Genomic DNA, 109,257 nt, shown 5'->3' with positions numbered 1-109,257 from the left:
CGTTGCCGAAGGCAGCACCATCAGGCAGTCGCTGGAGAGTTCGGCGCGGATGGCGCAGCGGGCCGAGGCGTTCGGCTATAACCGCTTCTGGCTGGCCGAACACCACGGCATGCCGGGGATCGCCAGTGCCGCCACGGCCGTGGTCATCGGCCATGTCGGGGCTGCCACGAAAAGGATCAGGATCGGCTCGGGCGGCATCATGCTGCCGAACCATTCGCCGCTTGTCATTGCCGAGCAGTTCGGCACGCTGGAGGCGCTGTTTCCGGGGCGTGTCGATCTCGGGCTCGGGCGGGCACCCGGCACCGATATGCGCACGGCGCAGGCGCTGAGGCGCAATCTCGATGCCAGCAGCTTCCCCAACGATGTCGTCGAATTGCAGCAGCTGCTCGGCGCGCCGGTCGAAAACCAGGCGATCCTCTCCGTGCCGGGCATGAACAGCAACGTGCCGATCTGGCTACTCGGCTCCAGTCTCTACAGCGCGCAGCTCGCCGGCATGCTCGGGCTTCCCTATGCGTTTGCCTCGCACTTCGCGCCGGATTCGCTGATGGAGGCGCTCGATATCTATCGCGACCGGTTCCAGCCGTCGGCCGTGCTCGACAAGCCCTATGCGATGGTCGGCGTCATGGGATCGGTGGCGGAGACCGACGAGGAGGCCGCGTATCACTTCACTTCGGCGCAGCAGCAATTCGTCAACCTGCGCCGCAACGTGCGCGGCCAGTTTCCGAAGCCGCTCCAGGATATGGAGAGCTTCTGGTCGCCGATGGAGAAGATGACAGTCGAGCATACGCTGCGCTATGCCGTGGTCGGGTCACCGAAGACGGCGGAGGCGAAGCTCGCGGAATTCCTGCGCGATACACAGGCCGACGAGCTGATCATCTCGATGCCGATCCACGATATCGAGGCGCGGCTGAAGTCGGTCGAGCTGTTCGCCGGGCTCAACTCCTTGATGCAGGCTGCTGCCTGACGGCAGCGAGCGGGATGCAGGCCGCCGCCTGATTGCGGTGGCCGGGCCTCTACTTGATCGTCTCGTTGGGATAGACGCCCCAGAGCGCGGATTGCCTGACGAAGCCTTCGAGGTCGTGGCCGGTCACATCCACCTTGCACCAGCTGCCGTCGCAATCGCTGATCGCGACACGAACGCGAGGGGTCAGCGAGGCCAGCTTGCGCGCCGAGTTGCTTGGTCCGTCGCGGAGCGGCACGTGTGCCGATAGCCACGGCCCGACGATGGCGGTGCGGTTGCTCGACAGAAGTGCGCGGTGCATCCAGCCGGAAACGCCGTCGCTGTCGCGCACCTGGCGCCAGTTGCCGTATTCGGCGGTGATCTCCAGCGGCAGGCCGGGGACGCGGTAGATCCAGGCGATGCCGTAATCGAGCGAGGGGCCGACGCGCATGCGGGCCTCGCGCGACCGCAGCGACACGAAGCGAGGGACCTTCAGCCCGGTCTCGCGGCCCTTGGGGCCGTTGTCGGTCTTCGCAGCAACGGGTGCGGGCTGCGACAGCAGCGGATTGGCGGCGATCGAGGTGCAGGCCAGCGCCATGCCGGCGAGGCAGATCGCCGCCGTGCGCTTCCAGCCGCGAGCAAGGCGGGCAGGGGACGGCACCCGGGCGCCGTCCTTTCGAGCGCGCCTCATGCCGAGATGCGCTTCGTCAGTTTTGTCTCACACATTGCGATCGGCTCAGTTGCACTGGGCCATGCGCTTCAGCGCGGCGGTGACGCCGTTCAGCGAGTAGGTGTAGCTGGTGGCGGTGCCGCGGCGTGAGACGGCGTCGACGGTCATGTCGCTGCCGCCGCGCATGGAGTCGATCAGATCAGGCTCCTTGGTCTCTTCCAGCACCCAGGCGGACGAGCCCTTGGTGAACATGGTGAACTCCTTGCCGCCGATCTCCACCTTGGCACGCGAGCCGGGCTTCAGATCATAACCCATGATCGCCTGCGGCTCGTAATTGGTGCCACGGCCCGGCGCGCGGCCGACCACGAAATAGTTGCGCCCGTGATCGACGGCGGCGGGCTGCATGGTCTTCGGCACTGTCAGAATATAGCACACCGTCTTGCCCGAACGGTCGTAGGAATAGACACCCCAATCGTCGAACTGCTTGACCATGGATGGCTGCGCATGAGCCGTGACCGCGCCTGCGAGCGTGCCTGCAAGTGCGATGGAGAGCGAAAGGGATAGTCTTTTCATGGGTCGTTTTCCCGCCGAGAGAAGTAAATGAGGCTGGCCTTGAGGCAGACCGGCTGGAGCGAATGGGCGGCATTCAAAGCGGCCAGGGTTACTGAGGCCTTAACAAACACCCCGTGTTCACGGACGTGTTACCGCCAGAGGTCAGTATGTGAGGGTTCACGCGGATAGACCTGTGGACAACAAAAAACCGGCCGCGTTTCCGGGGCCGGTTTTTTCAGATTGCGATCGTAAGTGATCAGGCCGAGAGCTTGGCCAGAACTTCTTCCGAGACTTCGAAGTTCGAATAGACGTTCTGCACGTCGTCGTCGTCCTCGAGGCTGTCGATCAGCTTCAGCAGAGACTGGGCGCGCTCTTCGTCGACAGGCACGTTGTTCTGGGCGCGCCAGACGGCCTTGACGGTTTCGGCTTCGCCGAGCGAGGCTTCGAGCGCCTTGGCGACTTCGCCGAGGGCTTCGAAACCGCAGGTGATGTAGTGGCCTTCTTCGTCGGTCTCGACGTCGTCGGCACCGGCTTCGATCGCCGCTTCCATCATCTTGTCGGCATCGCCGGCAGAGAGCTTGTAGGTGATCTCGCCGACATGGTCGAAGGAGAAGGATACCGAGCCGGTTTCGCCCAGTGCGCCGCCGGCCTTGGTGAAGATCGAGCGGACGTTGGAGGCGGTGCGGTTGCGGTTGTCGGTCAGCGCTTCTACGATGATCGCGGTGCCGCCCGGGCCGTAGCCTTCGTAGCGCACTTCATCGTAGTTCTCGCCGTCGGCGCCGGCAGCCTTCTTGATGGCGCGGTCGATGTTGTCCTTCGGCATCGACTGGGCCTTGGCGTTCTGGATCGCCAGGCGCAGGCGGGCGTTCATCGTCGGGTCGGGCAGACCAGCCTTGGCGGCAACGGTGATTTCGCGCGCGAGCTTGGAGAACATTTTCGACCGCACGGCATCCTGACGGCCCTTGCGATGCATGATGTTTTTAAACTGTGAATGGCCAGCCATGGCACCCCTGTTCACGTCTTATTGTTGGGAATGGGCCGCCTTATAAGAGTGAAACGGGGCGCGTTCAAGGGAAAACAGGCGTGCCGGATGGCCGCGACGCCGGGGCGTGGCGTCAATCGACGGTGTATTTGTTGCGGCTCGCGAAGAAGCCGTGTCCGTCCTTGCGTCGGCAGGTGAGGCCGCTTTCATCGGACATGCAGGTAAACGGTCCCGCCTTCCAGCGATCGCCGTAGTTGAGCACGTTGACATCGTTGCAGCAGGCGGTGTCGCCCTCCATCTCGAAGATGAAGGCCTTGCCGGAGGCGGACAGGACCAGCCGGATGTATTTCGGCTCGATGCGGTCGCAGCCGAGTTCGGGGCCGCCGTCATCGGGCTTATACATCTCCGTTCCGCCCTTCGGGATATAGGTGCAGCCGATGTTTCTCGATGGGGTGACGAAAACGATCTGGCCGTTCTCGTCGGGCATGAAGATGCGATCGGCGGCGTCGGCGGGCGAGACCGATGCCAGAGACAATGCCGAGGCGAAGCCCAGCGTGACCAATGCCGCTATGCGCATGACGATCCCCCATATCCCCACGATACCAGGAGCGTAGCATCTGTTTTCACTTTGGGGAACAAAGCCCGCGAGATGACGTTTCAAACACGGACCATTCGAAACGGAAGGAAGCGCTATGGCTAGTTTCAACGAGGCTCGGGAACACCCGGCACGCCAGCTCTGGGATCAGGTCAACGACATTCATGCCGGCATGCTCGGCGTCGATGGTGCCGACATGCACATGCAGCCCATGGCGCCGAACGCCGATCCCAAGACCAATACCATCTGGTTCTACACCAAGTCGGACGCGGAAATCGTGCGGGCGATCAAGCCCGGAACGCGCGCGCATTTCTGCGTGGTCGGCAAGGATCACGACTACCACGCCTGCCTCGCCGGCAAGATCGAGGTTCGCCAGGATGCCTCCAAGATCGAGGAATACTGGAACTCGGTGGTGGCCGCCTGGTACGAGGATGGCAAGAAGGACCCGAAACTGACGATGCTCGCCATGCACGTCGACGACGCCGAAATCTGGGTGTCGACCGGCAGCAAGCTGAAATTCGGCTGGGAAATCGCCAAGGCCAATCTCGACGAGGACAAGATGCCGGATGTCGGCGTGCGTCAGCATCTGCAGTTCGCCTGAGTGCGGTTGTGTAGCGAGGTCGATCGAGGCCCGGGAGCTTTGGCTCCTGGGCTTTTTTGTTGCGTCGGTTGCATGGGTGGGAGGTTTGACGCGTCTGATGGTATGACGTAGCATGCGTTGCAACTGGAGGTAAGGCGATGAGCAGTCATGAGCTTTCAGGTCCGATCGCAATGCCGACGAACGAGGCGGAGTATGATCGCCTAGTCGGGCAGCTTGACGAAATCTTTGCCGAGATCGGTGATGACGAAGATCATCCGCTCGCCTTGCTGGCGTCGCGGATCGGCGATCTTGTCGAAGCCTATGACGAAAAGAACCGCCCGATATTGCCGTCGCTTTGAGTGACGCCGGCAATCCCTCTACTGCATCCCCTTGGCCACATAGATCTGCGGCTTTTTCGGCAGCGTGCGCATCGCGACGTCGATGCTGTTGCCCGTGGCGTAGACGACGTCGAAGTCGGGGCCGAACATCGACAGGAAGTTGGCGAGCGGGCGTGGCTGGTGCATCGGCAGAATGAGCGATGAGCGCAGGCGCTTGATGATGCGGCTCATGCTGTCGGCGCCCATGGTGAGCCCGCCGTCGACGGGGACCATGACGATGTCGAGCCGGCCGATCTCCGCGTAATGCGCGTCGGTCAGTTCGTAGTGCAGATGGCCGAGATGGCCGATGCAAAGGCCTGCGACCTCGAAGATGAAGATCGAGTTTCCATCCGCCTGCGGCGCGCCATAGCCGCCCCTGATATCGGTGGTGACGTTGCGGATGTAGGTGTCGCCGACCGTCAAATCGATCTTCGCCTTTTCTCCCGGCACGTCGCTCCAGCCATGCAGCACGTATTTGATCGCCGGATCAGGCGTCAGCGTGTAGTGCGAGGAGTGGGCGCGGTTCATCGTCGCCACCATCGGCGGCTGCGGTGTCGGGTACCAGCCGCTGTAGTCGGTGGCGATGCTGACGCCGCCGGGCGTTTCGATCAGGAAGGTGGAGTGGCCGATATAGGTGAGCGTCACCGTCTCGTTGTCGGCCGCGCGTGCGATCGGGACAGTGCCGGAGAAGCTCGCGAATGTGGCCTTGGGGATGGATTGCGCGATCGCCTGGCATTGGCTGACGTTGCGGCGCGCTTCCTGCGCCTGCGCGGCGTCAGAACCCAGCCAGCCCAGGCCGGAGAGGGTGGTCATTGCGAAGACAAGAAAATGCAGCTTCATGCCACGTCCCCAGCGCTTTCACTGGCAAAAGGATGCGGCAAGGGTCGGCAGCGGTCCAGATCAAATCCGGACCGCGATGCTCACTTTTCCGTCACCGGCAGGCCGTGCCCGGTTTAGCGCCAGAATTCGGGGATGGTTTCCGACAGTCTCGGGCCGAGGCGTAGCGGCGCGATCTTTTCCGCAAGTCCCGTCGCATCAGAGATCTCCACGCCGACGCCGCAGATGGTGGCGGGGCCGGTGGCGGCCTCCATGCGGCCTTTCGGCATCTTCGAGATGAAGCGGTTGAGCGGCTCTTCCTTGTCCATGCCGAGCGAACTGTCATAGTCGCCACACATGCCGGCATCGGAGAGGTAGGCGGTGCCACCGTTCAGGATCTGATGGTCGGCGGTGGGCACATGCGTGTGGGTGCCGACGACGAAGGAGGCGCGGCCATCGACGAAGTGGCCGAAGCACTGCTTCTCGCTGGTGGCTTCCGCGTGGAAATCGAAGATGATCGCATCGGCCTGTTCCTTCAGCGGGCAGGCGTCGAGAATGGTTTCTGCCGCCTTGAAGGGGTCGTCGAGCTCCGGATGCATGAAGACGCGGCCCATGACGTTGGCAACCAGCACGCGGGCGCCGTTGCGGGCGTAGAACAGGCCGGAGCCGCGGCCGGGCGTGCCCTGCGGATAGTTGGCCGGGCGCAGGAACTGATCGTTGCGACCGGCGAAAGCGACGGCTTCCTTCTGGTCCCAGACGTGATTGCCCGTCGTCACCACGTCGGCGCCGGCATTGATGGTCTCGAGAAAGATGTCCTCGGTGATGCCGAAGCCGCCGGCGGCGTTTTCGCCGTTGACGACGACGAAGTCGAGCTTCAGGTCCGATATCAGGCCGGGGAGGCGATCCCACACCGCCGTGCGTCCCGTCTTGCCGACCATGTCACCCAAAAAAAGCAGTCGCATTGCTATCCAATCCAAGAGGCAAAAAAGCGCAGGCCGCTTTCTGTCAGGATGGCATCCAGGCTTACATCGTGCGGCTCGTCGGGCACATGTGCCACTTCCTGGCGGTCGAATGCAATGCCGATGAGTTTCGGATGCATGCCTTTTTGCCTCAAACGGTCGATCGCGCGGTCATAATGGCCGGCGCCGTAGCCGATCCGGTGGCCGCGTGTGTCGAAGGCCGACAGCGGGACAAGCAGGATCTCGGGGTCGAGAACCGGTGCATCGGGGCCTGGGCCTGATGTGCCGAAGCCGGTCGAGACCAGCGGCGCGCCGTCCACGAGTTCGCGAAAAGCGATGGTCTGGCGGTCTAGAATGGCGGGGACACAGAGCCTGGCGCCGCGTGCGCGAAACCGCGCCATCAGCGGGCGAAGGTCCGCTTCCGAGCGGATCGGCAGGAAACCGGAGATGATCGTGCCCGGTGCAAAGGCGATGGCCTCGCCAGCGTGCTCGGCCATGGCAAGGCTCATCGCTGCCCTGGTTTCCGCGGGAATGGCGTCTCTCAGCGCCAGCCTTTCGGCGCGCATTTCGGCCTTGATGTCTTTTGCGTTCATGATGTCCGCCTTGCTCGTTCGGCGGCGACAATAAAACGCGCGTATGCAAAAGCAACGCGCGAATGCGACGTTCGGGTGTCAGGCGACCGGCTGTGTCGCCAGAGCGTGGATGGTTTCCTCGAAGAGCGGCAGTCCGCCCGGCTGCCAGCCCAGCGCCTGCAGCTTGGTCGTGTCCATCGGCGTCAGCAGCGTTTTGTCGGCGGCGACAGGCAGGCGGTTGGCGCAATCGTGCTCCCAGCGGATCGGCTCGAGAATATCCCAGGTGTCCAGCGCGAGATCGGAGACGTTGAAGGTCTCGCCGGAAATGCGACCGGCATCGGCCTCGAGCATGACGCGCACGGCCTTGCCGACATCCTGGCCGTGTACTTCGGTTCCGGCCCGCGCGGGGATCGGCCGGCCGCTCAGATAGTCGCCGAACAGCTTGTCCCATTTGTTCGGGCGCAGATTACCGTAGACGCCGGTGAGGCGCAGGCTGGCGGTCGCGAAGCCGGGCGCGGCCAGATGCGCCAGGCTGCGTTCGGCGTCGAGCTTGGTCTGGCCGTAGAGCGTTTCCGGCTTTTCCTGCGTCGCCTCCGTCAGCGTGGTTCCCGGCGGGTGTTCGCCATAGGCGGCACGGCTGGAGATGAAGATGCAGCGGCGCGTGCCGGCGCGCTTGGCGGCCTCGAACAGGCGCACGGTGCCATCGAGATTGAAGCGCTTGAAGGTTTCGGGATCGTCGCCTTCGCCGCCGCGATATTTGCCGGGCGCGTGATGGAAGGCGGCGTGCACGAAGAAATAGGCGTCGTCGAAGGCCTCGATATGATCCTTTTCGGGGTCAAGCGACAGCGGGGCGAAATCGACGGGGCGGGAGAAGGCGCGCGGCAGCGGGGCGTGGCGGCCACCGATGATGACCGAATATCCGGCTGCAAGCAGTTCCTCGACGATATAGCGACCGACAAGTCCTGTTCCACCCGATACCAGTACCTTCATGCTGCCCCTTTCGGATTGGCCATGGCCGATATGTCCGGCACGTCCTTGCCCGTGTAGAATGCCTGCCAAAGGTCGATCAGCGGCCGCAGGCTTTCCGCCTTCGGATGATCTGTTTCCCATGGCTTTTCATACTGGTAGTGCAGGACGGAAATACTGTTCCAGTCCCAAAGCGCAGGCATGGTAAACCAGACATATTGTAGCATGTTGAAATAAACAGGTAGACCATGCCATTCCGGGAAAAACGCCTGCAGGAAGGTCTGGTCGGTGCGTTTCCACAGGATTTCCGGCTGGTCTAGGCGCTCCAGCATGGCGCTGAATGTTTCCTTCGAAGGCTTTGCGACGAAGACACCGGAGTTCATGCGGTGAAAATCGGCGAGCGATTCGTAGACATTCGGGGCAGCGGAGAATTCGGGGTAGGCGAAGAGCCGGTCGATATTGCGCAGCACGATGGCATCGGCGTCGATGAAGACGCAGTCGCGTATTCGGTCAGTTCCTAGAGGCGCAGCTTGCAGAAATTGTCGAGCGGCGAATGGAAGATCGGCTTGCGGCCCTTGGTGAAGGGCGCGGCAGCGTGGATGTTGCCGCGTGCGTGGCGTTCGTTGAAGGCGTCCGACAGCGGCAGATGGTCAACGGGGAGGAGGCGACATCCGAGGGTGCTGAGGGGCGCGAGGTCCGCGTTGGTGACGCCGCCGGTGTGGAGGACGACGATATCGGCGGTGGTGTGGGTCATGCGCAGCGAGCGGGCGAGCGCGGTGGCGCCCATGGCGTAGTCGGCGTTGGTGACGAGAGTGACGTAGGCGTTGGGGGAGGTCATCGTGCGTGGGTCTCTGGGTACGCTGTGGAGGTGGCCTTCGCTTGTCTCTCAGGCCGCTCGGCAGACCTCGCCCCCCTCATCGCCTCGCTGGCGCTCCGGCACTTCTCCCCGGTGGGGAGAAGCGGCAGGTGGTGGGCATCGCCGGCTATCGTAGGAACTGAACGGGTGATTTGTGCCAAGTGGGTGCAACGAGTCTCTTCTCCCCAACGGGGAGAAGGTGCCGGCAGGCGGATGAGGGGGCTCACCGCTCGGCGAAGGCTACGTTTACTCCCCCTCACGACACCGACTTCAATCGCTTGCCCTCGGGATCGTGGTTGATCGTCGGCGCGATGTCCCTCGTCCAGGCCGACACCGCCGGTACGCGGCTGCGATCGACGCGATAGGCGAATTTCCTCGCGACGTCGACGATCTCGCCCATCAGCCCCGTCTTCAACGTGATCGGATCGAGGCCGAGATTGCGGAACTTGTCATTCTTCACGATCAGTTCGTTTTCCGGCGCTTCCTTGCGCGGATTGGGCAGCCAGGCGATCTCGGCGCCGGTCAGCTTCGCAATCATCTCGGCGAGGTCGCGGACGCGGTGGGTTTCGGTCATCTGGTTGAAGATCTCGACGCGAGCGCCGCGCGCAGGCGGGTTCTTCAGCGCGAGCTCGATGCAGCGCACGGAATCCTGGATGTGTATGAAGGCGCGGGTCTGGCCGCCGGTGCCGTGGACGGTCAGCGGATAACCGATCGCGGCCTGGATGAGGAAGCGGTTCAGAACGGTGCCGTAATCGCCGTCATAGTCGAAGCGGTTGACCAGTTGCTCGTGCCGGCGGGTCTGCTCCGTGTGGGTGCCCCAGACGATGCCCTGGTGCAGGTCGGTGATCCTGAGGCCGTCGTTCTTGGCGTAAAAATGGAAGAGCGTCTGATCCAGGCACTTGGTCATGTGATAGATCGAGCCGGGATTGGCGGGGTAGAGGATTTCCTGGCTCACCGTCTCGCCACTTGTCGTCTCGATGCCGACGGGGAGATACCCCTCTGGGATGGCGGCGCCGACTGTTGAATAGCCGTAGACGCCCATGGTGCCGAGGTGGATCAGATGCGCGTCGAGCTGCAGTTCCACCAGCGCGTTCAAGAGATTATGGGTGGCGTTGATGTTGTTGTTGACCGTGTAGTTCTTGTGGCGATCGCTCTTCATCGAGTAGGGCGCGGCGCGCTGCTCGGCGAAGTGGATGATGGCGTCGGGCCGGTTTTCGGCGAGCCATTTCTTCAGGAGCTCGTAATCCCTCGCGAGATCGATCAGGTTGAAGTGGATACGGCGGCCGGTCTCGGCGTGCCAGATGCGGGTGCGCTCCTGGATCGAGTCCATCGGGGTGAGCGACTGGACGCCGAGTTCAGTGTCGATCCAGCGTCTCGAGAGGTTGTCGAGAATGTGGATGTCGTGGCCGGCGTCAGACAGATGCAATGATGTTGGCCAGCCGATAAATCCATCTCCGCCCATCACCGCAATCTTCATGGTGTCGTCTCCTTGTTGGCCTTCGCTATCGAGGATTACTTAGAAAGCGTGACAATTGTTCAATGCTTGCAAGGCGGAATGTCTTCAGCCAAAGAGGGCGCGCGACTTTGGAGAAAATTATGGCGGACGGTGTGCATTCGATCTCTCATTCGATCTCGGGCGAACTGACGGAAGCGGGCCATCGCCTGCTGCAGCGGGTCTATTACGAGGACACCGATTTCTCCGGTCTCGTCTATCACGCCCGCTATCTGCACTTCCTCGAGCGCGGCCGCACCGACTATCTGCGCTGCCTCGGCGTCGAGCAGCGCGAGCTGATCACCGCCGATGAAGAGGGGCTGGTCTTCGTCGTCCATCGCATGGAGATCGACTTCAAGTCGCCGGCGCGCATGGACGATATCCTGACGGTGACGACGCGCACCGAAAAGGCCGGCGGCGCCAAGATGGTGCTCGCGCAGGAGATCCGCCGCGACGACACGCTCCTGATCGCCGCCAAGGTGATCATCGCCGTCATCAATGCCAGCGGCCGTCCTCGGCGGCTGCCGGAGGGGGTAGCGAAGCAGATGATGATCGAGGTCTGACCTCGGCGGTTCGTTGAAACTTCGTGAGCGAGCTGCTATGTAGTCACCTGTGGTCACGCTGAGGTTCCGATGACGACAGTTACACTTCGCGATGCAAAGGCAACGTTCTCCAGTCTCGTCGATGAAGCGATGAGCGGCGAGTTCGTGACGATTACTCGCCACGGAAAGCCGGTCGCCGCTATCGTTTCGCTTGAGGCGGCGGAGGAGGCGAAGAAGGCGCTGGCCAGGACGAAGCTCAATCTTGGCGAATATTTGATGTCATTTCCCGGCGGTCTCGACGATGACCTCGATCTGGATCGGAACACATCCAGCATGCGTGACGCCGAGCTGTGACCGGTTACCTGCTCGATACCAATATCATCTCGCTGTTCGCGCCGGATCGACCGGCAATCTCACCTGATATTCGAGACTGGATGTCTGAGCGAGGCGGCGAAGGCTCGCTCTATCTCTCAGCCATCACCATTGCGGAGATCCAGCGCGGGATCAAAAAGCTCGAACGCAAGGGTGCTGATGTGAGGGCTGCCAAGCTCGCGGAGTGGCTTTCCGGATTGATCGGTCAGTTCGGCGATCACGTTCTGCCTGTCGACGCGGATATCGCGATGGCGGCTGGCACGATCGAGGAGCAGGCGGAGGTGAGCGGACATAGGCCGGGCTTGGCTGATGTGCTGATCGCGGCAACGGCTTCGGTGCGCAATCTGACCGTGGTCACGGCGAATGTTCGTCACTTCACGCCGTTGGGCGTGATCTTGCTCAGCCCTGACGACATGGCAGCTTCCTGAAAACGCGGCTTGCAAAAACATGACTTTCATGTGAAGGAATTGCCGCGCGCAAGGTTTGTGCTGTTTTGGTCATCGATCTGAGATCTGGCCAAGTATTCCAAGGGATCAACCTCTCGCCAATAGTCAGCCTTTTATGATCCGGCGCTAACGAACTATTAACGATAATAGTGTCTTACTCGGATTGTCAGAGTTTGTGCGGTGCACGCCTTCCTTTGACCAAATTTGACGGCAAGGAAGGCGGATAAGAGCTTGGAAGCTTGACCAGGGCTTTGGGCGGCGGCAGCCAGACATATCTTGCGAGATCACTTTGTGCCGCCCGGTCAAGTGCCGGGCGTTTGGATTCGGGGATTTTGGATCAATGGAACAAGTAGGATTGGCAGCGGCTCACACGGACGTCAGTCTCTGGTCGCTCTTCATGCAGGCTGGCCTCGTCGTCAAGCTCGTCATGCTCGGTCTTATCGCAGCGTCCGTCTGGACCTGGGCGATCGTCATCGACAAGTATCTGGCCTTCGGCCGCGCCCGCCGGCAGTTCGACAAGTTCGAGCAGGTATTCTGGTCGGGCCAGTCGCTGGAAGAACTTTACCGCTCGCTGTCGGAGCGTAACAACACGGGGCTCGCCTCGATCTTCGTCGCCGCCATGCGCGAGTGGAAGAAGTCGTTCGAGCGCGGCGCACGTTCGCCGATCGGCCTGCAGATGCGTATCGACCGCGCTATGGACGTGACGCTTGCTCGCGAATCCGAAGGGCTTTCCGCCCGTCTCGGCTCGCTGGCGACGATCGGCTCCGCCGGCCCGTTCATCGGTCTGTTCGGTACCGTCGTCGGTATCATGACATCGTTCCAGGCAATCGCCGGTTCGAAGTCGACCAACCTTGCCGTCGTTGCGCCGGGTATCGCCGAAGCGCTGCTCGCAACCGCGATCGGCCTCGTCGCCGCTATTCCGGCGGTTATAGCCTACAACAAGTTCTCCGCCGATGCGGGCAAGCTCTCGGCACGCATGGAAGGCTTCGCGGATGAATTCTCCGCCATTCTTTCGCGCCAAATCGACGAGAAGCTGCAGCCGCGTCAGGCCGCGCAGTAATCCGACGGAAACGGAGAGAACGACATGGGTATGGGTGCTCCAAGCGGTGGCGGAGGCGGTGGAAACCGTCGGCGTCGTCGCGGTGGCCACAGAGGTGGCGCCATTTCCGAAATCAACGTGACGCCGCTGGTCGACGTCATGCTCGTGCTTTTGATCATCTTCATGGTCGCCGCTCCGATGATGACGGTCGGCGTGCCGATCGACCTGCCGGAAACGCAGGCCAAGGCGCTGAATTCCGAAACGCAGCCGATCACGATCTCCGTCAAGAACGACGGTACCGCGTTCCTGCAGGAAACGCCGATCCCGGTCGAGGAAATCGCTGCCAAGCTCGAGGCGATCGCCACCACCGGCTACAATGAGCGCATCTTCGTTCGTGGCGACTCGGCCGCGCCTTACGGCGTGATCGCCGATGTCATGGCGCGCATCCAGGGTGCGGGCTTCAAGAACATCGGTCTCGTCACCCAAGAGAAGAAGGGCCCGTAGTAGAGCTATGAAGGCCAGTATTGTCTCATCTGCTGTACTGCACTGTGCTCTGCTCGCCTGGGCGCTGATTTCGATCGGCTCCCCGTCGGAGTTCAAGGTCGAGGATTTCGAGGCCATGCCCGTCAACCTCGTGCCTGTCGAGGACCTGACGCAGTTGCAGCAGGGAGACAAGACGGCCAAGCCGAGCGACAAGCCGGCGCCGAAGCCGACCTCCAAGCCGACCAATGTGGCCAACGCCGAAAACATGGGCGAGAACAAGGTCGACCTGAAGACGCCGCCGATCCCGAACGCCAAGCCAAACAACAACGAGTCGGCCGCAGCCCCGAAGGCCTCCGAAAAGCCGCTTCCGGAAAATGATCCCGTGCCCAACGAGGTGAAGGACATCATGAAGGAAGATACGGCGGTGGAGCCGAGCCAGGTCGCGTCGATCACGCCGCCGAAGCCGGAAATCGCGCCGACGCCTCCGAAGGCTGAAGAGAAGCCGCAGGACATGCCCGAGCCGCCGAAGCCGGATGCGGAAGCATTGCCGGACAAGGTGCCGACACCCGTAGTCAAGCCGCAGCCGAAGCCGCCGGAACAGAAGCCGGCTGAAAAGCCTGCGGAGAAGAAGACGGAAGACAAGGCGCAGACCGACGAAAAGCCGTCGGATAAGAAGAAGTCCGACAAGAAGCAGGAAAAGGCCAAGGCCTCTTCCGCGCAGAAGAGCGACTTCAACGCCGATGACATCGCCGCACTCTTGAACAAGCAGGATCCGTCGAATGGCGGCGCCAAGAGCTCGACCGAAGTGGCCTCGCTCGGCGCCAAGAAGGCGACCGGCGGCTCCAAGCTGTCGATGAGCGAAATGGATGCGCTGCGCAGCGCGATCGCCGGTAACTGGTCGGTCATTCCCGGCATGGAAGGCGCCAGCGAAGTCCGCATCAGGGTCCACATGAAGCTCGACCCCGACGGCAACATCATCGGCGCTCCCGAAGTGGAAGCCATCGGCGGCACCAACGAATCGACCCGCATGGCGCTCGCCAGCGGCGCCAAGCGCGCCGTCATGAAGTCGTCGCCGTTCACCAATCTGCCGAAAGACAAATACGACGCCTGGGGCGAAGTCATCGTCAATTTCGACCCCAGCGATCTAGCCCTTTAAAATGCTGAAAGGCTTGTCCTCTATGACCAAGTGTTCCCTTTTTCGCGCCCTGATGGTCGCCGTTGGCATGATGACCACCGCAGTCATCGCCACGCCGGCGCATGCGCTTGTCGAAATCAACATCAACAAGGGCAATGTCGAGCCGCTGCCGATCGCGATCACCGACTTCCTGCAGGGCGACATGGGCGCCCAGGTCTCGCAGGTTATCGCCGCGGATCTGCAGCGCTCGGGCCTGTTCAAGCCAATCGCCAAGAATGCCTTCATCGAGAAGATCTCCAATCCGGATGCCGCTCCGCGCTTCGAGGACTGGAAGGTCATCAACGCACAGGCGCTGGTCACCGGCCGCGTTACGCAGGAGGCCGATGGCCGTCTTCGCGCCGAGTTCCGTCTCTGGGACACGTTTGCCGGCAGCCAGATGACCGGCCAGCAGTTCTACACGCAGCCTGAGAACTGGCGCCGCGTGGCCCACATCATCGCCGACGCGATCTACAAGCAGATCACGGGTGAGGAAGGCTACTTCGACACCCGCGTCGTCTTCGTGTCCGAATCCGGCAGCAAGCAGGAGCGCAAGCGCCAACTCGCCATCATGGACCAGGACGGCTTCAACGTGCGCATGCTCACCAATGGCAGCGACCTCGTTCTGACCCCGCGCTTCTCGCCGAACAGGCAGGAAGTCACCTACATGTCGTTCGCCAACCAGCAGCCGCGCGTCTACCTGCTGCAGCTGGAAACCGGACAGCGTGAAGTGGTCGGCAACTTCCCCGGCATGACCTTCTCGCCGCGCTTCTCGCCTGATGGCCAGAAGGTGGTGATGAGCCTGCAGCAGGAAGGCAACGCCAACATCTACACGATGGACCTGCGTTCGCGCACCACGACGCGCCTGACGTCCACGGCTGCGATCGATACCTCGCCGTCCTATTCGCCTGATGGCAGCCAGATCGTGTTCGAAAGCGACCGCGGCGGCCGCCAGCAGCTCTACAAGATGAGCGCCGATGGCTCGGGCCAGACGCGTATCTCTTTCGGCGACGGTTCCTACTCCACGCCGGTCTGGTCTCCGCGCGGCGATCTGATCGCCTTTACCAAGCAGTCGGGCGGCAAGTTTTCGATCGGCGTGATGAAGCCGGATGGTTCGGGCGAGCGCATCCTGACCACGGGCTTCCACAATGAAGGCCCGACCTGGGCGCCGAACGGCCGCGTCATCATGTTCTTCCGCCAGGCGGCGGGTGCAGGTGGCCCGCAGCTCTACTCGATCGATCTGAGCGGTTACAACGAGCAGATGATCAAGACCCCCGCATACGCTTCCGACCCGGCCTGGTCGCCGCTTCTGGAGTAGGGAAGTCCGCATGCCTGCCTTCTTGTCGCCTCAAAAATCTACGAATGGGGCGACAGAGGGCCAAATCAACCATTCGTTAACCATAGTTCTTGAAAGCCGATTAACCGAGAACGGTTACAGTCCGGCAACCTTAATCAAGTCGCAAGGAGACCGGCCATGAGCCGAATTCATACCCCGGCAATGAGCCGCATGCAGAACTTCGCCCGCAACCCGGTCATGATCGCGCTCGTCGCCGGTCTGGCACTTGCCGGCTGCGCCAACAAGAAGAACATGGCCAACAGCGCCGGTGATCTCGGCCTCGGTGCCGGCGCCGCAACGCCGGGTTCGGCCCAGGACTTCACCGTCAACGTTGGCGACCGCATCTTCTTCGACCCCGACTCGACCTCGGTCCGCGCCGACGCTGCCCAGACGCTCGATCGTCAGGCTCAGTGGCTCGGCCGTTATCCGAAGTACGCAATCACGATCGAAGGCCATGCCGACGAACGCGGCACGCGCGAATACAACCTCGCTCTCGGTGCTCGCCGTGCGGCTGCCACCAAGGACTACCTCGCTTCGCGCGGCGTTCCGGCTCAGCGCATGAAGACGATCTCCTACGGCAAGGAACGTCCGGTCGCCGTTTGCGACGACATCTCCTGCTGGTCGCAGAACCGCCGCGCCGTTACCGTTCTCGGTGGCGCTGGCATGTAACTGCCGATCCGGCGATAAAAAGCCGGGTTTTATTACAAATTGGAAAGGCGGCTCCATCGCGGGCCGCCTTTTCTTTTTGAACACACTTTGGCCGAACTCCGTTGCTTTTTGAAAGCAATTGGAAAAATCTCCTGTTCGTGCCATCGAGGCGCGAAGAATCACTGGGACAGGACGAACCAAATGAAGAAATTTGTCGTGGCGGGCATGCTCTGCCTCGCAACGGTGGCCGGGGTTGGCCAGTCGGCGAACGCGTCGTCGCTATTCGGATTGCATTTCGGAAACAAGACGGCCAGCCAGGCACCGGCGCAGGCGCCCGTCGTCAACGTGCAGGCCGGCGGCGCGGAAGTGCGCATCCAGCAGCTCGAAGATCAGCTTCGCCAGCTGAACGGCCGCATCGAGGAAATGAGCTTCCAGCTGCTGCAGATGCAGGAAACCATCCGCAAGGCGCAGGAAGACAATGAATTCCGCTTCCAGGAACTGGAAAAGAGCGGCGGCGGTGGCGGCAGCGCCGGTGGTGCATCCAAGCCGATGAAGAAGAGCGAAGCCGATATCCCGGCTTCCAACCAGACGGCACAAGGGCAAGGCATGAGCCAAGGACAGGGCGGTGGCGACGATGTCGCCCGCGCCATCCAGACCTCGAGGGCACCTGAAACGTCGCCCTCGACCGACGTCCCTGAGAACACCGGTCTCGGCCAGCCGCCGCAGCAGCTCGGTTCCATGCAGTTCGACCAGAACGGCAATCCGATCGGTGGCTCGGTCAATCCGGGCGCCGAAGTCGGCTCCAGCCCGCTGCCGCCGGTCGGTGCCGCCGGCTCGCAGACGGCTTCTCTCGGCAGCGAGGCCGATCAGTACAAGGCAGCTTACGGCCATGTGCTGTCAGGCGACTATTCGACGGCTGAAAAGGAATTCAACGCCTATATCGGCCAGTATCCGAACAGCGCGCGTGCGGCTGACGCCAATTTCTGGCTTGGCGAAGCGCTCTATTCGCAGGGCAAGTTCAACGAATCGGCGAAGACCTTCCTGAACGCGCACCAGAAGTACGGCACGTCGGAAAAGGCGCCGGAAATGCTGTTGAAGCTCGGCATGTCGCTCGCCGCACTCGACAACACGGAAACCGCCTGCGCAACGCTGCGCGAAGTGCCGAAGCGTTATCCCAAGGCTTCCCGCGCCGTCATATCCAAGGTCGCGAGTGAGCAGAAGCGTCTCTCCTGCTAAGGCTTTCCGGTCTTGCGCCCGGACGGCATCCTATCTCCAGAGACGGCGACACGCCGCTTTCTCTCCTCGCTTGACCAGCCCTCGCGCATTCTCGTCGCGATTTCGGGCGGCAGCGATTCCACCGGCCTGCTGATTGCTCTCCATGATGCGCTGAAGGCCGAGCTCAACCCCAAAATTTCTCTCTGCGCCGCGACCGTCGACCACGCGCTGCGCCCGCAATCGGCCGATGAAGCGCGCGATGTCGCTGCTCTTTGCCGATCGCTTGATATTCCCCACGTCACCAAGGTCTGGCAGGGCGCCAAGCCAAAGGCCGGCATCATGGCGGCGGCGCGCGACGCCCGCTACGGGCTGCTCGCCGAGGCGGCGCTCGAACTCGGCGCTGACATTATTGTGACCGGCCACACGCTCGACGATCAGCGCGAGACATTTGCGATGCGCGGCCAACGCTCGACCGCCACCACGACCGGGATCGCCGATCTGGTTCTGTTTGATCGCCGCATCTGGATTGCCCGGCCGCTGCTGTCTTCGCTGCGGGCGGATATTCGCGCGATGCTTAAGCTGCACGGTATCGGCTGGAGTGATGATCCGAGCAACGAGGATGTGAAATATGAGCGGGTGCGGACGCGCCAGGCGCTGGCGGGCGAGGGGGTCTCGGTCGGCGAGATCGAAGCGATGACGGCTGCGCGGATGGTGCTCGACGAGGCTGCGGCCGGGTGGGTCGATGCGCATGTCGATGTGCATGAGGGAATGCTGGTGCGGGTTGGGGTTGCTGGGCTTTCTGTCGATCGGGCGGTGCTTGGGCATGGCCTTGCGCGGCTTGCGGCTGTTATCGGCGGGCAGGCGTTTGCGCTTGGGGCGGAGCAGATTGGCGCGGTGCTAGACTTTCTCGCCGCAGGCCGACCGGGCCGGATGACGGCGGGGCGGGTGGTGTTCGATCTCAGGCGCGATGGATTGTATCTGGCGCGGGAGACGCGGGGGCTGGTGCCGCTTGCGATTGGCCCCGGAGAGTGCGGCGTTTGGGATGGGCGGTATCTGGTGGCGAATGGTTCCGGCGTTGAGGTAACGGTGGTGGCTGCGGGGGCTGGAGATGCCATGCCCGCGCCCGAAAACCTCCCCAAAAGCACGCTCGCCCGAGCCCGTGCGGCGCAACCGCGCATCAAGGCCGCCGACCCGTTGCCCGATCTCGCCGAGCACATCGATCTCGTGCCATATTTCGCACCCTTCGACCGTTTTTTGACACGATTGGACGTCAAGTTCGCGACCAGCCTCGCGGCAGCCTTTGGAACACGCCCCTATCCAAAACCGCCTTTAGGTCTTATTGACGGAAAAACCATCTAACTGATGGGTTTGCCTTGGCAACCGCCTGACGCAATCCTATGTTAGAGACCGAATAAAGCGCTCGCCATGAGGCGGTCGTTCCAGTGCTGGGGAGTTCGATGAACCCTAACTTACGTAATTTCGCCTTGTGGGCAATCATAGCGCTTTTGCTGATTGCCCTCTTCAGTATGTTCCAGACGTCGCCGGCGCAGACCAGCTCCCGCGATATCCCTTATTCGCAGTTCCTGCGTGAAGTGGATGCGGGCCGCGTCAAGGAAGTCGTCGTCACGGGTAACCGCGTCTCCGGCAGCTATGTTGAAAATGGCACCACCTTCCAAACCTATACGCCTGTGGTCGACGACAATCTGCTCGATCGCCTGCAGACGAAGAATGTTCTCGTTTCGGCACGTCCCGAAACCGACGGTTCTTCCGGTTTCCTGAGCTATCTCGGCACCTTGCTGCCGATGCTTCTCATCCTCGGCGTCTGGCTGTTCTTCATGCGGCAGATGCAGGGTGGGTCGCGCGGCGCGATGGGCTTCGGCAAGTCGAAGGCAAAGCTGCTCACCGAAGCACATGGCCGCGTCACGTTTGATGACGTCGCCGGCGTCGACGAAGCCAAGCAGGACCTCGAGGAAATCGTAGAATTCCTGCGCGATCCGCAGAAGTTCCAGCGTCTCGGCGGCAAGATTCCGCGCGGCGTGCTCTTGGTCGGCCCTCCCGGTACCGGTAAGACGCTGCTCGCACGCTCCGTCGCAGGCGAGGCAAACGTTCCGTTCTTCACGATCTCGGGTTCCGACTTCGTCGAAATGTTCGTCGGTGTCGGCGCAAGCCGCGTCCGCGACATGTTCGAGCAGGCCAAGAAGAACGCGCCGTGCATCATCTTCATCGACGAAATCGACGCCGTCGGCCGCCATCGTGGCGCCGGTCTCGGCGGCGGTAACGACGAACGCGAACAGACGCTGAACCAGCTGCTGGTCGAGATGGACGGCTTCGAAGCAAACGAAGGCATCATCCTGATCGCGGCGACCAACCGTCCCGACGTTCTCGATCCCGCGCTGCTGCGTCCGGGCCGTTTCGACCGCCAGGTCGTGGTTCCGAACCCCGATATCGTCGGTCGCGAGCGTATCCTCAAGGTTCACGCCCGTAACGTGCCGCTGGCGCCGAATGTCGATCTCAAGGTTCTGGCTCGCGGTACGCCTGGTTTCTCCGGTGCCGACCTGATGAACCTGGTCAACGAAGCTGCCCTGATGGCCGCGCGTCGCAACAAGCGCGTCGTCACCATGCAGGAATTCGAAGACGCCAAGGACAAGATCATGATGGGCGCCGAACGCCGCTCGTCCGCCATGACCGAAGCCGAAAAGAAGCTGACCGCCTACCACGAAGCCGGCCACGCCATCACGGCGCTCAAGGTTCCGGTGGCCGATCCGCTGCACAAGGCAACGATCATTCCGCGCGGCCGTGCACTCGGCATGGTCATGCAGCTTCCCGAGGGCGACCGCTACTCGATGAGCTACAAGTGGATGGTCTCGCGCCTTGTCATCATGATGGGTGGCCGCGTTGCGGAAGAACTGACCTTCGGCAAGGAGAACATCACATCGGGCGCATCGTCCGACATCGAGCAGGCCACCAAGCTTGCCCGTGCGATGGTCACCCAGTGGGGCTTCTCCGACAAGCTTGGCCAGGTTTCCTATGGTGAGAACCAGCAGGAAGTCTTCCTGGGTCATTCGGTTTCGCAGTCGAAGAACGTGTCCGAAGCGACGGCCATGACCATCGATTCGGAAGTTCGCAAGCTGATTGACGAAGCCTACGCCGAAGCGCGCCGCATCCTGACCGACGACCACGACGCGTTCGTGGCCATCGCCGAAGGCCTGCTCGAATACGAGACGCTGACCGGTGAAGAGATCAAGGCGTTGATTCGCGGTGAAAAGCCGTCGCGTGATCTCGGTGACGATACGCCTCCGAGCCGTGGCTCGGCCGTGCCGAAGACCGGCACGCGTCCTGCCAAGGGCGACGAGGCCGAAGGTGGCATGGAGCCGCAACCACACTGATTTTCTTTGGAAATCATGAGAAGGCCGGACACCCGAGATGGTGTCCGGCCTTTTTCGTTGGTAACGGGATATAATCGATTTTCTCGTTAATTGACGTGATGGTTGCCGCGTTTTGTGGCATTCCGCTGACATAAGGTGGCCTCAATGAAGGCCTCTCTGGCGAGGGAACACGCGCAGGCGTGCAATTTGCAGACACGACGATGCGCGGCGTAACGCGCGCTCAAGGCACAGGGGTGCATATGAAAAGACGCTATTTCGGCACTGATGGTATTCGCGGTCAGTCCAATGTGTTTCCGATGACGCCGGATCTCGCAATGCGGGTCGGTATCGCGGCAGGCACGATCTTCCGTCGCGGCAACCACCGCCACCGGGTCGTTATCGGCAAGGACACGCGGCTTTCCGGCTACATGCTCGAAAACGCCATGGTCGCGGGCTTCACCGCCGCCGGCCTCGACGCCTTCGTTCTCGGCCCGATCCCGACGCCTGCCGTCGCCATGCTGACGCGCTCGCTGCGCGCCGATATCGGCGTGATGATCTCCGCCTCGCACAACCCATACGAAGACAACGGCATCAAGCTCTTCGGTCCGGATGGCTACAAGCTGTCTGATGATCTGGAGATGCAGATCGAGGATCTGCTCGAGAAGGACATGAGCGCGCAGCTCGCCAAGTCCGCCGATATCGGCCGCGCCAAGCGCGTCGATGGCGTGCATGACCGCTATATCGAGCATGCCAAGCGCACGCTGCCGCGCGACGTGACGCTGCAGGGGCTGAGGATCGCCATCGATTGCGCCAATGGCGCCGCCTACAAGGTGGCACCGGCCGTGCTCTGGGAACTGGGCGCCGATGTCGTCGTCATCGGCAACGAGCCGAATGGTACCAACATCAATCTCAACTGCGGCTCCACCAGCCCGGTGGCGTTGCAGAAGAAGGTCGATGAAGTGCGCGCCGATATCGGTATCGCGCTCGATGGCGACGCCGACCGCGTCATCATCGTCGATGAGAATGGCGCGATCGTCGATGGCGACCAGCTGATGGCCGTCATTGCCGAAAGTTATGCCGAAAGCCAGCAGCTGCGCGGCGATGGCATCGTCGCCACCGTCATGTCCAACCTCGGACTGGAGCGATTCCTGCAGGGCAAGGGGCTCGGTCTCGTGCGCACCGCTGTCGGCGACCGCTATGTGGTCGAGCACATGCGCAACAACAACTACAATGTCGGTGGCGAGCAGTCCGGCCATATCGTGCTGTCTGATTACGGCACGACCGGCGATGGCCTCGTGGCCGCGCTGCAGATCCTGGTCGCGGTCAAGCGCACCGGCAAGACCGTCAGCGAAATCTGCCGCCGTTTCGAGCCTGTGCCGCAGCTCCTGCGCAACGTGCGCTACTCCGGCGGCAAGCCGCTGGAAGACCTGCATGTGCAGCAGGCGATTGCCGAGGCCGAGGCCGAGCTTGCCAAGAGCGGCCGTCTGGTCATCCGTCCGTCCGGCACCGAGCCTTTGATCCGCGTCATGGCGGAAGGCGACGATCGCAGCCAGATCGAGCGCATCGTCAACGACCTGATCGGCACGATCTCAAGCGTGCGCACGGCCGCCTGACACTCGTCAGGCACCGTCCACAAGCTTCCAATGCCCAGCCTTTGGCTGGGCATTCTCATTTGTACATCGCGATTTTGTCAGATCACGTCTCGACGCATGAGCTCGAGAAGCGCTGGTGTCGTGATGGCACCGTCTTCGAAGAAGTCGAGCAGCCTCGATGCGGCTGCGCAGCCTTGCAGACTGTCGGGTCCGAATTTCTGCTCCTTGCACCAAAGCGACAAGGCATCGAAAACGGGCGATAGATCTTCTTCGAACGAAATAGCTCTATTGAGCTTGGACATGGGCGCACCTCCATAAAGGGGCGGAAGCGCTTAGTAACTCCCAAGCGGTCATTGCCTTAAAAGTCCTGACCGACGATGCACCCTACGCCTGATTGGCCAGAACCGCTATTAACTTTGTTAAGTCGGGCGCTTTTTATTAGCGTGGCAGCGACGCGCGGGTGGTGATCTTCGCAGGCTTTGACCGCGTCCGCCTGATGCGTGCTTCAGTATTAAAATTCAAACGATATCATCGGTTTGCCAGTGCCTTTGAGTAAAAGGCGATGTTTGACAATTACAGTTAAGCAGCGCTTAACGTTTCCACTTCATTATCCTTACCGAAACGTATTCAACTGGCGGAGCTCGATCCTGCCAGGCGTCGAACCTTGGAGTGGGATCCATGAAGAGAAGCTTGTCTGGCGTCTTCGCCGCATTGCTCATTACCTCGAATGCTTATGCCGCGGACCTCATGCCCGCCGAACCGATCGCCGCTCCCGAGGTCACCGTGACCGAAGCGACCGGCTGGTATCTGCGCGGCGATGTCGGCTACGGCTTCAACGATCTGCGTGGCGCGAAATACTTCCAGGGCAGCAATGCCAGCGAAGTCGATTTCGACCGCTCGGATCTCGATGATGCCTGGACCATCGGCGGCGGTGTCGGTTACCAGATCAACAACTATCTCCGCACCGACGTGACGCTGGATTATCTCGGCAAGTCCGACTTCCACGGTTCGACCAGCGGCGGCGGCTCTGCCTTCGGCGCCTGCCAGGTGACCTGCTCCTCGACCGATCTTTCCTCGCTGACCGCATGGTCGCTGATGGCCAACGCCTATGTCGATCTCGGCACCTATGGCTACGTCACGCCTTACGTCGGCGCCGGCATCGGCGGCACCTATGTCAAGTGGAAGGACCTGAGCAACACGTCTTGCGACACGAGCGGCAGCGGCAATGGTTGCGATGACACGGTCATCCACGGCGGCAAGGGCGGCTGGCGCTTCAGCTACGGCCTGATGGCCGGTGCGTCGATCGACGTGACCTGCAACGTCAAGGCCGACGTCGGCTATCGCTTCCTGCACGTCAACGGCGGCGACATGTTCGGCTACAACGAAAACGGCGGCCCGGGCCGCGACAAGGGCTTCAACGTTCACGAAGCACGCGTCGGCGCTCGCTACCTGTTCGGCGGTTGCCAGACGGCGTCCTACGAGCCTGCTCCGGAAATTCCGCTGCAGCAGCCGGTCTACAAGTAAGACCAGTGTCCTGAACATGAAAAAGCCGCCCGGTACGCCGAGCGGCTTTTTTGTTTTGGGGCGTGGTCGAGCGTCAGAATTCCTTCTGCAGCAAGGTGCGGTCAACCGAGAAGGCGCCGCCGCCGAAGGCTGCGAACAGACCCGTGCCACCCATCCAGAACAGTGAAGCGAGTTCCGCCTTGGTCTGCACGGTCTCCAGGAAGGCCTCTCCGCCGTCCTTGAGCCGGGCGAGAGCGGCGGGGGTGAAGTATTCGGTCGTGCCGCTTTTCAGTGCCTCGATACCGGCCGGTGTCAGAAACTCCGAGCCGTAGGGGAAGGCAAAATGATACCATAACGTGATGGCGAGCATGATCGTGTTGGCGAGCGCCAAGGGCCGTGTGAAGAGGCCGATCGCGATCAAGAAGCCGCCGAAAAACTGTAGGCCGGCCAGAAGCGGCGACCATAGCCACCCGGGATGGAACCCGATATTCTCGACGAAGCCGACCTGGGCGAGGGGGTGGCTGATCTTTACCCATCCCTCGACGACAAGCATGCCGCCGACGGCGATTCTCATGGCCGCCCATGCGAATGGTTCCGCGAAGCGGTCGTAGAAGCCCGACATGAAAGGAATAATCAAATTGGCTCTGGTGCTGTAAAAGGCTGTAGAGGCATTCATGGCAATCACTTTCTTAGGTGCATGTGGTTGCTTACGAACCCGTTGTTCCGCAGTTCGCTCCCGCTGGTCTTGATCTGCGTCAAGCCGTGCGAAGGGTGCTGATCACGTTTTCGTGATCTCGCGCGGTGGCCAAACGCACTCATCTAGCCACGACGATTTTCCGCTTGACTGCGACAGAGACCAGGAATAAATCCGGCGGCGGGACACCTCTCCCCAACGAGAGGCTAATTACCTGGAAGGGTATACATATGGCCACTGCCACCGCGAAGCCGGACGTCCGTCCGAATAACACCCATTTTTCTTCTGGCCCTTGCTCGAAGCGCCCCGGTTGGTCGCTCGAAGCCCTTTCCGACGCGCCGCTTGGCCGTTCGCATCGCGCGAAGATCGGAAAGACGAAGCTCAAGCAAGCCATTGATCTCACACGCGAAGTTCTCGAAGTGCCGGCGGATTACCGCATCGGCATCGTGCCCGCTTCCGATACCGGCGCCGTCGAAATGGCGCTCTGGTCGCTGCTCGGCGAGCGCGGCGTCGACATGGTCGCCTGGGAAAGCTTTGGCGCCGGTTGGGTCACCGACGTCGTCAAGCAGCTGAAGCTGAAGGACGTTCGCAAGATCGAAGCCGGTTACGGCGAACTGCCCGATCTCTCGACCATCGATTTCGACCGCGACGTCGTCTTCACCTGGAACGGTACCACCTCGGGCGTTCGCGTCCCGAATGGCGATTTCATTCCCGCCGACCGCAAGGGCCTGACGATCTGCGACGCGACCTCTGCCGCCTTCGCGCAGAACCTCGATTTCGCCAAGCTCGATGTCGTCACCTTCTCCTGGCAGAAGGTTCTCGGCGGCGAGGGCGCTCATGGCGTCATCATCCTGTCGCCGCGCGCCGTCGAGCGTCTGACGACCTACGCACCGGCCTGGCCGCTGCCGAAGATCTTCCGCATGACCTCGGGCGGTAAGCTGATCGAGGGCATCTTCACCGGCGAAACCATCAACACGCCGTCGATGCTCTGCGTCGAGGACTATATCGATGCGCTGCTGTGGTCGAAGGATGTCGGCGGCCTGAAGGGCCTGATGGCCCGCGCCGACGCCAACGCCAAGGTCATCGCCGACTTCGTCGCCGCCAATGACTGGATCGCTAACCTGGCCGTCAAGGCCGAGACGGCTTCCAATACCTCGGTTTGCCTGAAGATCACCGACAAGGACGTTCTGGCGCTCGACGCCGACGGCCAGGCGAACTTCGCCAAGGGCATCGTCAGCCTGCTCGACAAGGAAGGTGTCGCCTACGACATCGGCCACTACCGCGACGCGCCGTCGGGCCTGCGCATCTGGGCCGGCGCCACGATCGAAACTGCAGACATGCAAAAGCTGATGCCGTGGCTCTCCTGGGCGTTTTTGACCCAGAAGGCAACGCTTTCCCAGGCTGCTGCCTGAGTTGATCGCATCCGGCTCCGCTGAACAAGCGGAGCCTCGCAATCCCGATTACATTCCATCGTTGAACCTTTTGAAGGAAGCCCCCAATGGCACCTCGCGTTCTCGTATCCGACGAACTGTCGGAAACCGCCGTCCAGATCTTCCGTGATCGCGGCGTCGAAGTCGATTTCCAGCCGCAGCTCGGCAAGGACAAGGACAAGCTCGCCGAAATCATCGGCAATTACGACGGTCTCGCCATCCGTTCCGCCACCAAGGCGACGGAAAAGCTGATCGCCGCTGCGACCAACCTCAAGGTCATCGGCCGCGCCGGTATCGGCGTCGACAACGTCGATATCCCGGCCGCCTCGCGCCGCGGTATCATCGTCATGAACACGCCGTTCGGCAACTCGATCACGACCGCTGAACACGCGATCGCGCTGATGTTCGCCGTTGCCCGCCAGCTGCCTGCAGCGGATTCGTCCACGCAGGCCGGCAAGTGGGAAAAGTCGAAGTTCATGGGTGTCGAAATCACCGGCAAGACGCTCGGCGTCATCGGCGCCGGCAATATCGGCGGCATCGTCTGCAAGAAGGCCATTGGGCTGGGCATGCATGTTCTCGCCTACGACCCCTTCCTCTCTGTCGAGCGCGCGCAGGAGATGGGCGTCACCAAGGTCGAGCTCGACGAGCTGCTCGCCAAGGCCGACTTCATCACACTGCACGTTCCGATGACGGACAAGACCCGCGGCATTCTCGGCAAGGAAAACCTCGCCAAGACCAAGCCCGGCGTTCGCATCATCAACTGCGCCCGTGGTGGCCTGGTTGACGAAGCGGCACTTGCCGAAGCCATCAAGTCCGGCCATGTCGCCGGCGCCGGCTTCGACGTCTTCGAAGTCGAGCCCGCCAAGGAAAGCCCGCTGTTCGGCCTGCCCAACGTCGTCTGCACGCCGCACCTGGGCGCATCGACCACGGAAGCGCAGGAAAACGTTGCCCTGCAGGTTGCCGAGCAGATGTCGGACTATCTCGTCAAGGGTGCCGTTTCCAACGCCATCAACATGCCGTCGATCACCGCTGAGGAAGCACCGATCCTAAAGCCGTTCATCAAGCTCGCCGACGTTCTCGGCGCCTTTGTCGGCCAGGTCTCGGAAGACCCGATCAAGGAGATCGAGATCCTGTTCGACGGCGCGACCGCGACGATGAACACCAAGGCTTTGACCTCGGCTCTGCTCGCCGGCCTCATCCGCAACCAGGTCGCCGACGTCAACATGGTTTCGGCGCCGATCATGATCAAGGAAAAGGGCATCGTCCTTTCCGAGGTCAAGCGCGACAAGACCGGCGTTTACGACGGCTACATCAAGCTGACGGTCAAGACCGACAAGCAGACCCGCTCGGTCGCCGGCACGGTCTTCTCCGACGGCAAGCCGCGCTTCATCCAGATCAAGGGTATCAACCTCGACGGCGATGTCGGCGCGAACATGGTCTACATCTCCAACACCGACGTTCCCGGCATGATCGGCTTCATCGGCACGACGCTGGGTGCGGCCGGCGTCAACATCGCCAACTTCCAGCTCGGTCGTGGCGAGCAGGGCGGTGACGCGATCGCGCTGCTCTATGTCGATGGCCCCGTCAGCGACGACGTTCTTGGAAAATTGACCGCCAACCCAGCAATCCGACAGGCCAAGCCGCTCGTATTTGCTGTTGATTGAGGCTTTCCTCCCAGGGAAGATGTGAAGAGACCCGGCGCAGGCGACTGTGCCGGGTTTTCTGTTTCGGGTTCTCGCGGCGGCGTTGATCGCCGACCGGCGGGCGCTATCTACCTGATCGCGTGCCGCTCCGGCCGATCACTTCACTATTCCGAACACTGGGGAGATTTTCATGACACGATTTGCCGCCGCCATTGCGCTCACCTCGCTGCTGGCGCTGTCGTCCTGCGCCAACACCGCCAACGGCCTCGCCAAGGATGGCCGCCAGATGGGCAATGCCCTGGATGACAGCACGCACCGGGTGCTGAAGGCGGGCCAGAACTAAGCATCGGTCACGCATGCAAAAAAGCCCGCCTGGATTGGCGGGCTTTTCGTTATCTACGATTGAACCGGCTTTACTGCGGGTTCGCGGGAGCCGGCGTTGCGGGCGCCGGGGTTGCCGGTGCTGGCGTTGCCGGGGCCGGTGTCGCGGGGGCTGCTGCCGGTGGCGTTGCAGCCGGCGGGGTGGCCTGCGAGGCGGGCGGGGTTGCCGGTGCCGCGGGTTCGGTCACGGGTGCCGTTGCGCTCGGCGCGCTTGCCGTGGGAGCGGATGCACCCCTTGGCCAATAGGTTGCCGCCAGGGCGACGATGACGACCAGAAGTGCGATTGCAACCCACATGGTCTTCGACGAGCTCTTCGCCGGTGGGGTGTTCGCGGCATTCGGACGATTGAAATCATTGGTCATGGTGCTTCTCCTCCTCGATCACAAACGCGCGAGGAAGAGATAGGTTCCAGAATGTGGCAAGCGCTGTCTTCCGGTTGCGGCTCACGAAACGCGAAAGCCCGGCGCGGGAGCATGCGCCGGGCTTTGTGATATTGATCGCGGGTGTTCCGCGACGCGCGCCGTCAAAACTGCTGGTAGAGAAGCGTGACGGCGTTGACGCGGCTTTCCTCGCTGCCGGCCTCGACGCCGAAGAGTGACAGGAACGGCGATGCCGCGCCGGTCGAACCGTTCGCGAACATCGACCGGAGCCGCTGGGATTGGCTTGTCTGCTCCGCCTGCTTGCGGACCAGATCAGTCAGATCGATGTCATCGCCCTTACCGACTGCGCTTGCCGATGTCGCCGATGACTTCGTGGCCGAAGCGCCTGAGGTGTGTGTTGGAGACGTCGGCAATGGTGTTGCAACGGGGGGCGTGCCGCCGGTCTCGCCGGTGCCGGACACCGGTGCGGTGCTGCTATTGTCGTTGGCGGGCGTTGCTGGGGCGTTCTGCTGCGGCTGCGCCGGCGCGGGCTCAGCGGCGGTGGCTGGCTGCGTTTCCGTGGCCGGTTGTTCGACTGGCTCCGCGGTCTCGCCGGTGGTCACCGGCTGTGCGGGTGCTGCCTGCTGGGTATCGTCGGCAGCCGGTGCTTGGGGCTCGGATTCGACCGGAGCTGCCGCCTCGGGCCCGGTCTGCGGCTTAGCGGTGTAGGTCTGGTCGTCCGTTTCCTCGGGCGGATAGCTGATGGGCTCTTCGCTTGCAGGGGAGGGGGAAGCGGATTGCTCGGGTGGTGTCGATGCCTCCGGAGCGCTTTGTGAAGGGCTGGTCGTGGATGTGGATCCACTGGGCGGTTGATTGGGATAAAATATGCCGTCTAGGAACATATGCGAGCCTTGCAAATTGAATGACTCGCGCCGGATAGAGGCAACCCCTTGCAAAAACCTCTCAAACAGCCGTCGCTTTTTAAGAAAAATTTAATTACCTAATTTTGCATGTAGTTGAATTGATTGGAGAATGCACGCTCTAGGGAGCGTGGCGCTCTTCACCCCTCAATAATGGTGGGAAAATGCGCGCCGCGCGTGCTGTTAACACAGTCTTAAGCCTGTGATGAAACCGGCCGCAGCAATCGCAAAGCGTTGATCGTCACCAGCACCGTGGCGCCTGTGTCGGCGAGGATGGCGGGCCAGAGGCCGGTGATGCCGGCGATGGTCGTGACCAGGAAGACGGCCTTCAAGCCGAGCGCGATCGAGATGTTTTCGCCGATGTTGCGCATGGTGCGCTTCGACAGCGCGATCATGGCGGCGACGTCGGAGACGCGGCCGTGCAGGATCGCGGCGTCCGCCGTCTCCAGCGCCACATCCGTGCCGCCGCCCATGGCGATGCCGACATCAGCCGCCGCAAGCGCCGGCGCGTCGTTGATGCCGTCGCCGACCTTGGCGACCTTCAGGCCGCTCTTCTGCAACTCGCCGACGATGCGCTGCTTGTCCTCCGGCATCAGCTCGGCGCGGACCTCGATGCCGAGTTCCTTGCCGATGGCATTGGCTGTGCGGGCGTTGTCGCCGGTCAGCATGACGATCCTGACGCCGGCGTCGGTTAGCGTCTTGAGGCCCGATTTGGCATCGTCGCGCGGCTCGTCGCGCATGGCGATGGCGCCGGCCAGCTGGTCGCCGACGACAAGCACGGAGACGGTCTTGCCTTCGTCGTTCAGCCTTGTGATGCGCGCCTGCTGCTCGTCTGAGAGTGCCGCGATTTCGGCGGCGGCCTTGGGGGAGCCGAGGAAGACCTGAAGGCCGGCCACAGTGGCGGTCACACCCTTGCCGCCAAGCGCCTTGGCGTCGGTTGCCTGCGGGATGGCGATGGCGTCGCGCGCGGCCCTGCCGAGGATGGCGAGCGCCAGCGGGTGGCTGGAGCCGGTCTCGAGGGCCGCGGCATAGGTCAGCACCTCGGCCTCGGGCTTTCCGAAGCTCAATATGTCGGTGACAACAGGCTTTCCCTCCGTCAGCGTGCCTGTCTTGTCGAGCGCCACCGCGTTGATCTTGCCCAGCGTCTCGAGAACCGCGCCGCCCTTGAGCAGCAGCCCGCGCCGCGCGCCTGAGGACAGCGAGGCGGCGATGGCGGCGGGCGTGGAGATCACAAGCGCGCAGGGGCAGCCGATGAGCAGGATCGCAAGGCCCTTGTAGATCCACTCGTCCCATGCGCCGCCTATAACCAGCGGCGGCAGGATGGCGACGAGGGCGGCAACGACGACGACACCCGGCGTGTAATAGCGCGAGAAGCGGTCGATGAAGCGCTCGGTCGGCGCCTTCTTCTCCTGCGCTTCCTCGACGAGGCGCACGACGCGGGCGATGGTGTTGTCGGCGGCAGCAGCCGTCACCTTGACGCGCAGCGCCGCGTCGCCATTGACGGTTCCCGCGAAGACGACGTCGCCTTCGCCCTTGCGCACCGGCGTGCTTTCGCCTGTCACCGGTGCCTCGTCGATCGCGCTTTCGCCGGACAAGATGATGCCGTCGGCGGAGATGCGGTCGCCGGGGCGCACGAGGATGGTGGAGCCCACGGCAAGCGTTTCGGCCGGAACCTCGCGGGTTGCACCACCCTCTTCGAGAAGGGCGCTTTTCGGCACCAGCGTCGTCAGCGACTGGATGCTGGCGCGCGCCTTGCCTGATGCCACACCTTCCAACAGTTCGCCGACCAGGAACAGGAAGACCACGGTCGCGGCTTCCTCGCCGGCATGGATGATGACCGCTCCGACGGCGGCGATGGTCATCAGCATCTCGATCGAGAAGGGCGTGCCCGACAGCGCGGCCATGCCCGCGCGGCGTGCGATCGGGATGAGACCGACAAGCATCGCGGCGATGAAGGCATAGGGTGCGATCGAGGGAACGAGATGGCCGACGATGTAGGCGATGACGAGGGCGGCACCCGAGAGGATCGTCAGGCGGCCCTTGCGGCTCTGCCACCATGGGCCGGACATGGACTCATGGTCGTGGCCATGCAGGCCCTCGATTTCCGCGGATGCGCTTTGGCTGTCGCCGGCATGATCGTGTGCGTGGTCATGGTGATCGTGATCGTGGTGCGCATGGTCCCGCGCGTGGCTGTGTCCGTGATCGTGGCCGCAGTCCGGTCCGTGCACATGCTCGGCGCTTTGGCTGTTCGGGCGGGGTGCCTCGGTGGTCGCGAAGGGGCGCAGGCCGTAGCCGAGGCCGGTCACCTTCTTTTCGATCGCGGCAAGGTCGCTGCTGCCGTCGTGGCGCACGGTCATGGTGCCAGAGGTTACCGACACCGAGACGTCCTCGACGCCGGAGACGCGGCGCACGGCGGTATCGATCTTGGCCGCGCAGCTGGCGCAATCCATGCCCTCGACCCTGTAGCGCTTCTCGATCCTGTCGCTCATCATCGGCTTCCTTTTGGGCTTCCTTGTCATTGACAAGCATCCTTCCTACATCCTCTAGCGACTAGAGGTGCAAGGGGGAAATGATGAAAAAAATCACCATCGGCGAGGCATCGCGCCAAAGCGGCGTGAAGGTGCCGACCATCCGCTATTACGAGGGCATTGGGCTATTGAGCGCGCCAAGTCGCAGCGAGGGCAACCAGCGCTCCTACGAGCCCGCCGACATCAGCCGCCTCGTGTTCATCCGCCATGCCCGCGAACTTGGCTTCGAGGTCGATGCGATCCGCACGCTTCTCATGCTGCAGGACGATCCAAACCAGTCCTGTGCCTCGGCCGATGCGATCGCCAAGGCGCGGCTTATCGACGTCGAGCAGCGCATCCGCAGCCTGATGGCGCTGAAGGTGGAGCTGGAGGCAATGGTTGCCGGATGCGGTCACGGGCGGGTCGATCAGTGCCGGGTGATCGAGGTTCTGGCCGATCACGGGCAGTGCGCGCACAGCCACCACTGATCTGGTCGATCTTTGTGCAGACCTTTCCAGTGTGTGAAGAAAAGCCGCGAAACATCATAACAAGTGGTTAGCGCTGCACATGGCGAAGGCGGTTCGCCTAAAGTTTGTGCGAACTATGATTCTGATTTTATTTAGTTTTTTTCACTATAGTTGTCGGAATCAGCCATCAGATTCATGTGATTGTGACATTGCCGATGACAGGTATTCAGAGAGCATTCGTTTCGACCGATACTCCCAATGATGATTTCCAGTCTCTCTTCGCAACCCATCCGTCGCCGATGTGGGTCTACGACCCCGGCACCCTACGCTTCCTGATCGTCAACAATGCCGCCGTCGATCTCTATGGCTATTCGCGTGAAGCCTATGCCGGCATGACCGTGCTCGACATCCGCCCTGTTCATGAGCGTCAGCGGATGATCACTGCCGTGCACGCGCGCTCCGACATGGAACGTGCCGAGCGCTGGACGCATCTGAAGGCCGACGGCACCATGCTCGAGGTGCTGACCTATGGGCGCGGCGTGCGCTTCAACGGCCGCGACGCGATCCTTGCCATCGTGCAGGACCAGACCGAGGTGAATGCCGCGCACCGCGAGGTCAGCGACACGCGCTCGCTCCTGGACAGCATCGTCGACAACCTGCCGGTCGGCGTGTTCGTCAAGGACATGGAGGCGGATGGTCTTTATATTCTCTTCAACGAAGCCTGTGGCGACATCATCGGCCGCCATTCTCTCGACGTGGTGGGCCGCAGCGATCGCACCTTCTTCGACGACGAACAGACCGAAGCGTTTCGCGAGCAGGATGCCCGTGCTTTCGCAGCGTCGGGGGCGATCAGCTTCGAAGAGACGATGCAACGCGCCGACGGCCAGCAGCGGATTTTGAGAACCGTCAAGCGCGCCCTGCCGTCGCCCGATGGCAGCGCCCCGCGCTACCTGCTCGGCATCTCGCAGGATGTGACAGAGGAGCGGTCAGTCGAGGCGCGGCTTGCCTATATGGCCATGCACGACGCCCTTACCGGCCTGCCGAACCGCGCCTTCTTCGCCGAGCATATCAAGCGCGTTTCCTCGCTTGCCACCACCGACAAGCCGATGGCGCTGCTTTATCTCGATGTCGATCACTTCAAGCATATCAATGACAGCAAGGGCCACGCGGCCGGCGACGCGCTGCTCTGTCAGGTGGCCGCGCGGCTGACCGGTCTTGCCGACCACGGCGATCTGGTGGCGCGTCTTGGCGGCGACGAGTTCGCGCTGGTTGTCGGCTTCCGGGAGGCCGGCTGTATCGAGCGGTTCGCCGAGCGACTGCTTGCGTCGCTGTCCTCGCCCTTCGATCTCGACGGCGTCAACGAGCATGTCACCTGCAGCATCGGCATCGCGCTGGCGCCCGATCATGCCGAAGACGACGACGTGCTGATGCGCCATGCCGATCTGGCGCTCTACGCCGCCAAGGAAAGCGGCCGCTCGACCTATCGCTTCTACGAGCCCTCGATGCGGCTCGAGGCCGAGCGCCGGCACATGCTGACGGTGGAGCTGCGCGAGGCGCTGCAGAAGAACCAGTTCGAGCTCTATTACCAGCCGATCGTGCAGCTGGAAAATGATGGTCTCGGCGGCTTCGAGGCGCTGATCCGCTGGAACCATCCGGAGCGCGGACTGGTGCCGCCGATGGAGTTCATTCCCGTTGCGGAGGAGACCGGGCTGATCGTCGCGATCGGCGAGTGGGTGCTGCGCGAGGCTTGCCGGACGGCAGCGCGCTGGCCGTCTGAGCTCAAGGTGGCCGTCAATCTCTCGGTCAGCCAGTTTCGCCACACCAGCCTGCTTGCGAGTGTCGTCTCGGCGCTCGACGAGAGCGGGTTGCGGCCGGAGCGGCTGGAGATCGAGATCACGGAATCGGTCTTCCTCGCCGATGTCGGCCAGAGCCTGCCGCTCCTGAAGGCGCTGAAAGAACTCGGCATCCGCATCGCCATCGACGATTTCGGCACCGGCTATTCCTCCTTCAGCTATCTGCGCGCCTTTGCCTTCGACAAGATCAAGCTCGACCGCAGCTTCATCGCCGGCATCGACACCGACCCCGGCAATCTGGCGATTGTGCGCGCCGTTGTCGGCATCGGCTCCGGCTTCAACGCGACGACGCTCGCCGAGGGGATCGAGACCGACGCGCAGCTGCTGCGGTTGCGCCAGGAGGGGTTTCATGAGGTTCAGGGGTATCTGCTGGGCAAGCCGATGCCGCTTGCGGAAGCCGAGCGGTTGATTGCGGGCGGGGGGGGGGTGGCTTCGACGGCGGCTTGATGGGGGTTGTGGAGCTGCTGAGAGGGTGTGCCGTGAGATACCCCCCTCTGTCCTGCCGGACATCTCCCCCACAAGGGGGGAGATTGGCTGGGGGCAGCCGCTCGCTCCATCTTTACTGGTTGGCGCAAACCTAACCACGAGTCGATCTCCCCACCTGTGGGGGAGATGCCCGGCAGGGCAGAGGGGGGTATCTCACGGCACAACGCCTACGGCATCAACACCGCAGCCACCCCACCCAAAACCACCGCCCCTTGCACGCGCCCCCAATCCTTTCTATATCCACCGCCAGACAAGAGCCGGCGGTCGATCCCGTTGGTCGCGATGCAAATCCGCCAAAATTCTGTAGGATAGGGCGGATAAAGATACCCTTTTGAATTGGCAGCACCCCTGTGAACACACTGGATTTTGACAAGAGGCCGGAAGATACGCGCGTTGTCGTGGCCATGTCTGGCGGCGTCGACAGCTCGGTCGTGGCCGGCATTTTGAAGCGGCAGGGCTATGATGTGCTCGGCATCACGCTGCAGCTCTACGATCATGGCGCGGCTGTGCATCGCGCCGGCTCGTGCTGCGCCGGCCAGGATATCGACGATGCGCGCCGGGTCTGCGAGACGCTCGGCATTCCGCACTATGTGCTGGATTACGAAAAGCGCTTCCGCGACACCGTCATCAATCCGTTCATGGAAAGCTACGTCGCCGGCGAGACGCCGATCCCGTGCGTGTCGTGCAACCAGACGGTCAAGTTCGCCGATCTCTTGGAGACCGCGCGCGAGCTCGGCGCCGATGCGCTGGCGACCGGTCACTATATCCGTTCCGGCGCCAATCCGGCGCCGGGCAATCCCGGCCGTCGCGCGCTTTACCGCCCGGCTGACGCCGATCGCGACCAGAGCTACTTCCTGTTCGCCACGACGCAGGAGCAGATCGACTATCTGCGCTTCCCGCTCGGTGGGCTGCCGAAGGCGGAGACCCGCAAGCTCGCCGAAGAGATGGGCCTCGTCGTCGCCAAGAAGGCCGACAGCCAGGACATCTGTTTCGTGCCGCAGGGCAAGTACACCGATATCATCAACAAGCTGAAGCCGAATGCGGCGCTGGCGGGCGAGATCGTGCATCTCGACGGCCGGGTCCTCGGCCAGCATGAGGGCATCCTGCACTACACGATTGGCCAGCGGCGCGGTATCGGCGTTGCCACCGGCGAGCCGCTCTACGTTGTCTATCTCGACGCCCGCTCGCGCCGCGTCATCGTCGGCCCGAAGGAAGCGCTGGAGACGCACCGCGTCTATCTGCGCGACGTGAACTGGCTTGGAGACGAGGAGCTTGCGCAGGCGGCTGCGGGCGAGGGCTTTGCCTGCTTCGCCAAGGTGCGCTCGACGCGCATGCCGACGCCGGCCGTGCTGCATGCCGATCACACCGGCATTTACGTGGATCTAGCGGTGGGCGAGGCGGGTGTCGCGCCGGGGCAGGCCTGCGCGCTTTATTCGGCGCCGGGCGACAATGCGCGCGTCTATGGCGGTGGTTTCATCGAGCGCTCGGAGCGCGAGCCGGCGGCGGAAGCGTCGCTGAAGGCGCTTCTTGAAGGTGCGGTGGCGGCGTGACAAAAGCCCGGTGATTTTCTCGATCATGTGCTTGACATGACCGTGAAGGCCGCCTTATAAGCCGCTCATTCAACGAGCCGGGCGCATCGCAAACGGCATCGTTAGGTGGTTTGGCTGGGTAGCTCAGTTGGTGAGAGCGCAGGATTCATAACCCTGAGGTCGGCGGTTCAATTCCGCCCCCCGCTACCAACTTTATAACCGACACATCGGAATTGATAAGACTGGATAGATAGCCCTTCAGCCTGATGTTGTACGGCTGGCCGGACTCTGATGGCTCGATGATCACGGCGGCAACTAGCTGCCTGAATGGCGCAATAAGCTCCGGTGACGCTTCTCCGCCCTTTTCCATGACGATCTGCGCCAGACTTTCGATATTCTCTCGAAAGCGGCGGACTGCCTTTGGCTGCAGCTCGATGACGTTTGTCGGTTGCTCTGTCGTGTCGAGGATCACCTTCTGGCTATCCCGCTTCGCCCGCAGTGGAATCAGAAGCGCGGCGCCTTCCTCGTCGTCAATCAGCCCCTTGGAGATCATGCGAATGACTTCGGTGATCTCGGCCTTGGCCTCTTCATAGCGCTTGGACGCATTTGCCCGATCGCGGATTGCGGAGCTGCGGATGCGCTTCTGCTCTTCCTGGTAGGCTGACACGTATGCGTCGATGATGCTGGTGTCCGCGAACTGCGCCTGCAGGCGGCTTAAAACCAATGCCTCGATCCGCTCCAGATAGTACCGGCGATTATTCTTGCACACGCCGCTTTCACGGTGATTGCTGCACTGGATGCGCTTCCCGCTGCGATCGGAGCCGACCATCGTCACGCCGCCACCGCACGCCCCGCACCGGAGTAAACCGGACAGGATGCGCTTGGAGCGCGGGGTCTTGGTCCCCAACTGCGTCGTTTCGCTTTTGCGCGCCTGGACAGCCGAAAACAGATCGTCAGGGACGATTTGCAGGTGCGTTGCCTCGATCTTCTCGTGCTCCGACTGCTCGTTCACGCGGGAGATCCGTTTGCCTGTCGAAGGGTCTTTCACCATCCGGACACGGTTCCAGACCACAGTCCCGGCATAGATCGGGTTTCGGAGAATGCCGCAGCCGCGCTGGCCATTGCCGTTGATAGTCGAGGCATTCCATTGCCGCCCTCGGGGCGCAACGATACCTTCCTCGTTGAGAACGCGCGCGATCGACCTGGGCGAGACGCCGGCGGCATACATCTGGAAAATGCGCCGAATCGTATCGGCCTCGGCTTCGACGATCTCAAGTTCGCCAGGCTTTCCGGCGATCGGCTTGTAGCCGTATGCCTTGCCTCCAGCGTTGCGCCCTGACCGGATCACTCCGACCATGCCGCGCTTGACCTTCTTGGCGCTTTCCTCACGCTGCATCTGGCCGACGACGCCATACATGCCGATCTGCATTGTATCCATCTCGCCGCCGTTTACGCAGTTCATCACGATGTCGCGGAACTTCAGCGTCTTGTGGACATGGGCGAGATCGGCAATGTCGCGAGAGATACGATCGGGCGATTCCGCGATGACAGCGCTGAACTCTCCTCGCTCGGCCGCTTGCATGAGGTTGGCCAGACCTGGGCGCCCGAACATAGATGCTCCGGATTTGGCCCGGTCAAAGTAGCGCTCGACGACTTCAAATCCGTTGCGATCGGCATGGCTTTCGCAAAGCCGTATCTGGTCTTCAACGGACCTGTCGTTCTGCAGATCGGTGGAGTATCGCGCGTAGATTACGGCACGCTTCATTGTTTTTTTGCCTGCATTTCTTCGTGGGAGTTCTCATTTGCAGGCGGAGGTGGCGCTGCGTCAAGTCTGGCCTGTCGTCTTGCAAGTGCCTTAACAAACTCGATTATGGGGCTTTCTGTCTCCGTCGGCCTCATCGGCGATCCTCCGTCTTGCCGACGGAATGGCCCCGGCTGGCCTCGTTGACCAAGTCCCGCGCCACAATTGCAGGCCATGCTACGTAGACGGCGAACCGCTGTGGCAGCGGCAAGCCAGCGTATGGGTCGGCCAGACTGAGGCCGCATCCAATCATGAAGTAAATGAGGTAACGCATCATGGATCGCTCCTGAGTGGGAGTACAATCCCAGTTGCAGCGTCGATCCTCAGTAGATGTAGGGGGCAGGTAATCACTCCATCGACTGCGCCGTGATTTGCGAGGGAAACGGAGCGGTGAGGGCAGACCCACCCGCGTGCGTCACGCTTGGCTTGGCGCCCCTGCCATTCGTCGACATGGCATTTCCACTGCGGGCTTCTGCCGGCCTTGATGGCGTCGGAGACCTGCTCGATCAGCAGCGGAATAACCGGATTAGAGGGGCGCTTACAGAGCATCTTTCTCCAGACCGGCGCTGGAAGGCCTTCGGAATTGACCTGGTCATTGATCTGCATCGGCGATCCCCACGCGGAGCGCCAATGCGATATTTCGGCGTCCCAGCTCCCGCGCGGAGTAGCCATGAACCGGGCGTCGAGGTGATAGTGATCGTTGGCGAATTCGAGGCAGTGGCGATCGTTATGCTTAGGGCCGATTACTGGCCATGCCTGAAGCTTGCCATACCAGGTGCCGATAACGGTCGGCACTAAATAGTACCTGCCTACCGTCACCGGACTATCGAGTTGGTCGATGCGTTGGATCATTGGTGGCCGCTCTCCGTGTTCGACGATAACCGATCGAGGCGATCGATCTCGGCGATGATCAGCGCGGCCGCCTTTACCAGATCGCGCCGACGATCGGACGGCTTCCACCACTTGCGAGACCATGGCCAGATCTCCATCCACGCGGACCAACCGGGTAGTTTCCTACCACCAACTACGAGGCATCCGGACAGGTCTGTGCCGGCGCGCGCGTTGTCGCTCACCGACGCAAACATTGCATAGCAAGCGCCGGCCAGCGCGAGGCTTCTATCGCCGTGAATGTCATCGTGATCTGGTGTCCAGCCTTCAGCTTCCATTTGACGACGCCGCTCGGCGAAGACGTCTTGTATTGCAAACATGATCTCTTCTCGGGCGATCATGGCTGATCCTCCCTCTCTGCGGGCGGTGGGTAGGCGTAGACCGGAACATAGGCCTGCCAGTCCCTGTGCTTGTAGATGCATGCCGATCCCGTTTTCAGAAACTCGACGCCACTGCCTCGAAGATAGCCGATAGGCTTCGTCTGGCCTTGTTCCTCATCCTTGCGCGGATGGCGCCGGCGTCTGTCACCATAGATGTCAAGCCACTCGTAGCCGTGCTCTGGATGCCAGCCTGCCTCTCCGATGTCGGTTATCACGATGCAGATGCAGCCCGGGTACAGGCTGTAGAGTTCCCGCAAGAACTCCTCGACGGGCTTCGTCTCGTAAAACGGTCCCTTCTTATCCGGCACCATGCCGTGGCGCTGGAGGATGATCCACGTGGGATATGAACGCTCACCCATTCGCCACCTCCATAGAGCTGATGGCGGCTGCGAAGTTGCGCAGGATAAGCGTTAGCTCCTCAGATGTGATCAGCAGGTGCTCTGGGTAGTCATCAGGCGACGTGCGATCGTCCCACTCGTTGACCGACTGCACGACGCTGGCAATCTCGGCCTCTACGTCGGCAAGGGTTTCTGTGGCCTGCGCCGGCCAGTCGCCCTCATCGAACGCCATCAGATCCGGCTTGTTAGTGCCGTTCAGTAGCCAACTGTAGAGAGCGACGTGGTAGGCGGCTTTGTACTCCTCTCGGAACACATGAGGCGTGACTTCGCGTTTGCCGACCTTGATGGAAACGAAGTAGTCGGCCCGGCCGTCGCCGAGCCGCATCGTCTTGACGGATACGACCGGCTCGCTGCCCACCGAAAGCTCAGCGGGCGCGGGGTGCCGGTAAACCGGATGAACCTCAGTGTCCTGATGCATCTTCGCTTCTTCTTCGGCGCTGGCCTTGGCGAAGAAAGTCGCAAACAGAACGCCCCTGTCAAAGCACCCGTATCCGACAGGCTCGCTCCCAACCAAACTATGAGTGGGCGCTGGTGGGGCGCAAATAACCCAATCAGGAACGAACACGCGCCTTGCTCCAAAACCTTCGGTCAGGAAGCCAGCTTCCGGCCATTCGGAAATGGCGTCCGTTCCTTCAGTGTAGCGGGTGCGAACGAGGCCGTTCTCTACCGAAACCACCTGATAAAGTTCGAGGTCGGCGCGGCTGGTGGTATAGAAATCTCCCGCCTTCGGAGCCCAGGGGCCGGCCTGGTAAAACCTATAAGAAAGGGCGTCTAGCTTCTGCTGGTAGGTTAGTTTGGTCATAGCTCTGCCCTCGCTTCGGCTAGGCATTTCTGCCAGATTTCGGTTGGTATGAGGTCGGGATCGAAGCTGCTCGACATCTGCTTTCGCACAGACGCCTCGTCGCAGTCGTGGTTTAAGAGCCATTCTGTGATGCGCTCCTCTGCCACTTTCCGATCGTATTCGTCGCTATCGAGTAGATCGGCTACGGTTAGGCATTCTTCGCAGACGGCCTCTCCGTTGATGGCTCTCGCGCCGTCAGGAGCAAAACATTCGTGGCTGCATCGATCGCAGCAAGCGCCCAGACCAGCTTCCACCCAATCGTAGGGCTTGATCTCATCAACCTGCAATCCGTCCATGCTGTCTGCGCGTTGCAGGCAGAGGCCGTTTTGGGCGAGAATATCATCGGTTATTTCGCCCTCAGGAATGCCTTCCCACGAGTTAAGAAGCTCCCGCATGGCTTGCTCGCGCGTCTCCGCATCGAATGGTTGCCAGTCGAATTCGCCCTCGTGACCACCAACCCAAATTGTTGTTGCAGGCTTTGCTGCAGCGCCGAGTGTGGCACCGGCTGGGTTGGCCGGTGGTAGAAGCGGGCTGACTGCGACGGCGGCGGCACTCGTAAGGAATGTTCGGCGGGAAAGGATCATGCTGCACCCGCCTCGAGCATCGCAGATCGTTCAAAAGACTTTGCCTTTGCGGTATCGGCGAGCCATTCGTGAAAGCCGGATATAATCGGCGCGACATTGCTGTCGTCCGCCCACCCGCCGAAGCCGATGAAGCCTTCTTGGCCAAAAGTGATAGCCTCGCGCTTCTCGAAATAGTAGGCGCTGCATGTCAGAGCGGCCCAGCCCCTCGGCCAGTCGACGACGCGGATCGCGCGGTCGATCCTATAGCCCTTCATCGTCTCTGCGCTCTTCAAGTGCTTCCCGAGAACGCTGCGAAGGGCTTCTAGATCTCGACGAGACAGGTCGGCGTAAGTCAAGCCACTATCGAGAAAGGCTTTGCGGGCATCGTTTCTAGGTTTGATCGAATAGCTCATGCGGCCCCTCCGGTCGCCGAGGTACTTGATGCGCGATCAAGTCGCTCGATCTCAGCGATGATTAGCGCGGCTGCTTTGATGAGGTCGCGGCGCCGGTCGGTCGGCTTCCACCAATTGCGAGACCATGGCCAGTTGCCGGGGTTGCCGAGCAGGTAGCACATCGCTGCGCGCGGCAATTCGTCATTGCGGTATTGATCGTCATGCTGAGATATCCAGCCCTCAGCGTCCACCTGGCGCTGGCGCTCATTCAGCGCGTCAGCGAGCGCCCGACCCATATCTCCCCGCTCTGCGGGTGCTGCTGGAGCATCAACAACGATATAGTCGTCGCCTGGCTCATTCTCACCCATGAGAACCGTGCCGTGGTTTGGGTTGACGCAATCGCAATACTTTGTGGAGCCGCTGCAGCAATAGGCATAAGCCACGCTAACGCGCTTCGTCTCCCCAGCCGCATTATGCGTTGGCGCCGGCAATGGCCGCTTCAGCCGGTATTCGATCGTATCGGACCAGTCTTCGACGCTGGCGACGGACTGACCGTAACCATCGCGGTGCGCCTCGACTTCCTCCCGCGTTTCGCCAACTCCCCTGACGAAAATGAACTCGTGATCGGCAAGATCCGGCTTTCTGCCGTTGGTCCTTGCCCACGTCGCCTGATCAACGGGTGCGGGGGTATCGCCATCGGAACTATGCTGCATCGTTGGCCTCCGAATTCTGCTCTGCCGGGGGTTTCAGGAAGTTCCAAGGGATCGTCGGGGCCGTCTTGCCGTCGATCTTGAGCGGCATGTAGGTCGCTACGATGTCCGGCCGGTCGGTGATGGTGACCAAGACCGGTCCCGGCTGTTCGTCGGTTCCGGTCGGGCGATGAAAGATTGCCGGCGGTGCTTCAGGTGGGCTCTCGGCTATGGCGAGGTCAAAGACCCGTTCGAGAAGCGAGATGATGCCGGGATTGGCAGCGAAACTGCGGATGGGAGCGCCTGAAGCCTCTGTGCCTGCCTTGATCAGCGGGCGCCGCCACTCAACCTTCACACCCTCGGTGGCCGTGTAGTCGATCCCGACATGATGGTGTCCGACGCTTGCCGTTCGATCGAAAAGGACCGGGTAAAAGTCCCCGGCCTCTTCAGCGAAGCACGGCGCTCGCATCTTTGGCTGGATAAACATGCCGGCGTTTGTCACCCATATGGTGCCGGGTTGCATCCATTCTGGGACGTCGACGGCGAAGTGTTCACCGCAGTATGTCATTTCGACGGGATAGCGGGGCTCGGCGGCGCGAAATGCCTCATGCGGCATTCGGAACGTCATGGCGCTGTTGCACCAGGCATCCTGTGCGTGAAATACCGCCATGGCATGGCTGCTTGCCGCGCCAATGAAAGCTCCACCCTCCGGCGCGGGCTCCATGAAAAGGCTTCCGTCCCAGAAGCGCAGATCGTTTTCGGCGTACTCGGCAATTGGCTCCAATGCCCACGCCAGCTTCGCGGGAAAGTTGCCCATGAGGTTCTTTTGCTTGCCTGGTGCTGTCTTGCTCATGATGTCCTCAGTTCTGGAAATTCGTCATGGGTCACGCCGTCGAGCATCCTTCCGGACTGCTTCTTTCCGACCTTGTAAATTGCGGTCAGACTGGCGCGAGCGCGCTCATTGATCTCGCCTCGACGAACGCCGTCGGGATACGAGATCTCGTGCGATGCATAGAGATTGCCATCGTGGTCGATGGCGAATTGCTGGTGCGTTCCGACCCGCGTTTCGAGCGGAGACCACTCGCCGTTCTGTTTGTGATGATAGGCTGCGCCGTGGGTCGCGGCCTGATCGCGCAAGCTACGGAACCAATCAGGGTGCGACGGTCGCGCCCGGTGCTTGCCCTGATCCGTTTCGCCTCCGGTTATGATCCAGTCCGGCATTAGAACCTGCGGGATGGTGATCATTCCCAGCAGCGGCTCGAAGGAGCCGAAGGTGAACAGCGGGTTGGTCTCGATCTTGGCGACCTGCAGCGCCGGCAGGTTCTGGTCGGCCCGCTTCTGATCCTCGACGGTGGTGCCGAGCGCGACGTTCGCCGGCAGGCCGCCGACGGCGTCGGAGAGCTTGACGATATTCTGTGGTCGCTTCGTCAGCAGCAGGTAGACCAGGTTCGGTGTCCGGCGCATCACATCGAACGCATCGGCGCGCCAATGGGGATCGACCTGGTTGTCGAATATGTCGGCGAGGCTGGCGCAGAAGACGAACGGGCGATCGCCGTCTTTTTCGGCGCGCTTCTGCCAGCGGAGCGGTTCCCGCCATGTGCTGGTGCCGGTACGAACCCGATCGCCGTGTGGCCCCCACTGGACGCGATTGTATCGCTTGTCCATCAGCGCCTCGGCGTAGCAGCCGTCGCAGGCGGGCGAGATCTTGGTGCAACCCATCCAAGGGTTCCACGTGTGTGTCGTCCACGATATCGCTGAATTCTCAGCCATTGGGGTGTCCTTTCCAGACGTCGAACTCGGCACGCAGATCCAGCCAGCGGTTGCGGGCGCCCGCGTCGGTGTTCAGTTCGCTGCGCTTGTCGACGCGAAGGATGCGGCGAATGGCGACGGCGACGCGATCGTCGTCGCTGATGTCGGAGACGCCCTTCTTTTCGGCGAGGAAGCGGCGGAAAAGCTGGTCGCCACATCGCATCGCGCATTCGGCGGCGTAGTTCTTGTCGCGCTTCTGGCCGTTGGTGGGGGATCGCTCCGATCCCTGAGGATCTTGCTGAGACTGCAGTCGCTTGATCTCCGCGAAGGAGGCGCCAAGCAGAGTCAGCAGCGCACGCAAAAAGAGAGGCGCCTTGAACAGAAGCTGCCGATCATCGAACCCGCAGTTTCGGTTGATGATGGCGATCGGCACGACTTCGCCGGTCACGGTATCGCGAACGACGATCTCGGCGCGCATGTTCTCCACGTCGTAGCTTTCCGCCCATTCTTCGCTCACGAGGCTGGCAACATGCTTGGCCTCGGGAAGCAGGGATTTGGCGAGGTCGAGGTTCATCGGGGCTCTGACTTACAGCGAGGTGGAAAGGACGCCAGCACGCGTGTTGACGGCGAGCACGATCAGCTCGGCGATGTCGGTGGTCTGCTCGTCCGGAAGTTCGCGGTTCATGTCGACGACGGCGAAGCCGCGCCCCGCCGCATCGACGATCGTGCCGACGTTCGCACTGTCATGGCGGATCGGCAGCTCGATCCCGGCGAGCTTCAAGGCAAGGGCGTATCGGGTGATGGACGCGGGTCGGAGTGCTTCAGCGAGCATGGTCGCTCCCCTCGTATGCCCGAATGCGAGCCTCGATCAGGTGGTAGAGTTCGCGGTTGTCGTTGCTCATGCCGGCGAGTTCGATCAGCGGCTTCAGCCCGAGAAGGGCGGAATGAAGCGTCTCGCCGCAAAGCGTCGCATCGCCCTCCAGAAGCTTGTCGCCGCACATGATGCGCCGTGCGCTGCCGGTGGCTTCGCTCACCACCACGGAAAACGCGTCGGCGGCCTCGATCAGTTGATCAAGCTGGAAATCCGACATCTCGCGTTCGACCTCCGCTCTGACGATGCGAAGGCGCGGCTGCCCCTCCGGCGTGGGAAAACGGACTACCGTCATTATTTGTCCCCCCAGGGTGAGCGTTCCCATGTCTTGTCCATGGTAAACGGGCGGCGCGACAGCCTGGCGCGTGTCACCATCCGGCTGGCTTTGCCGAGCAGGATGGCGGCGGTCACCAGCAGACCGGCGATAAACGCCGCGCCCATCGACGAAATGAAAATTGCGGTCCCGCTGTCCATGATCAGGCCTGCAGGACGACGGCGACGGGAAGAACGATCGCGATGATCATGAGGATTGTCAGCTCGAGAACGATCTGGCGCTGGCGCGGCATTCTCGGCAGCTCGAAGCTGCCGAACTCGCACACCGAAACGGGTACGACGGGTGTCTTCGCAACTGTTTGCATGGGACTTTCCTTTCGCGGTCGGTTTGGGAAACCGCCTCGACGCAGGGAGCGCCGAGGCGGAAACCGAAGCCGATCACTGGACGGTGGTGATCGCGCTTTCGGTGACGGCTGCTCGCGGGCTGGTGCGGAGGTCGGAAGACGGCTTGCCGTCGAGGATGGCGCGGATGGCCTGGTGCTGGTGCTGAAGCGTGGCGATCTGGTCGGCCATTCGAATGCGCACCGATCCCTCGGCGCTCGGCTCTTCGCCGGCCACGCTGGCGATTACGTCGGCGGTACCGATGCCCAGCGTCCGGCAGATGGCGATCAACGTCGACACGGCGACGCGGTTGGTTCCCTTCTCGTACTTCTGCACCTGCTGGAAGGTGACGCCGAGCGCGTCGGCAAGCGTCGTCTGTGACATGTTCGCCTGCTTGCGCAGGGTGCGAAGGCGAGCGCCGATCGCCTGGTCGATCGTGCTGTGGGTCTCTGTCAGCCGGGTCATGACATCTCCTTTGATGATCCGTTTCGGAACCCGCCCTCGCGAGGGGTGACGCGGGGCGGTAACCGAAGCGGATCGTTCAGGCGGCGCGGCGGTTCGAAGCCTTGGCGAAAATGATCGAAGCGTCGTGAGCGTGCTTGTCGATCTGCTGATCGGTGAAGCCGGCCTTGCGGAAATCTGCGCGGGTTGGGCTCTCTCCCATCACGCGAGCGATGTCTGCCATTTCTGCTGCGATGTTGCGGGCGACTACGCCGCTGTATTGGGTTTCCTGCTGCATCGATTGTCTCCATCGTCCCCAAGACGCCGCCGCTCTGTGGTCTGGGGTGAGCGGCGGCGCGCCTTAATGGCGATCCGGGTGGGGATGGTTGCTTGACCGGATGCGACAAATATCGCGATAATCGCTAAAAAATGTCAAGCAGAAAATATAGCGAATATCGCTAATGGTAAAAAGCTATGATGAATCAGTGTGATGCATATCGAGATATGCAGGCATGAAAAAAGCCGCCCGGCGAGGGCGGCTTTCGGTACTGGGCTGCGCTGCGGCCTAGTCTTCGCGTTGAACGGAGTAGGCGACCCGCCCGACAATCCGGATGGTGTCTCCCTCGGCGCCGGTCAGGTCGATCGGCGCCTGGTGGCGGGGATCGTTGGACTCGGGAAGGAGCCACGGCTTGCCGGTCTCGTCCTTCCATAGCGTCTTGATGGTGGCTTCGCGCAGCCCGTCGGCGCGTTCGATCTCGACGATGTAGCGCTTGCCAAAGGCAGGCTGTTCGCCGGTTTCTATCATGCTGGTATAGATGATCGCCGAGCCGTCCTGGTACCGCTTATTCATTGAAGGGCCTCTCAATTCGGCCCCGTAAAGATTGACGTTTCTAAACTGTTCATCGTCTGGGATCGCGACCTCATACCATGCGTCCTCAGGCCACACGAAAGATTCGCTCCACACGCCAGCCTGAATGTGCTGCTTGATTTGCACGGTTCGGGTGTTGCTGTGAAGCGAAATAAATTCGGTCGGCGCGACGTGCAGAATTTGGGAGAGCTGCTCCAATCGAGTCAGCGTCATCTCTGTCGCTCCCGTTTCCAACTTGTTGTAGTTGGTCAAGTGAAGGCCCAGCGCATCAGCGACCTGCTGCTGCGTCATCCCTTTGGATTTGCGAATTTCCTTCAATCTCAACATGTTAGCAATTTAGCGCTTTTCGCAATGTTGTGTATATCGCGATAACCGCTAAATGCGCTTGACAGCAATGTAGCGATTTGCGCTATATTGGCCGCATGCACATGAAGCAATGGCGACAGCAACAGGGTTTGACGATGGAGGAAGCGGCAGCGCTTCTCCAGGTGGAATATGCTGGCTCGTATCAGCGGTATGAAACTGGCGAAAATCGTCCAGACGCACCGATGGCAGAGCGTATTCGGCTAGTCAGCGGCGGCGTTGTCACCCTCGAAGACCTGCACCAGCAGCGCCTTGAGTGGTTGAAAATCCGTCGCCCCGAAATGTTGACCTTGTTTCCCGAAGTTCGGGAGGCTGCGCCTTGACCTCATACCACTCCCAAGCGCTTGGCATTCGCCGCGCAAACTCGCACCGGACTGGCAGATCTTGCTCTTCCGGTGCGATCTTTCTTTCGAGGTGTGCCGAACGCGCCGTCCGCTTTGCGACGGATCGCGGCGTCCCCCTCCCAGCAATCGCGACCGACCGGGAAGTCCGGTTGCGATTGCTGGGTCGCCAGCTCGCACGTTGCAACAGGCTGCGAGCATCCCTGATAGGCCGGGGCGGTAGGGGCTCAATTCAGAGCAGGGTAGGGAAGAGGACATCCCGCGTGGCTCATAACCACGAGATCGCAGGTTCGAATCCTGCCCCTGCAACCAGTCTGTTGATTGTCTGCTCATGCGGTCCTCCGTGACCCGTTCGTGAGCTGAACATCTCATTTCTGATCCTTTCCCACTACGGGAAAAACCACCGAAATTTCCCTGACTGGGAAACGCATTCTGCTGTCTGGAGACTGACATGAACGACACGTTGACCAATGCCTGGTTCTATCGCCTCAAGGCTGCGAACCGCCTGCTCATCAAGAAGAACGGTGGCATCGAAGCGTGCGCCGAACTGACGTCTCTTTCGAAAAGCCAGATCGGCCGCTGCAACAGCGACTCCGACACCGAGTTGCTGCCGGTCCCGGCGGTGATGCGGCTCGAAGCCGAGTGCGGTGACTTCGCGGTCACGCGCGCGCAGGCGGAGCTGCACGGCTGCAAGATCTCCGATCCCCGCATGTTTGAGAGCGACGGGCAGTGCCTGATGCGCGAGAACGCAGAGCTTGCGAAACGAACGGCGGAATATCAGGGGAACGCCGCGCTCGCGCTTTCTGACCTCAAGGTCACCAAGGCTGAGTCTGCGCAGGCGATCCGCGACCTGCAGGCGATCGTCGACAAAGCGTCTGACCTGATCCGCGCCCATTCTTCGGCCATCGCCGCCGGTGGCGCGACCGTCCATCCGATCAGGATGGCAGAGTGATGGCGGCCGATATCGACCCGCCGATCGGACGTGACGGCGCCGCCCTGGTGCGCAAGGTCGCACTCCATCTGCGGCAGAACTCGCGGTCCTATCCCTTGGCGCTTTCGTGCGATGCCCGGGGCGCTGAGCGGGCGGTATCGGCAGGCTATCTCAAGCGTGTCGATGGTGACCGGCATCTCGTCGTCATCACGCGGAAGGGTGAGGCCTATCTCGATCGTCTCATGAGGGCTGAGTGATGGCTTTCGCCCAGAAGATGATCGGCGTTTCAATCAAGATCTCCGAGCGGGCCAAGGCCACGCTCGATCGTCAGGCGCGCGAGCGCGGCGTGGCGTCCAGTCTGCTTGCCGAGCAGCTCTTCGACATGGGATTCGCTGCACTGTGCGCCCGCGAAAAGAGCATGCCGATCACCGACGGCGACCTCGACGCCATCACAGGCGCCACCTTGCTCCTGTGGGCACGCAAGGAATGGAGCACCAGCGAGATCGCAAATGGCCTTGGCATCGACGAGGCTGTCGTCGTGCGCATTCTCGACGGCTGGAAAGACTATCGGCGGGGACAGCAGCGATGAACGCCATCTCCGTCCAGCCGCATGATGTTTCCGAACTGGCGATCGCGATCGGCCGGGCGCAAGCCCTGTTCGACAAGGGTGACCTCAAGATGGCGCTCATGTTGTCGTCGGCGGTCTACGACCAGGCGAAGACGGCCACGACCTACGCCACGAAGGTCAAGGCAAGTCAGGAATTGATCGACAAGGCTCGCCGCATGCAGGCGGACGCCCTCAAGATCGAAAGCGCCTGCTGGGTATCGATGGCGACCGTCATCGAAGAGGCGCAGGCCAAGGGGCAGGTCGCGAAGAAGGGGCGTAAAACAAATGTCCCGGGCGCGGACATTTTCACACTCGACGAGATCGGCGTGGATCGCCGCCGCCTGCTGGAGGCGAGGAAGCTGCGCGCCGCAGTCGAGGCGGAACCCGGTTTCATCGATCGCGTTATCGAGGCCCGCGTTTCTCTCGGCATGGACCCCAGCCGCGCCAACCTGCGGGCCGCGATCGGGACGGCGTCCGCCACCAAGGATGATCGCGGCGAGAACTTCTATCAGACGCCTGAGGTGGCGACCCGTACGCTGCTGGCGCTCGAAAGCTTCTCCGGATCGGTATGGGAGCCGGCCTGCGGCCACGGCGCGATCTCGCGCGTGCTTGAAGCGCATGGTTATGATGTCGTCCTGTCGGACCTGGTCGACCGGCAGACGCGCAACGGCGACGGCGAGCTGCAGGCGGTCGGCGACTTTCTGGCGAGCACGCCGGCATCGTCTGGCGGATGCGACGACATCGTCACCAACCCGCCCTACGGGGACGTGCTGAACGATTTCGTCGCGCATGCGCTTCGCGTGCACAAGCCGCAGAAAATGGCGCTGCTGTTGAACCTGAACTTCCTCTGCGGCTTCGAGGACGATGACCGCAACTTCGTCATGGACGAGAACCCTCCGGCGCGGGTCTATGTCTTCAAGCGCCGGCTCCCGATGATGCATCGCGAGGGATGGACCGGGCCAAAGGCTTCGAGCCGCATGAATACGGCATGGTTCGTCTGGGAGCGGCAACCCGACGGGAGCTATGGCAGCGCGACCCTGGTGCAGCGGGTCGACTGGAAAGACTTCGAGCAGGCGGACGCGATGGAGCCGGGCGAACTCGGCCACGCCGCATCGATCCACTTCGACGAGAACTATTCGCGCGAGACGCCGAGAAAGACACTCGACGAACGGCTCGGCGAGGTCCGCGTGGACGCCGTCGCCTGGGGTGCGCGGCAGGTTGCCTTCTCGCGGCCGGAGCTGCGGCGCGGGATCGGTGTCCGCGACACGGTCGCCGAGGCACTCATCTCGGAGTTCTTGGATCGCGGCATGGTCGGGCCGGCTGACGAGGACGGCATCTATACCGTCATTCCCGGGGAAGGCTGGTCGCGATGAATCCGGATTTTTCCATCGACATGCTGAAAGGCTTCCTGCGGGCGCGCGTGAAGATCACCGCGTTCATGACGGCCTTTCCCAATCCGCCATTGACCGTCGTCGACCTGCCGAAGGGCGAAGCCGCTGCGAAAACCGCGCTCCGCCGGCAGGCCGGAGTGAGTGCCTCCGAATTCGAGCAGGCTTGGCATGGCCGGCCGATCTCCGGCGATGCCCAGGCGCGCCTCTGGCGGTCCCTCGGCGTCAACCCCGAAGCCCATGGCGTGCGTCTGGCCGCCTCCAGCACGAAGGAGACGGCTGATGCGGCCTGACATCGATCGCGCTCGCCTGTCGAGGGATACGCGCCAATGGATCGCGGACAATCGCCTTTCGACGCGGCGTGCGACGGACATCTATCCCGGGCTGAACCCGGCGATGATTTCACGGGCATGCAGTGAGACGGTTTTGTCGGCGGCGAGCCTGCTGACGCTCTGCGCTGCCATGCGCAAAGACCCGATGGACTATCTCGCGATGCGTGACAGCCCTTCGAAAAATCAAGCCGTTACAGCGAACGTCTCGCGTGAAACGCGTGAGCGCGCATGAGGTCCATCCTGCCGATCATAGAGGGTCTGGAGGGTGCGGCTACGCCTGCCGAGCGCGCTGATTGGCTGCTGCGGTGCCCGATCAGCATTCTTTTTCGCGAACACATGACCATTCGACCACTGCTGCAGCGGACAGGGCTGCAGGCGGGCATCGAGTATCTGGAAGCCATGCAGGCCTATGCCAGCGCCACGCGGACGCCTGACGGAGCATCGTTTCCGACAGTCTTGGATGCTGTGCGTGGGGCTGCGGAAAAACTGAGGGCTGCGGTCTAGCGGGGCCGTTTATACGAGGGGACACAGATGAATTCGATAGCGAGACCCCGAAGCTTCGGGCTCGACAACCGTATGACCGTTGTACTTTTCGCCGGCATGGGCGGCGGCTGCGATGGTCTGGAGGACGCTGGCTTCCACGTGCATCTCGCGGTCAATCATGACCCGTTGGCCGTTGCCATGCATGAAAAGCGACACCCGCACACCCGCCACCTGCGCTGCGACGTCTTCGAGGTCGATCCTCGGCAGGCGACACGCGGACGCGGTGTCAGGTTCCTGCATGCTTCACCGGACTGCACGCATTTCTCGGTGGCGAAGGGGTCGAGGCCGGTCAGCAAACGTCGGCGCTCGCTCGCCTGGGTGGTTCCACGCTGGGCGGGTCAGGTGCGTCCTGAAGTCATCACGATGGAGAACGTGCAGGAAATCAAGACCTGGGGGCCGCTGATCGCAAAGCGTGATCCGGCGACCGGGCGGGCGCTGCGGCTCGATGGCACGGTTGCGGCGAAGGGCGAGCGAATTCCTGTCCGCGATCAATGGCTGATACCCGATCCGCGTCATAAGGGGCGCATCTGGCGTGCCTGGTTGCGGCACATGCGGTCGCTCGGATATAGTTTCGAGGATCGAGTGCTGGTGTGCGCAGACTACGGGATTCCGACCATTCGCAAGCGATTTTTCGGCGTCGCGCGCGCCGATGGCGGACCGATACATTGGCCGGAGCGCACTCACGCACCACGCGCCAAAGCCAAGGCTTTGGGGCTCAAGCCGTGGGTGGGCGCGCACACCATTATCGACTGGTCTCTGCCGGTGAAGTCGATTTTCGATCGCAAGAAGCCGTTGGCGCCGGCAACGCTGCGGCGGATTGCTCGCGGTATCATGCGCTACGTCGTGGATGCCGAGAAGCCATTCATCGTTCCGATCACGCACACGAAGGGCGCCAATTCGGCCCGGTCGACGGCATTGCCGTTGAACACCCTGACGACGGCCAAGGGTGGTGAGCTTGCTCTCGTGGTCCCGACGATTGTCGACACGGCGCATGGCGAGGGGCAGGGTCGTGGTGTTTCAGAGTGGTCTGTCGAGGAGCCCTTGCGCACGGTGCAGGCCAGCCCGGGGAAGTCTGTCGTGTCGGCGCACCTGACGAAGTTCCGTGCGGATTCGGTCGGTGGCGACTTGGAGGAGCCGGCAAACAGCTTTCACAAGAGGGCGGGCTGCGCGCCGCCGCTCGGCGTGGTGGCCGCCACGATGATACAGGCCGGCAACGGCGAGCATGCCGGTCAGGTTGCGCGCTGCCTCGATATCGAGAACCCTCTCGGAACGCAGACTGCCGGCGGCCAGCGACAGGCGATGGTCGCGGCGTTTCTCGCTCAGCACAACAATGATGCCCGCCGCGACGGCGGCGTCCACCCTGGTCGCGAGATCGAGGAGCCTCTTGCCACGCTGACGGTCAATCCGCAGCAGGGCGTGGTTGCGGCGACTCTGGGTCGCCTTCGTCATACCGATGTCGAGGGGCAGGATATCACTCATCCCTTACCGACGCAGACGGCAGGTGGCGGCCATGAAATGCTGATCCTGCCGTTTCTGCAGGCCTATTATGGCTCCGGCGAGAACGGACACGACGTCCGCGACCCATTGAACACGCTGACTGTCACCGATCGCCATGGCCTCGTCCTGGTGCAGGTCAACGGCCAGACCATGGTCATCACCGACATCTGCATGCGCATGCTCGACCCTCTGGAGGGCGCGCGCGCGCACGGCTTTGACCCGGCAAGCTTCGACCACGTGATCGAGTTCACCGATGCTCGCGGCCGCCACGTGAAGCGCAAGCCGACCAAAACGGAGATCGGTCACCTGGTTGGCAATAGCGTGCCGAAGAAGATGGTCATGCTGTTGGCCCAGTGCAACGGCGAGTACGCCTTCGTGGAGGCAGCGGAATGAGTGCATTCCTGCTCGGCGCCGGCTTCCTTGCCGACATGGGCACGCCGATCCGCAAACTGGTCCTGCTGAAGATTATCGATGCTTGCCACGATGACGGTACGCGCATTTTTCCTGCCATAGAGACCGTGGCGAAGGCTGCTCAGTGCTCGTCGCGTCAGGTCCATCGCGAGATCAGCGCTTTCCTCTCGGCGGGCCTCCTGCGCACGGTTCGGCAGGGCGGCCGCGGCCCAGGTCACACCACCGAGTACGCGCTTGAGCTTCGCGTTCTCGACGCCATCGCCCGTGTAGGATGGGATTCCTATGTGGCCGAAAAGGGCGGTCAATCGGCGTCCGAAACGGTCGAAAACGGCTGTGAAAAGGGTGACACCGTGTCACCCTTAGCAAATAAGGGTGACACCGACGACAGTCTAAGGGTGACACCCACGACAGCTAAGTATGACTCCAGGAGTCAGACAACCCCTTATTACCCCTCCAATAACCCCTCAGAGAGAGAGGGCGTGCGCGAGACTTCGGAAGAAGATCCAAAACAGATCGAGAAGGCGTTCGATGCGCTGATGATCGGTCGTAGCGAAAATCCATGGCCGAAGGTTCTCGGATCTTCTCGCGACTGGGCATTGCGGCAGTTCCTGAAGCTGACTGCCGAAGAGCGTAGATTGGCTGACGAGCGACGCGACGCGTATCTGGCGGCTTGCCCCAAGGTCAAGTCAGGCGAGGGTAAGGGTAAGCCCAACTGCGTGCCATTGGGGGTGTATCTCCGCGACAAGATGTTTAACTACGTGGATGCTGTCGCGCCTCGCTCCGTCGAGCGCCAGAGAGCCAAGCAGGTCGCTTCTGATAGCATCGACGTGGCGCCGTTCGGCCCGGTCTGGGCGGGACTTCGGATGGCTTCGCTGCTCGACGGGGTTGTCGCTTTCGACATGCCGGAGGATATCCAGCAGGCCGCATCCAGCGTTTTCGAGGTCCATAAGCGCACCAGCGAGAGCCGGGCCATGGCCTATCTCGATGCTCGTGGCATCCGGCTCGAAGGTGGAAATCTCGTTTTCCCTGATGGGTACTACGAGCAGGAATACCGCCGTCGTGCGCTCCAGAACGGATATCCGGAGGTTAACCGGCTCCACAAGCTTGCCGCCGATCGCGGTCGCGAAAAGGCTGAGGCTCGCTTCGCGGCGATGTCGGATCTCTGCGAACCGGTTCCGGTCGACTCCGATCTGTACCTGGCATGGCGGCAATACCACCGGGACATGAACTGGCCGTTCGTCCCCGATCCCGGGACGATGCGTGTGGTCTACTTCCCCAAGGGGGGACCTGACGGCTTGAACGATTTTGAAAATGCCGCGCGGGCGGTGATTAAGGCGGAGCGAAGCGATGATCATGCAGCATAGAACCATCACTATGAGCGACAAGGTCGACATGTCCCGTCTGTGGACGAAACTCGATCGAGCTGCGCAGCTCAGAACGATTAAGGCCAACATGCTGTCGATCGCCAGCGCGAATCGGAATGGCGAAAAGTTCTGGTTCGCTCTTCGCATCATGACCGGGCGCGAGGAAAATGTGGAAAAGGTTCTTCTCGGTGCTGGCGTCGAGCTGATTTTTCCGAAGACCAAGGCGAAGGAAATGAAGCGCCGTGGCCGCATGATCACCATCCCGCCGCGCGCAGCCCTGCCCGGATACATGTTCGTCAGATGCGTTTTCGAGCCTGCGGCGATCAGCGGATTGAAGGCGATCGACGACGTTATCGACCTCGTCGGCGGCGGTAATCCCATCCGCATCGGAGAGAAAGAACTGATGCATTTCAAGGGGAAAGCGGAGCGGGGCGCATACGACACCTCAACGCCAGTGCCGGACAACTTCGCCGAGGGGGTTGCTGTTCTAGTCTCCGATGGGCCCTTCAAAGGTTGGGAGGGTGTTGTCGGAAAGCGGAACGGCAAGGGGCGTAAAGGTGACGAGGATGAGGGTAATATCCCTGTCGACATCAACCAGGCAGGTGCGGTGGCTCGGATCTTTTTGCCTCTTGCAATGCTGGTGATTCTCTGAGAGTCATTCGTCCACGGATGATCCGATGATCCTGAGTGAGCCCTTGAGACCGAGACTTGATCTTGGTCGAGTGAAGCGAAAGCTTCCGGGTCGGTAACCGGTCGGACCCCGCCCTGACACTCTCGTCGCGAGAGACCGAGTCAGGGTCAGTGCTACTGCATTGGGACTTTGCGAGGCGGCCTTCGGGTCGCCTTTTGTCGTATAGATCACAGGGGTTTTGCGATGCGGCTGCTGAACATAGCTTGGGCAGACCGGGTGCTGAGCAACTACGGAAAACGCGTCACAGAGTTGAACCAACGGTTTCCGAAGGTTCTGCCGCGTATCGTCAACCAGGTGGGCGACCGAGCGAAGACGCAGGTTATCCGAAACCTGACGGCCCAAACCGGCCTTCCGCGAAAGACGATCGTCAAGGCGGTCGGTGATCCGACGAGAGCGCGACCTGGTCGGCTGTCTTACGACATGGTCACCCGGGGCGGAAACATTCGGTTGAAGTATCTCAACCCTCGGGAAACGCCCGATGGTGTTGTTGCTCGCCCCTTCGGCAAATCGACGCTGTACCCGGGTGCATTCATGCGGGCAGGTTGGTGGCCGAACCGCGTGGAAGTCCCGAAATGGGGTGGACACGTGATGGTGCGCAATCGCTCGAAGTTGTCCGACTTCGAGCCTCAGGCGATAGCAGCTCGCGGTGTGCGCGGCCTGATCAAGAAGGGCAGTGGGCGCCACTACACATTCGCCCGATCCGGGGTGATCATTCCCGTCGAGATGCGCACCGGCCCGACGAAGGCCGCATTCGATCGCATCGCCGGCCCTCTGCTGCAGGAACGCGTCGACAAGGCCCTGATCAAGCTGGTGCCATGACCGCACCGCCGACCCAGACCCCAAAGGGTCGGCCTGTGGCGAAAGTGCCACACCCCCCCCCATTTAGGGACCGTTTTGGGGGAGCCGGAGCCAACGGGGCAGCGCGACTGCGGGATTTCACCAGTGCGACACTTCGCAAGCGGTACACGAATACACGTGCAAGCACACGTGATGCACGGGGCGTTGCACGATGGACGAAGAGTGGATTTCAATCACTGAGGCGGCCGCACGTCTTTCAGCTGGCGGTGATCGGGTCGATCGTTCGACGCTTTCTCGGTATCTCAAGCAGCATGCCGAGGCTCTTCCACTCAAGCCCGATGGCAAGTCCAATCTGGTAGATTTCGTGGCGCTTGCCGAGCATCGCGGCGAGAACGTCCGCATCCGCTCCTTGCCGTTACCGTTGCCGCAGAGCGAAACGCGTTCGGCTGGTTCATCAGCCTCGCCGAGCGGAAGGTTCTCAGGAACCCAGTCAGATGGCGCGGCGCGTAAAGCGCAGGCGGACGCCGAGCTGCGAGAGATGGACCTCGCGGAGCGTCGTAAGGAGTTGACGCCATTTGCCGAAGTCGACCAGGCGGGCCGCGACGCGGTCGCTATGATGCAAAGCGCCTTTGAGCGCGCGATCGAGACCGAGGCAAGCACTCTTTCGCTCAAGTATGGTTGGGAAGAGCGGATTGTTCGCCTCGCCCTCAAGAACTTCTCGAAGGCAGGTCTGGCTGTCTTCAATCGTCAGGTCCTCGAAAAACTCGATGCCATGCGCCGCCGGGACGATGCTGGTGGCGATGACGCGGGGCAGCCGGAGCACACGCAGTCGTTACAATGACCGTACACGATATCAGATCCCGTTTTCCGGAGCTGCCGAACGGTGCGATTGCAATCTTCCGAGGGATGGAGGCTGCAAGCCGTCCGACCGAAGATCTGACAATCAGTGAGCACGCCGACCGCTACCGCAAGGTGTCGCCGGAGTCTGGTTCTCCTTGGCCCGGCGATTTTCGTACCGATCGCGTTCCGTATCTTCGTGAGCCTCAAGACTGCCTGCACCCCGATCATCCCGCAAGGCGGGTGACCGCCCGATGGGCAGCGCAGCTTGGCAAGTCGACGGCTATCGAGAACTGGTTCTGCTTTATCGTCGACCAGGCGCCGGGATCGATGATGATCGTTCTGCCATCGATCGAGGAGTCAACGAAGTTTAACCGCGTAAAGCTGCAGCCCACAATTGAAGCCTCTAAACGCATAGCCCACAAAGTTATGCCGGTGAGCAGTCGGGATGAGCAGGGTAGCACCACCTCGTTCAAGCGCTATGCAGGCGGCTTCTGCCAGATCGTCAATGCCGGCTCTTCCAAGGGTCTGCAGATGGTGTCGATCAAGTATCTAGCCATGGACGAAACGACCGGATATCCAAAAGACGTCGACGGTCGCGGTAGTCCGCGCGATCAGGCCAGAGCCCGTCAGAAGATGTACGGCGACCTAGCCAAGGAGTGGCAGAGCTCAACTCCCGGCGTCGCCGGGGAATGCACTATCAGCGAGGATTTTGACGCCGGCGACCAGAGGTATTTCTACCTGCCTTGTCCGCACTGCTCGACATTCCAGGCGCTGAGTTTCGACATGATGCGCGGTGCGGATGCCGAACAGGATCTGCCCGTTCATATGCGATGCCTCGCGTGCGACGAGCCTATTTTCGATGGGCACAAGCGCGACATGATGGAACGAGGGCGATGGATAGCCCGCAGGGTTGCCGAGCACGAAGATCCTGTGCCGCTTGCTATCTCCTCGGTCGAAATCGACGAGTGGGCTTGCCCTCCCTGTGAAGGACGGTGCAGGGACTGGCAGCCGAGCTACCATCTGTGGGCAGCATACGCTCCTCGTGAAAAGTGGTCTCAGATATGGGCGCGCTGGCTTGATGCCGAGGGCGACACCACGAAAATGCGAACGTTCTGCCAGCAGGATCTTGCCGAGCCGTACGATCCCGGCGGTGTTACCGTCGAATGGGAAAAGATCGTCGAGGCAGCGAAAACTGAGCTGTTGCCATCCCGGGTAATCCCGTCCTGGGCGGCCCTGGTTGTGTCTGCAGCGGACGTGCAAGGGTACGGCATCAAATGGGTCGCCTATGCGATTGGCGCCCGCGACCAAGTGCAGTTGATCGACCGTGAGATCTTCGAAGGTGCGCCCGACCAGTCGGACGAGCCTTGGATCAAACTCTCCGATGCGCAGGCCCGAACATATCCTGTCGAGAACGGCACCCGCGAAAAGGGGATCGATCTCAGTGGCGTTGACTCGGGTTGGGCCACCGACCGCGTCTACCGCTTCTGCGCGGGCCGGCCTAACGTCTACGCCCTTGATGGGCGTGAACCGATCGGCCTTCCTTGGCTGGGCACACCGGTAAAGAAGGACATCAAAGACCGGAACCGGCGCGTGATATCGAAGGTGCTGCTTTATCCGGTAGGCCTTTTTGACATCAAGACTGCGGTTACCGCTGCGTTGGCGAACCTCGTGCAAGGGCGTTCGGAAACAGGGCAGTGGCCTCGCAACACGATCCATTTTGCGTCCGATCTCTGTGACGCGGATTTCGCGAAAGAATTGACAGCCGAGCGCCTTGTCGACGCTGAAGAAGAGGCCCGTTCCTCCGTCAGCCGTAGGGCGCGCCGATTGATCAAGCCCAAAGCGGGTCGCCAATGGAAGAAGGTGGTCGGTCGTGTGAACGACTGGTTCGACGCTACTGTCTATGCGTTCGCCCTTGGCTGGCATCTGCAGAGCAAGCGGCGATTGACGCTCGATCGTTGGGCTGACTTGGTGCGCGATCTGCACGGTGATCACGAGGAGCCGGCGGATCTCTTTGAAGCCGCCGAGCAAAACCCGTTCGTTAAGACAAAGCCGGCGGCTCAACCCCCTTCAGCGACGCCTTCGGGCAAGGCCCGGTCACCCCGTAAGAAATGGAGGTCATACTCGTGATCGAAGCTAAGCCGCGCGTCCGCGTGAAAGCACAATCGGCGAAGGTAACTCCGCCGGGCCCCACGGCGACGCCTTCTCGTCGTCATGTTGCGCGCTATCTGCGCGGCGACCGATCCGGTGTCTTGGGTATGCGCAAGGCGGTCACCCGTGACGCGCGATATGACGTGCGCGAGGCCGCCGAGCGGGCGGCAGCACTTGCTGTCGATTTCATGCACAACAGTGGCTGGATCGCTGGCGCTATTATGCAGATCCTTTGCGACACCATCGGCGAGGAGCTGAAGCTCAATTGTCGTGCCAAGCTAACGAAGCTCGGTTATTCCGACGAGGAAGCTGCGGAATGGTGCCGCATGGTCGAGGAAGAGTGGCGCCGCTACGCTTGGAACCCGAAAGAGTGCGATCTCGCCGGAAAGTCGACCATAGCCGAAATGGCAGACGCTGCTCTGCGCAGCTACCTGGCATCCGGAGAGGCATTTGGTATCCTCGACTACATGGAGCCTGCCGACCGTCGGCGCTATGGGATAGAGACCGGAACCAAAGTTTCTTTGATCGCTTCGCACCGATGCCCGCGCGTCACGAGAGAAGTGGAAGGGCTTGAGCAGGGCATTTTCCACGATGCCAACAATCGCGCAGTGGCCTATCGTTTCAGGGTGCGGGAAAGCGGAATTGAGCGCGACCGGGACATTGATGCATTCGACGTCATCCATCTCATGGATCGCGGCGCAAATCTCAACAGCGCGCGGGGGATATCCGAGGTCGCGCCAGCGCTGAAGGTTCTTGCCCAGTCTGATCAGCTCGCCGATGCGACACTTGCGAAGACGCTTCTACAAACGGTGTTCGCTGCCACGATCACGAGCCCAGAGCAGAGCGAGAACGCGTTTCAGGCTCTGCAGACCTTGGGCGATATCGACATGCCCGATGGCTTCGACCAGACCGACGGCTCTTGGGATGAGTTCATTGGAGGGCTTCAGCAAGATCTTCTGGAGGTCTGGGATATGCGCCTCGGCGCACTAAAGGAGAAGGGCATCTCGATGTCTGATCCAGCCCGGATCAACCACCTCGGGCCAGGGGAGAAACTGGAACTGCATTCTTCGTCGACGCCAAGCAGTGACTACATCGAATTTTTCCAGAACCTCCTTCGGGAGATAGCTCGCTGCCTCGGCGTCACCTACGAGTCTCTTTCCATGGATCATTCGGACGCGACCTATTCTTCGGTGCTGATGTCCGTGGCGACTATCTGGCCCGTCGTGTTGCGACGTCGTAGTCGCATCGTCGCTCCCTTCTTACAGGCTATCTATGAACGCTGGCTGGAAGAGATGATTGAGCGGGGAAAGATCCAGATCAAAGGCGGACGAGACGCGTTTCGCCGCCATCGAGAGTCGGTCTTTCAAGCCGAGTGGCACGGGCCTGCGGCCCCATCGGCGGATAATTACAAGGCCGTCCTCGCTGACAAGATCGAATTGGAGATCGGGGTCTCCACCTTCGCGGACATCTGCGCCAAACGCGGAAAGAATGGTCAGGAACAGATTGTTCAGCTCGGCCGCGAGAAAGATCAGTTCGAGAAGGTCGGGGTTCCTCACCCATTTGGGCGGACCCAAGGCGGGGCCGGACCGCAAGGCGCTGCCACAGAGGGTAGTCGCGACCCCGCAAAGGATACTGCCTGATGGCTGATGATGACATTGATCCTATTGCGGTCGACTGGTGCGCCAGAGCGGTAAAGCTTCGCAAGGTCGAAGAAGCCCTGCTTATGGGCGAGATGGTTACCGAAGCACGCTTCGGCGAGGATATGTCGCGTTTTGCAAACGCTAGCCTCGCCGATGTCAAAACGGCGCTCGAGGAAGCAATTCGCAAGTGCCAGATTTCCCGCGGCCAAACGCCGAAACGGACACGCTACGCGATGTCCGGGCGAATGCGCCCTTACTGAGGTTCCAAAACATGGCTGCTATTATTGAAGACGGAAAGCTCCGGCTGACCGGCTATGTCGGCGACTATTATTTTGAAGACGGTTTCACATCTCAGGATGTTGTCCTCGCTCTTGCGGGTATCGACGATGATGACCCGCTCGACGTCCACCTGAATTCCGGTGGCGGTATCGCATCTGAGGGCGCCGCCATCCATGCTCTCCTTACCTCGCGCCGGGGTGAGACGAACATCATCGTCGAAGGGATTGCGGCCTCCGCCGCCTCGCTGATCGCGATGGCAGGCGGAACGGTCACAATGTCTGCTGGTGCCGTCATGATGATCCACGACCCGGCTGGTGGAACCTTCGGAAACTCGGCCGATCACAGCAAGACAATCGAGGCGCTCGAAGCGCTCGCGACAGCCTATTCCCGCGTCTATGCGGCCAAGTCCGGAAAGACAGCGGAAGAGTGCCGCGAGATCATGAAGGCTGAGCGCTGGCTCACTCCCGACGAGGCAGTGAAAGAGGGCTTCGCCGACGAAACCACGGAACAGAAGGCAAAGCCCGTAGCGGCCTTCGACTATCGGCTGTTCGCTCACGCACCGAAGAACCTGGTCGCGATGGCGAAGAAAAAGAACTGGTCGCTTCCGGCGACCATGGCGGCTCCAGCCGCGCAACACCGTCCAACCGAGGAGATCTCCATGACGGATAAGGAACGTGCGGATCAGCTTGCCGCCGAAAATAACAAGCTGAAAGCAGATCTCGACGCGGCCAACGGCGGCATTGAGGCTGCGGTCAAGAGCGATCGCGATCGTCGTACGGCGATCATGGCGCTCGAAGAAGCGAAGGGGCGCGAAGCTCTCGCCGAACATCTCTTCACGCAAGGTAGCACCGTCGACCAGGCGAAGGCGACCTTGACTGTCTCCCCGAAAGCTTCGGCGGACGACAACAATGCCGATGACTACCGGCCCCGCCGGACGACAATGAACGGCTCCGGGCTCAACAAGCAGGACGGCACGGGTCAGCAGAAAGGCGATCGCTCTCTGCTTTCGGCTTCTGTCGATCGCGCCAACAAGCGTCGCTAAAAGGAGATCGACGTCATGGTAACGCTCACCAAGGGCACGCGCCCGACTGCACATTACATCGTTTCCGAGGCCAACGGCTATCGCTCCCGCGACCAGATTGTCATTGCTTCCGGCAGTGGGAAGCTTGACGCCGGTACGGTGCTCGGCAAGATCACCGCCGCTGGCGCTACGATCGGCCAGTACAAGCCCTATGCGCCCGGTGCAAACGATGGCACCCAGAACGCTGTCGCAATCCTCTACGAAGGTTGCGATGCCACTGCAAAGACCGTCCGGCGCACTGTCACCGCGCGCGACGCCGAAGTTCATGCCGATGTCCTGGTCTGGGCCAATGGCGTGACCGATCCCCAGAAAACAACCGCGCTTGCCGCCCTCGCGGCGCTCGGCGTCGCTGCCCGATAAGGAGGGGCACGTCCATGGCTCTTGTAGCAGACATTTTCAATCAGAACGCCTGGGGCGCCATCGAGGTGCAGGAAGAGATCGTCGAGCGTGTCGATTTCCGACCGCAGCTTCTCGGCTCTCTGAACCTCTTTTCGCCGATCTATTCTCGTTCTCGGACGATCGGCATCGCGGACACGAACGGCGTTCTGACGCTGATCCCCACATCGGCGAACGGCGCACCGCCCGAAGAGCTTGTTCCCAAAGGTGCAAAGCTGCGGACCATGGAAGCCGTCCGGCTCGCCAAGGGGTCGACAATCTACGCGATCGAGCTGGCTGGCGTTCTTGCCTTGCCCTTCGACGAGCAGACAGTCGAGGTCACGGACGAGGTTACGACTCGCACTGGGGCCATCAAAGACGATCTGGAACTGACCTGGGAGCACATGCGCTTCGGCGCCGTGCAGGGCAAAGTCCTCGATGCCGACGGCACAACCGTGCTCGTTGATTGGTACGAGTTTTGGGGCATTGCCGCACCGGCCGAAATTGATTTCGAGCTTGACGACGACGCCACCGACCTTCGCAAGAAGTGCCGAGACGTGAAGCGCGCCATGCAGAAGGCCGCCAAGGGAGCATGGACCCCCAGCACGAAAGTCGGCGCCCTGGTGGGCGATGAATTCTTCGATCTCCTTGTGAACCACAAACAATACAAGGAAGCCAAGCTCGGAACCGAAAAGGCTGCCTCCCTCGAAAACATCGAAGGTTATTCGGCTGTCGAGTTCGAAGGGATCATCTTCATCAACTACCAGGGTACTGACGACGGCACGACGATCGCCATCGGCAGTGACAAGGCCCGCTTCTTCCCGATCGGCGCTCGCGGTGCATTCCAGGTCGGTTGGGCTCCCGCCAGCGAGTTCAAGCCGTATCTCAACAAGCGCGGTCAGGAATTCTACGGCCTGGTGCTGGAAGACAAGTCTGGTCGCGACGAATGGGACCGCGTCGAGCTGTACAGTTATCCGCTGTTCATCTGCACCCGCCCGGAGATGTTGCAGAGCGCCAAAGCGAAGTAGCGCCCGAGGCCGTCAACCGGCCGCCCGATAGAGGCGGCCGGAACCTTAATGGAGAGTGTTATGACGAAGCTTGTGACTGAAGCCGGCTACTACAATGGAAAATTTCTCAAGGCCGGCATGACCATGCCTGAGATCCCGGATCATGCCGCCGATGACGCGGTGGTCAATCTCGCATCCTTGAACAAGGATGACCTTGTCGCGGAAGCGAAGAAACGGACCATCGAGGTCGATCCGTCCAAGACCAAGGCGGAGATCATCGCCGCGATCGAAGCGGGTTCGAACTGATGCCCATAGCTGCTCGCCATCATGAGTTGCGCAATCGTGTGGTCGAAGCCGTCGATTGGAAATTCGCGGAGCCGGTCAAGCTGATCTTCATGAAAGACGGCAGTGTCGATCCTGAGCGACCAACGATCGACGAATTCGATGCGATTTTGAGGGTTGGCGGCGGCAAAGAGTCAAGCTTGTCGCCCGGCGCCTCGCGCGCCTGGCGCTCCAAGCTCGCGGCGGGCAAGGCTGAGCTGCATATCGATCCGGCTCGCTATGATGGTCCGGCCTTCGCCACTGGCGATCGAATTCGAGCGATAGCCCGAAAAGGGCAACCTCGATTTGAAGTTCTTCGTGTCGACGATCGCGGCGAGAGCCGCCTCATTCTGGAGCTCGGGGAACAATGAGCTTGATGCGAATAGCGCTGCGGATTGCAGCCGTCGAAGCCCTCAAGGGGCGGACGCTGGTCGGCAACAATGTTCTCGACACTCCGAACGGAGCGCTGGACATTCAAGCCGACGGCAGTCTGCGCACGGAGGAAGACAGGCCCTTCGTGTCCGTTTACACCGATCAGGGGAAGGCGGAGGGGACCGCCGGCCGCTCGCTCACGGAGAACGGGCTGTGCGACATCATCTTCGAAATGGGTATCTCGTCGGCGATGCTCGAAATCGACGAGCAGACCGAGGAGACGGTTCTTGTCGGAATTAACATTCCAGGGTCGGATCGCAATCGCGAATTCTATCTCGACATCGTCCAGCGGCAGGTCGGCGATGCGCTGAACGATCCATCGAACGCATGGGCCGATATTTACCGGGGCCTGCATCATCGGATCGTGAAAATCGAATATGCCGGCGCCCGAAACACCGAAGACGGTCAGCGGCTTGCCGGTCACCAGATGCGGCTCACGGTCGAACTTGGTGACGAGCCTGAGAAGGGCGTCGCGCTCGACGAGCGCTCGGCTTTCATGCGGTTTCTCGTCGCTCTCGATGCTTCGGAAGATCGCTCCTACCAAGCCCAGGCGGCTATGATGCGCGGGCTGATCGGCGGCGTCAGCGAGGAATGGGATGCCGTCCAGCGGCGCAACGGCATGACGGTCGCCGAGTTGGCGGCGCTGCAAGACGTGTTCGCCACGGGCTGAATTCTCTCTCTCCATCTCGGGAGAACATCATGATTTCCGATTTCATTGCAATGCGCCTCGATGTCGAGATGCTGAAAACCGCTTTCGGCAATTCTCTCAGGGTCGGGCCCGTCGAGGTGGTCGATGCTCAGAAGGGTTATCGGCTCCGCCTCGGTGGCACGGATGCCGAGCCGTATCTTTCGCCCTGGTACCCGCATCCCGAAACCGGAAAGACATCGATACCGCTCAAGAAGGGGCAGATCGTCGGTGTCGTCAATCCGACGGGTGATCCGAGGCAGGGCTTCGTCATCAGGGGTGGTTACTCGGACGGCAACCCATCGCCGAATGACGATGTGGAGGCCAATGTTTTTCAGGATGCAGGCGTCCGGCTCTCGATCAAGGGCGGTAAACTCAGGATCGAAGCCGAGGGCGGCGTCGAGATTGTGGCGCCCGATTTCGCGGTGAACCCCTGATGCCGCGCGTCGCACGTATCGGCGACAGCGGTTCGCACGGCGGCACAATCATCACCGGCTCCGATACCGGCACAAGCGACGGCAGGAAGATCGCGCGGATCGGCGATCTCTACGATTGCCCCATTCATGGCACGAACCCGATCATATCGGGCTCCGCCGAATATTCGCTCGACGGTCGCAAGGTCGCGCGCGTCGGCGACCGCACCCAGTGCAACGCCATCATCACATCCGGCTCGGCCAAGCACCGAGACGACAGCTAGGAGAACGGAAATGAGGAAAAAGACGATCTCGTCGAGCGCAGCGCTCGCGACGACTGGTGCCGCTTCGGGCGGTGATGGCCGTGTCGGTTATCACGTGCGCCCTGGTGTCGCCTGGGTGAACGGAAAGCGCGTCGGCGATGCGAAGACAGTCTCGCTGAACAGCGACGAGGCGGCTTACGATCTGTCGCTCGATCGCATCTCCCCGGAAAGCGAGCCGCTTCCGGCAAGCTGGACGGACGGTTCCGGCGATGGCGGGAATTGATCGCCGCACTGGCGCAATCCTCGGCGATCTCTCCTCGGCGCTTCAGGCCACCGTCTTCATTCTCTCGACCCGTATTTCGTCGACCGTGCTCCTCCGAGAGTTCGGCGGCGGTGTTATCGAGTTGCTCGGTCGAGGTATGACGCCATCCCTGTTTGCTACCTGGCAGCAGCTCATCGCCACGGCGATCGAACTCTGGGAGCCGCGCTTCGCAATCCGTCGCGTCGTCCCCACGGGGACGGTCGACGAGATCCGTATGGGTCGGGCTGGTCTCTTGATCGAGGCCGATTTTCGCCCTCGCGGACACCTCGGCGATTACACGGTCGAACGTGTCGTCGGCTTCACCCTCAACTTTGCAAGCGGCATCACGGCGGTAGCGGCATGACATCGACATATGCGCCAACGGCGATCGACCTCTCCCGCCTGCCGGCTCCCGACGCGATCGAGATCCTGTCGACGACTGCCATGCAGCAGGGCTTCGTCGACAGGTTTCTTGAAGAGTGGGCAGCGCAGCGGGTCATCGACCCATTGCTGCCCGCCTTCGAAGAGCAGACGCTGCAGACGAACCCGGCGATCGTCGTCGGCAGGGCGTGGACATATCTGCGGACGCTCGATAGGCAGCGGGTCAATGATGGGCTTCGCGCTCTTCTTGCCTCGTTGTCGACAGGGTCCAATCTCGATGCCTTGGCGGCGGCCCGTAACATTGCCCGTTTGACGATCGTTCCCGAGATCGGGGATGAGCCGGCTGTGCTCGAAAGCGACGCGGCATTGTTGCGTCGCTACCTTCTATCCTTCGACGTCCCTTCCGCAGGCTCGGCCGGTCGTTACCTCTTCGATGCGTGGGCGGCATGGCCTCAGTCGGACGATCGCACGCTCGGTCTGTGGGACGCGCGCATCAACGGGCGGGCAATCCATGGCCGGCTCGGAGATACTGACGTGGTGTTGATCGGGCCGTTCGGCCGGTCGCCGACGAGCCTTGAGCTGGCAACGGTTCGCGCTGCGGTAACAGATGTAAACCGCGCGCCCGAGGCTGTGGCAATCTCGGTGCTCGCCGCCGATCGCTTGGAATATGTCGTGTCGCTGGTGCTCGATGTGCCAGGCGTCGGTCCCTCCGCCGAAGCGATCCGGCTCGAAGCGGAAACCAGGGTCAGGGCGGCGGCGACAGAGCGGATCATCATCGGCGGCGAAATCCCCGATGGCCTGCTGGCAGGCGCTGCCTATGGCCCAGGTGTTATCAAGGTTCGCGACCTCGCTCCCGTCGTCATCGATCCTGATCCCTACAAGGTGCCTGTGATGACCAGCATCAACATCGTGACCACGGTGCGCGAATGAGTGTCGTCGGTCGACTTCTTGCGGATGGCGTCGGGCCCTTCGAGCGGGCCATGGCCGCCGGCATGTCCGATGACCTGCCGGTGCCGTATGCCGAGCTGCTCAATCCATATCGCACCGAAGAGCGGTTCTTGCCGTGGCTTGCCGCGCATCATTCCGTTGACCTCTGGTTCGATGATTGGCCCGACGAGCGCAAGCGCGAGATGATCGCCCAGGCGGCCGGCGTGTCCACCCTCTACCCGGGATCGCCGATCGCCGCGCTCAAGGGTACCTTGCCCGGTTTGCGGCGATATCTCGAATTCGTCGATGCCGAGATCATCGACCGCATTGCGCATCCGGCCCGCTTTACATTCGGGCGGGCGGTCATCGGGCGGACGCCGATCGCGCACCAGGCTTTCGTTGCGCACTACCTGGTGAAGGTGTTGCTGCAGGCGCCCCGAAACAGGTTTGAGATCGGTCGCGGGGCTTTTGGCCGCGCGGCATCGACGAGGGTGGACCTCGAACCCCTGCGCCGCGTCAAGCGCGCCATGGTGATCGCGAAGGTTCCCGAAACTCAATACACCGTGTCTTTCGCCTGGCGGCGCGGGATAACCTTCAACGACAACATCCTGATCGACGGCAGCCACGTTTTCGGCGGCTGGGTCGACAGGACCCGCCTTGATTAGGAGCTGCCATGAAGCGCACATTATTCTCTGAGGCCGAAATTGCCGACCACGCCGATTTTCAGGCGATCGGGGAGCATTCTCAAGAAGCGACCGACGGTCTCTGGCTCGATGCCATTGGCTACCCCGCGCACTGGGCCGCTTTCACTGTCTCGAAGCAATCCGCCCAGGTGGTGACGGTGTCAGCCGGCCGCTACGTCAACGGCCAGATCGTCTATGAGCAGGCGGAGCCGACAAACCTCAACCTGCAGCTCCTTATCCCCGTCGCGGCTTCCGATCAGCGCTGGGTCGCGGTCCTGCTGCGTGGCGAGGAAATCGAAGAGACGGAAAACCGTCCCTTCGAAGCTTCGGAAGATCCCGAGGTGAGCGAGATCGTCAACCGCACGACGCCGAAGACGGTAAAGCGCATCGTCAAGCTCATCACCCAGAGCGGCGAGGCCAACCCGGTGCCGGTCAAGCCGGTGGTCGCATCGACGGACGCTTGCATCGCCTATGTTCTGTTGAAGTCGACGGGCGTCGACACAATCGAGCCGGGCAACGAAAGCCGCGTCAAGACACTCTATGAAGTCGAGGGTCGTGTCGCGGCGATCGAGGTCGACCTCGACAGCCTGTTTCTGCGCACCGAGACGATCGAAACCCAGATCGTCAACATCTGGGGCAAGCTGACGGAAATCCCGCGCCCGGAAATCATCCGCCAGATGCAGCGCGATATCGGCGCCGTTCGTCTCAAGGGTGATCTTCCCGACGAGGCGCGAGCCTATGCCTATGATGACGCGCTCGTGCCGGATCGCTGGGATAACACGCACGTCGACTGGCTCGCTCGTATCGAGGAGGGCGTCCGCTTCGGCTTTGCGGCAACCGCACAGGCCCGGCTTGAAGTGCAGGCGGAAGATGATCCGAAGATCGCGTTTCGCGGACGGCGCATGGTGCCGGCGTTCGACGAGGTGACGCGTATTGCGAACACGTCGTTGGATGCATCGCTGAACATCTCGCAGCTCGTGCACCTAGAGACGACGCTTATCCGCAAGGAGGCCTCCCGTGTGCGTGTGACCTACGGCCCGACACAGGCCGCGTGTGAGAACGCGGCCGGCTGGTCCGTTCTCGGTGGGGATGCTCGTGTCGGCCAGATCTTCACGATCAACGGCGAGCAATTCGAGGTCGTAGCGACCTACGGCGGCAAGAAAGGCCACAAGGTCTACGGTGTTCGTCAGATCCGCTATGAGGCCTATATCGAGCCGTATTGGGAGTATGTGACCGAAGAAGTCGGCGTGAACGGATCCGTTTATGCGCAGACCTTCCTTGTTGCGCAGCCGATGCAGTTGACCAGCCTCGACCTGTCGTTCGCGCGTGTCGGCTCAGACGGCGACGTTCATGTCTTCATCGTGGAAACCACGACGGCGGGGACGCCGAAGTTCGACGCGATGCTCGCCCAGGGCGTCCTGCCGCGTGCCAACCTGGTCACGGGCTGGAATAAATGCGTCCTGCCGATCACGCTCTTGGAGAGTGGTAAACGCTATGCCTTCGTCACCGTGACGACGGGTGCGCATTCACTCCACACGTCAGGAGCGAACAAGTACACGGGTGGCTCGCAGTTCATCACCACCGATGGTGCGTTCGCCCAGGGCTCCACCGAGATCGATTTCTGCTTCAGGCTGAATGGCGCCCGCTATCGCAGCCCGCGCACGGTCATTGCGATGCATGCCCTCAATCTTGCCGATGGCATGACGCAGATCGATTTTGTTTTCGCCGGATGGATTCCCGGTGGCTGCGAACTCGGCTGGGAGATCCGGCCGGCGGGAACGGACACCTGGATTGAACTCGACGACGGTGACCCTGCGGAGAACCCTCTGGTCGGGCTCCCTGCCACCGTCGAGCTGCGCATGGTGATGCTCGGCACTACTGACCTGCAGCCGATGATCCAGCTTGATGACAAGGCGGTTTCGCAGGTGGCGCGCAATCGCGGCAACATGGTCGCGGTTAGCAAGCTGGTGGCGTTCGGCCTGTCGACGACATCGATCGTGACCCAGTACACGCTCGATAACTACGACGCCACCCGGCACACCTTCGCGCCGTCGATCATGGTCGGCGCCGCCGTGGTCAACCCCACGACCACGCAGATGACCATCGATCCGCAGAACCCGAACCGCCGGACCTATGTGTCCACCTACGCGCTCGGCGCTGCGGCGACCGGTGCTCGTATGCGCCTGGCCGCAAACACCAACAATATCGTCACTGTGCCTTTCGTGCAGGACGTCTTCATCGCAGCACTGTGAGGGTGACATGGAAATCGATCCGGACAAAACCTACACCGTCAAGCTGGCCCGGCTCGTCCGGGTCGGCGCCTTCACCTACAAGCCCCTGAATGAAATCGAGATGACGGGCGCTCTCCTCGCTCGCATCGTCGAGCAGGAAGGGGAGGAGGCGATCGACGATGCCAGACCGCTCTGACAACTACCAGCTTCTGTCCTGGCCGAAGACGAAGATCGACCGGGAAATCTGGAATTCTGTGCTTGGCGATATCGCCGCACGCCTCACGGCTCGCGAGGAACTGGAGGCAAGTTTCGAGGCGCTGATCGAGCAGGGGACGCAGGCCTCTCTCGATTATGTGCAGGCGACGATCGCGCCTCAGCTTGAGAACCTTCAAGATGAGATCGAGGAAGCGCGCGCCCAGATCGAGGAGATTATCGGCAGCGGGACGGCTCCCAACTCCGCAAAACTCGGAGGACAGCTGCCTGCTTACTATGCTCCGGTCGCTTACGTGGATGGATGGGCAGCGGACGTGGCGACGGCCCTTGGTTTAAAGGCCGACCAGCTAACCACCTACACCAAGTTAGAGGTGAACAATCTCGTTGGATCTCGCCTTGCTCTTTCGGGCGGTACTATGTCCGGCGATATCAACCTGGCTGGTAACAAGCTGGCGGGAGTTGCGAGCATCAACGGCGGTCCCATGTCGGGTGCCCGCAATAAGATCATCAACGGTGGTTTCAGCATATGCCAGCGGCTGGCAGCTCCAGCAACAGGTCAGGTGATCAATGCGGGCTCGTCTGTCTACGTTTTGGACCGCTGGTTGATCACCAACAATACGAACCAGCCGGTAACGATCAGCCAGCAGTTGCAGACTATCGGACAGGTGCTGTCTCCCGGTAATCCGAAGTTCAAACTTCGGGCCGCATTTGCGACCGCGCCGACGAGTGGGACGCTGCGGATAGCGCAGCGGATCGAAGGCGTGGAAACTCTTGCTGCTGCCGTCGCTTCAGCTCGTGGACATTTCACAGGGCCTGCAGGAAACGAGACGCTGGCGTGCGAACTCGTTCAGAATTTCGGCACAGGGGGGGCGCCATCCGGCGCCGTCACGACCGCGTCTGCCTCGCTTGACGTTACCACGATCTATAGCGCGGCTTCTCAGGTCAGGCGGGCGCTCTTCAACGTACCTTCGGTCGCGGCGAAGACGCTGGGATCGAACGGCAACGACTACCTGGAACTGGCGTGGGTGCTAACCCCCAGGCAAACCGGTAACTACGAGCTATCCGTGATGTCGTTCGTCGAGGGCGACAGCCGAGCGGAGGCCGATCCGTTCGGTCAGCGCCCATTGCAGCAGGAAATTGCCATTTGCCAGCGTTACTACTACCGCAACAACGCCATGCACTTCACTACATACCAAATTGGCGGTAGCGCCACGGGCATGTACTACACATTCCCCGTGCGTATGCGTGCGGTACCGACCTTCGGGGCCATCGGCATCATCACTTCGGTCAACGCCTCTGGATATAGCCCTAGCGTGCTTACGCAGCTGGGGGCAGAGATCAGAACGTCGGCAGTAGCTAGCGGCCCTGTGGTGGTGGGAGCTGACAACTCCTTCGATGCTGAGCTTTAAGGGATGCGATCATGACAATTCAGTCCGCTCAATATACTCCAGATGGCAATATCTCCGCCGTCATAGATGAAGCTCAGATGATCGTCCCTGACGATTTTGGCAACAGGCACAGACAGATGATTGCCGATTGGGAGCTAAGCGGGAATGTAATTTCCCCTTTCGCCCCACCGGTTGCAACCAAGGCTGCGGTGGATGTAGAACGGGACCGCCGCATCGTTGACGGTTTCACCTTCGAAGACGTTTTCTACCAGACGCGAGCGGAGGACCGCGAGAACATCGCTGGTGCAAAGTCCGCTGCAACGGATGCAATCGCGCTAGGCGCACTGCCCGGGGACTTTAGCTGGCGCAAGCTTCTCGACCCAAACGGTCCAGAGACGTTCGCGTGGATTGCTGCTGACAACAGCATTCACCCGATGGATGCGCAAACTGTTGTCCGCTTCGGATACGCGGCTTTGGCGCATAAGGAAGCTCATATCTTCGCTGCTCGTCAGATCAAGAACCTGTCACCGATCCCCGCCGATTACGCGACCAACGCGTCCTACTGGCCCTAACCGATCACATTCGTGAGATCTGTTGTCCGCCCCACACCGGGGCGGGCAAACCTGTGCCCTGATCAGCCCTTGGGCAAGGCTTTCCCATTTTCATAGGAGCCACAGATGTCCGATCCAGTGTTCGGCATGACCTTTTCGCGCCCAGATGACGAGCCCGTGCCGGCGCTTGGTGCGGACTTTTCCAAGGGCCTGTTTGTCGAGGCATCCACCGACGCCGACGCTACCGCCTTTCCGATCGGCCAGCCGGTGCGTATTTCGACGGCCGATGCCGGGATGCTTGCGAAGCTCGGTACCGGCCCGCTTCGCGATGCGGTCAACGCCGTCAATTCGCAGCTCAATGGCCTGAATGCCGGTGCCGACGTGACTATCTATCGCGTCGCTGAGGGTGCCAACGGCGCTGCCACTGCTGCCAACATCGCGACCGCGCTTGCGCCGACGAACATCGCGAGCATTCCTTCTGCGGTCAACGCCACGCCTCGTCTCGTCTGGGCCGGGCGCGGTGCGTACCGTGTCGACATGGACACGGCGGGTCCGGTGGCTGCAGCGCTTCACGCGGCTTGTGAACGGCTGCTCGCGGTGTCGGTGATTGATGTCGACGACACGTCGGCGGCCAACGCGATCGACGCGCGCGAAACCTTGAACTCCGAGCGCATCATGCCGATCGGTGTCGCGGCTCGCGTCTACAGCGGCTCCAACCTGGTGACCAAGCCGATGGGCCCGCGCATCATCGGTCTTTTCCAGCGGGTTGATTCCGAGAACGGCGGCAAGCCTTTCGAGCCGATCGCCAACCGCGCTGTTTACGGCATTGCCGGCCTCTCGCGGCAGATCCCGTTCTCGCTGCTGGATGGATCGACCGAAGGCCAGCAGATGCTGGAGAGCGAGGTCTCGATCGTCGCGGCCGGCGAAAGCGGGGTCGACGGCTCGATCGCGGACGGCGGTTTCGTCTTCATCGGGACCGACAATACCACCACGGGCGAACTCTGGAAGCAGATCCACCAGGTTCGCGGCGCCGACTATCTCACCGTGAAGATGATGGAAATCACTCGTCAGTTCCTCGGTCCGAAGATCTCGGCGGCGCGGGTCGAAGCGTGGATCAACAGCCTGAAGTTCATGCTGCGCGACCACAAGGGCAACGACGATATCCTCGGATATGAGGTGAAGTTCGATGCCAACAAGAACAGCCCCGAGGAGATCCGGCTAGGTCACCTTCTGGTCAACCTCGGGATCGAGCCGGCGCCCTCCTTCAAGCTCGCCCGTCACGAGGTTCGGCGTTATCGCCCGGCGGTGGAAGGCCTTGTCGCCGACATCATCGCCCGTCTCAGCACCGTCAACTAAGCCAGATCGGAAGGATCGTCGAAAATGGCACAGCTACCTCTCTACCTGCTTTCCGCCGTCGATGTTCGCCGCGTATCGGCTCCCGACACGGTGCGCGGCATCACCATCGCCTCGCTTACCCTGCCGGGCATAACCTTCGCCACGGGTGAGCATAACCCGGGCGGCGGCGTGATGGCGGTGAACTTCTCGCTCCCTCGCATCGAGGCGCCGGAGCCGGCGTTCTCGGCCAAGGGCATCGATACCAACATCTTTACCGGTCTTGGCGAAACGGATCGCTGGGTGTTTGCCGGCAGCTATCTGAGGCGCGGCCCTGGTGGTGGTGCTGCGGTACCGGGGCGCGCCATCATCGAAGGCGTGATCAATGCCTGGGAGCCTGACGAAAGCGACCCGGCTGAGTTTCAGGGGTGCACGCATACCTTCGCGGAAGTCACCCACTACGAGTTCCATCTCGACGGTGTCGAGCTGTTCTACATCGATTTCTGGGAACGTGTCCTGCGGGTCGGTGGAGTAGATCGGTTCGCGTCTCACCGGTCTGCGCTTGGCGCTTAGCAGGGCCTAAGCCTGGCTCGTCCAGAATATGAAAGTCTGGACGGCCAGCAATCCAGCGTAAGCGCCTAGCACGGTCGTTGTGATCTGGATTGGCTTCATGCGGAGCGCTCCGCAGGTCGCGATCATTGCGACCGCTACTGCTGCAAGTGCGAGAATGTGGTTGGTCGATCCGGCCGTCATGAAGATCGCCCCGACTATGACAAGCGACGCCGCGGTGGTCAGCGCGCCCTTCCAAAACTCGCTTTTGACAATCCTCGCTCCGATGGCGCCGCCGACAACTGTAAAAAGAAACAATGCGGCGATCTGATCTGTGTCCTGCACCGGAGCCTCGTGTGAATGCTGAATCTTTCGGCAATCTAGTATGCAACCCAAAGGAAAAGTAAATGGATAACATCAGCGTCACACTGCTCTCGCCCGTTACCGTGGATGAGGTGACCATTGACAGCCTGACGTTCCGTGAGGCGGAAGTCGGCGACCTGATCGAAGCGGCCGATTGCAAAAACGAGATCGAACGCATGGCCGTGATGATGGCCAGCGTCACAGGCGTTTCCCTTCCGGTGATCAAGAAACTGAAGGCTCGCGACCTCAAGAACATCATGAGCAAGGTCGGAAATCTCTTGGGAAACGACACCAAGACGGGATCGACTGGAACGGCATAGCGATCTTCGTCGCGCATTGGACCAATACACCGCTCGACATGGTCTGGCGGTGGCGACCGAAGCGTTTGCTGACGGTCTTTGAACGCACCCAAAAAATGTTCGGAAAGCCCAAAGGGACCAGATCATGACCACTCATGAGAGCCGGCTGAGAATTACGTTGCTTGATCAGGTGACGAGCCGGGCACGCAGCATCTCCTCCGCTCTCGGTGGCATCGAAAAGCAGGCCTCGTCTTTCACGGCTCCATTCCGTTCGTTGACGGCGCAGCTCCTGGCTTTCGGTGGCGCCTATCTTGGCATTTCCGAAGGGGTGAAGGCCACAGCGGGCGCCGCGATCGGCTTCGAAAGCGCGTTTGCCGATGTCCGCAAGGTGGTCGATGCCAACGAAGAGCAGTTCGAAAACCTGCGTCGCACCATCCGCAAGATGTCGACCGAGGTTCCTCTTGCGGCAGACGATATTGCCGCGCTCTTCGCAGCGGCGGGCGAGTCCGGTGTCGCGACGAATGACCTCAAGGCGTTCTCGGAAATGGCGTCGCGCGTTGGTATCGCGTTCGACATGTCAGCAGGTGAGGCCGGCGAAAGTCTCGCGAAGCTGAAGACGCAGCTCGGATTGAGCGTTTCCGAAACCGGCGACATGGCCGATGCGATCAATCACCTGTCGAACAACATGGCTTCGAAGGCCAAGGATATCACCAACTATATGCTGCGTGTCGGCGCGCTCGCCGAAATGGGTGGTTTCACCAAAGAGCAGATCGCCGGGATCGGTAGCGCTATGATCGCGGCCGGCGCTGAGGCTGAGACCGCCGGCACGGCCATGCAGAACGTGGTCAAGGCCCTGACCAAGGGTGATTCCGCGAAGAAGGGTCAGCGGGATGTAGCCGAGGCCTTGGGTCTGGATCTCCCGCAGATTGCCAAGGAGATGCAGAAGGACGCACCGAAGGCGATGCGCAAGGTTTTGCGCGCCATCGCCAAGGCTCCGAAGGATCGGCATATTGCCTTGCTTTCCGATTTCTTCGGGGATGAGGCGAAGGCGTTCGCTCCGCTGATCGGCAATATGGGATTGCTCGACCAGGCGCTGGACAGTGTCAGCGACAAGGCGAAGTATTCCGGCTCTGCATTCAAGGAGTTTGTGGAGCGCTCCAATACCACGGCGAATGCGCTGCAGCTCTTGCGTAACAAGGTCTCCAACGTCTTCTGGGCGATGGGTGACGAGATGCTGCCGACGATCAAGGAGGCGGTGTCAGGCATCGGTTACGTCATCGACACCCTTGATTCTCGCGTCTCGGTTTTCGACGAGATCAAAACCGGCATTCAGGGTTTCGCGCAAGGTCTCGGGTATGCCGGTATCCGTGATGTGATCGAGGATCTAGGCGACCTTCTGGTTGGTAAGATCGATCCGAACGCTGGTGACCGGCTTGGGCGGATCTTTGTGCAGGCTAAGGAGTGGGGTGCTTCGATCCGCGAACTGAATGCCGCGATCAAGGATAACCCGATCGCGCAGTTTCTGGCTGATCTGGCGCCATACGGCCTGCAGATCGCATTGTGGGCGGCGGGTATCGGCTTTCTGGCCGGAACCATTCGCAGCCTCGCGAGCGCCCTGATGCTTCTGAGTGGCGCTTCGGCGATCATCGGCGCGCTGAAAACCGTAGGCTCGATCGCGGACATCGTATCGGGAGGAACGTTTCCGAAGGGGGGCGGTAAACCCGGCAAGGTCGGTGGTGCAACGTCGCCTGCGGGTGACGGTGCCGCCGCTGCAGGCGTTGCCAGCATCTGGACGTGGATGAAAGGGCTCTCGATCGCGGGCGCTCCGGCCCTTATGTCGGAAGCAATGTCGTTCACGCCGGGCGATACGTTTGACGAGCAGGTCAAAAATCAGAGGCAATATCGCGAGGATCTCCAGCGTCTGTTTGGCGTCGATCCTCTCGGACTGAAGCGCAACCAAGCCGCAGATCCGGGCGTCTCCTCGTCGATGGCCATAGATGCTGCGAGGGGCGCGCGTGCTGCTGGGATTGGTGGCAGCACCACCGAGACGCTTCCGGGAAAGACTGCCGACGATCTGGGGATCGCGAAGCCCATCGCCCTCGATGCCGCCAGCATCGACCAAATTAGCCAGCCTCGCGGCACGCAGGATGTCAACGTGACGAACCCTCGGCCCGCGCCGAACGTCAACATCAATCTGACGATCCCCGTTCATGGGGTGACCAATCCGGAAGAGTTGGCGAACAAGGTATCGAGCCTCGTTGGTCAGCAGCTCCGAGACCAGGTCGCAGGGATCTATGCCGACACGGGATATGGAGTAGCCTGATGCTTTACTCGATCGGTGCGCTGACGCTGGACACGCGCCCCTTCAGCGTCGACGAAATGCAGCGCTCGACATCGGCGGACTTCGCCGACAAGCCAGTCATGGGCGGAATGATCGCCCGTGAATTCATGGGAGAGGGTGAGGAAAAGATTACCCTCTCCGGTCAGCTTCTGCCGTTCAAGACGGGAGGCTTGACCGAGCTGGAGATGGCGCACGGCTTTCGGAGATCCGGCCAGAAGCTTCCGGTCCTTCGTGGCGATGGTGCCCGCCTCGGCTGGTACGTCATCGACACGATCACCGAAAACCATACGGATCTCATGCGGGACGGCGTCGGCTTCTTCGTTAAGCACTCGATCTCGCTGACAAAGGTCAGCCCGGACGGTGCTTCGCCCGGGATCATCGTCACCATCCTGTCGCTCTTTGGAATGTTGGAGTGATCATGCCGCAGACTTTCAAAATGCGCCGCGAAGGCATGACCGTCGATCTCCTCCTGCATCAGGCCTATGGCGTCGAGGGGCGCTCTCTGATTCCGGAGACTTTGGCGAAAAACCCGGGATTGTCCGAACTGGGGACATTTTTGCCACTCGGCACGGTGCTCACAATTCCCGATAAGCCGGCGGCCGATGCCTTCGTCTACAAACCCGTCATGTCGATTTTCGGGAACTGATCATGGCGAGCATATTCGATAATTGGATAGTGCAATGGAAAGTCTTCGTCGACGGCGAAGACCTGACGATGGCAATGCGTCCTGTCCTCACCAAGATCACCGTTTCGGATAAGGATGGCTCTGCGAGCGACACCTGCAGTCTGGATTTCGACGATTCGCTCGGACAGGTGAAGTTGCCGCCCGAGGGCGCCAGCGTGAAGGTGTTCCTGCAGGGGACGCAGGTGTTTTCCGGCAAGGTGGACAGTGTCCGCTCCAACGGATCTCGGGGAGGCGGCAGGACGCTCTCCGTTGGCGCCAAGGGCTTCGATGCCAAGGGCAAGGCGAAGGAACCCCAGTCGCACCATATGGACGACGCCACCCTGCAGGATTTCCTCGGCAAGGCGGCGAAGAATGCGGGCTTGGAATCGATCGTCATCGACCCAGCCTTCGCCGCTGTCCATCGTGACTATTGGTCTGCCGCAGCGGAGAGTTTCCTGCACCTCGGTCAGAAGATCGCTCGCGAGGTCGGCGGGACGTTCAAGATCCGCGGTGATCAAGCGGTCCTGGCGAAGCGAGGGCAGGGGCTGAGCGCGACGGGTCAGCCGATGCCGACTGTCGTGGGCAGGGTGGGCTCGGGCCTCGAAGCCGGAAACGTCATCAACTGGAGTATCTCGCCGGTCACCGGACGTGGAAAATTCTCGAAGTCGAAGGTACGTTATTTCGACCGTCCATCGGCCAAGTTCAAGGAACTTGAGGTGGAGACCGGCGTGGAAGCCGACGCCACCGACGAGGTCCGCACGACCGTTGCCGACGAAGACCAGGCCAAGACCGTCGCCGAGGGCCGCAAGACCGAAACCGAGCGCGAGGGCGGGCAGGGCAATGTTACGCTCGACCTCGAAGTGTCGGCCCAGGCGGAGGGGACCTTCGTTCTCGTCGGGGCCCGTCCTGGTATCGATGGGACCTACCGGATCTCAGGTGTAACCCACCAGGCGGACCGATCCGGTGGCGCGACGACGTCGCTCGATATCAAGCAGCCGAGCGAGGGGGCCGGCAAGGACAAGCGGAAATCCGGCGACGGAAAGTCCGGAGCGGGCGACAGCTCCTCCGGCGATGCAGCGGCCGGCAGCAAGCCGGCCGCTGCGGCGACGAGCAACGAGACGTACGAAGGCTATAACAGGCGCTTCGGGCGCACTGACGAAAACTAATCACCTATCCTTTGGAGACACTACCGATGACCGTATCCGTTACGGCTCAGCAGATCCGTGCGTCTGCTCGTGGGCCTGTAAATGAAAGCAACATGAACTCGGTGCTGGTGGCGCTTGATCGCTACGGCGCCGACATGGGGATGGACCGGGTCCACCGCGTCGTGCAGTTCCTTGCGCAGCTCATGCACGAAAGCGGCAACTTCCGTTATGATCGCGAGATCTGGGGTCCGACGCCCGCCCAGCAGCGCTATGACACGCGCACGGATCTCGGCAATACGCCGCAGATCGACGGCGACGGCAAGAAATACATGGGGCGAACCGGTATCCAGCTCACCGGCCAGGGGAACTACAAAGCCTTTCATTATTGGTGTGACGAGAAGGGTTACCATCCCCCCGATTTCGTTCGCAATCCAGATCTGGTCAACACCGACCCGTGGGAGGGACTGGCGCCGCTCTGGTATTGGGAAAACCGGGCGCTCAATCGTCTCGCCGATCAGGGTGACATCGAGACGATCACGAAGAAAATCAACGGCGGCATCAACGGGCTCGCCGATCGCATCGATCATTACGTTCGCCTGTCGCTCGTCGTGCTCGGCTATGCGCCGGACGCGGTCAAGCAATTCCAGTTGAACGCGGGGCTGGCGACCGACGGTGACCCGGGACCGAAGACGCGCGCGGCTCTCCACACGGCGTTATTGGCGCTATCCGGTGCGTCGACGAAGATGGCTGCGTTTCAGGCGGCGCCCGTCGTCGAGGAGCGACAGGTGGTGCCTGCGGCGATCGAGGCGCAGGTAAAGAAGAAGTTCAACTTTCTAGGTTGGATTTCCGGTCTGCTTACCGGTGGCGGCGGATTGAGCATCGCCGCCCTCGGTGGCTTCGACTGGAAGGCGCTGGCCGTGTTGCTGATCGCGTTGCCGCTTTTCATCGCCGTGGGGATATACGCCCGCCAGCAGATCATCGCGGCGATCCGCGACATCCGCGCCGCTGTGGAGAATTGACGTGGGCGCCCTCGTCGCAGCGGTTTGGGCAAGTGTGCCGGCGCGCCTGAAAATCGCCGCGATCGGCATGCTTGCCGTCGGCGCCGTCTATAGCCTTGGTCTCTGGCATGGTGCCAGTCGGACGCAGGATGCTCTCAAGATGGCCGCCATCAAAGAGGCGACCAGCCGAATTTCTAACATGGAGAATAGCAATGCGGATTTTCGGCGGAAGTCGCCTCGCGATCGTTGTCTTGTCATCATGCGTGACAGCGGGTTGCCAGACAGTGGATGCGATTAATGGCAGCGGGTATCAAATGACGCGGTTCTCCGATCCGGTCGCAGCACGCGCTGCGTCGGAAGATCCCACCGCCGGGCCGGCGATCGCGTCGAACAACGAGCAGTGCCGCAAGGATGCGGCCTGCCGGAAATGACGCCCATGCCGGACACACCTTATGTCGGACCTGGTATTTGGATTCGCATCCAGCATCGTTTTGGACCCCGTATGATGGAATGGTTCCTCGCCGGGCACACTGTCCTGTGGGGCGCCGTCCTTCTCTGGTCCGATGATCTCTTCTCTCAGCCTGCCTGGGGTGGCTTTCGCCAGTTGTTCGGAGATGCCGGCCCCTTAGGATGGGTGATGGTGCTGCTGGGTGTCCTGAGGGTCGGTGGCCTCATCGTCAACGGTGCAAGGAAATATGTGACCCCCGCCGTTCGGCAGTTCTCGGCGGGGGTCGGCTTCTTTATCTGGTCGGGCATTACATACGGATACGCATCTTCTGGCGTCGTCTCGACGTGGCTCGCAATCTATCCACTGTTCGCCTTGGGCGAGCTTGTGAACATCAACAGGGCCGCGCACGACCAGGGAGAGGCACGGAATGGAAAATCTGGATAAGCTGCCCCTGCCGCTTCTGGTCGCGATGGGTGTGGGCATGGCGGTGATATGGAGCGTCCGTCACATGGGGCTCTTGTCGGGCGAGCGTTCGACGGCAGCAGCTAGATCCTCCACCGCACAGGTTGCGGCGGTCATTGTCGATCACACGGCCTTGGTAAATGCGACCACCGCGGTCGACAAGCTCACGCATGAGTTGGAGGCGCAACGGGTTCTCGCGAAGGACAACGCCCACATGATATGTCGACGGGTCGAGGCTCTTTGCGACGAGGTCGAGGGCCTTACGGGCGTCCTGGACAAGATGATCTTGGAGCTAGCTCGCAAGCACTAGCCAGAGATCTTCCGGCCTATACGTCGTCTTCTGTGTCACCTGCTTGCGTAGGGTCGTACTTATGAAAGGTGATGGCTTTTTTGAAATGCTGGAGCTTTTCTCCATCAGTGGATCGGCCCTGCCATGCAAGGCCGATCTTGCAGGCTTCTATCCCTACCAGGTAGGAAATGGCCATTATCTCCTCGTCTGTTCGCGAAAGCTCGTGGGGGAGAAGCCAGACATATTGATCGTCCATAATTCATTTCCTTTCGGCCCAGCCGAACCGGTCAGCGCGACATATTCCCCACTATTAGTTGGGCGCCTTTGTGACCGCATTTGCATCTCATGAACGATGCAAGTCTCCCCAACGTCAAATCCTTCCCGTGCTTTCGCTCGATGTCCCAACGCGATATCGGCTTGCGTCTTTTGCATTCCGGACACAGGGCGAAAAGCTGGTGATACTGCTGCAGCTCGCCAAGCGTTCTGAGGTGGTCAGGCTTGTTAGGATTTGTCCTTATGCCAAGGGCATCCTCGCCACTCTTTTCGTATCGAAGATAGCACTTGTCATTGAAAGGGGCGTTTGGGCCTCGATCGCAACCCAACTCGGCGGCTAATCCGTGCAGCAGGCTCGGCATAGGTTGATCGGGAAACCGGGCCAGCAAGTCATCGCCGAGCGAGGAACCGCGTTTCTCGCACTTCCCGCACCAGTAGTCTATTTGAAGGCCGCGAAACTCGCAAAGCCAATAGGCGCCGTTTTTTGGCATGCGTCATCCTTCCTCAAAAAGGTGGTGATGCCGCATGATTTGAAAAGGTGCCCGCCCAGCACTGACGAACAAATGGATCGGAACGTGAGAGCCGTCAAGCCTTGCGTCTTGCAGAGCGCGCGTTTCGATCGATCACCCGGCGCTTCACACGCTCAAGGTCTCCGATGATCTGCAGAAGATCTTCGTCATCCGGGTCGATATCAGTCACTGCAAATGTGTCGGCAAGTCGGGCGATAATCTCTGCCGTCATGGATCTGTCGTTTGCGCGCGCGGCCGCCGCGACGCGCTTCTTCAGTTCTTCAGGTATTCGTAACCTAAAATGTAAGTCTTCAACCGCCATGCCGCAGCGATGCCACAAACGACGATTGACCGATATGCCACCACGATGCCACAGATTAGTTATGCATATCGCCGGTTGCGTGTAGTTAATGAATAGCTGCTCTTTGGCGAGTGTGCTGGGGGCGCACATGAGCGAGGAGGCCGGGATAGCATCGCCCTGGTCTGGCCTCTTCGGAAAAGGACGTAGTTTTAGGGAATGTGGAAATGCAATGCGATGCAAACCGCACCGGTCATGATGCCGGCGCGACTGGATCTCCATGCCATTTGCGCCGGGGGATTGTTACTGGATTGGCCGCTCTGGCTGCAACGGGTGTGGCGGGACAGGCGAGGGCAGAGGGACCTCATGACGAGACGCTGCTCTATCTCAAGGCCAGATTCTTCGCTCTCGCCGCCGCAATGTCGGCGGCGGCGGAAGTCGATAAGTCGCCGCTTTATCAGCGAATGGTCGAGTTGGCGGCGGCAATGTCTGTGATACCTGGCGGAATGGCCGGTGCCACAGCGAAGAGCGATGTTGCCAATTGGTCGACGATGGACGCAGGTTGTGTCGTTCGCCTGCCGGCCGTCATGACTTGGGCGCTGCGCCGTTCTCCGGATTGATCATTTCGCCCTGTCCCGTTTCCAAGCGGGGCAGGGTTTTTCATTTCAGGCCATCGGGAATTTCAAAGCTAGCTGCCCTCCTACCGCCTCGGGCCGTTGACGCGGTCGCTCTGTATTTTCGTGCAGGCAATCATCATCACCATGCCAAGCGTCTCGCTGAATTCCTCAGTACCGGGACCGCCTCCGGATGTTCTTTTGATGAGGTCGCCTGTGATGGATCTCAACATCCCCCCGCCGCTCGATGTGCGGTAGGCAGCGATCTCCCATCCTCCATCGGCAAGACGCCAGTGGACGACTGTGTGGTTCATCAGGTGGATTTCGTTAAACGGGCACAGATCAATCATCGGCGGAATATCGTGCCCGCGTGCGACCTGGTCAATGAGGCGAGGCACTTCGAGCGAGAAAGCTAGTCATCGACGCGATCGAGGTTTTGCCTCACGGAACGCCAAGGTTTTGCCGCACTTGCTTTGCCGTACTCCGGCATGAAGTCGGACCAGCAGTTTGAACTAGCCGTAAGCGGCGGCACGCAGGATCGCTCTTTGCTCGGTCTTGCTTACAAAAACATTAGGAGGTCTTCGAAGGCCATTGCCAAACACCATGACCTCTGAACCCTTGCTGTGATTTCTGGCGCTATAGCCAATACCGAACTGCTCTTGATCGCAGTCGCGATAAATCCTCCGGATCTGCTCGACGTTGTCGTAGGAAACGAACCAAGCGTGGCGGTCAATCGCTTTGACGACGCCTGCCAAATCGACGTGATCCTGATGATTAAAGTGGTTCTGGTAGAGGGATGCGCCCTTAACGTAGTAGGGCGGGTCGATATAGATGAGGCTGCGTGGCGCAATAGAGGGTATGTGGTTTGTTAAGAAGTCAGAAGCGTCAAGATTGGTAAGTGTAATTCTGGACCGGAACATTCCAATTCGCCGAATTCGCTGTATGAGATCGGCTTTGTTGAATCGGCAGTCCAGTTTCCAAGCCCCATCTTGAGCGATTCCCCCAATCATGCCGCCATTCAAGATACCAGAACGGTTTGTGCGGTTCAGGAAGAAGGTCGAGAATCCAACCTCCAAAACTGCGTGACTGCGCGCGGCTCGCTTGACCTCCCTCGCGTTCATCCATTCGTCGACCGTAATTTCGGTTCGTTCAATTAGCGATACGAAGTCTTCTGTGTGGTCAATTATCGCTTTCCAAAACGAGTATACCGTCCAGTCAAGGTCGTTGATGTGAATGTGCTTCACTCGCTCGGAGAATAGAAGGTCCAAAGCAACGGCAGCGCCGCCTGCGAATGGCTCGGCGTAGTGGCCGCCTTCCAGGTCGTTTTGTCGGAGAATTTCTGAAACGTATGGGGCAAGCTTGCCTTTGCCGCCCGGGTATCTAAGGGGGGAATGGTTGGTCATGGTCAGCGCCTCTTTGAAGCCTGACTTAACATTTCCCGATATCCTCGGCCAGCTTTATTTTCCATTAGATTCAAGCACTTTGAAAAGCTCTTCGAAATATGGGTGGAAACGGTCCCATATTCCGATTATCTCGCTCGCAGCCGGGAGATTTGCCGGGTTATGGATGGCCTGGTTCAGGTAATCTAGGGTGTGCAGTTTGTTCTGCACGCCATTTGCAACGTCCCTAGCGTAGTCAAGCTTGGTGTTTTTCTTCTGCGGATCGATCGTGTGGAGCGCGCCAGCGACTTTGTCTTTGAGCTTAACGTTGAAATCGTTCCAGCCTGCAGGGTTTCTGCAAGCGACGTTCATATCTTCCAAGAAGATTAGCGTCGCTTTTTCCAAAAATATCCTGTTCATCGCAGCGCCGACATGAGGATAAACTTCGACATTTAGCTTTCGAAGTTCCGAATAGAGACGATTGAGCGCCTTATTAGATATTCTTAATCCCTTATCAGCTAACTTGTTACGTTGCCTCACAGCCTTTGATTTGGCGGTTGCTCCGGCGGTTGCTGCTGCCGCTTGCGCGGGTCCGGTGCTTCCGGCTCCGCCGCCTGTTCCTGGCGCACCTCCGTGGCCGGTTGCTCCGGATGATCCTTGACCAGTACCGGTCGAGGTGCCGTTCGATTTGCTGCTTGCCCCACTGTGGCTACCCGTGGAGGCGGGCTTCTTCAGCACATTGAGATGCTCAAAACCCTCAATGTATATTTGTTGCAGATCGGCTGTCGTAACCGTTGGTTCGGTAAAGTCCTTACGCGCCATATCGGCCAGCATGGCGGCAATTAGCCCGGCGGCGGCTTTCAAATCTCCGTTGTCTGGGGCTATGCTTCTCGCCTTTGCGTCGAACGAAATGCCCAAAATCGTTGACATGTGGCTGGAAGATAGGACCCTCTCGACTGTAGTCGTCTTTGAGGAAATTCCGTCCAGCAAGTCGTCAGCTGAGTGACCATAAGTAGCAGCGAGATCCAAAGAGATCATCCACCTGGGCGGGCGACCCTCGGAGGCATCGCTGCGAGCTGTGGCTAAGGCGTTCCATGGCATCACGCCTCGTCCGCCCATCCCGTTATAATGTTTGCGCTTGATCCAGTCGAAAGCAGTTTTTCGGTCGAGGATCGTGCATTCGATTTGCGTGATGCCCAGCGCCAGAAAGCCTGAGCTCAACTTTTTAAACTGCGCGTAGGTCGGAAGATCAGCCGCCAACTCTGGATTAATCAACGTTTTAAGGGCCGTGATTCTCCGATTGCCCTCTAGCGCAATGTAGTGGCCGGGGTGGGCGTCATCATTCATCACAATCAGGAGGGACGATGGATCCAGCCCGCGCATTTCGACAATATCGTTGGCAAGCTCAAAAACTTTGTGGGTCTTTTCACCCGATAGCAATATGCGCATAGCCTCCCGCTCAGTGGCTACGGTAGCGTGCCTGAAGTTCTGGACGTCTAGTGTAATGTCGGCAATGTTGATTTTCATGCTTCGCCCCCAATATCGCCAAGCTTCTACAATTAAACTTTATGTTGAGTAAATATTGGCCTCTCGTTTTCGAATGTTTTTGCGGTCGGACGAATCCAGCGTTAAAGGTTCGTATCGAACTGAAAGGCATTGAAGCGATCGGCGACTATGCGCCCTGAGTTCTGCCGAGGGTGCACGTAGATCCCGAGGAATATGCTTGCCGTCTTCCAGTCGCCAGCCTCCATTGCCGTCTTCACATCCATCCCGAGGTCGATGGCGGTAGTGGCGAAGGTGTGGCGCCCGCAAAGGTGGGATGATTTGTAGCTGATATCTGCTCGCCTGCAGACCGCTTTGATCCGCTCATTCACCGCGTGGCGGTTCCGATAGCGGAACACTGGGGCGTCGTCAGGCTCGCTGCCTCGCATGGCGCGCAGCCGAGATACCTGCTCGTCGGTCAAGTGACGAATCGAGTTGGTGCCTGTCTTCGTCTTTAGAATAACTGCCCGCCGTGCCGGAAGATCCACGTCCCTCCATCTCAAGCTTACCGCCTCGCTCACCCTGGCCGCAGTCTGTGCCATGAAGAGCACCAAGGCCGCCAGATGCGGCAGTCCGTCTTGATCGCAGCGACGGATAAACGCATGCATCCATATCGGCGATGCTGGCGTTTTCGGAAGCGGCTTCTCCTCCTTCAATTTCTTGATGCGAATCAGATTGCACCAGCCGCGCTCGTATCCGTGGTTGATCACGGCTCGTGCCGGCGTGAGCGCTTGGCGGTTGCGTGTCGCATTGCTTTGCGTCGGATAGAGGTCAATCGCCATCTGCTTTACATCGAACGGGAAGATGGTCGCGAGGTTTCGATCGCCGAAATGCTCGATGATGGGCTGAAGGTGCCGATTATCTCCGCCATGCTGTAGGTAGCTGGCGGCCGTCTCGGCAAAGGACTTGGTGAACATCATGGGAGGAAAGGTCGGAACAAATGAATGCGCAAACTGCTGCATGAATATCTCCGATACGGCGTTTCAAAACCTCGCCGGATCGAGCCCGGCGAGGTCCAGTCTCAGTGAAACGCCGCTTTGAATTTGCTCGGGGTTCTCGAAGCTTCCCAAGCTGAATACGCGGCGTTGATCACGCCGAGGGGCTAGTCCATCTCGCGTGCTTTCAAAGTTCTGCTTTTAGGAATGTTGGCGGCAGTCGGCTCTTTTCGCCGTAAATAGTCGGAAATCGCCGTTTTCAGGTCGATCTGCCAGTTTCCGAAATCAATAAGTCCAGGTCCGTCAAGTCGGTGATAGAGGCCATCACGGTCCCCCGCTACCATTCTTCCAGCGATAACACCGTTTCAAGACAATAATATTTGTCTCAAGAAAAAGTCGCTGCGACCAAAAACACGCCAGCCCAAAACAGAGCGGACATTTCCGCGGCGACCAGAAAGCCAAAAACGCTATCGTTCATGTTTTCCTCCTTTGGCAACCTCCATTGCCTAGAGGAAACGATAGGGCGGATCGCATTGTTCCGCCACCAAAAAAACACTTCCTCGCCTTTTCTCCTTCGTAAGCCGGCTATTGCGTGGCCACCATGCAACTTTCCGCGCGTATCCGCTCCGGGCGATTATCTTCGCGGTTGGCAGGCCCATCACTCAGGACAGAAGAAAAGTGAGCCGCGCCGAAGCGCGGCCCATCGTTTGCGTTTGCTTAGAAGGTGCGCTGGAAGCGCAGGAAGCCCTGGACCTGCTCGGGCGCGTTGTCAGGATCGTAATACTGGACGCTGAGCTTGGTGAGCAGGTTCTTGGCGATCTTGTAGTCGACGGTCACGCCGGCGCGCCAGGCGTCGCCGCCGGTGAACTCGCCGTTGGAATCCAGTGAGATCTTGCTGAAATACTGGTAGCCGGGGATGATCGAGAGCTTGTCGGTGGCCTTGTAGACGTATTGCGCGCCGAGCGCCCACTCGGATTCCTCGTAGTAGTAGTTGGCGCCGCTGGCCCACAGGCCGTAAACACCGAGCTGGCCCGGGCCGACATCGGCAAACACTATACCGCGCAGCGCCACTTCCTCGGTGTCGGTGTCGTAACCGGCGAGCAGGTAGCCGCTGACGGCGCCGGCCTTGCCGAAGAGCTGTCCGGTGACGCCGACATTGTTCGGACCTTCGCCCGGCTTGGTGCGATAGCGTTCTTCCAGTTCGTCGACGGAAACGCCGGCGCTGAAGTTCGGCGTCTCGTACATGTAGCGAACCGAGTTGTGGATCGTCTGGTTGCTCGAGATCACGTCGGTTTCACCGGTGCCGATGCTGCGGTCGTTATCCCACCAGGAATACTGCATGCCGACGCGGAAGCCGGCGAGGTCGATATAGCCTTCCTGCAGAAGGGCGGTCTGGTTGGTGGCGTTCTCGGCGTTGGTGCGCAGCGTGATGACGCCGGTCAGCGTGCCGTATTCGGTTTCGCTCTTCGAGCTCAACGTGACCTGGCCACGGGTCCAGGAGGACCAGTCGGAGGTGCCGGAGCGGTCGCGGCCGAAACGTTCCTCGACGCGGATGTAACCGCCGATCGAAAGACAGGTCTCGGTGCCGGGGATGTAGAAATAGCCGGTGCCGTATGCGTCGCAGACGCGGACGTATTCGACGGCTTCAGGTTCGGCCGCGACAATGGCGTCGGCAGCCTGTGCTGCCGGCATGATGCTCATGGCGGCAGCGGAGCCAAGGAGGATGCTACGGATAGTCATAGGGGGCGTTCCTATCGTGGTTGATAGGAATTTGCCTACTGGATCGCCGGTTACAGCCGGATGACAACATTGCGGCGGCGTGGCCGGTCGCGTTGCATTGAGAAACGTGTATCTCATCCGCAACATGTCTAATTCTGCCAGCGGCGCGAGAGATTCCAGTATTGGTTGCGAAAGCCGCAACGCGCGGCCTTCAATGGTCGATTGCGCCGATAACGCCCTTTCAGCCCTTGATAAACTGGCTGGCGCGAGGCCCTGCCAGGGTCACCTGCCAATTGGCCTTGCTGTTGAAGTTCTGGCTGGCGAGGAAGGTGTAGCCCGTGCGCTGCCATGGCTTGACGTTGTAGGCGAGATTGTCGAGCACGTAATCGCCGGACTTCAGGCGGGCGATCAGCACGAGGTGGTTCTCGCCGCTGCGATCGAGGACCACCGATAGGGCCAACTTGCTGGTTGGAAACCCGATATCGAGCAGGGTCTTCATCTTCAGGAGGGCATAATCCTCGCAGTCGCCCTTGTTGTTGACGGGCAGCGTCCAGTTGTCCGAACGACGGCCCTTCGTGATGCGGTCCTCGGTGGGCTTCACCTTCGAGTTTACGAAGCGGTTGACTTCCTGAAGCGCCCTCAGCGCCTCCTTGTCCCCTACGTCGACCCCGCCTTTTCCGTGGCATACCCATCCGTATTTGGCACAGGCAGCGCCAAATCCAACAGGAGGAGCGATAGAACGGCTGGCGGGAATTTCGGATCCTGCAAAACTCTGACTAGAAATTAAAGGAATACTCATAACAAAACTTAGAATGGCCGCAATTCTCCGCATATAAAGCTCCTTGTGTTACTCATTGGTTCCGCGATTATCTACTATTAGATGATGCTTTTATACTAAATAATGCAATTGCAGCCGAAATGAGTACGCTCCTCATTTTTATTTGTCCTTTCTAAATTATAGCTCACTCATATAAAAATTCCCTGTTAACGCCACGTTAACGATGGGAGTGAGCGAAATGAACAGAACACTATTGAAGCTCTCTGTCAGTGTAGGATTTCTGCTGGCAGGAACGAGCCTAGGGAGCGCCCAGGCGCTCAATCTCGATTGCAGAAACGTGCAGCCGGGATCGATTGAGGAGCGACTGTGCTTCCCGGTGCAGTCGATATTTGATGTAAACCCCTTCACGGATTCCAACCATGATCGGAATGGCCGGAACGGGAGTGACGGTTCTTCCAGCAACAATAATGGTGGTAATGGCGGCGGTAGCAGCGGTGGTACCAATACCGCAAGCGCCGGCCCTGTCACTGTAATCAGTGATCCTGGCGGCGAGGATGACGGCAACGGTCGTGGCCGTCATCGTGGCCGCCATCATGGCGGCAATAACAATGGCGGCGGTTGGAACGACCCCGGCAATGGTAATGGCCACGGACATGGCCACGGCAATGGCGGTGGCGGCGGTGGTAGCGGCGGCAATGCCGGCAACGGCGGCAATGGCGGCGACAACTACGGCGGCAACGGTGGCAATGGCGGCAATGGCGGCGGCGGCGGAAACGGCGGCAGCTACCATGGTGGCAAGGGCGGCAACGGCGGCAATGCCGGCAATGGCGGCAACGGCGGCAACAACCGAGGCGGCGATGGCGGCAACGGTGGCAACGGCGGCGGCGGCGGCAACGACGGCAGCTGGTGGGGCGGTGACGGCGGTAACGGCGGTAAAGCCGGTAACGGCGGTCGCGGCGGCAACAACCGAGGCGGCGATGGCGGCAATGGCGGCAACGGCGGCGGCGGCGGCACTGGCGGCAGCTGGTGGGGCGGCGACGGCGGTAACGGCGGTGCTGCCGGCAACGGTGGCAACGGCGGCAACAACCGCGGCGGCAACGGCGGCAAGGGCGGCAACGGCGGCAATGGCGGCAGCAACCATGGCGGCGACGGTGGTAACGGCGGCAAGGCCGGCAATGGCGGCAATGGCGGCAGCAACAACGGTGGCTTCGGCGGAAGCGGTGGCAACGGTGGTTCTGGCGGCAATGGTGGCAGCAACGGTGGCGGCAGCGGCGGTAACGGCGGTGCTGCTGGCAACGGCGGCAACGGCGGCAGCAACAACGGCGGCAACGGCGGTAATGCCGGCAACGGCGGCAGCGGCGGCAATGGCGGCAGCGGCAGTGGCGCTGGCGGCGGCGGCGGCGGCGGTACCGGCGGCAACGGTGGTGCTGGCGGCAACAATGGCGGCGGTAACGGCGGTGCTGGCGGCAACGGCGGCAACGGCGGCAACGGCAGCAGCAATGGCAGCAGCGGCGGCGGCGGTGGTGCCGGCGGCAACGGTGGTGGCGGCGGCAGCGGTGTCGGCGGCGGCAACGGTGGTGCTGGTGGCGCGGGCGGCAACGGCGGCAGTGCCGGCGGCGGTTCCGGCGGTAACGGCGGCAGTGGTGGCGCTGGCGGCAGCAGCGGCCACTAAGCCCTGGTCGCGCATGCCTCGATGGGGAAATGGCGGCGGTTTACGCAAGCCGTGCCATTTCACCGTCGCAAACATCAAGCCCGGGCGAGGTGCCCGGGCTTTTGGAGTTTAGGCGTGCCTCCGGCGCATTGTGAAGAGCCTGCGCGGGCAGGGGCAACGTCGGGGCCGAAGGCCCTCAGGTGCCGGAGAACTGGGCAGCGCGCGGTCCGGCTAGCGTCACCTGCCATGCGCTCTTGTTGTTGAAGTTCTGGCTGGCGAGGAAGGTGTATCCGGTGCTGGACCAGGGCTTTACGCTGCCTGCGAGGTTGTCGAGCACATAGTCGCCGGACTTCAGGCGGGCAAGCAACACGACGTGGTTGCCGCCCTTGCGGTCGATGACCACTGAGATGGCGAGCTTGTTCGCGGGAAAGCCGGCGTCGAGCAGGGATTTCATTTTCAGAAGCGCATAGTCTTCGCAATCGCCCTTGTTGTTGATCGGCAGCGACCAGTATTCGGTCTTGCCCGTCGTGGTATAGTCCGTTGCCGGCCGGACGCTCGAATTGGCATCGCGGTTGATCTTCTTCAGAAGCGGCATCGCCTTTTCGTCGCTGATCTCGCCGCTGCTGGTATTGTGGCAGAGCCAGGCATAACGGGTGCAGGCCGAGGGGAAGCCGATGGGCGCGCCGATCGAGCGGGATGCGCGCAGCGTCGAGCCGGCCGTGCTGGTATTGGGGAAGGCCATCAGCATTGTCGCCAATACTGAAATCATGAATGGTATCCGCATGATCACACCTTTCGGCTCGCCGCGTGGGTGCGCGGCGGCAGTCTATGCTGCTGAATTTGATTGAGATTTTATGCGTTAGAGGTTGAAGACGTACTAACGGTTCGGCCTGTCACGCGGCCGTCTATTAGCGACTTCTTACCTTCTGATGGTGAGTCGGACAAGGAAATCACGGGCGCTGTCAGGCAAAGCCCACAGATCTTTGCGTCGTGGCCACCCCACTTAGCCCACTGTCATCCGCCGCAGCCTGTCGCTCCTCAAGTAGAAGTGGTGGGCAAGCGCGCCGAGCACGTGGAGGCCGATCAAGGCCCACAGGATGACCTTCAAGATCTCGGCGTGGACGGAGCCCGCCGCATTTGCTCCGAAATAATAGGCGGCCATTCCGGTCAGCGGCATGACGAGCAGCAGAAGATAGAGCAGGCCATGCGCGATGCTGGCGGCGGCTCTGAGGAGGGGCGGTTCGTCCGGCGAATGCGCCGGTACGCCCTGCGTTGCCCTGAGGACCAGACGCAGCGCCACGGCGACCAGGATCGCGATGCCGGCCCAGGCGTGGATGTTGGCGCTTGCGATCTGGTCGGCGGTGGCGCTGCCGTTGAGGCGCATGCTGCGGTTCCAGGCGTTCATTCCGTCGGGGAGCAGGAGATTGAAGAAGACGAGCAGCACCGTCAGCCAATGGAGGATGCGTTGCACGAGTGAATAGGATTGCGGGGAGGAAGATGTCGTGGCGTGTGTTTCAAGCGGCATGCGGATCGCTTTCGGTTTTCAGCCCAGGCGCCGCATAGCGCTCTCAACTGACGCAAGCCTGAAACGCGCCCACGGCACTCCGCCTGCTGCCGACACGAAAAAGCCCGGTGCAGGACCGGGCTCTTTCGACAGGCGGCGTGCCGCCTTTATGCATGCGAGATCAGAACTTGAAGCCGACGCCGACGGTCACGACGTTCTGGTTGAAGTCGGTATCGACGCCCAGAAGATCCTTGCTGCCGTAATCGTTGTAGCGATATTCGAGGCGGCCGAAGACGTTGTCGGTGAAGGCGTAGTCGACACCGGCGCCGACCGTCCAGCCGGAGAAGGTGGCGCTGTCGCTGCCGAGAGGTGTGTCGACATGGCCGCGGGCACCGGTCCAGCCGGCCGCGCCGTAAAGCAGGGCGTGGTCAAGCGCGTAACCGACACGGGCGCGGACCGATCCCGTCGTGTCGAACTTGTAGCTGTTGACGCCGACGTCTTCGGAGTTCCAGTTGTAGGATACGTCGCCTTCAACACCCAGCACGATGCTGTTGTCCAGCTGCCAGTTATAGCCTGCGAAACCGGTGATCAGGCCGCCGTTCATGTTGGACGAGCCGATGCCGGAGAAATCACCATTGCCCCAGGCGCCGCCGCCCTGAAGACCGGTGTAGAAGCCAGTCCAGGTAAAGACAGGTGCTGCCTGCTCGACGGGTGCGGGTGGTGGTTCGGAGACAAGGTCGGCCGCCGAGGCTGACCCGGCAAGCATGAGTATCGCTGCTGACGCAGTAAGGATGCGAACATTCATGATAAGATCCCTCTCCTATGAATAAGGGTACACTCTTCACTCAATCGGGAACCGCGGTGCCCAACCGTGGATCGCCGCGTTTTCGCACGCCGAAAGCGTGCCGCAGACAATGGCGCCTATGCGACCCGACGTACCAACGTCGCCACATCTTGAATGGTTCCATCACAAATGGCTAATTTTACGGCGAAAGGCCGGAAGCGTGCCTATTCGGCCGCCAAAGTCGCGTTTCTCTGGCTCAGGAAGAGGGCTATGTCGCCAGCCGGCATCGGTCGGCCGAAGAAGTAGCCCTGGCCGATATCGCAGCCGAGCTAGAGCAGGTGGTTGAGCTGACGCGGCTCCTCGATGCCTTCGGCCGTGGTCTTGATATTCAGGCTGACGCCAAGCGCCAGCATGGCGCGCACGATCTTTTCCTGGCGCTCGTCGTCGCGATAGGTGGCGATGAAGCTCTTGTCGATCTTGATCTTGTCGAAGCGGTAGCTGGCGAGCTGGGAGAGGCTGGAATAGCCGGTGCCGAAATCGTCGAGCGCGATCTGCACGCCGGCATCGTGGAGCTCATCGAGGACGGCCGCGGCGCTAGCCGGGTCCTGGATGAGGGCGTTTTCAGTGATCTCGATCTCGAGACGATGGGCGGGGAGATCGTTGACTGTCAGCGCCTTGAAGATGCGCGCCGTCAACAGGCGGTCTTCCATCTGTACCGGCGAGACGTTGAAGGAGAGCGTGATGTGATCGTCCCAGGCGAGCGCATCGTTGCAGGCCTGGCTCAGCAGATCCTCGAAGAGCACGGTGATCAGCCCGGTCTCCTCGGCGATGCCGATGAAGACGGCGGGCGGAATGCTGTTGCCCTCGTCGTCGGTCCAGCGGGCCAGCGCCTCGAAGCCGCAGACTTCGTCGGTCTTCAGATCGATCAGCGGCTGATAGAACGGGCGGATCGCCTTGTTCTTGATCGCGACGCGGAGCTTCGCTTCCAGCGAGGCGCGCAGTGCGACCTTGTCGCGCATCGAGGCTTCGAAGGCGAGGTAGTTGTTCGGCCCGCGCGATTTCGCCTCGTACATTGCGAGGTCGGCGCGGTGGGCGGTATCTTCCAGCCGCTCGCCCTGCTGCCAGCGGTCATAGCCGACGCTGGCGCCGACTTCGACGGCAAAGCCGTTGATGTGGATCGGGCGCGTGACGGCCTGGATCAAAAGCCGCGACAGGCGCTCCTCATGCTGCGACGACAGTCCGGTCGCGACGATGATGAATTCGTCGCCGCCGAAGCGATAGACGGAATTGGCACTGCCGATGGCGCAGATGCGCTTGGAGACCTCCACCAGCAGCGCATCGCCGCCATTGTGGCCGATCAGGTCGTTGACCTTCTTGAAGCCGTCGAGATCGACGCAGAAAATGCTGACATTGCGCTCCCATTCCTCGCTGTATGCATCGATCTGCGCGCGCCGATGCAGGAGCACGGCGCGCTCGAAGGCGTAGCGGTTGGGAAGCTTGGTCAGGTGGTCGTGCGTTGCGGTCCAGTCGGCCTTGGCTTCCGCCTTGGCGCGCAGGTCCATTTCCTTGCGGAGATCGGTGATGCGCAGGACGGAATAGACGAAGCTCATCGTGCCGGCGACGGCGAGTGCGAGCACCAACTTGTCGGCGCCGTAGCTATCGAATTGCTGGACGAACAAGGCGAGCAGATCGCCGAATTCCAACACCGCGCCGACGACCCACAAGGCCGCGCCAAGCACTATCAGGGACAGCCACTGCCGTCCGGCTCTACTCCGGAAAAATACCGGCATGCTCCCCACTCCATCTCCACCTTGGTGGGATATAGCACGGAAGTCTAAAGTATCCGTTGAAACTAGGGGGTGACTTCTAGTTATCTGCGCCTACTCATAGGCGTATCCGTATCTAATGAAATACGGGAAAGGAAACGGGCGAACATCGTCGTTCGCCCGCTATTCGCATGCTAGAGGTGCATCAGCATGGATACGGTGACGGCCAGGCACAGAAAGATCGCGCCGCCCGTAAACCGCATGAGACGCGTGCGTTTCAGCCGCGCCCCGTTCCAGTCGTAAGACATGGTCAGGCCTCCTTTTACGAAGGATTATCACCTGGAAATGCCAGGCGATTTAGCTTTTGCGCAATTGGCTTGCGCAAGGCTTATCTAAATTTCTGGATGTGAAACTATCGAAATTACACGCGGTCGAAGCGAAGCGCCCAGCGGGTGCCGTTGCTGGTCATCCTGACCGCTGAGAGCGGCTCGACATCGATGTGCCAGAAAGAGGAGAGCGGCGCTCCGAGCGCGATCAGCACCGCAACGCGGATGGTGGGGGCATGGCTGATTGCGATGGCGTGGCCGCCGAGCGCGGACTGATCCTGCATCCATGGCGCGACGCGGTCGTGAAGGGCGCGGATGCTTTCGCCGCCGTGCGGGGGCGCGTCGGTGTCGGTTAGCCAAGTAGAGAGGGCGTCCGGTTCGCTCTCCTGCAGCGCCATGATCGACTGGCCGGCCCATCGGCCGTAATCGCAATCGGCCAAAGCGGGAGCGATGTCGGCGCCAAGCCCGAGGGCATCGGCCGTCTGGCGTGCGCGCAGCGCCGGGCTGGTGAGGATGCGGTCGGCGCGCGGCATGGCCGGCGCCAATGCGCGTGCCTCGATAATCGCCTTCTCCTCCAGCGCCTCGTCGAGCGGGAAACGGGCCTGCCTGATGGCGTCGGTGGCGCCGTGGCAGATGAAGGTGAGACGCGTCATCACGCTGGCTTTTTCCTTGTCACGCGAGAGATGCCCTTCTGTAATCGTGCCCTTGTGTGACAGCGCGTTGACAGGTCGAGGCCGGCAGCTATAACGTTGATCTCGTAGGTTTGGAAGCCGGTGAAATTCCGGTGCGGTCGCGCCACTGTGATCAGGATGAGGATACCTCAAACTGGAAGTCAGACCCTACCCACGAACATTCTCGACTGAACGCGTTTTTCCAGGAGGAATTCATGTCTCATACCACGCTCGCGCCCACCTCGGTGGCTGCTCCCATTCCCGTCGGCGACATCCTGCCATGGGCCATTTTCGGCGGCCTGCTGATGCTGATCGCCATCTATTTCGTCGGCACCGAAGAAGGCGCGATGGCGCTGTTCAACGGCATGTATGTGCACGAGTTCGTGCATGACGGCCGACACCTGCTCGGTTTTCCCTGCCATTAAGGGAGTTTGAGACATGGTTGGAAAACTTTTGCTTCGCGGCATGCTGGCGGGCCTGATCGCTGGCGTCCTGGTGTTTGCCTTTGCCCATACGTTCGGCGAGCCGCTCGTCGACCAGGCGATCGGTTTCGAAGAGGCGGCAGCACAGGCTGCCGGTGAAGCGGCCGAGCCGGAACTGGTGAGCCGCGCCACACAGGCGGGCATCGGCCTGTTCACCGGCGTTATGGCCTATGCGATCGCCGTCGGCGGCATTTTCGCGCTGATCTTCGCCTTCGTGCAGGGCCGCGTCAGCACGCTCAGCGCGCGGGCGACCTCGGCGGTTATCGCAGGCGCTGCCTTCGTTGCCGTCGTCATCGTGCCCAACATCAAGTATCCCGCCAATCCGCCCGCGGTCGGCAATCCGGATACGATCGGGGTCAGAACCGAGCTGTTCTTCCTGATGATCGTGGTGTCGATCGCCGCGCTGATTGCCGCGATCTCGCTTGCCCGGCGGCTGGCGCCTCGCTTCGGCGCATGGAACGGCGCGATCATGGCCGGATTTGCCTATGTGCTCTTCATCGGCGTCGTGCAGTATCTGCTGCCTGTCATCAACGAAGTGCCGGAGAATTATTCGGCAATGGTGCTCTGGCAGTTCCGCACCACCTCGATCGGCATGCATGCGATCCTGTGGACCGTGATCGGTCTCGCGTTCGGGGCGCTTGCCGAGCGCAAGCTAACGGTCGCCTCTGCCGCTCGCCGGCCGGCCGCGCCGGTTCTTCACTGACGAAAAGGAAAGCCCCGGTTCGGCCGGGGCTTTTGTTTGACATGATCGCTCGATCCGCCCGTCTGTTATTGTGCCTCATCCTGCCGCTGCTTGCCGCCGGCGGGCAAGCGGTCGCGCATCAGCGCAGCACGGACGGGCCGCATACCGGTCTCGCCATTCCCGAGATATCGCATGGCGAAATGATCGTGATGGCCGAGCATCGGGCCGCCATCATCGACCTCGCGTCTCGCGCCACCGATACCGACGAGCCGTTTCGCCGCGTGCTGAACTATGCCGCGATCCAGTATGCCTATTGCTTCTGGGGCAAGATGCCTGGTGGAGTGACGGATGAGGCGAGCCCCTTCAACGAATGCTCGCATGCCTATCTGGCGGCCACCAAGGCGGTGCTGCTCAAGCTGCGCGACATGCCGCGTGAGACCAAGGCTGCGGACGCGATCGTCTCCGAGATCGACGTCGCCATGACCATGCGCGGGCTGTCGCTGATCACCTGCGCCTTCAGCGGCGAGGCTTTCAACACGGCCGATGTGATCCGCCCGCATTGGGCCGACATCCCCACCCATCCCGCCAGCATGGCATCGCTGACCGGCCTTGCGGCTCTCTGCTTCCTGATCGTGATGGGGTGCCGGCGGTTGCTTAGTGCGAAGCCTAAGCAGATCTAGTTTCGGTCGGTCTCGCGGTGCAGGTGCATCGCCACCAGCATGGCGGTGAGGTGCACCGTGTTCTTGGCGCCGTATCGTTCCTTCATCCGCTCCAGTCTGTGCTCGACCGTGCGATGCGAGATGCCGAGTTCGGTGGCGATCTGCTTGGCGGTCGCGCCCTCGGTCAAAAGCTGGACGACGGCCTCGTCGGTGCCGTCGAGCTTTGCCTGCCGCTCCGGCGCGTTGAACATGAAGCGGCCGTTGGTAACGGTCAGCAGCCAGGCCGGCTTGGCCTCGGTCGTCCTTTGCGGCAGAACCATGCGCTCATAGGCGATGTTGACGCCGAGCAGCTCGGTCTTGACCATTTCCATCGACGGCTTCTGCGAGGCGATCACCTCGCGATAGCGTGGAATGACCGCCGTCTCCATATAGCTGCGATCCTTGAAATCGCCGATGCGCTGGTTTGCGAAGAGCTTGTTGATGTTGAGGATCCGCGAGGCAAAGCCGGAGGAGCGGACCACCTGCAGCCGCCAGTCCATCGGATCCTCGCCATCGAGCACGACAACCGTCAGTCGCATCTTGATCGTCAAAAGGTCGACCGCATCGCGATAGACAGCCTCGGGCGGCCCCGGCTGATGCGGAGACGTGCTCAGCCAGGCGTCGAGAAGCTTCTGCGTGACGGTGTGAAACGTGGTGTCCTTGGTCATCAACTCAGGCGTGAAATGTGCGACAGGTTAATCGAACAACCCAGGATGGGTTCATGCGGTGCACCATTCTGCGGCCAACTTACACCAAAGGATTCGTTTGAACAGAATATTCAATGTAGAGGCGAGTAAATCTTCGCGTCGAACGGGAAGGAATGCGCGTTAAACGCGTTTGGTCCCTCCAAGCGTGCGAGGCTTCGCGGATGCGCAACGATCAATCGTCGGCGTAGCGCTGTTCGCGCCAGGGGTCGCCATACATGCTGTAGCCGTTGCGCTCCCAGAAACCGGCCGCGTCCGCCGGCATGATGTCGATGCGGCGCAGCCACTTGGCGCTCTTCCACAGATAGAGATGCGGCACGATCAGCCGCATCGGGCCGCCATGCTCGCGGGTCAGCGGCAGGTCTTCCCAGGCGGTGGCGAGAATGGCGTCTTCGGCGGCGAAATCGGCAAGCGGCAGGTTGGTCGTGTAGCCGTCATAGCTGGTCAGCATGACGTGGCTTGCCTGCTGTTTCGGCATGGCGAGATCGAGCAGATCGCGCGTTGCGACGCCCCTCCACTTGTTGTCGTAGCGCGACCATGTCGTGACGCAGTGGATATCCGACACGCGGGTGCTCTGTTCCAGCGCCTGAAAGGCGGCCCAGCTGAGATCAAGCGGGGTCTCGACCAGCCCGCCGACCTCCAGCCGCCACGTGTCGGTGGACACAGCAGGCTGTTCGCCGAGATCGAGCACCGGCCAGTTCTTGACGAGATGCTGGCCGGGCGGCAGCCGGTCGGTTTCGGGCCGGCTCGTGCGGCCGGTCAGGAATTTGCCTTCGTAGGCCCAGCGGCGTTTCGAATTGGTCAGCTTGCTATCGGCGGGGATCTGGTCGTCGCTCATTATGCGGCCTTTCGCGTTGCGGGGATTACGTCACCCAAGCCCGGTTGCTGTCAAGCGCCGGTATTGCGCCGCAAATTCTCCGTGCGTTCACAAGTCTGAGAGATCGGCGGCAACGGCGCCGCAAGACGCAATGCTGCAGTCGCGAAAGGTTGAATTCGCCGCTCATTTGCCTGATAAACAAGGTCTATCACGGGCGTCGCTCCGGCGCCCGATTGTGTCTACAGGATCCTCAATCGCATGCCTATTTCCGCCGAGATCGAAGCCGATCTGCCGTTCCTCACCGCGCTGCGCCGCGATCTGCACGCGCATCCGGAACTCGGATTCGAGGAAGTGCGGACGAGCGACATCGTTGCGAAGCTCTTGGGCGAGGCGGGCATCAAGGTTCATCGCGGGCTCGGCGGCACCGGCGTCGTCGGCACGCTGCAGCTAGGCAACGGCACACGGACGATCGGGCTTCGCGCCGACATGGATGCGCTCGCCATGCCCGAGATTGCCGATCGTCCCTACAAGTCGACCGTGCCGGGCAAGATGCATGCCTGCGGCCATGACGGGCACACGACGATGCTCATCGGCGCCGCCCGGCATCTCGCGGCCACGCGCGGCTTCTCCGGCACCGTCCATTTCATCTTCCAGCCAGCCGAAGAAGGGCGCGGCGGGGCGAAACGGATGGTGGAGGACGGGCTGTTCGAGCTCTTCCCCTGCGACGCCGTCTACGGGCTGCACAACATGCCGGGCCTCGCGGTGGATGAGATGGCCGTGGTCGCCGGGCCGCAGCTTGCCTCCTCCGACAGCTGGCGCGTCACCTTCCGGGGGACCGGCACGCACGGTGCCAAGCCGCATCTCGGCCGCGACCCGATCACCGCTGCCGGCACATTCCTCTCATCGCTGCAGACCATCGTCGGCCGCGTCGTCGATCCGCTGCAGCCGGCCGTCGTCAGCGCCTGCTCGCTTCAGGCGGGCGACCCCAAGGCGCTCAACGTCATCCCCGATATCGTCGAGATCGGCGGCACGGCGCGCGCCTATTCGCCTGATGTCCGCGACCAGCTGGAACACGAGATCGGCCGGTTGGCGGAGGGCACCGCATCGATGTTCGGAATTGCCGCCGACTACGGCTTCGAACGGCGCATTCCGCCTGTCGTCAACGATGCCGATGCGACGGAGCGGGCATTGGCTGCGGCTTCCGACGTGTTCGGCGAGAAGGTCGTGACACACTTCCCGCCCTCGACGGCCGGCGACGACTTCGCCTTCTTCGGGCAGCAGGCGCCGGGATGCTACGTCTGGCTCGGCAACGGCCCGGCGGTGGATGGGGCGCTGCATCACAACACGGCTTACGATTTCAACGATGATGCGATCGGGCCGGGCGTGGCGTTCTGGACGCGGCTGGTGGAGCGGGAGTTGGCCGCGGGGTGAGGGGTGTCTGTTGCGGCAGCGGGCAAGATTTAATGTCGCGCGTCACAAATATCGCTTGGTAATCAGCGCCTTGGCCGAAATCATCGTCCTCGTTCGTCCCCACCATCCGGTGCCGTTCCACAATTGCCATGTCATCGGACAGGGAGCCGGGTTCGCGAACCGGTCACGCCAAGTTTGGTATCCGGCGTTCGGTGATGGTCGCCACAGGTGGATCGACGGCTGTCAGGGCCTGATATCCATCCGGCAAGGAAAGGCCGAGAGACGCTCCTGTCGGCCCGGACGAACCGGAAACCTCGAAGTGGCCGGGCAGGTGGAACGCCTGATACCCATACCACTTTATACGATGCCGCCTGCCCATTCCCGTTTTTGGGAGTTGCCTGCCAGCCGTCGCCGACCTCTGCTCGGGGGCGGGGTTTTGTGGTGCGCGGGTAGTGCCAAGTGCCCACTCACGTCGAGTAAATGGGACCGTGCTTAGATCCTCGGGACAAGCCCGAGGATGACGTTGGAGAGAGTGGCGGATGTTCGTAACCTATTGAAGTGATGAGGCAATATACATTCTCGGCGTCATCCTCGGGCTTGTCCCGAGGATCTAAGCACGTCGCCACGATTGCAACGGTAGTGGCCAAAAATTACGCGTCACACCACCCCTACAAAACCTCAATCACCGGCGTCTCCACCACCCGTCCCGTCAGCACATCGGCGATCCCGCGATCCGTCTGGTGCGGGCCGAGGTTGCAGGCGAGGGTGGCGCCGAAGCAGGCCTTGAAGACCAGATAGGGCGGTCGCCAGTCGACGACGTCTTCCATGGCGCGGCGGATGGCGCGGAAGGTCTCTGCCGTTTCTTCGAGCGGAGCTTCGCTGACGAGGCCGGAGAGGGGGAGCGGCAGGAGCACCTTGATCTCGCCATCCTGCACGACAGCCATGCCGCCGCCGGCCGCGATCACGGCGTTGGCGGCGATGGTCATGTCCTCGACATTGCCGCCGAAGACGGTGAGGTTGTGGCTGTCATGCGAAACCGTGGTGCAGAAGGCGCCGCGCCATGTTCCCCAGCCGGTCAGGAAGCCGATGCGCGGGCGGGCGTCGGCCTTGCCGTGGCGGTGGACGACCGAGATCATCGCGCTGCCCTCCGGTGGGACGACATAGCCATCGACGACGGCGGTCTCGGCTTCCGCCCATTGGGTGAAGCGCGGGCGGTCGATGGTGGCGACGCGGACGCGGCTGCCCTCGGAGGGGATGCGGAAGTCGTTTTCGGTCAGCGCCGAGAGTTTGACGGAGTGCTGCAGCGGCGCGCTGTCGACGGCCGGCAGGTCGATCGCCATCTTGCCGTCGCGCGAGACGAGGCGGCCATTGGCGAAGACGGCTGAGGTCTCGAACTCGGTGAAATCCTTGAACAGCACGATATCGGCGCGGCGGCCGGCGGCGATCAGGCCGAGGTCGGGGCGGCGCAGGCGCTGGGCGGCGTTGAAGGTCGCGGCGCGCAGCGCCCATTCGGGCTTCATGCCGTAGCTGACCAGACGGCGCACGACATCGTCGAGGCCACCACAGTAATGGAGCTCGTCGGGAAAGACGTCGTCGGTGCAGAGCGTCACGGTCGATGGCAGGTGGCCGATGCCGTTCAACGCCGCCACGAATTCGCGCAGCAGGTGATCGTGCGAACCGCGCAGTTCGATCGTCAGGCCGACGGCGAGCTTCAGCAGGAGGTCGTCAGCCGAGGTGAGCTCGTGGTCGGAGGTGACGCCCGCCGCCATGAAGGCGTTGAGGTCGCTGCCGTCAAGTCCGCGCGCGTGGCCGCAGACCACCTTGCCGGATTGAAGGCCGGCATTGACGATCCCGGTCATGCGGGGATCGCCGTCGATGACCCCTCGCATGTTCATGACTTCGGCGACGCCGCCGATCTCGGGCCGACGCAGCAGTTCGGATATGACGGAGGCGTCGAAATCGGCACCCGCGACCTCGAGGCCCGGAGCCGAGGGCACGCAGGAGGGGGCAAGCAGGATGGTGCGGAGATGAAGGCCGCGCGTTGCCTCGATCGACCAGCGCACGCCATCGATGCCGTGGACATTGCCGAATTCGTGCGGGTCCCAGACAACAGTCGTGACGCCGCGCGGCAGGATGGCGGCGGCGTAAGCCGATGGGGTGACCATCGAGCTTTCGATGTGCATGTGGGTGTCGATCAGGCCGGGTGCGATGATGCTGCCGCGGGCGTCGATCGTCTCATTGGCGTCCTTGCGACTCCCTGGGGCGTGCACGCTTGCGATCAGCGGCCCGACAAGGCCGATATCGGCGTCGCGGATCAGGCCGGTGACGACGTCGAGCAGCTGGCCGCCCGTGATCAGCACGTCGAAGGGCGCATCGCCGCGCGCGGCGGCAACGGCGCGGGCGCGCAGTTTCGGATCGCTGAGGTCCATGGGTTCCAACTGGCTCATCGGGCGGCCTCCTGCTGGAGCGCGCCGAGGATGATGGCGCGGGCGGCCTCGCTGTCGATCTCGACGGCATAGTCGGCATTCGGCTTGGCGTGGGTGGCGCGGGTTTCGACCACGGTGCGGCCGCGCGTGAGTTTGCCCTGCAGCTCGACGTCGATGCGGGCTGTGCGGAACGTAACGATCTCGGGGTGGGCGAAGGCGACTGCGGCGCACGGGTCGTAGATCGCCATGCCGGCGCGACCACGGCTGGTGCCGATGGTGATATAACCGTCGAGGAAATCGGCCAGCATCTCGGCATTGGCGCCGCCGGCCTTGCGGATCGGGGCTACGTCGTCAGGGACGGCGATGACCTTGCGGCAGAGGTCGAGATCGACCATGCGCAGCGGCAGGCCGGAGGCGATGACGATCGCCAGCGCTTCGGGATCGGCCAGCGCGTTGAACTCGGCGGATGCGGTGTGGTTGCCAGACGTGACGCCGCCGCCCATCCAGGTGAGCTCGGTGATGCGGGCGGCGAGATCGGGGCGGGCGAGTGCAAGTGCCGCGATGTTTGTCAGCGGGCCGAGCGCCAGGATGCGGTGCGGGCCGTCCTGCTTGAGCCAGTCGCATAAGGCGGTGAAGGCGTCGCTGTCGGGAAGAGCAGCGGCGTCGGGCAAGGTCTTGCCCGATGTCGGGATGCCGGTTTCGCCGAGGATCGCCTGGGCGGTCTCGATCTCTCCAAGCACGGCTGAGGCGCGGCCGGAGTGGATCGGGAAGGTCCAGCCGAAGGCCTTGGCGGCGCCGGCAGCGTTTACGCGGACCTGCGGCAGCGGCGTGTTGCCGAAGACCAGCGAGATGCCCGCAATGTCGAGCTTGGCATGCGCCACGACCAGAATGGCGGCGATGTCGTCGAAGCCCATGTCGGTGTCGATCCAGACGCCCATGATGTTACCTGTAGCGAGAGAGTGGGGCCGCGGCGCCAAGCGGCAGGTCGAAAGAAAGCGTGGAGCCGATGGCGTGGCTCGGCTCGCTAGCATCGACCTCGGCCTTGATGGGGCCGAGCGGCGTGTCGAGCAGATATTCTCTGACGTTGCCGGCAAACGAGGTGCCGCGCACGGTGCCTTGGAAAGGACCTGAACCAAGGATCACCATGCGCGGACGCCAGGCCAGGCCCTTTGCGGCCTGCGGCACTGGAGCGGAAAGCTCGACGAGTGAGTTGGATGTCGCGAGCTTGCCGTTTTCCAGCGCAAAGACGTTTTCGAAGCCGACGAAATCGGCGACGAAGGCCGAGACGGGCTTATTGTAGATTTCCTCCGGCGTGCCGATCTGCTCGATGCCGCCGTTCAGCATCACCACGATCCGGTCGGCAAGCGCCAGCGCCTCGATCTGGTCGTGGGTGACGAAGATCATGGTGACGCCGGTTTCCTTCTGGACGCGCTGCAGCTCGGCGCGCATTTCCAGGCGCAGGCGGGCGTCCAGGTTGGAGAGCGGCTCGTCGAGAAGCAGCACCTTGGGCTCCATGACCATCGAGCGGGCAAGCGCCACGCGCTGCTGCTGGCCGCCGGAGAGTTCGCCCGGCTTGCGGGCCGCGAAACTGGCGAGGCCGACGGACTTGATTCCTGCGGTCACCTTGCTGTCGAGATCCTGGCCGCTGACGCCCTTGAGGCGCAGGCCGAAGGCGACGTTTTCATAGACGGTCAGATGCGGGAACAGCGCGTAGGACTGGAAGACCAGGCCGACATTGCGCTTGTTGGCGGAAACGCGGGTGATATCGGCGCCATCGAGCGTGATGCGGCCGGAGGCGGGGTTGAGCAGGCCGGCGATCGAGCGCATGGTCGTGGTCTTGCCGCAGCCGGAGGGGCCGAGGAGTGCTACGAGCTCGCCCTTCCTGATCGAGAGATCGAGATCCTTCACCGCGACCGTATCGCCGTAGGCAAGCGTCAGCTTGTCGAGTTGCAGATAGGTGTCAGACATAGCGAGAGAACCCCAGGAAGCGTTCGGCAAGGAAGACGATGCCGATGGAAAGAAAAGCGAGCAGCGCCGAGAGCGCGGCGATCGACGGGTCGTAGGTGGTTTCCATGTAGCCCAGCATGTCGATCGGCAGCGTGCGGACGCCTGGACCTGACAGGAAGAGCGAGACGGGCACCTGGTTGAAGCTGGTGACGAAGCCGAGGATGAAGGCGGCGAGAATGCCGCCGCGGATATTCGGCATCACCACGCGGAAGAAGGCGCCCGCGCGCGACGAACCGAGCAGGACAGCTGCTTCCTCGATATCGGAGCGCAGGTTGTTGAGGCTCGCCGAGACGACGCGCACGGCATAGGGCAGCACCAGTGCGGTGTGCGCGAAGAACAGCGCCAGCGTGATGTTGAAGCCGAAGGGCACGACCAGATAGCGCAACAGCGCCAGGCCGACGATGATCCCCGGCACAATGATCGGCAGCGAGACGATGGTGCGGATGGTTTCCGCGCCCGGCAGCTTGTAGCGCGACAGCGCGTAGGCGGCGGGGATGCCGAGGACAAGGGCTGCCAGCGTGCCGCCGACGGCAAGCAGCATCGACATGGCGAAACTGTCACGGAAGCTGTCGATGGTGAAGACCTTGAAGACCCAGCGCAGCGACAGGCCCTGCGGCGGGAAGGCCAGCGTATCGCCGGCAGAGAGCGAGGCGGCGATGATGATGAAGAAGGGGCCGATCAGGAAGATCAGCAGCAGGCCGAGCACCAGCGGCGAGAGGATGCGGGAGGTCATCGCTTGTTCCTCGCTGTAGCCAGACGCTTCAAGAGGATGTTGGCGGCGAAGCTCATGACGATCAGCATGAAGGCGATGACGCTTGCGGCGACGAAGTCGTTGGCGACCGAGACCTGCTGGTAGAGCAGGGTTTCCAGCATCAGCACCTTGGAGCCGCCGAGGACAGCGGGGGTGATGTAGGCGGTGAGCGAGCCGGTGAAGACGAGCGTGCCGCCGACGACGAGCCCCTCGCGGGTCAGCGGCAGGATCACCTTCCAGAACACCTGGAACCAGTTGGCGCCGAGCACGCGGGCGGCGGGAATGGCGTCCTTCGGCATGTTTTCGAGCGCGCTGATCAGTGAGAGGATCATCAGCGGCAGGAAGAGCTGCAGCAGGCCGATGAAGACGGCGGTCTCGGTGAAGAGCAGACGCAGCGGGCTGTCGCTGAGGCCGAGGCCCTGGATCGCCTGGTTGACGATGCCCGTCCGGCCGAGAATGACGATCCAGGCATAGGTGCGGGCGACCGGCGAGATCATCAAAGGCAATGTGACGAGGCCGATCATCCGACCCTTGCCCTTCGGCGGCAGGTTGACGATGGCGAACGCCGCCGCATAGCCGATGACGGCGGAGACGGCGGTCACCTCGAGGCCGAGCTTGAAGGTACGCAGGAAGACCGTGCGGTTCAGCGATTGCGAGAAGAAGCCGGTATAGGCGCTGAGCGTCCAGCTGCCGTCGATGTGGAAGCCTTCCGAGAGAAGGATGACGACGGGCAGCAGGAAGACCAGCGCGGCGAACAGGGCCGCGGGCAAGGCAAGCGCCAGGGCTTCCGTGCGTTTTTGAAACATGAGGCGTCTTTCAGAGCAATCACATGGTGCGGCTCCAGCCGGAGCCGGAGCCGTTTCGGTGTCTCTCGACCGTTACTGGCCGACCGTGTCGTTCCATTCCTTCAGCCAGCCGGCGCGGTTATCGAGGGCTGCAGCCGAGGGGATGAGTTTCAGGTTCTTCACCGTATCTTCGCCGTAGGTGAGGTTGTTGGCGGCTTCGTCGGAGACCTTCACCTCCTTGTTGGCCGGGCTGTCGACCAGCTTTTCGGCGAGCTTGGTCTGGATCTCGGTGGAGAGCCAGAAATCCATGAACTGCAGCGCGAGGTCCTGGTTCTTCGAGCCCTTGGTCATGACCATGACGTTCATGCCGCCGGTCTGGCCTTCCTTGGGCGTTGCCCAGGAGACGGGGACGTCGAGCTTGGTGAAGCCAGCCCAGGAGAAGCGGCCGATCGGGGCTGCCCAGATTTCTTCCTGCTGCATCAGCTGCACCAGCTGCGAGGATTTCTCGTAGAAGGTGACGATGTCGTCCTTCTTTTCGCCGACGGCTGCGATCGGCGCCTTCAGGTCGGGGCTGTCCTTGCCGAGTGCCAGGCCGAGCATGTAGAGCGCCGGCGGGCCCTGGTTGGTGGTGACATTCGGGAAAGCGACGTGGCCGACATACTCAGGCTTCAGCAGATCGGCCCAGCTCTCGATCTTCATCTTGTCGGAGCGGTAGGCGATCGAGGTGGCGTAGAAGGTATAGCCGACGCTCATGCCGTCGCCGTTCGGATCCTTGGCGAGGTCGTAAAGCTTGCCGAAATTGGTGAGCTTCGAGGTGTCGATCTTGTCGATCAGGCCCTTGCGGGTGGCTGACAGCGCATCGGCCATGGAGACCACGGCCATGTCGACGACGGGGTTGGCCTTGTTGGCTTCCATCTTCGCCAGGCGCTCGACGCTGTTGCCGGTCTCGACCACCAGCTTGCAGCCGCACTTGGCTTCGAAGGGGTCGTAGACGATCGATTTGAAGTCATCCTGCGCGAAGGCGTAGACGGAGATGGTGAGCGTCTTTTCCTGAGCGCTGGCGGCGACGGGCGTGAGGGCCAGAAGGGCCGCCGAGGCGATGAGGGCATGCTTCATGTCAGGAGTTCTCCGTCTGAGAGGCTAGGTCCAGTTTGCTTGGGTCGCTATTGGTCGGGTCGATCCTGGCTGGATCGGCGGGACCCGATGATTGGCGAACGATCAGCTGCATGGGCACCCGATCGGTTTCGGAAGCGACGAGCACGCCTTCGCGGCTGCCGCTTGCCTGGATGGTTTTCAGGAGCGACGAGATGGCGACATCGGCGATCGTCGCCATGTCCATCGCCACCGTCGTCAGGCTCGGTGTAATAACGGGGGAGAAGATCAGGTCGTCGAAGCCGGTGACGCTTGCCATGTCGGGGACGACGATGCCGTCGCGCTGCAGTTCGGTGAGCGCCCTCAGCGCCTGCAGGTCCGACAGCGCGGCGAAGGCGGTGTAGCCTTCGCGAACCTTTTCGGCGAGGCCGAGCGTGCAGCCCATGCCGTTCTCGCGTTCCAGGCGCTCGACCCAAAGGGTGGAGGACTGCATGTCGGGACGCAAACCGGAGCGGATGCCGCCGACACGATCGTTCTGGACGTTGGATTCCGGATTGTTGCCGATCACGAGGATGCGCTTGTGGCCGAGTTCGGCCAGGTGGTCGGCGATATCGCGTCCGCCCTGCCAGTGATCGGCGGCGACCGTGTTGCCGGGTGTCGAGGCCGTGTCGATGACGGCGACCGGACAGCTCGCGGCCGAGATGCGGGTTGCGCGGCGCGGTACGATGACAAGTCCCTCGACGCCGCGCTCGATCAGCCGGTTGATGGCTTCCGTCTGCGCGGTGATGTTGCCGCGGGAGTCGGCGATGAGGACGCCGTAGCCGGCCGATGTTGCGGCAAACTCGATCGCCTGCGCGAGCTTGGGGAAGAGCGGATTGGCGATATCGGGAAGCACCAGACCGATGACGCCGCTGCGGCCGGTGCGCAGCGCGCGCGCCGCCTGGCTGGGGACGTAGCCCATCTCGGCCGCGTGTTCGCGGATCCGCTCGGCAAGCTGTTCGGACACACGGCCCTTGCCAGAGAGCGCGTTCGACACTGTCGCGACGGAGACGCCAAGCGACGTTGCGATCCTGCTCAGATTTGGTCCCGGTCGGGCTGGAGGCATGATACCAGACGAATTGGATTAATCGTTTAATCAATGCCTACATGACGCCGTCGTCGTTGTCGAATCCAATCTTGCGCCGCTTTGCGATTTTCCGCAATCACTGGGCACTCCAGAAACAAAAAAGCCCCGGCGAACCGGGGCTTTTCATCAATTGCTGTGGTCTCAGCCTGCCTTTGCAGTGCTTGCCTTTGCGGCGACCGGCTTGGCCGGGGCGGTGTTGCCGCCCGGGTTGTAGCCGCCGCCGATGGCGACGTTGAGCGCGACGTAGTCGCTGGCCATCTGCTGGACGGCCGCGGCCAGGCTTGCCTGGGCGAGCGAGACCTGACGCTGGGCGTCGAGAACGTCGAGCAGCGAGGAGGCG

125 protein-coding genes, 2 tRNA genes and 3 pseudogenes (1 of these 130 only partly in view) are annotated in these 109,257 nt (G+C 61.5%); 72 read left to right on the top strand and 58 right to left on the bottom strand.

Annotated features, from left to right (window positions below; all coding sequences use genetic code 11):
* A protein-coding gene (locus J5286_RS18060) for an LLM class flavin-dependent oxidoreductase (protein WP_209191569.1) crosses the window boundary here: on the top strand, positions 1-964 show its 3' portion. Its footprint begins 32 nt before the window's first position; only the last 964 of its 996 coding nucleotides appear in the window; its start codon lies beyond the left edge, outside the window; it ends in the stop codon at positions 962-964.
* A gap of 49 nt (positions 965-1,013) precedes the next feature.
* Here the strand turns inward: J5286_RS18060 and J5286_RS18055 are convergent, their stop codons facing one another.
* From J5286_RS18055 to J5286_RS18040, 4 genes are all read right to left on the bottom strand, one after another.
* Positions 1,014-1,601 (bottom strand): SH3 domain-containing protein, encoded by a 588-nt coding sequence (locus J5286_RS18055; RefSeq protein ID WP_348529273.1) that lies wholly within the window; start codon positions 1,599-1,601, stop codon positions 1,014-1,016.
* A 75-nt stretch (positions 1,602-1,676) separates the two neighbouring features.
* A complete protein-coding gene (locus tag J5286_RS18050) occupies positions 1,677-2,183 on the bottom strand; it encodes an invasion associated locus B family protein (protein WP_018899638.1) in 507 nt (168 codons plus the stop codon).
* Positions 2,184-2,418: 235 nt separating this feature from the next.
* A complete protein-coding gene (locus J5286_RS18045) occupies positions 2,419-3,165 on the bottom strand; it encodes a YebC/PmpR family DNA-binding transcriptional regulator (protein WP_018899637.1) in 747 nt (248 codons plus the stop codon).
* A 112-nt stretch (positions 3,166-3,277) separates the two neighbouring features.
* Entirely contained in the window at positions 3,278-3,721 is a 444-nt protein-coding gene (locus J5286_RS18040; protein ID WP_209191567.1) for a DUF6636 domain-containing protein, read from the bottom strand.
* 115 nt (positions 3,722-3,836) lie between these two features.
* Here J5286_RS18040 and J5286_RS18035 point away from each other — a divergent pair, with 115 nt between their 5' ends.
* Positions 3,837-4,340 (top strand): pyridoxamine 5'-phosphate oxidase family protein, encoded by a 504-nt coding sequence (locus J5286_RS18035; protein WP_018899635.1) that lies wholly within the window; start codon positions 3,837-3,839, stop codon positions 4,338-4,340.
* 137 nt (positions 4,341-4,477) lie between these two features.
* Positions 4,478-4,678 carry a hypothetical protein gene (locus J5286_RS18030; RefSeq protein ID WP_245206238.1) on the top strand — a complete coding sequence of 67 codons (201 nt, stop codon included), beginning with the start codon at positions 4,478-4,480 and terminating at the stop codon, positions 4,676-4,678.
* A gap of 18 nt (positions 4,679-4,696) precedes the next feature.
* Here J5286_RS18030 and J5286_RS18025 read toward each other — a convergent pair whose 3' ends face one another.
* From J5286_RS18025 to J5286_RS18000, 6 genes and pseudogenes are all read right to left on the bottom strand, one after another.
* Entirely contained in the window at positions 4,697-5,536 is an 840-nt protein-coding gene (locus J5286_RS18025; RefSeq protein WP_209191566.1) for an MBL fold metallo-hydrolase, read from the bottom strand.
* A gap of 113 nt (positions 5,537-5,649) precedes the next feature.
* A complete protein-coding gene (locus J5286_RS18020) occupies positions 5,650-6,474 on the bottom strand; it encodes a TIGR00282 family metallophosphoesterase (protein ID WP_026283224.1) in 825 nt (274 codons plus the stop codon).
* Between the two features lie 2 nt (positions 6,475-6,476).
* Positions 6,477-7,064, bottom strand: coding sequence for a 5-formyltetrahydrofolate cyclo-ligase (locus tag J5286_RS18015; RefSeq protein WP_209191565.1), 588 nt, complete (start codon positions 7,062-7,064; stop codon positions 6,477-6,479).
* Positions 7,065-7,142: 78 nt separating this feature from the next.
* Positions 7,143-8,033, bottom strand: coding sequence for an NAD-dependent epimerase/dehydratase family protein (locus J5286_RS18010; protein WP_209191564.1), 891 nt, complete (start codon positions 8,031-8,033; stop codon positions 7,143-7,145).
* A pseudogene (locus tag J5286_RS18005) lies at positions 8,030-8,847 on the bottom strand (glycosyltransferase). The gene J5286_RS18010 and the pseudogene J5286_RS18005 overlap by 4 nt, the downstream one beginning before the upstream one ends.
* Before the next feature lie 274 nt (positions 8,848-9,121).
* A complete protein-coding gene (locus J5286_RS18000; RefSeq protein WP_209191563.1) occupies positions 9,122-10,342 on the bottom strand; it encodes an NAD-dependent epimerase/dehydratase family protein in 1,221 nt (406 codons plus the stop codon).
* Between the two features lie 119 nt (positions 10,343-10,461).
* On the opposite strand from J5286_RS18000, the gene ybgC reads away from it, so the two are divergent.
* The 12 genes from ybgC (at position 10,462) to glmM (ending at position 22,587) form a co-directional block, all read left to right on the top strand.
* Positions 10,462-10,920: a tol-pal system-associated acyl-CoA thioesterase gene (gene ybgC / locus J5286_RS17995; protein WP_209191562.1), complete on the top strand. Its 459-nt coding sequence runs from the start codon at positions 10,462-10,464 to the stop codon at positions 10,918-10,920.
* Between the two features lie 69 nt (positions 10,921-10,989).
* A complete protein-coding gene (locus J5286_RS17990) occupies positions 10,990-11,253 on the top strand; it encodes a type II toxin-antitoxin system Phd/YefM family antitoxin (protein WP_209191561.1) in 264 nt (87 codons plus the stop codon).
* Positions 11,250-11,699 (top strand): type II toxin-antitoxin system VapC family toxin, encoded by a 450-nt coding sequence (locus tag J5286_RS17985; RefSeq protein WP_209191560.1) that lies wholly within the window; start codon positions 11,250-11,252, stop codon positions 11,697-11,699. Before J5286_RS17990 ends, J5286_RS17985 begins: the two co-directional genes overlap by 4 nt.
* Before the next feature lie 358 nt (positions 11,700-12,057).
* Entirely contained in the window at positions 12,058-12,777 is a 720-nt protein-coding gene (tolQ, locus tag J5286_RS17980; RefSeq protein WP_026283222.1) for a protein TolQ, read from the top strand.
* Between the two features lie 24 nt (positions 12,778-12,801).
* Positions 12,802-13,260, top strand: a complete 459-nt coding sequence (gene tolR, locus J5286_RS17975; protein ID WP_026283221.1) for a protein TolR — start codon at positions 12,802-12,804, stop codon at positions 13,258-13,260.
* 7 nt (positions 13,261-13,267) lie between these two features.
* Positions 13,268-14,395 carry a cell envelope integrity protein TolA gene (tolA, locus tag J5286_RS17970; protein ID WP_209191559.1) on the top strand — a complete coding sequence of 376 codons (1,128 nt, stop codon included), beginning with the start codon at positions 13,268-13,270 and terminating at the stop codon, positions 14,393-14,395.
* Positions 14,396-14,417: 22 nt separating this feature from the next.
* Positions 14,418-15,728 (top strand): Tol-Pal system beta propeller repeat protein TolB, encoded by a 1,311-nt coding sequence (gene tolB / locus J5286_RS17965; protein ID WP_112944936.1) that lies wholly within the window; start codon positions 14,418-14,420, stop codon positions 15,726-15,728.
* Positions 15,729-15,884: 156 nt separating this feature from the next.
* Positions 15,885-16,415 carry a peptidoglycan-associated lipoprotein Pal gene (gene pal, locus J5286_RS17960; RefSeq protein WP_209215367.1) on the top strand — a complete coding sequence of 177 codons (531 nt, stop codon included), beginning with the start codon at positions 15,885-15,887 and terminating at the stop codon, positions 16,413-16,415.
* Positions 16,416-16,595: 180 nt separating this feature from the next.
* On the top strand, positions 16,596-17,630 hold the full coding sequence (ybgF, locus tag J5286_RS17955; RefSeq protein ID WP_113239165.1) for a tol-pal system protein YbgF: 1,035 nt from the start codon (positions 16,596-16,598) through the stop codon (positions 17,628-17,630).
* A 12-nt stretch (positions 17,631-17,642) separates the two neighbouring features.
* On the top strand, positions 17,643-18,968 hold the full coding sequence (tilS, locus tag J5286_RS17950) for a tRNA lysidine(34) synthetase TilS (RefSeq protein WP_209191558.1): 1,326 nt from the start codon (positions 17,643-17,645) through the stop codon (positions 18,966-18,968).
* A gap of 98 nt (positions 18,969-19,066) precedes the next feature.
* Positions 19,067-20,995: an ATP-dependent zinc metalloprotease FtsH gene (gene ftsH, locus J5286_RS17945; protein WP_026283219.1), complete on the top strand. Its 1,929-nt coding sequence runs from the start codon at positions 19,067-19,069 to the stop codon at positions 20,993-20,995.
* Positions 20,996-21,234: 239 nt separating this feature from the next.
* Positions 21,235-22,587 (top strand): phosphoglucosamine mutase, encoded by a 1,353-nt coding sequence (gene glmM / locus J5286_RS17940; protein ID WP_209191557.1) that lies wholly within the window; start codon positions 21,235-21,237, stop codon positions 22,585-22,587.
* A 77-nt stretch (positions 22,588-22,664) separates the two neighbouring features.
* On the opposite strand, the gene J5286_RS17935 is transcribed toward glmM, so the two are convergent.
* On the bottom strand, positions 22,665-22,868 hold the full coding sequence (locus tag J5286_RS17935) for a hypothetical protein (RefSeq protein ID WP_209191556.1): 204 nt from the start codon (positions 22,866-22,868) through the stop codon (positions 22,665-22,667).
* Positions 22,869-23,244: 376 nt separating this feature from the next.
* Between J5286_RS17935 and J5286_RS17930 the strand changes: the two genes are divergently transcribed.
* A complete protein-coding gene (locus tag J5286_RS17930; RefSeq protein WP_209191555.1) occupies positions 23,245-24,090 on the top strand; it encodes an outer membrane protein in 846 nt (281 codons plus the stop codon).
* A gap of 73 nt (positions 24,091-24,163) precedes the next feature.
* Here J5286_RS17930 and J5286_RS17925 read toward each other — a convergent pair whose 3' ends face one another.
* Complete coding sequence (locus J5286_RS17925; RefSeq protein ID WP_209191554.1) at positions 24,164-24,745, bottom strand: DoxX family protein; 582 nt, start codon at positions 24,743-24,745, stop codon at positions 24,164-24,166.
* Between the two features lie 248 nt (positions 24,746-24,993).
* On the opposite strand from J5286_RS17925, the gene J5286_RS17920 reads away from it, so the two are divergent.
* The 3 genes from J5286_RS17920 to J5286_RS17910 all read left to right on the top strand — a co-directional run bounded on the left by J5286_RS17920 (position 24,994) and on the right by J5286_RS17910 (position 28,179).
* Complete coding sequence (locus J5286_RS17920) at positions 24,994-26,175, top strand: phosphoserine transaminase (RefSeq protein ID WP_209191553.1); 1,182 nt, start codon at positions 24,994-24,996, stop codon at positions 26,173-26,175.
* A gap of 86 nt (positions 26,176-26,261) precedes the next feature.
* Positions 26,262-27,857, top strand: a complete 1,596-nt coding sequence (serA, locus tag J5286_RS17915; protein ID WP_209191552.1) for a phosphoglycerate dehydrogenase — start codon at positions 26,262-26,264, stop codon at positions 27,855-27,857.
* 169 nt (positions 27,858-28,026) lie between these two features.
* The gene (locus tag J5286_RS17910; RefSeq protein WP_209191551.1) at positions 28,027-28,179 is read left to right on the top strand and encodes an entericidin; all 153 of its coding nucleotides are present in this window, start codon (positions 28,027-28,029) and stop codon (positions 28,177-28,179) included.
* A gap of 70 nt (positions 28,180-28,249) precedes the next feature.
* On the opposite strand, the gene J5286_RS17905 is transcribed toward J5286_RS17910, so the two are convergent.
* The 3 genes from J5286_RS17905 to J5286_RS17895 form a co-directional block, all read right to left on the bottom strand.
* Positions 28,250-28,579 (bottom strand): flagellar basal body-associated FliL family protein, encoded by a 330-nt coding sequence (locus J5286_RS17905; RefSeq protein ID WP_209191550.1) that lies wholly within the window; start codon positions 28,577-28,579, stop codon positions 28,250-28,252.
* Positions 28,580-28,740: 161 nt separating this feature from the next.
* A complete protein-coding gene (locus J5286_RS17900; protein ID WP_209191549.1) occupies positions 28,741-29,478 on the bottom strand; it encodes a hypothetical protein in 738 nt (245 codons plus the stop codon).
* Positions 29,479-29,690: 212 nt separating this feature from the next.
* Complete coding sequence (locus J5286_RS17895; RefSeq protein WP_209191548.1) at positions 29,691-31,985, bottom strand: heavy metal translocating P-type ATPase; 2,295 nt, start codon at positions 31,983-31,985, stop codon at positions 29,691-29,693.
* Positions 31,986-32,068: 83 nt separating this feature from the next.
* Here J5286_RS17895 and J5286_RS17890 point away from each other — a divergent pair, with 83 nt between their 5' ends.
* The 4 genes from J5286_RS17890 to J5286_RS17875 all read left to right on the top strand — a co-directional run bounded on the left by J5286_RS17890 (position 32,069) and on the right by J5286_RS17875 (position 36,548).
* Positions 32,069-32,491 (top strand): MerR family transcriptional regulator, encoded by a 423-nt coding sequence (locus tag J5286_RS17890; RefSeq protein ID WP_209191547.1) that lies wholly within the window; start codon positions 32,069-32,071, stop codon positions 32,489-32,491.
* A gap of 194 nt (positions 32,492-32,685) precedes the next feature.
* Positions 32,686-34,770, top strand: a complete 2,085-nt coding sequence (locus J5286_RS17885; protein WP_209215366.1) for a putative bifunctional diguanylate cyclase/phosphodiesterase — start codon at positions 32,686-32,688, stop codon at positions 34,768-34,770.
* 389 nt (positions 34,771-35,159) lie between these two features.
* Positions 35,160-36,359, top strand: a complete 1,200-nt coding sequence (gene mnmA, locus J5286_RS17880; RefSeq protein ID WP_047509300.1) for a tRNA 2-thiouridine(34) synthase MnmA — start codon at positions 35,160-35,162, stop codon at positions 36,357-36,359.
* Positions 36,360-36,471: 112 nt separating this feature from the next.
* Positions 36,472-36,548: transfer RNA gene (locus tag J5286_RS17875), tRNA-Met, on the top strand.
* Here J5286_RS17875 and J5286_RS17870 read toward each other — a convergent pair.
* The 18 genes from J5286_RS17870 to J5286_RS17785 all read right to left on the bottom strand — a co-directional run bounded on the left by J5286_RS17870 (position 36,505) and on the right by J5286_RS17785 (position 47,200).
* The gene (locus tag J5286_RS17870) at positions 36,505-38,103 is read right to left on the bottom strand and encodes a recombinase family protein (RefSeq protein ID WP_209191655.1); all 1,599 of its coding nucleotides are present in this window, start codon (positions 38,101-38,103) and stop codon (positions 36,505-36,507) included. The two genes, J5286_RS17875 and J5286_RS17870, sit on opposite strands and share 44 nt — an antisense overlap.
* 309 nt (positions 38,104-38,412) lie before the next feature.
* A complete protein-coding gene (locus J5286_RS17865) occupies positions 38,413-38,991 on the bottom strand; it encodes a Rieske 2Fe-2S domain-containing protein (protein WP_209191545.1) in 579 nt (192 codons plus the stop codon).
* Positions 38,988-39,368 carry a hypothetical protein gene (locus J5286_RS17860; protein WP_209191544.1) on the bottom strand — a complete coding sequence of 127 codons (381 nt, stop codon included), beginning with the start codon at positions 39,366-39,368 and terminating at the stop codon, positions 38,988-38,990. Before J5286_RS17860 ends, J5286_RS17865 begins: the two co-directional genes overlap by 4 nt.
* Positions 39,365-39,766, bottom strand: a complete 402-nt coding sequence (locus tag J5286_RS17855; protein ID WP_209191543.1) for a hypothetical protein — start codon at positions 39,764-39,766, stop codon at positions 39,365-39,367. The genes J5286_RS17860 and J5286_RS17855 overlap by 4 nt, the downstream gene beginning before the upstream one ends.
* Complete coding sequence (locus J5286_RS17850; protein ID WP_209191542.1) at positions 39,759-40,607, bottom strand: hypothetical protein; 849 nt, start codon at positions 40,605-40,607, stop codon at positions 39,759-39,761. Before J5286_RS17850 ends, J5286_RS17855 begins: the two co-directional genes overlap by 8 nt.
* On the bottom strand, positions 40,604-41,230 hold the full coding sequence (locus J5286_RS17845; RefSeq protein ID WP_209191541.1) for a hypothetical protein: 627 nt from the start codon (positions 41,228-41,230) through the stop codon (positions 40,604-40,606). Before J5286_RS17845 ends, J5286_RS17850 begins: the two co-directional genes overlap by 4 nt.
* Complete coding sequence (locus tag J5286_RS17840; RefSeq protein ID WP_209191540.1) at positions 41,227-41,622, bottom strand: hypothetical protein; 396 nt, start codon at positions 41,620-41,622, stop codon at positions 41,227-41,229. The genes J5286_RS17845 and J5286_RS17840 overlap by 4 nt, the downstream gene beginning before the upstream one ends.
* Positions 41,619-42,314: a hypothetical protein gene (locus tag J5286_RS17835; protein ID WP_209191539.1), complete on the bottom strand. Its 696-nt coding sequence runs from the start codon at positions 42,312-42,314 to the stop codon at positions 41,619-41,621. Before J5286_RS17835 ends, J5286_RS17840 begins: the two co-directional genes overlap by 4 nt.
* Positions 42,304-43,143, bottom strand: coding sequence for a hypothetical protein (locus J5286_RS17830; protein ID WP_209191538.1), 840 nt, complete (start codon positions 43,141-43,143; stop codon positions 42,304-42,306). The genes J5286_RS17835 and J5286_RS17830 overlap by 11 nt, the downstream gene beginning before the upstream one ends.
* On the bottom strand, positions 43,140-44,060 hold the full coding sequence (locus tag J5286_RS17825; RefSeq protein ID WP_209191537.1) for a phage Gp37/Gp68 family protein: 921 nt from the start codon (positions 44,058-44,060) through the stop codon (positions 43,140-43,142). The genes J5286_RS17830 and J5286_RS17825 overlap by 4 nt, the downstream gene beginning before the upstream one ends.
* Entirely contained in the window at positions 44,053-44,613 is a 561-nt protein-coding gene (locus J5286_RS17820; RefSeq protein WP_209191536.1) for a hypothetical protein, read from the bottom strand. The genes J5286_RS17825 and J5286_RS17820 overlap by 8 nt, the downstream gene beginning before the upstream one ends.
* Positions 44,614-44,625: 12 nt before the next feature.
* Positions 44,626-44,871: a hypothetical protein gene (locus tag J5286_RS17815; protein ID WP_209191535.1), complete on the bottom strand. Its 246-nt coding sequence runs from the start codon at positions 44,869-44,871 to the stop codon at positions 44,626-44,628.
* Positions 44,861-45,205 (bottom strand): hypothetical protein, encoded by a 345-nt coding sequence (locus tag J5286_RS17810; RefSeq protein ID WP_209191534.1) that lies wholly within the window; start codon positions 45,203-45,205, stop codon positions 44,861-44,863. The genes J5286_RS17815 and J5286_RS17810 overlap by 11 nt, the downstream gene beginning before the upstream one ends.
* Positions 45,205-45,384: a hypothetical protein gene (locus tag J5286_RS17805; protein WP_209191533.1), complete on the bottom strand. Its 180-nt coding sequence runs from the start codon at positions 45,382-45,384 to the stop codon at positions 45,205-45,207. The genes J5286_RS17810 and J5286_RS17805 overlap by 1 nt, the downstream gene beginning before the upstream one ends.
* A 2-nt stretch (positions 45,385-45,386) precedes the next feature.
* Complete coding sequence (locus J5286_RS17800) at positions 45,387-45,548, bottom strand: hypothetical protein (protein WP_162735367.1); 162 nt, start codon at positions 45,546-45,548, stop codon at positions 45,387-45,389.
* A gap of 73 nt (positions 45,549-45,621) precedes the next feature.
* On the bottom strand, positions 45,622-46,029 hold the full coding sequence (locus J5286_RS17795) for a helix-turn-helix domain-containing protein (protein ID WP_209191532.1): 408 nt from the start codon (positions 46,027-46,029) through the stop codon (positions 45,622-45,624).
* A gap of 76 nt (positions 46,030-46,105) precedes the next feature.
* On the bottom strand, positions 46,106-46,303 hold the full coding sequence (locus J5286_RS17790; protein ID WP_209191531.1) for a hypothetical protein: 198 nt from the start codon (positions 46,301-46,303) through the stop codon (positions 46,106-46,108).
* Positions 46,304-46,570: 267 nt separating this feature from the next.
* A complete protein-coding gene (locus J5286_RS17785; protein WP_209191530.1) occupies positions 46,571-47,200 on the bottom strand; it encodes an XRE family transcriptional regulator in 630 nt (209 codons plus the stop codon).
* A gap of 77 nt (positions 47,201-47,277) precedes the next feature.
* On the opposite strand from J5286_RS17785, the gene J5286_RS17780 reads away from it, so the two are divergent.
* The 35 genes from J5286_RS17780 (at position 47,278) to J5286_RS17610 (ending at position 74,203) form a co-directional block, all read left to right on the top strand.
* On the top strand, positions 47,278-47,559 hold the full coding sequence (locus J5286_RS17780) for a helix-turn-helix domain-containing protein (protein ID WP_245206235.1): 282 nt from the start codon (positions 47,278-47,280) through the stop codon (positions 47,557-47,559).
* Between the two features lie 254 nt (positions 47,560-47,813).
* Positions 47,814-47,889: transfer RNA gene (locus tag J5286_RS17775), tRNA-Met, on the top strand.
* Between the two features lie 139 nt (positions 47,890-48,028).
* The gene (locus J5286_RS17770) at positions 48,029-48,529 is read left to right on the top strand and encodes a hypothetical protein (protein WP_209191529.1); all 501 of its coding nucleotides are present in this window, start codon (positions 48,029-48,031) and stop codon (positions 48,527-48,529) included.
* On the top strand, positions 48,526-48,765 hold the full coding sequence (locus J5286_RS17765) for a hypothetical protein (protein ID WP_449090060.1): 240 nt from the start codon (positions 48,526-48,528) through the stop codon (positions 48,763-48,765). The genes J5286_RS17770 and J5286_RS17765 overlap by 4 nt, the downstream gene beginning before the upstream one ends.
* Positions 48,765-49,097 carry a hypothetical protein gene (locus J5286_RS17760; RefSeq protein WP_209191528.1) on the top strand — a complete coding sequence of 111 codons (333 nt, stop codon included), beginning with the start codon at positions 48,765-48,767 and terminating at the stop codon, positions 49,095-49,097. Before J5286_RS17765 ends, J5286_RS17760 begins: the two co-directional genes overlap by 1 nt.
* Positions 49,094-50,488, top strand: coding sequence for a TRM11 family methyltransferase (locus J5286_RS17755; RefSeq protein WP_209191527.1), 1,395 nt, complete (start codon positions 49,094-49,096; stop codon positions 50,486-50,488). Before J5286_RS17760 ends, J5286_RS17755 begins: the two co-directional genes overlap by 4 nt.
* Positions 50,485-50,796 carry a hypothetical protein gene (locus J5286_RS17750; RefSeq protein ID WP_209191526.1) on the top strand — a complete coding sequence of 104 codons (312 nt, stop codon included), beginning with the start codon at positions 50,485-50,487 and terminating at the stop codon, positions 50,794-50,796. The genes J5286_RS17755 and J5286_RS17750 overlap by 4 nt, the downstream gene beginning before the upstream one ends.
* Positions 50,786-51,067, top strand: coding sequence for a hypothetical protein (locus J5286_RS17745; RefSeq protein WP_209191525.1), 282 nt, complete (start codon positions 50,786-50,788; stop codon positions 51,065-51,067). Before J5286_RS17750 ends, J5286_RS17745 begins: the two co-directional genes overlap by 11 nt.
* A complete protein-coding gene (locus J5286_RS17740; protein WP_209191524.1) occupies positions 51,064-51,339 on the top strand; it encodes a hypothetical protein in 276 nt (91 codons plus the stop codon). Before J5286_RS17745 ends, J5286_RS17740 begins: the two co-directional genes overlap by 4 nt.
* Positions 51,340-51,411: 72 nt before the next feature.
* A complete protein-coding gene (locus J5286_RS17735; RefSeq protein WP_245206233.1) occupies positions 51,412-53,268 on the top strand; it encodes a DNA cytosine methyltransferase in 1,857 nt (618 codons plus the stop codon).
* Complete coding sequence (locus J5286_RS17730) at positions 53,265-54,650, top strand: helix-turn-helix domain-containing protein (protein ID WP_209191522.1); 1,386 nt, start codon at positions 53,265-53,267, stop codon at positions 54,648-54,650. The genes J5286_RS17735 and J5286_RS17730 overlap by 4 nt, the downstream gene beginning before the upstream one ends.
* Positions 54,634-55,302, top strand: a complete 669-nt coding sequence (nusG, locus tag J5286_RS17725) for a transcription termination/antitermination protein NusG (RefSeq protein ID WP_209191521.1) — start codon at positions 54,634-54,636, stop codon at positions 55,300-55,302. The genes J5286_RS17730 and nusG overlap by 17 nt, the downstream gene beginning before the upstream one ends.
* A 222-nt stretch (positions 55,303-55,524) precedes the next feature.
* Entirely contained in the window at positions 55,525-56,160 is a 636-nt protein-coding gene (locus J5286_RS17720; protein ID WP_209191520.1) for a hypothetical protein, read from the top strand.
* Positions 56,161-56,350: 190 nt separating this feature from the next.
* Positions 56,351-56,980, top strand: a complete 630-nt coding sequence (locus J5286_RS17715) for a hypothetical protein (protein ID WP_209191519.1) — start codon at positions 56,351-56,353, stop codon at positions 56,978-56,980.
* Positions 56,977-59,106: a terminase gpA endonuclease subunit gene (locus J5286_RS17710; RefSeq protein WP_209191518.1), complete on the top strand. Its 2,130-nt coding sequence runs from the start codon at positions 56,977-56,979 to the stop codon at positions 59,104-59,106. Before J5286_RS17715 ends, J5286_RS17710 begins: the two co-directional genes overlap by 4 nt.
* Positions 59,103-60,767, top strand: coding sequence for a phage portal protein (locus J5286_RS17705; protein WP_348529272.1), 1,665 nt, complete (start codon positions 59,103-59,105; stop codon positions 60,765-60,767). The genes J5286_RS17710 and J5286_RS17705 overlap by 4 nt, the downstream gene beginning before the upstream one ends.
* Complete coding sequence (locus J5286_RS17700) at positions 60,767-61,027, top strand: hypothetical protein (RefSeq protein ID WP_209191516.1); 261 nt, start codon at positions 60,767-60,769, stop codon at positions 61,025-61,027. The genes J5286_RS17705 and J5286_RS17700 overlap by 1 nt, the downstream gene beginning before the upstream one ends.
* Before the next feature lie 11 nt (positions 61,028-61,038).
* Positions 61,039-62,088 (top strand): head maturation protease, ClpP-related, encoded by a 1,050-nt coding sequence (locus J5286_RS17695; RefSeq protein WP_209191515.1) that lies wholly within the window; start codon positions 61,039-61,041, stop codon positions 62,086-62,088.
* A 15-nt stretch (positions 62,089-62,103) separates the two neighbouring features.
* Positions 62,104-62,487 (top strand): head decoration protein, encoded by a 384-nt coding sequence (locus tag J5286_RS17690; protein WP_209191514.1) that lies wholly within the window; start codon positions 62,104-62,106, stop codon positions 62,485-62,487.
* Positions 62,488-62,501: 14 nt separating this feature from the next.
* Positions 62,502-63,530 (top strand): major capsid protein, encoded by a 1,029-nt coding sequence (locus tag J5286_RS17685; protein ID WP_209191513.1) that lies wholly within the window; start codon positions 62,502-62,504, stop codon positions 63,528-63,530.
* Between the two features lie 60 nt (positions 63,531-63,590).
* Positions 63,591-63,815, top strand: a complete 225-nt coding sequence (locus tag J5286_RS17680) for a hypothetical protein (protein ID WP_209191512.1) — start codon at positions 63,591-63,593, stop codon at positions 63,813-63,815.
* A gap of 38 nt (positions 63,816-63,853) precedes the next feature.
* Entirely contained in the window at positions 63,854-64,201 is a 348-nt protein-coding gene (locus J5286_RS17675) for a hypothetical protein (RefSeq protein WP_348529271.1), read from the top strand.
* Positions 64,198-64,932, top strand: a complete 735-nt coding sequence (locus J5286_RS17670) for a hypothetical protein (RefSeq protein ID WP_209191510.1) — start codon at positions 64,198-64,200, stop codon at positions 64,930-64,932. Before J5286_RS17675 ends, J5286_RS17670 begins: the two co-directional genes overlap by 4 nt.
* A gap of 29 nt (positions 64,933-64,961) precedes the next feature.
* Positions 64,962-65,384: a baseplate assembly protein gene (locus tag J5286_RS17665; RefSeq protein WP_209191509.1), complete on the top strand. Its 423-nt coding sequence runs from the start codon at positions 64,962-64,964 to the stop codon at positions 65,382-65,384.
* Positions 65,384-65,644 carry a PAAR domain-containing protein gene (locus tag J5286_RS17660; protein WP_209191508.1) on the top strand — a complete coding sequence of 87 codons (261 nt, stop codon included), beginning with the start codon at positions 65,384-65,386 and terminating at the stop codon, positions 65,642-65,644. The genes J5286_RS17665 and J5286_RS17660 overlap by 1 nt, the downstream gene beginning before the upstream one ends.
* Before the next feature lie 10 nt (positions 65,645-65,654).
* On the top strand, positions 65,655-65,906 hold the full coding sequence (locus J5286_RS17655) for a hypothetical protein (protein ID WP_209191507.1): 252 nt from the start codon (positions 65,655-65,657) through the stop codon (positions 65,904-65,906).
* Positions 65,893-66,288, top strand: coding sequence for a GPW/gp25 family protein (locus tag J5286_RS17650; protein ID WP_113167873.1), 396 nt, complete (start codon positions 65,893-65,895; stop codon positions 66,286-66,288). The genes J5286_RS17655 and J5286_RS17650 overlap by 14 nt, the downstream gene beginning before the upstream one ends.
* Positions 66,285-67,235, top strand: a complete 951-nt coding sequence (locus tag J5286_RS17645; RefSeq protein WP_209191506.1) for a baseplate J/gp47 family protein — start codon at positions 66,285-66,287, stop codon at positions 67,233-67,235. Before J5286_RS17650 ends, J5286_RS17645 begins: the two co-directional genes overlap by 4 nt.
* Positions 67,232-67,897 carry a phage tail protein I gene (locus tag J5286_RS17640; RefSeq protein WP_209191505.1) on the top strand — a complete coding sequence of 222 codons (666 nt, stop codon included), beginning with the start codon at positions 67,232-67,234 and terminating at the stop codon, positions 67,895-67,897. Before J5286_RS17645 ends, J5286_RS17640 begins: the two co-directional genes overlap by 4 nt.
* Before the next feature lie 8 nt (positions 67,898-67,905).
* Positions 67,906-70,167 (top strand): hypothetical protein, encoded by a 2,262-nt coding sequence (locus J5286_RS17635; protein ID WP_209191504.1) that lies wholly within the window; start codon positions 67,906-67,908, stop codon positions 70,165-70,167.
* 7 nt (positions 70,168-70,174) lie between these two features.
* The gene (locus J5286_RS17630; RefSeq protein WP_209191503.1) at positions 70,175-70,342 is read left to right on the top strand and encodes a hypothetical protein; all 168 of its coding nucleotides are present in this window, start codon (positions 70,175-70,177) and stop codon (positions 70,340-70,342) included.
* A complete protein-coding gene (locus J5286_RS17625) occupies positions 70,326-71,768 on the top strand; it encodes a hypothetical protein (RefSeq protein ID WP_209191502.1) in 1,443 nt (480 codons plus the stop codon). The genes J5286_RS17630 and J5286_RS17625 overlap by 17 nt, the downstream gene beginning before the upstream one ends.
* Before the next feature lie 11 nt (positions 71,769-71,779).
* Positions 71,780-72,319: a DUF4376 domain-containing protein gene (locus J5286_RS17620; RefSeq protein WP_209191501.1), complete on the top strand. Its 540-nt coding sequence runs from the start codon at positions 71,780-71,782 to the stop codon at positions 72,317-72,319.
* A gap of 105 nt (positions 72,320-72,424) precedes the next feature.
* Entirely contained in the window at positions 72,425-73,654 is a 1,230-nt protein-coding gene (locus J5286_RS17615; protein ID WP_209191500.1) for a phage tail sheath protein, read from the top strand.
* Positions 73,655-73,678: 24 nt separating this feature from the next.
* Entirely contained in the window at positions 73,679-74,203 is a 525-nt protein-coding gene (locus J5286_RS17610; protein WP_209191499.1) for a phage major tail tube protein, read from the top strand.
* Between the two features lie 6 nt (positions 74,204-74,209).
* Here the strand turns inward: J5286_RS17610 and J5286_RS17605 are convergent, their stop codons facing one another.
* Entirely contained in the window at positions 74,210-74,524 is a 315-nt protein-coding gene (locus tag J5286_RS17605) for a hypothetical protein (protein WP_209191498.1), read from the bottom strand.
* Between the two features lie 62 nt (positions 74,525-74,586).
* Between J5286_RS17605 and J5286_RS17600 the strand changes: the two genes are divergently transcribed.
* The 9 genes from J5286_RS17600 (at position 74,587) to J5286_RS17560 (ending at position 81,209) form a co-directional block, all read left to right on the top strand.
* The gene (locus J5286_RS17600; RefSeq protein ID WP_209191497.1) at positions 74,587-74,862 is read left to right on the top strand and encodes a phage tail assembly protein; all 276 of its coding nucleotides are present in this window, start codon (positions 74,587-74,589) and stop codon (positions 74,860-74,862) included.
* 124 nt (positions 74,863-74,986) lie between these two features.
* On the top strand, positions 74,987-77,164 hold the full coding sequence (locus J5286_RS17595; protein WP_209191496.1) for a phage tail tape measure protein: 2,178 nt from the start codon (positions 74,987-74,989) through the stop codon (positions 77,162-77,164).
* Positions 77,164-77,598 carry a phage tail protein gene (locus tag J5286_RS17590; protein WP_209191495.1) on the top strand — a complete coding sequence of 145 codons (435 nt, stop codon included), beginning with the start codon at positions 77,164-77,166 and terminating at the stop codon, positions 77,596-77,598. The genes J5286_RS17595 and J5286_RS17590 overlap by 1 nt, the downstream gene beginning before the upstream one ends.
* Positions 77,599-77,600: 2 nt before the next feature.
* On the top strand, positions 77,601-77,828 hold the full coding sequence (locus tag J5286_RS17585) for a tail protein X (RefSeq protein ID WP_209191652.1): 228 nt from the start codon (positions 77,601-77,603) through the stop codon (positions 77,826-77,828).
* 2 nt (positions 77,829-77,830) lie between these two features.
* Entirely contained in the window at positions 77,831-79,012 is a 1,182-nt protein-coding gene (locus tag J5286_RS17580) for a phage late control D family protein (protein WP_209191494.1), read from the top strand.
* Positions 79,013-79,038: 26 nt separating this feature from the next.
* Entirely contained in the window at positions 79,039-80,010 is a 972-nt protein-coding gene (locus J5286_RS17575) for a glycoside hydrolase family 19 protein (RefSeq protein WP_209191493.1), read from the top strand.
* Between the two features lies 1 nt (position 80,011).
* Entirely contained in the window at positions 80,012-80,287 is a 276-nt protein-coding gene (locus J5286_RS17570; protein ID WP_209191492.1) for a hypothetical protein, read from the top strand.
* A gap of 138 nt (positions 80,288-80,425) precedes the next feature.
* Positions 80,426-80,881 carry a hypothetical protein gene (locus J5286_RS17565; protein ID WP_209191491.1) on the top strand — a complete coding sequence of 152 codons (456 nt, stop codon included), beginning with the start codon at positions 80,426-80,428 and terminating at the stop codon, positions 80,879-80,881.
* The gene (locus J5286_RS17560; protein WP_209191490.1) at positions 80,865-81,209 is read left to right on the top strand and encodes a hypothetical protein; all 345 of its coding nucleotides are present in this window, start codon (positions 80,865-80,867) and stop codon (positions 81,207-81,209) included. Before J5286_RS17565 ends, J5286_RS17560 begins: the two co-directional genes overlap by 17 nt.
* Positions 81,210-81,225: 16 nt before the next feature.
* Here J5286_RS17560 and J5286_RS17555 read toward each other — a convergent pair whose 3' ends face one another.
* Both J5286_RS17555 and J5286_RS31250 read right to left on the bottom strand, forming a co-directional pair.
* Positions 81,226-81,444 (bottom strand): hypothetical protein, encoded by a 219-nt coding sequence (locus tag J5286_RS17555; RefSeq protein WP_209191489.1) that lies wholly within the window; start codon positions 81,442-81,444, stop codon positions 81,226-81,228.
* Between the two features lie 602 nt (positions 81,445-82,046).
* Entirely contained in the window at positions 82,047-82,550 is a 504-nt protein-coding gene (locus J5286_RS31250) for an Arc family DNA-binding protein (RefSeq protein WP_245206228.1), read from the bottom strand.
* 29 nt (positions 82,551-82,579) lie between these two features.
* Here J5286_RS31250 and J5286_RS17545 point away from each other — a divergent pair, with 29 nt between their 5' ends.
* Complete coding sequence (locus J5286_RS17545) at positions 82,580-82,888, top strand: hypothetical protein (protein WP_209191488.1); 309 nt, start codon at positions 82,580-82,582, stop codon at positions 82,886-82,888.
* An 80-nt stretch (positions 82,889-82,968) separates the two neighbouring features.
* Here the strand turns inward: J5286_RS17545 and J5286_RS17540 are convergent, their stop codons facing one another.
* The 12 genes and pseudogenes from J5286_RS17540 to J5286_RS17485 form a co-directional block, all read right to left on the bottom strand.
* Positions 82,969-83,232, bottom strand: a complete 264-nt coding sequence (locus J5286_RS17540) for a hypothetical protein (protein ID WP_209191487.1) — start codon at positions 83,230-83,232, stop codon at positions 82,969-82,971.
* 162 nt (positions 83,233-83,394) lie between these two features.
* Positions 83,395-84,285: a DNA adenine methylase gene (locus tag J5286_RS17535; protein WP_209191486.1), complete on the bottom strand. Its 891-nt coding sequence runs from the start codon at positions 84,283-84,285 to the stop codon at positions 83,395-83,397.
* A gap of 54 nt (positions 84,286-84,339) precedes the next feature.
* On the bottom strand, positions 84,340-85,788 hold the full coding sequence (locus J5286_RS17530; RefSeq protein ID WP_209191485.1) for a hypothetical protein: 1,449 nt from the start codon (positions 85,786-85,788) through the stop codon (positions 84,340-84,342).
* 101 nt (positions 85,789-85,889) lie between these two features.
* Positions 85,890-86,765, bottom strand: coding sequence for a tyrosine-type recombinase/integrase (locus J5286_RS17525; RefSeq protein ID WP_209191484.1), 876 nt, complete (start codon positions 86,763-86,765; stop codon positions 85,890-85,892).
* A gap of 690 nt (positions 86,766-87,455) precedes the next feature.
* Positions 87,456-88,478 (bottom strand): porin, encoded by a 1,023-nt coding sequence (locus tag J5286_RS17520; RefSeq protein ID WP_209191483.1) that lies wholly within the window; start codon positions 88,476-88,478, stop codon positions 87,456-87,458.
* A gap of 220 nt (positions 88,479-88,698) precedes the next feature.
* Complete coding sequence (locus J5286_RS17515) at positions 88,699-89,289, bottom strand: transglutaminase-like cysteine peptidase (protein ID WP_209191482.1); 591 nt, start codon at positions 89,287-89,289, stop codon at positions 88,699-88,701.
* A 244-nt stretch (positions 89,290-89,533) separates the two neighbouring features.
* Positions 89,534-90,904 (bottom strand): hypothetical protein, encoded by a 1,371-nt coding sequence (locus tag J5286_RS31545; RefSeq protein ID WP_209215365.1) that lies wholly within the window; start codon positions 90,902-90,904, stop codon positions 89,534-89,536.
* A gap of 178 nt (positions 90,905-91,082) precedes the next feature.
* A complete protein-coding gene (locus J5286_RS17505) occupies positions 91,083-91,655 on the bottom strand; it encodes a transglutaminase-like cysteine peptidase (protein ID WP_245206217.1) in 573 nt (190 codons plus the stop codon).
* Positions 91,656-91,889: 234 nt separating this feature from the next.
* Complete coding sequence (locus tag J5286_RS17500; protein WP_209191479.1) at positions 91,890-92,411, bottom strand: cytochrome b; 522 nt, start codon at positions 92,409-92,411, stop codon at positions 91,890-91,892.
* A gap of 160 nt (positions 92,412-92,571) precedes the next feature.
* The gene (locus J5286_RS17495) at positions 92,572-93,195 is read right to left on the bottom strand and encodes an outer membrane protein (RefSeq protein WP_209191478.1); all 624 of its coding nucleotides are present in this window, start codon (positions 93,193-93,195) and stop codon (positions 92,572-92,574) included.
* 203 nt (positions 93,196-93,398) lie between these two features.
* Positions 93,399-94,964: pseudogene (locus tag J5286_RS17490) on the bottom strand (putative bifunctional diguanylate cyclase/phosphodiesterase).
* 397 nt (positions 94,965-95,361) lie between these two features.
* Positions 95,362-95,922, bottom strand: a complete 561-nt coding sequence (locus tag J5286_RS17485; protein WP_209191477.1) for a histidine phosphatase family protein — start codon at positions 95,920-95,922, stop codon at positions 95,362-95,364.
* A 230-nt stretch (positions 95,923-96,152) separates the two neighbouring features.
* On the opposite strand from J5286_RS17485, the gene J5286_RS17480 reads away from it, so the two are divergent.
* The 3 genes from J5286_RS17480 to J5286_RS17470 are packed head-to-tail and all read left to right on the top strand — an operon-like array spanning position 96,153 to position 97,781.
* Complete coding sequence (locus J5286_RS17480) at positions 96,153-96,362, top strand: CbtB domain-containing protein (protein WP_018902549.1); 210 nt, start codon at positions 96,153-96,155, stop codon at positions 96,360-96,362.
* A 13-nt stretch (positions 96,363-96,375) separates the two neighbouring features.
* Positions 96,376-97,122, top strand: coding sequence for a CbtA family protein (locus J5286_RS17475; RefSeq protein ID WP_209191476.1), 747 nt, complete (start codon positions 96,376-96,378; stop codon positions 97,120-97,122).
* Positions 97,123-97,163: 41 nt separating this feature from the next.
* Positions 97,164-97,781, top strand: a complete 618-nt coding sequence (locus J5286_RS17470) for a hypothetical protein (protein ID WP_209191475.1) — start codon at positions 97,164-97,166, stop codon at positions 97,779-97,781.
* On the opposite strand, the gene J5286_RS17465 is transcribed toward J5286_RS17470, so the two are convergent.
* Positions 97,778-98,467 carry a response regulator transcription factor gene (locus J5286_RS17465; RefSeq protein ID WP_209191474.1) on the bottom strand — a complete coding sequence of 230 codons (690 nt, stop codon included), beginning with the start codon at positions 98,465-98,467 and terminating at the stop codon, positions 97,778-97,780. The two genes, J5286_RS17470 and J5286_RS17465, sit on opposite strands and share 4 nt — an antisense overlap.
* A 211-nt stretch (positions 98,468-98,678) precedes the next feature.
* A complete protein-coding gene (locus J5286_RS17460; protein ID WP_209191473.1) occupies positions 98,679-99,341 on the bottom strand; it encodes a sulfite oxidase-like oxidoreductase in 663 nt (220 codons plus the stop codon).
* A 237-nt stretch (positions 99,342-99,578) separates the two neighbouring features.
* Between J5286_RS17460 and J5286_RS17455 the strand changes: the two genes are divergently transcribed.
* A complete protein-coding gene (locus J5286_RS17455; protein ID WP_209191472.1) occupies positions 99,579-100,751 on the top strand; it encodes a M20 aminoacylase family protein in 1,173 nt (390 codons plus the stop codon).
* Between the two features lie 647 nt (positions 100,752-101,398).
* Here the strand turns inward: J5286_RS17455 and J5286_RS17450 are convergent.
* The 8 genes and pseudogenes from J5286_RS17450 to J5286_RS17415 form a co-directional block, all read right to left on the bottom strand.
* Positions 101,399-103,177, bottom strand: coding sequence for an adenine deaminase (locus J5286_RS17450; protein ID WP_209191471.1), 1,779 nt, complete (start codon positions 103,175-103,177; stop codon positions 101,399-101,401).
* Positions 103,174-104,094, bottom strand: coding sequence for a nucleoside hydrolase (locus J5286_RS17445; protein ID WP_209191470.1), 921 nt, complete (start codon positions 104,092-104,094; stop codon positions 103,174-103,176). Before J5286_RS17445 ends, J5286_RS17450 begins: the two co-directional genes overlap by 4 nt.
* Before the next feature lie 4 nt (positions 104,095-104,098).
* Positions 104,099-105,124: an ABC transporter ATP-binding protein gene (locus tag J5286_RS17440; RefSeq protein WP_209191469.1), complete on the bottom strand. Its 1,026-nt coding sequence runs from the start codon at positions 105,122-105,124 to the stop codon at positions 104,099-104,101.
* Positions 105,117-105,896 carry an ABC transporter permease gene (locus J5286_RS17435; RefSeq protein WP_113239678.1) on the bottom strand — a complete coding sequence of 260 codons (780 nt, stop codon included), beginning with the start codon at positions 105,894-105,896 and terminating at the stop codon, positions 105,117-105,119. Before J5286_RS17435 ends, J5286_RS17440 begins: the two co-directional genes overlap by 8 nt.
* Positions 105,893-106,720, bottom strand: a complete 828-nt coding sequence (locus tag J5286_RS17430) for an ABC transporter permease (protein WP_209191468.1) — start codon at positions 106,718-106,720, stop codon at positions 105,893-105,895. The genes J5286_RS17435 and J5286_RS17430 overlap by 4 nt, the downstream gene beginning before the upstream one ends.
* A 72-nt stretch (positions 106,721-106,792) precedes the next feature.
* Positions 106,793-107,815 (bottom strand): ABC transporter substrate-binding protein, encoded by a 1,023-nt coding sequence (locus J5286_RS17425; RefSeq protein WP_209191467.1) that lies wholly within the window; start codon positions 107,813-107,815, stop codon positions 106,793-106,795.
* A 1-nt stretch (position 107,816) separates the two neighbouring features.
* Complete coding sequence (locus tag J5286_RS17420) at positions 107,817-108,896, bottom strand: LacI family DNA-binding transcriptional regulator (protein ID WP_209191466.1); 1,080 nt, start codon at positions 108,894-108,896, stop codon at positions 107,817-107,819.
* A 162-nt stretch (positions 108,897-109,058) separates the two neighbouring features.
* Positions 109,059-109,257, bottom strand: a pseudogene (locus tag J5286_RS17415) (TolC family protein); the annotation flags it as partial.

The organism is Rhizobium sp. 16-488-2b (assembly GCF_017741815.1).
Taxonomy (GTDB): Bacteria; Pseudomonadota; Alphaproteobacteria; order Rhizobiales; family Rhizobiaceae; genus Rhizobium.
Note: the sequence above shows the minus strand (reverse complement) of the source record. Positions and strands in the feature narration are given on the sequence as shown.

Coding starts and splice junctions, on each gene's coding strand:
- J5286_RS18050 (WP_018899638.1), bottom strand. CDS start 2,183: ATGAAAAGACTATCCCTTTCGCTCTCCATCGCACTTGCAGGCACGCTC.
- J5286_RS18045 (WP_018899637.1), bottom strand. CDS start 3,165: ATGGCTGGCCATTCACAGTTTAAAAACATCATGCATCGCAAGGGCCGT.
- J5286_RS18040 (WP_209191567.1), bottom strand. CDS start 3,721: ATGCGCATAGCGGCATTGGTCACGCTGGGCTTCGCCTCGGCATTGTCT.
- J5286_RS18035 (WP_018899635.1), top strand. CDS start 3,837: ATGGCTAGTTTCAACGAGGCTCGGGAACACCCGGCACGCCAGCTCTGG.
- J5286_RS18030 (WP_245206238.1), top strand. CDS start 4,478: ATGAGCAGTCATGAGCTTTCAGGTCCGATCGCAATGCCGACGAACGAG.
- J5286_RS18025 (WP_209191566.1), bottom strand. CDS start 5,536: ATGAAGCTGCATTTTCTTGTCTTCGCAATGACCACCCTCTCCGGCCTG.
- J5286_RS18020 (WP_026283224.1), bottom strand. CDS start 6,474: ATGCGACTGCTTTTTTTGGGTGACATGGTCGGCAAGACGGGACGCACG.
- J5286_RS18015 (WP_209191565.1), bottom strand. CDS start 7,064: ATGAACGCAAAAGACATCAAGGCCGAAATGCGCGCCGAAAGGCTGGCG.
- J5286_RS18010 (WP_209191564.1), bottom strand. CDS start 8,033: ATGAAGGTACTGGTATCGGGTGGAACAGGACTTGTCGGTCGCTATATC.
- J5286_RS18000 (WP_209191563.1), bottom strand. CDS start 10,342: ATGAAGATTGCGGTGATGGGCGGAGATGGATTTATCGGCTGGCCAACA.
- ybgC (WP_209191562.1), top strand. CDS start 10,462: ATGGCGGACGGTGTGCATTCGATCTCTCATTCGATCTCGGGCGAACTG.
- J5286_RS17990 (WP_209191561.1), top strand. CDS start 10,990: ATGACGACAGTTACACTTCGCGATGCAAAGGCAACGTTCTCCAGTCTC.
- tolQ (WP_026283222.1), top strand. CDS start 12,058: ATGGAACAAGTAGGATTGGCAGCGGCTCACACGGACGTCAGTCTCTGG.
- tolR (WP_026283221.1), top strand. CDS start 12,802: ATGGGTATGGGTGCTCCAAGCGGTGGCGGAGGCGGTGGAAACCGTCGG.
- tolA (WP_209191559.1), top strand. CDS start 13,268: ATGAAGGCCAGTATTGTCTCATCTGCTGTACTGCACTGTGCTCTGCTC.
- tolB (WP_112944936.1), top strand. CDS start 14,418: ATGACCAAGTGTTCCCTTTTTCGCGCCCTGATGGTCGCCGTTGGCATG.
- pal (WP_209215367.1), top strand. CDS start 15,885: ATGAGCCGAATTCATACCCCGGCAATGAGCCGCATGCAGAACTTCGCC.
- ybgF (WP_113239165.1), top strand. CDS start 16,596: ATGAAGAAATTTGTCGTGGCGGGCATGCTCTGCCTCGCAACGGTGGCC.
- ftsH (WP_026283219.1), top strand. CDS start 19,067: ATGAACCCTAACTTACGTAATTTCGCCTTGTGGGCAATCATAGCGCTT.
- glmM (WP_209191557.1), top strand. CDS start 21,235: ATGAAAAGACGCTATTTCGGCACTGATGGTATTCGCGGTCAGTCCAAT.
- J5286_RS17935 (WP_209191556.1), bottom strand. CDS start 22,868: ATGTCCAAGCTCAATAGAGCTATTTCGTTCGAAGAAGATCTATCGCCC.
- J5286_RS17930 (WP_209191555.1), top strand. CDS start 23,245: ATGAAGAGAAGCTTGTCTGGCGTCTTCGCCGCATTGCTCATTACCTCG.
- J5286_RS17925 (WP_209191554.1), bottom strand. CDS start 24,745: ATGAATGCCTCTACAGCCTTTTACAGCACCAGAGCCAATTTGATTATT.
- J5286_RS17920 (WP_209191553.1), top strand. CDS start 24,994: ATGGCCACTGCCACCGCGAAGCCGGACGTCCGTCCGAATAACACCCAT.
- serA (WP_209191552.1), top strand. CDS start 26,262: ATGGCACCTCGCGTTCTCGTATCCGACGAACTGTCGGAAACCGCCGTC.
- J5286_RS17910 (WP_209191551.1), top strand. CDS start 28,027: ATGACACGATTTGCCGCCGCCATTGCGCTCACCTCGCTGCTGGCGCTG.
- J5286_RS17905 (WP_209191550.1), bottom strand. CDS start 28,579: ATGACCAATGATTTCAATCGTCCGAATGCCGCGAACACCCCACCGGCG.
- J5286_RS17900 (WP_209191549.1), bottom strand. CDS start 29,478: ATGTTCCTAGACGGCATATTTTATCCCAATCAACCGCCCAGTGGATCC.
- J5286_RS17895 (WP_209191548.1), bottom strand. CDS start 31,985: ATGAGCGACAGGATCGAGAAGCGCTACAGGGTCGAGGGCATGGATTGC.
- J5286_RS17890 (WP_209191547.1), top strand. CDS start 32,069: ATGAAAAAAATCACCATCGGCGAGGCATCGCGCCAAAGCGGCGTGAAG.
- J5286_RS17885 (WP_209215366.1), top strand. CDS start 32,686: ATGACAGGTATTCAGAGAGCATTCGTTTCGACCGATACTCCCAATGAT.
- J5286_RS17870 (WP_209191655.1), bottom strand. CDS start 38,103: ATGAAGCGTGCCGTAATCTACGCGCGATACTCCACCGATCTGCAGAAC.
- J5286_RS17865 (WP_209191545.1), bottom strand. CDS start 38,991: ATGATCCAACGCATCGACCAACTCGATAGTCCGGTGACGGTAGGCAGG.
- J5286_RS17860 (WP_209191544.1), bottom strand. CDS start 39,368: ATGATCGCCCGAGAAGAGATCATGTTTGCAATACAAGACGTCTTCGCC.
- J5286_RS17855 (WP_209191543.1), bottom strand. CDS start 39,766: ATGGGTGAGCGTTCATATCCCACGTGGATCATCCTCCAGCGCCACGGC.
- J5286_RS17850 (WP_209191542.1), bottom strand. CDS start 40,607: ATGACCAAACTAACCTACCAGCAGAAGCTAGACGCCCTTTCTTATAGG.
- J5286_RS17845 (WP_209191541.1), bottom strand. CDS start 41,230: ATGATCCTTTCCCGCCGAACATTCCTTACGAGTGCCGCCGCCGTCGCA.
- J5286_RS17840 (WP_209191540.1), bottom strand. CDS start 41,622: ATGAGCTATTCGATCAAACCTAGAAACGATGCCCGCAAAGCCTTTCTC.
- J5286_RS17835 (WP_209191539.1), bottom strand. CDS start 42,314: ATGCAGCATAGTTCCGATGGCGATACCCCCGCACCCGTTGATCAGGCG.
- J5286_RS17830 (WP_209191538.1), bottom strand. CDS start 43,143: ATGAGCAAGACAGCACCAGGCAAGCAAAAGAACCTCATGGGCAACTTT.
- J5286_RS17825 (WP_209191537.1), bottom strand. CDS start 44,060: ATGGCTGAGAATTCAGCGATATCGTGGACGACACACACGTGGAACCCT.
- J5286_RS17820 (WP_209191536.1), bottom strand. CDS start 44,613: ATGAACCTCGACCTCGCCAAATCCCTGCTTCCCGAGGCCAAGCATGTT.
- J5286_RS17815 (WP_209191535.1), bottom strand. CDS start 44,871: ATGCTCGCTGAAGCACTCCGACCCGCGTCCATCACCCGATACGCCCTT.
- J5286_RS17810 (WP_209191534.1), bottom strand. CDS start 45,205: ATGACGGTAGTCCGTTTTCCCACGCCGGAGGGGCAGCCGCGCCTTCGC.
- J5286_RS17805 (WP_209191533.1), bottom strand. CDS start 45,384: ATGGACAGCGGGACCGCAATTTTCATTTCGTCGATGGGCGCGGCGTTT.
- J5286_RS17800 (WP_162735367.1), bottom strand. CDS start 45,548: ATGCAAACAGTTGCGAAGACACCCGTCGTACCCGTTTCGGTGTGCGAG.
- J5286_RS17795 (WP_209191532.1), bottom strand. CDS start 46,029: ATGACCCGGCTGACAGAGACCCACAGCACGATCGACCAGGCGATCGGC.
- J5286_RS17790 (WP_209191531.1), bottom strand. CDS start 46,303: ATGCAGCAGGAAACCCAATACAGCGGCGTAGTCGCCCGCAACATCGCA.
- J5286_RS17785 (WP_209191530.1), bottom strand. CDS start 47,200: ATGTTGAGATTGAAGGAAATTCGCAAATCCAAAGGGATGACGCAGCAG.
- J5286_RS17770 (WP_209191529.1), top strand. CDS start 48,029: ATGAACGACACGTTGACCAATGCCTGGTTCTATCGCCTCAAGGCTGCG.
- J5286_RS17760 (WP_209191528.1), top strand. CDS start 48,765: ATGGCTTTCGCCCAGAAGATGATCGGCGTTTCAATCAAGATCTCCGAG.
- J5286_RS17755 (WP_209191527.1), top strand. CDS start 49,094: ATGAACGCCATCTCCGTCCAGCCGCATGATGTTTCCGAACTGGCGATC.
- J5286_RS17750 (WP_209191526.1), top strand. CDS start 50,485: ATGAATCCGGATTTTTCCATCGACATGCTGAAAGGCTTCCTGCGGGCG.
- J5286_RS17745 (WP_209191525.1), top strand. CDS start 50,786: ATGCGGCCTGACATCGATCGCGCTCGCCTGTCGAGGGATACGCGCCAA.
- J5286_RS17740 (WP_209191524.1), top strand. CDS start 51,064: ATGAGGTCCATCCTGCCGATCATAGAGGGTCTGGAGGGTGCGGCTACG.
- J5286_RS17735 (WP_245206233.1), top strand. CDS start 51,412: ATGACCGTTGTACTTTTCGCCGGCATGGGCGGCGGCTGCGATGGTCTG.
- J5286_RS17730 (WP_209191522.1), top strand. CDS start 53,265: ATGAGTGCATTCCTGCTCGGCGCCGGCTTCCTTGCCGACATGGGCACG.
- nusG (WP_209191521.1), top strand. CDS start 54,634: ATGATCATGCAGCATAGAACCATCACTATGAGCGACAAGGTCGACATG.
- J5286_RS17720 (WP_209191520.1), top strand. CDS start 55,525: ATGCGGCTGCTGAACATAGCTTGGGCAGACCGGGTGCTGAGCAACTAC.
- J5286_RS17715 (WP_209191519.1), top strand. CDS start 56,351: ATGGACGAAGAGTGGATTTCAATCACTGAGGCGGCCGCACGTCTTTCA.
- J5286_RS17710 (WP_209191518.1), top strand. CDS start 56,977: ATGACCGTACACGATATCAGATCCCGTTTTCCGGAGCTGCCGAACGGT.
- J5286_RS17700 (WP_209191516.1), top strand. CDS start 60,767: ATGGCTGATGATGACATTGATCCTATTGCGGTCGACTGGTGCGCCAGA.
- J5286_RS17695 (WP_209191515.1), top strand. CDS start 61,039: ATGGCTGCTATTATTGAAGACGGAAAGCTCCGGCTGACCGGCTATGTC.
- J5286_RS17690 (WP_209191514.1), top strand. CDS start 62,104: ATGGTAACGCTCACCAAGGGCACGCGCCCGACTGCACATTACATCGTT.
- J5286_RS17685 (WP_209191513.1), top strand. CDS start 62,502: ATGGCTCTTGTAGCAGACATTTTCAATCAGAACGCCTGGGGCGCCATC.
- J5286_RS17680 (WP_209191512.1), top strand. CDS start 63,591: ATGACGAAGCTTGTGACTGAAGCCGGCTACTACAATGGAAAATTTCTC.
- J5286_RS17670 (WP_209191510.1), top strand. CDS start 64,198: ATGAGCTTGATGCGAATAGCGCTGCGGATTGCAGCCGTCGAAGCCCTC.
- J5286_RS17665 (WP_209191509.1), top strand. CDS start 64,962: ATGATTTCCGATTTCATTGCAATGCGCCTCGATGTCGAGATGCTGAAA.
- J5286_RS17660 (WP_209191508.1), top strand. CDS start 65,384: ATGCCGCGCGTCGCACGTATCGGCGACAGCGGTTCGCACGGCGGCACA.
- J5286_RS17655 (WP_209191507.1), top strand. CDS start 65,655: ATGAGGAAAAAGACGATCTCGTCGAGCGCAGCGCTCGCGACGACTGGT.
- J5286_RS17650 (WP_113167873.1), top strand. CDS start 65,893: ATGGCGGGAATTGATCGCCGCACTGGCGCAATCCTCGGCGATCTCTCC.
- J5286_RS17645 (WP_209191506.1), top strand. CDS start 66,285: ATGACATCGACATATGCGCCAACGGCGATCGACCTCTCCCGCCTGCCG.
- J5286_RS17640 (WP_209191505.1), top strand. CDS start 67,232: ATGAGTGTCGTCGGTCGACTTCTTGCGGATGGCGTCGGGCCCTTCGAG.
- J5286_RS17635 (WP_209191504.1), top strand. CDS start 67,906: ATGAAGCGCACATTATTCTCTGAGGCCGAAATTGCCGACCACGCCGAT.
- J5286_RS17630 (WP_209191503.1), top strand. CDS start 70,175: ATGGAAATCGATCCGGACAAAACCTACACCGTCAAGCTGGCCCGGCTC.
- J5286_RS17625 (WP_209191502.1), top strand. CDS start 70,326: ATGCCAGACCGCTCTGACAACTACCAGCTTCTGTCCTGGCCGAAGACG.
- J5286_RS17620 (WP_209191501.1), top strand. CDS start 71,780: ATGACAATTCAGTCCGCTCAATATACTCCAGATGGCAATATCTCCGCC.
- J5286_RS17615 (WP_209191500.1), top strand. CDS start 72,425: ATGTCCGATCCAGTGTTCGGCATGACCTTTTCGCGCCCAGATGACGAG.
- J5286_RS17610 (WP_209191499.1), top strand. CDS start 73,679: ATGGCACAGCTACCTCTCTACCTGCTTTCCGCCGTCGATGTTCGCCGC.
- J5286_RS17600 (WP_209191497.1), top strand. CDS start 74,587: ATGGATAACATCAGCGTCACACTGCTCTCGCCCGTTACCGTGGATGAG.
- J5286_RS17595 (WP_209191496.1), top strand. CDS start 74,987: ATGACCACTCATGAGAGCCGGCTGAGAATTACGTTGCTTGATCAGGTG.
- J5286_RS17590 (WP_209191495.1), top strand. CDS start 77,164: ATGCTTTACTCGATCGGTGCGCTGACGCTGGACACGCGCCCCTTCAGC.
- J5286_RS17585 (WP_209191652.1), top strand. CDS start 77,601: ATGCCGCAGACTTTCAAAATGCGCCGCGAAGGCATGACCGTCGATCTC.
- J5286_RS17580 (WP_209191494.1), top strand. CDS start 77,831: ATGGCGAGCATATTCGATAATTGGATAGTGCAATGGAAAGTCTTCGTC.
- J5286_RS17575 (WP_209191493.1), top strand. CDS start 79,039: ATGACCGTATCCGTTACGGCTCAGCAGATCCGTGCGTCTGCTCGTGGG.
- J5286_RS17565 (WP_209191491.1), top strand. CDS start 80,426: ATGCCGGACACACCTTATGTCGGACCTGGTATTTGGATTCGCATCCAG.
- J5286_RS17560 (WP_209191490.1), top strand. CDS start 80,865: ATGGAAAATCTGGATAAGCTGCCCCTGCCGCTTCTGGTCGCGATGGGT.
- J5286_RS17555 (WP_209191489.1), bottom strand. CDS start 81,444: ATGGACGATCAATATGTCTGGCTTCTCCCCCACGAGCTTTCGCGAACA.
- J5286_RS31250 (WP_245206228.1), bottom strand. CDS start 82,550: ATGGAGATCCAGTCGCGCCGGCATCATGACCGGTGCGGTTTGCATCGC.
- J5286_RS17540 (WP_209191487.1), bottom strand. CDS start 83,232: ATGATTGATCTGTGCCCGTTTAACGAAATCCACCTGATGAACCACACA.
- J5286_RS17535 (WP_209191486.1), bottom strand. CDS start 84,285: ATGACCAACCATTCCCCCCTTAGATACCCGGGCGGCAAAGGCAAGCTT.
- J5286_RS17530 (WP_209191485.1), bottom strand. CDS start 85,788: ATGAAAATCAACATTGCCGACATTACACTAGACGTCCAGAACTTCAGG.
- J5286_RS17525 (WP_209191484.1), bottom strand. CDS start 86,765: ATGCAGCAGTTTGCGCATTCATTTGTTCCGACCTTTCCTCCCATGATG.
- J5286_RS17520 (WP_209191483.1), bottom strand. CDS start 88,478: ATGACTATCCGTAGCATCCTCCTTGGCTCCGCTGCCGCCATGAGCATC.
- J5286_RS17515 (WP_209191482.1), bottom strand. CDS start 89,289: ATGCGGAGAATTGCGGCCATTCTAAGTTTTGTTATGAGTATTCCTTTA.
- J5286_RS17505 (WP_245206217.1), bottom strand. CDS start 91,655: ATGATTTCAGTATTGGCGACAATGCTGATGGCCTTCCCCAATACCAGC.
- J5286_RS17500 (WP_209191479.1), bottom strand. CDS start 92,411: ATGCCGCTTGAAACACACGCCACGACATCTTCCTCCCCGCAATCCTAT.
- J5286_RS17495 (WP_209191478.1), bottom strand. CDS start 93,195: ATGAATGTTCGCATCCTTACTGCGTCAGCAGCGATACTCATGCTTGCC.
- J5286_RS17480 (WP_018902549.1), top strand. CDS start 96,153: ATGTCTCATACCACGCTCGCGCCCACCTCGGTGGCTGCTCCCATTCCC.
- J5286_RS17475 (WP_209191476.1), top strand. CDS start 96,376: ATGGTTGGAAAACTTTTGCTTCGCGGCATGCTGGCGGGCCTGATCGCT.
- J5286_RS17470 (WP_209191475.1), top strand. CDS start 97,164: ATGATCGCTCGATCCGCCCGTCTGTTATTGTGCCTCATCCTGCCGCTG.
- J5286_RS17465 (WP_209191474.1), bottom strand. CDS start 98,467: ATGACCAAGGACACCACGTTTCACACCGTCACGCAGAAGCTTCTCGAC.
- J5286_RS17460 (WP_209191473.1), bottom strand. CDS start 99,341: ATGAGCGACGACCAGATCCCCGCCGATAGCAAGCTGACCAATTCGAAA.
- J5286_RS17455 (WP_209191472.1), top strand. CDS start 99,579: ATGCCTATTTCCGCCGAGATCGAAGCCGATCTGCCGTTCCTCACCGCG.
- J5286_RS17450 (WP_209191471.1), bottom strand. CDS start 103,177: ATGAGCCAGTTGGAACCCATGGACCTCAGCGATCCGAAACTGCGCGCC.
- J5286_RS17445 (WP_209191470.1), bottom strand. CDS start 104,094: ATGGGCGTCTGGATCGACACCGACATGGGCTTCGACGACATCGCCGCC.
- J5286_RS17440 (WP_209191469.1), bottom strand. CDS start 105,124: ATGTCTGACACCTATCTGCAACTCGACAAGCTGACGCTTGCCTACGGC.
- J5286_RS17435 (WP_113239678.1), bottom strand. CDS start 105,896: ATGACCTCCCGCATCCTCTCGCCGCTGGTGCTCGGCCTGCTGCTGATC.
- J5286_RS17430 (WP_209191468.1), bottom strand. CDS start 106,720: ATGTTTCAAAAACGCACGGAAGCCCTGGCGCTTGCCTTGCCCGCGGCC.
- J5286_RS17425 (WP_209191467.1), bottom strand. CDS start 107,815: ATGAAGCATGCCCTCATCGCCTCGGCGGCCCTTCTGGCCCTCACGCCC.
- J5286_RS17420 (WP_209191466.1), bottom strand. CDS start 108,896: ATGCCTCCAGCCCGACCGGGACCAAATCTGAGCAGGATCGCAACGTCG.